Below are 81,526 nucleotides of genomic sequence, written 5' to 3' on the forward strand. Positions count from 1 at the left end.
AAATCCGGTGGTTACAAGCAGTCTTCGGTGGAGCGGTAGTTCAGTCGGTTAGAATACCTGCCTGTCACGCAGGGGGTCGCGGGTTCGAGTCCCGTCCGTTCCGCCACTTATTAAGACATTAAGCCTGCCTTTTTGGCAGGCTTAATGGCAAAAAACTTTAGGGGCGTAGCTCAGTTGGTAGAGCACCGGTCTCCAAAACCGGGTGTCGCGAGTTCGAGTCTCTCCGCCCCTGCCATATATAATCCTTTGCTTCGGCAAAGGATTTTTTTTTGCCTGAAATCCAGCAAAAGGCCTCTTCTTAATATTCAGCCAGCATTTCTGCTGGCTGATGTATCAATCCATTACATTGATTTTTAACAGATCTTTTATCTGTGCTTGCTTATCACTGTTTTGCAGCCAAATTGCATACAGCGGTCTGGTAAGCGTGGTGGAATCCATCACCGTATGCAGCCCCGCTTTAGCGTCTGCCCAGCGAACAGGTAACCAGGTACATCCTCTCAGCAAGGGCAGTTGCTGACAGGCGATCTCCGCAGAGCTGGTCGTTAACTGTGGAACATCATCAGGTGCAATCAATCCAGTCTCATGCTGCTGAAAATCTGGCCCCCATTCCAGGCGCAAATAGGTCAGATCTGCCTTCATCATCGAAGGTTCAGAGGCATAAAGCGCCAGACCAAACTGGCCTACAATCTGGCTGCTAAATTCGTCCATCTTGGGGGCTTCAGTTGTGATCAGAAGATCAAGCTGACGCTCATGAAGCTGCTTAACCAGCGACTGCCGTTGCGCAATTCTCGCTTCAAATTGCAGGTGGCCGTGTGAATGATACAGCCGGGTAAGCCACTGACTTAGCATACATTCCCACAGAGAAGCGCTGGCCCCAATCGAGAACTCATTATGCCTCGAAGTATGCGCCACCTCTTTACGTGCTGCCTGCCAGGTATTCATGAGCGTTTCTGCGTACGGCAGCAGTTTCTCACCGGCAGGCGTTAAGCGAATATTGTTGCGATGGCGAGTAAAAAGATTCACACCCAGTTGATTTTCCAGCTGTCGAATACGAAAACTGACTGCTGACTGCGTCAGGTAAAGGGCTTCAGCTGCTCGCCCAAAGTGGCGTGTTCTGCTCACTTCAAGGAAAGTTTTAAGCAATTCCGTATCCACATCTTTCTCCGCAAAATTATTTGTCGTTATGATTTAAATGTTTTGTTTTACACTCTGTCAAGCGTAACTAATACTCCGCGCCATAAATAGCTCGGCCAAAGAATTAGGAGCGTGTAGGATGGCGGAAAGCTTTACGACGACTAATCGTTTTTTCGACAATAAACATTATCCGCGCGGGTTCTCTCGTCACGGCGATTTCACCATCAAAGAAGCTCAACTGCTTGAGCGCCATGGTTATGCCTTTAACGAGCTGGATCTGGGTAAGCGTGAACCTGCGACCGAAGACGAAAAACAGTTTGTTTCCGTTTGCCGTGGTGAGCGTGAGCCTCAGTCTGAAGCGGAACGTGTGTGGATCAAGTATATGGCACGCATTAAGCGTCCAAAGCGCTTCCATACGCTGTCTGGCGGCAAGCCGCAGATGGAAGGTGCAGAAGACTACACCGAGTCTGATGATTAAAATGAAGAGAAGGGGCTACGGCCCCTTTTTTTATGCCAGCAACTTCTGCAGATGCAGCAGCAAACGATCGATAGCGCGGTAGCTCAGCGCCTCCTGCAAATGCTTTCTCTCAATGTCAGTGCACCCCTCCACGTCAGCAATGGTTCTGGCCACTTTTAGCAAACGCTGCCACGCACGTATAGACAGCCCAAAGCGGGTCAACGTTTCCTCCAGCCATCCCGCATCCTCACTGTTAAGGGAACAAAACTGCCGGATCCCGGCATTATCTAGCCGCGCATTTAGCCTGTTCTGACGAGCATACTGTCGCGTCTGGGCCGCAATCACCCGCTCGCGTACATCCGCTGAGCTTTCACCCGTGATACCCGTCTGCCTGAGCAGACCCGGCGGAGGAAGGGGGATTTCGAGGGATAAATCGAAACGGTCGAGGAACGGGCCGGATAACTTACCCAGATAGCGCAACGTCTGCTCCGGCGTACAGCGGTTATGGTTTCCCTGGTAGTGGCCCGTCGGGCTGGGATTCATCGCCGCGACCAGCTGAAACTGCGCGGGATAGCTTATTTTGGCCCGCGTGCGCGAGATATGTATTTCGCCAGATTCAATAGGTTCTCTCAGTGCATCCAGCACGCGGCGCTCAAACTCGGGCAGCTCATCGAGAAATAGAATTCCATTATGGGCCAGTGAGATCTCTCCCGGCCCGGGGATAGACCCGCCGCCGACCATTGCCGTCAGTGAAGCGCTATGATGCGGGGAACGAAAAGGGCGACGGCGCCACTGTTTTTGCAACGATGCAGAACTGATGAGGCTATATATGGCTGCGCTTTCCAGCGCTTCATGATTATTGAGCGGTGGAAGCAATCCACTCAACCTGCTCGCCAGCATCGTTTTCCCCGTACCTGGTGGACCAATCAACAGAAGATTGTGCCCACCTGCGGCCGTAATCTCCAGCGCCCGTTTCCCTTGCTCCTGCCCCATAATCTCGCTGAGATCCTCCGGGACGTCGGTTATAACATCGTCACACTCCTCCGGCTCGGACAGTTCATGTCGTCCTTCCAGCCAGGCACAAACTTCCTGTAAATGTCCCGCGATGAGGCATCCTTTCTCGGCGATAAGACTCACTTCTGATGCGTTTTCATTTGCGACAATGATTTGCCGCCCGGCACGTATGGCCTCCAGCGCTCCTGATATCGCACCGGGAACGCCTCTTAACGCGCCTGTGAGCGCGAGTTCACCCACGAACTCATACGAGCCTAGCCTTGTCGTATTAAGCTGCTCAGAAGCCGCGAGAAGGGCAATTGCGATAGGTAAATCGTATCGTCCCCCCTCTTTAGGCAGATCGGCGGGAGCAAGGTTGATGGTGATCTTCTTCGCAGGGAAGGTATAACCGCTATTTATTATTGCGCTGCGAACGCGATCCCTGGCCTCTTTAACCGTCGTTTCAGGTAAACCGACAAGCGTGAGTCCGGGTAGCCCATTACTCAAATGAACCTCAACGGAAACAAGCGGTGCCTTTACCCCGAGAGCCGCACGCGTATAAACAACTGACAGTGACATTTGCACTACCTCCTGGTGTGACTATGCCAGCGCCTTTTTTGTCTGTTTAGCGTCATTTTGCTGATTTACGCCGCCTGTTCAGAGATTTTAAGCGCACGCTGAAACAATTGCATAACCGTGGAAGCTTCCTCGCAGAATGTAAAAAGCCCCGTTTTGACGTTAAGAACTGCAGTAAAAAAATGAAAAATATTCATTTTCTAATTTCTTTATATAAAACAAAGATTTTAAGAAATATGATTCGCTGCCTAATCAAATCCGTCATAAATAAATCTTGTGTTTGATTTAAAAACTGTGATAACTCTTTAGGTATTCCTTCGAACAAGATGCAAAAAGAACTGAAAATGACAGCCCTTCTACGAGTGATTAGCCTGGTCGTGATTAGCGTGGTGGTGATTATTATCCCACCGTGCGGGGCTGCACTTGGACGAGGAAAGGCTTAGAAATCAAGCCTTAACGAACTAAGACCCCCGCACCGAAAGGTCCGGGGGTTTTTTTATGACTAAAAAACGTAAATGAGGAGCAGAGAATGACGACTAGCACAAAATTCTGTTTCTCCCGATTTATGACGGGGAACTAACTATGAATGGGGCACAGTGGGTAGTACATGCGTTGCGCGCGCAGGGAGTCGAGACAGTATTCGGTTATCCAGGTGGCGCAATTATGCCGATTTACGATGCACTGTATGACGGCGGCGTGGAACATCTCTTGTGCCGACACGAGCAGGGCGCAGTGATGGCGGCCATTGGCTACGCCCGCGCGACCGGCAAAACCGGCGTGTGTATGGCGACGTCAGGCCCAGGCGCAACTAACCTCATCACCGGCCTGGCTGACGCGCTGCTGGATTCCGTTCCCGTTGTCGCCATCACCGGGCAGGTGGCGTCTCCGTTCATCGGTACCGACGCTTTTCAGGAAGTCGATGTACTGGGTTTATCGCTGGCCTGCACCAAACACAGTTTCCTCGTTCAGTCTCTGGAAGAGCTGCCGCGCGTAATGGCAGAAGCTTTCGAAGTGGCCAGCTCAGGCCGTCCTGGTCCGGTTCTGGTCGATATCCCGAAAGATATCCAGGTGGCACCTGGCGATCTGGAACCCCACTTCTCCACCGTTGAAAGCGACGACGCGTTTCCGCATGCGGAAGTTGAAGAGGCCCGTCAGATGATGGCGCAGGCGAAACAGCCGATGCTGTACGTCGGCGGTGGCGTCGGGATGGCGCAGGCCGTTCCCGCCCTGCGTGAATTTATCGCGGTAACGCAAATACCTGCCACCTGCACGCTGAAAGGGTTGGGTGCGGTAGATGCAGACTACCCGTACTATCTGGGCATGCTGGGGATGCACGGCACCAAAGCGGCAAACCTGGCGGTGCAGGAGTGCGATCTGCTCATCGCCGTAGGTGCCCGTTTTGACGACCGCGTCACCGGCAAGCTGAATACCTTTGCGCCGAACGCTAAAGTCATCCATATGGATATCGACCCGGCGGAGATGAACAAGCTGCGTCAGGCGCACGTTGCGCTGCAGGGCGATCTCAACGCGCTGTTACCGGCATTGCAGAAGCCGCTGGATATCAACGCATGGCGTCAGCACACCGCCGATATGCGCGCCGAGCACGCATGGCGTTACGATCACCCCGGCGAGGCCATCTACGCGCCGCTGCTGTTGAAGCAGTTGTCGGATCGCAAACCTGCTGATAGCGTCGTCACCACCGACGTCGGCCAGCACCAGATGTGGTCCGCGCAGCATATGACCTACACCAGCCCGGAAAATTTCATCACCTCCAGTGGGTTAGGGACGATGGGCTTCGGTCTGCCAGCAGCCGTTGGCGCGCAGGTCGCCCGCCCGAACGATACCGTTATCTGTATCTCCGGTGACGGCTCCTTCATGATGAACGTCCAGGAGCTCGGCACCGTTAAACGCAAGCAGTTGCCGCTGAAAATCGTCTTGCTCGACAACCAGCGTTTAGGGATGGTTCGCCAGTGGCAACAGCTGTTCTTCCAGGAGCGCTACAGCGAAACGACTCTCACCGATAACCCCGATTTCCTCACCCTGGCCAGCGCCTTTGGCATCCCTGGCCAGCACATCACCCGTAAAGATCAGGTTGAAGCGGCGCTCGACACCATGCTGAACAGCGATGGGCCTTACCTGCTTCATGTCTCAATCGACGAACTCGAGAACGTCTGGCCGCTGGTACCGCCTGGTGCCAGTAACTCACAAATGATGGAGAAATTATCATGATGCAGCATCAGGTCGCCGTACAGGCTCGCTTCAACCCGGAAACTTTAGAACGCGTTTTGCGTGTGGTGCGTCATCGTGGTTTTCAGATTTGCTCTATGAATATGGAGACAGCCACTGACGCCCGGAATATCAGTATCGAATTAACCGTTGCCAGCCCGCGGCCGGTCGACTTACTGTTTAGTCAGTTATCAAAGCTGGTAGACGTTGCCCATGTTGCCATCTGCCAGAGCACAACCACATCACAACAAATCCGCGCTTAAGCGTGACAGGACGAAAAAATGACGACAAAAAAAGCTGATTACATTTGGTTCAACGGTGAGATGGTTCGCTGGGAGGACGCGAAGGTCCACGTGATGTCCCACGCGCTGCACTACGGTACCTCCGTGTTTGAAGGCATCCGCTGCTACGATTCTCACAAAGGGCCAGTGGTGTTCCGCCATCGCGAACACATGCAGCGTCTGCATGACTCAGCCAAAATTTATCGTTTCCCGGTATCTCAGAGCGTTGATGAGCTGATGGAAGCCTGCCGCGACGTGATCCGTAAGAACAACCTCACCAGCGCCTATATTCGTCCGCTGGTCTTCGTGGGTGACGTCGGTATGGGCGTGAACCCGCCGGCCGGCTATACCACTGATGTGATCATTGCCGCGTTCCCGTGGGGTGCTTACCTGGGTGCTGAAGCCCTGGAGCAGGGGATCGACGCAATGGTCTCTTCCTGGAACCGCGTTGCGCCAAACACCATCCCGACCGCCGCGAAAGCGGGCGGTAACTACCTCTCTTCATTGCTGGTCGGCAGCGAAGCGCGCCGTCACGGTTACCAGGAAGGCATCGCGCTCGATGTGAATGGCTACATCTCCGAAGGCGCAGGTGAAAACCTGTTTGAAGTGAAAGACGGCATTCTGTTTACGCCACCATTCACCTCCTCCGCGCTGCCGGGCATCACCCGTGACGCCATCATCAAGCTGGCGAAAGACCTGGGTATCGAAGTGCGCGAGCAGGTGCTGTCCCGCGAATCCCTGTACCTGGCCGATGAAGTGTTTATGTCCGGTACCGCGGCTGAAATCACCCCGGTGCGCAGCGTAGACGGTATTCAGGTGGGCGAAGGCCGCTGTGGCCCGGTCACCAAACGCATTCAGAAAGCGTTCTTTGGCCTCTTCACCGGCGAAACAGAAGATAAATACGGCTGGTTGGATCAGGTTAATCACTAAGCATAAATTTGGGACGGCACGCACCGTCCCATTACATAGTCAGACGGGAGTCAATAAAGCATGCCTAAGTATCGTTCAGCCACCACCACCCACGGCCGCAACATGGCGGGTGCCCGCGCGCTGTGGCGCGCCACTGGAATGACCGACGCCGATTTCGGTAAGCCGATTATCGCCGTGGTGAACTCCTTCACCCAGTTCGTACCGGGCCACGTGCACCTGCGCGATCTGGGTAAACTGGTAGCCGAGCAAATCGAAGCCTCCGGCGGCGTGGCGAAAGAGTTCAACACCATTGCGGTCGATGACGGTATCGCGATGGGTCACGGGGGCATGCTCTATTCACTGCCGTCGCGCGAGCTGATCGCCGACTCCGTAGAGTATATGGTTAACGCCCACTGCGCCGATGCCATGGTCTGTATCTCCAACTGCGACAAAATCACCCCGGGGATGCTGATGGCTTCCCTGCGTCTGAATATTCCGGTGATCTTCGTCTCCGGTGGCCCAATGGAAGCGGGGAAAACCAAGCTCTCCGACAAAATCATCAAGCTCGACCTGGTCGATGCGATGATCCAGGGCGCGGACCCGAAAGTTTCTGACGAGCAGAGCGATCAGGTGGAACGCTCCGCGTGTCCGACCTGCGGCTCCTGTTCCGGTATGTTCACGGCGAACTCCATGAACTGCCTGACCGAAGCGCTGGGCCTGTCTCAGCCGGGCAACGGCTCGCTGCTGGCGACCCACGCCGACCGTAAGCAGCTGTTCCTCAACGCCGGTAAACGTATCGTTGAGCTGACCAAGCGCTACTACGAGCAGGATGACGCCAGCGCGCTGCCGCGCAGCATTGCCAGTAAAGCCGCGTTCGAAAACGCCATGACGCTGGATATCGCCATGGGCGGTTCCACCAACACCGTTCTGCACCTGCTGGCCGCCGCGCAGGAAGCCGAAATCGACTTCACCATGAGCGATATCGACAAGCTGTCCCGCAAAGTGCCGCAGCTGTGTAAGGTCGCACCAAGTACCCAGAAGTACCACATGGAAGACGTGCACCGTGCCGGTGGCGTCATCGGTATCCTCGGCGAGCTGGATCGCGCCGGTCTGCTGAACCGTGACGTGAAAAACGTGCTCGGGCTGACGCTGCCGGAATCGCTGGACCAGTTCGACGTGATGCTGACCAAAGACGATGCGGTGAAAAAAATGTTCCGCGCCGGTCCTGCCGGTATTCGTACCACGCAGGCCTTCTCCCAGGATTGCCGCTGGGACACGCTGGACGATGACCGCGCCGAAGGCTGCATCCGCTCGCTGGAACACGCCTACAGCAAAGACGGCGGCCTGGCCGTGCTGTACGGAAACTTTGCGGAAAACGGCTGCATCGTGAAAACCGCAGGCGTGGACGACAGCATCCTGAAATTCACCGGTCCGGCGAAGGTGTACGAAAGCCAGGATGAAGCGGTAGACGCCATCCTTGGCGGTAAAGTGGTTGAAGGCGACGTGGTTGTCATTCGCTACGAAGGGCCGAAAGGCGGTCCGGGCATGCAGGAGATGCTCTACCCAACCACCTTCCTGAAATCGATGGGCCTCGGTAAAGCCTGCGCGCTGATCACCGACGGGCGTTTCTCCGGCGGTACTTCCGGCCTCTCTATCGGCCACGTTTCCCCGGAAGCGGCAAGCGGCGGCAACATTGCCATCATCGAAGACGGCGATCTGATCGAAATCGACATTCCGAATCGCGGCATTCAGCTCAAGCTGAGTGACCAGGAGATCGCAGCCCGTCGTGAAGCGCAGGAAGCGCGCGGCGACAAAGCCTGGACGCCGAAAGATCGCCAGCGCGAAGTCTCCTTTGCCCTGCGCGCCTACGCGAGCCTTGCCACCAGTGCAGATAAAGGCGCGGTGCGCGATAAATCGAAACTCGGGGGCTAACGATGGCCGAGTCACAACCCTTATCCGCCGCCCCTGAGGGGGCGGAATATCTCAGGGCGGTGCTGCGCGCACCGGTCTATGAAGCCGTGCAGGTCACGCCCCTGCAGAAAATGGAAAAACTCTCTTCGCGCCTCGACAACGTCATTCTGGTGAAGCGCGAAGACCGCCAGCCGGTGCACAGCTTCAAGCTGCGCGGTGCCTACGCGATGATGGCCGGACTTACCGATGAGCAAAAAGCGCGCGGCGTGATTACCGCGTCGGCGGGCAACCACGCGCAGGGCGTGGCGTTCTCGTCTGCTCGTCTGGGGCTGAAAGCGCTGATCGTGATGCCGGTTGCTACCGCAGACATCAAGGTCGACGCGGTGCGCGGTTTCGGCGGTGAAGTATTACTCCACGGGGCTAACTTTGACGAAGCAAAAGCCAAAGCGATTGAGCTGGCGCAGCAGCAGGGTTTCACTTGGGTGCCGCCGTTCGACCACCCGATGGTGATTGCCGGGCAGGGCACGCTGGCGCTGGAGCTGCTGCAGCAGGATGCCCATCTCGACCGCGTCTTTGTTCCGGTGGGCGGCGGTGGCTTAGCCGCAGGCGTGGCGGTGCTGATCAAACAGCTGATGCCGCAGATCAAAGTCATTGCCGTGGAAGCGGAAGATTCTGCCTGCCTGAAAGCGGCGCTGGATGCCGGGCATCCGGTAGACCTGCCGCGCGTCGGGCTGTTTGCCGAGGGCGTGGCGGTGAAGCGTATTGGCGACGAAACCTTCCGCCTGTGCCGGGAATATCTCGACGATATCGTCACGGTGGATAGCGATGCGATCTGCGCGGCGATGAAGGATCTCTTCGAAGACGTTCGTGCGGTGGCGGAACCGTCCGGCGCTCTGGCGCTGGCGGGCATGAAAAAATACATCGCGCAGCACAACATTCGCGGCGAGCGTCTGGCGCACGTGCTTTCTGGTGCCAACGTGAACTTCCACGGTCTGCGCTACGTGTCCGAGCGCTGCGAGCTGGGGGAACAGCGTGAAGCGCTGCTGGCGGTGACCATTCCGGAAGAGAAGGGCAGCTTCCTGAAATTTTGTCAGCTGCTGGGCGGCCGTTCGGTGACGGAGTTTAACTACCGTTTTGCCGATGCCAAAGACGCCTGCATTTTTGTCGGCGTGCGTCTGAGCCGTGGCGTGGAGGAGCGTAAAGAGATCCTTAATCTGCTGCATGAAGGCGGCTATAGCGTAGTCGATCTCTCCGACGATGAGATGGCGAAGCTGCACGTGCGCTACATGGTCGGCGGGCGTCCATCGAAGCCGCTCAGGGAACGCCTGTTCAGCTTTGAGTTCCCGGAATCGCCGGGCGCGCTGCTCAAGTTCCTGCACACACTGGGCACGCACTGGAACATCTCCCTTTTCCACTACCGCAGCCACGGTACCGACTACGGCCGCGTGCTGGCGGCGTTTGAACTGGGCGAGCACGAGCCGGATTTCGAAACGCGGCTGAACGAGCTGGGCTATGAGTGTCACGACGAAACCCATAACCCGGCGTTCAGGTTCTTCCTGGCAGGTTAGTGGTTCGGCAATATCGTCCAGAACGCATCAATAAGCGGCTCATGCAGCCGCTTTTTTTGTGCGCACACGCCAAGCTCAAACGGCGTTTTCTCATCGCTGCGCTCCAGAATCATCACGCGATTGCGCACCGGTTCCGGGCTATTTTCCAGCACCACCTCCGGCAGCAGCGCCACGCCGCAGCCGAGCGCCACCATCGACACCATCGCCTCATGGCCGCTGACCGTGGCGTAAATCGACGGGTTGCTGATTTTCTGGCGGCGGAACCACAGCTCAATACGACGGCGCACCGGCCCCTGATCGGCCATGATAAACGGTACCGTGGACCAGTCCGGTTTTTCCACCGACACCTGGTTACGCACCGGGCAGGGCAGCGCCGGGGCAATGAGTACCACCGCCAGATTCTCCAGCATGGAGAATGCCACCGCGCCCGGCAGGGTTTCAGGTTTCCCGGCAATGGCGAGATCCGCTTCGCCCGTCACCACTTTTTCCATTGCGTCGGAGGCATCGCCGGTGGTGAGCTTAATTTCAACCGACGGATGCGCCGCGCGGAAGCGGTCAAGGATGGGCGGCAGATGGCTGTAAGCGGCGGTCACGGAGCAAAAAATATGCAGCTCGCCGGAAAGTGACGGCCCCTGCTGGTCAATCGAGTGCCGCAGCTGCTGGTACTGCAGCAGCGTCTGCTGGGCAAAAATGCGTAGCTCTTCGCCCGCTTCCGTGAGGGTGACGGTGCGGTTGTCGCGCACGAACAGGGGCTGGCCGAGGTCTTCCTCAAGGCGCTGGATCTGGCGTGAAAGCGTGGAGGGGCTAACGTGCATCGCCCGGGCGCTGCGGCCAAAATGACGGCTTTCCGTCAGGTGCAGGAACATTTTCAGATCGCGTAAATCCACCGATTCCACTCCCTCTTTTTACATTGCAAAAATTGCAACATGACGTTGTGAATATATCAATTTCCGCAATAAATTTCCTGTTGTAATGTGGGTACATTCTCGCTGAAACGCGAACCGAACAATAAGACACACAACATCACGAGGTATCACCCATGGCTAACTACTTTAATACACTGAACTTGCGCCAGCAGCTGGCGCAGCTGGGCAAATGCCGCTTCATGGCGCGCGACGAATTTGCCGATGGCGCGAGCTACCTTCAGGGTAAAAAAGTGGTCATCGTCGGCTGTGGCGCACAGGGTCTGAACCAGGGCCTGAATATGCGTGACTCCGGTCTGGATATCTCCTACGCCCTGCGCAAAGAAGCGATTGCCGAGAAGCGTGCTTCCTGGCGTAAAGCGACAGAAAACGGCTTCAAAGTGGGTACCTACGAAGAGCTGATCCCGCAGGCGGATCTGGTAGTTAACCTGACCCCGGACAAGCAGCACTCAGACGTTGTGCGTTCCGTACAGCCGCTGATGAAAGACGGCGCGGCGCTGGGTTACTCCCACGGCTTCAACATCGTTGAAGTGGGCGAGCAGATCCGTAAAGACATCACCGTAGTGATGGTTGCACCGAAGTGCCCGGGTACCGAAGTTCGTGAAGAGTACAAGCGTGGCTTCGGCGTGCCGACCCTGATCGCGGTTCACCCGGAAAACGATCCGAAAGGCGAAGGCATGGCGATTGCCAAAGCATGGGCAGCGGCGACCGGCGGTCACCGTGCTGGCGTGCTGGAATCGTCCTTCGTTGCCGAAGTGAAATCTGACCTGATGGGCGAGCAGACCATTCTGTGCGGCATGCTGCAGGCCGGTTCTCTGCTGTGCTTCGATAAGCTGGTGGAAGAGGGTACCGACCCGGCATATGCGGAAAAACTGATTCAGTTCGGCTGGGAAACCATCACCGAAGCGCTGAAGCAGGGCGGTATTACGCTGATGATGGACCGTCTGTCCAACCCGGCAAAACTGCGTGCTTACGCGCTGTCTGAACAGCTGAAAACCATCATGGCACCGCTGTTCCAGAAACACATGGACGACATTATCTCCGGCGAATTCTCTTCCGGCATGATGGCGGACTGGGCGAACGACGATAAGAAACTGCTGACCTGGCGTGAAGAGACCGGTAAAACCGCGTTCGAAACCGCGCCACAGTACGAAGGTAAAATCGGCGAGCAGGAGTACTTCGATAAAGGGGTGCTGATGATCGCGATGGTGAAAGCAGGCGTTGAGCTGGCGTTCGAAACCATGGTGGATTCCGGCATCATCGAAGAGTCTGCGTACTACGAATCACTGCACGAGCTGCCGCTGATTGCGAACACCATCGCCCGTAAGCGTCTGTACGAAATGAACGTGGTTATCTCTGATACCGCGGAATACGGTAACTACCTGTTCTCTTACGCCTGCGTACCGCTGCTGAAAGAGTTTATGACTACTCTGCAGACTGGCGATCTGGGTAAAGCGATTGCAGAAGGTGCCGTGGACAACGCGCAGCTGCGCGATGTGAACGAAGCCATTCGCAGCCACCAGATCGAGAAAGTGGGTCACAAACTGCGTGGCTACATGACCGATATGAAGCGCATCGCGGTAGCGGGTTAACAACAGGGGCGGGCTGATGCCCTCACCCCGCCCCTCTCCCACAGGAAGAGGGTGCAAACATTAAAGGCCTTCTCTTAGAGAAGGCCTTGCTGTTTATTTCCGGTACAGCACTTTAATGATGTGATAACCAAACTGGGTATGCAGCGGGCCGGTTGGCTCCAGCACCGGGCAGGAGAACACCACTTTATCGAACGCCGGAACCATCTGACCCTGGCGGAACTCACCCAGATCGCCGCCGCGTTTGCCTGACGGGCAGATGGAGTGCTTCTTCGCCAGCTTCCCGAAGTCGGCACCGTTTTTAATCTGCTCCAGAAGATCCAAAGCCAGTTTCTCTTCTTTAACGAGGATGTGCACTGCTGCTGCTGTTTTTGCCATGATCGTGCCTTGAATAGGTTGAAATAAATCGGGGCGCAATATACCACGCGTCAGCGGCGATAAAGCACCTTAATGATATGGTAGCCAAATTTAGTTTTTACCGGGCCGTAGGGCTTCAGAAGCGGGCAGCTAAAGACCGCCTGATCGAACGGGCCGACCATCGCACCTTGTTGAAACTCGCCGAGATCCCCACCATTGCGCCCGGAAGGGCATTTAGAGTAGCGCTTCGCCAGATGATCAAAGCTGATGCCGCGCTCCAGCTTGGCCAGGATCTCCTGGGCCAGTTTCTCTTCTTTTACCAGAATATGCAGGGCTGCTGCGGTCTTTTTCATGGTTCTGCTCTACGGGTTAAACGCGATTTCTCCACTTTATCATTAGCCGGTAAATCTGCGCCCGGCTTTCTGCTACAATCCACACCCCGTTCGAAGATTGAGCAACACTCCCATGCGTTTAAACCCTGGACAACAACAAGCGGTCGAATTCGTTACTGGACCATGCCTGGTGCTGGCAGGGGCCGGTTCGGGTAAAACCCGTGTGATCACCAACAAGATCGCCCATCTGATCCGCAACTGCGGGTATCAGGCGCGACACATTGCGGCGGTCACCTTTACCAATAAAGCGGCGCGTGAGATGAAAGAGCGCGTCGGTCAGACGCTTGGCCGTAAAGAAGCGCGTGGCCTGATAATCTCCACCTTCCACACGCTGGGGCTGGATATCATCAAACGCGAGTATGCGGCGCTGGGAATGAAGTCCAACTTCTCCCTCTTCGATGACACCGACCAGGTGGCGTTGCTCAAAGAGCTCACCGAGGGGCTGATCGAAGATGACAAAGTGCTGTTGCAGCAGCTGATCTCGACGATCTCGAACTGGAAAAACGATCTGATGACCCCGGCGCAGGCCGCGGCGATCGCCAAAGGCGAACGGGATCGGATTTTCGCCCACTGCTACGGTCTGTACGATGCGCATATGAAAGCGTGCAACGTGCTGGACTTTGACGACCTGATCCTGCTGCCCACGCTGCTGCTGCAGCGCAATGAAGAGGTGCGCGAGCGCTGGCAGAATAAAATCCGCTACCTGCTGGTGGATGAATATCAGGACACCAACACCAGTCAGTACGAGCTGGTGAAGCTGCTGGTGGGGAATCGGGCGCGTTTCACCGTGGTAGGCGACGACGATCAGTCAATTTACTCCTGGCGCGGCGCGCGTCCACAAAACCTGGTGCTGCTGAGCAAAGATTTCCCGGCGCTGCAGGTGATTAAGCTCGAGCAAAACTACCGCTCCTCCGGTCGTATCCTGAAGGCGGCAAACATCCTGATTGCCAATAACCCGCACGTATTCGAGAAGCGTCTCTTCTCCGAACTGGGCTACGGAACGGAGCTGAAAGTGCTCAGCGCCAACAATGAGGATCATGAAGCGGAGCGAGTCACGGGAGAACTCATCGCTCACCACTTCGTCAACAAAACCGAATATAAGGATTACGCGATCCTCTATCGCGGTAACCACCAGTCGCGCGTCTTTGAAAAGATGCTGATGCAGAACCGCATTCCGTACAAAATTTCGGGCGGCACGTCGTTCTTCTCACGACCAGAAATCAAAGACCTGCTGGCTTATCTGCGCGTGCTCACTAACCCGGATGACGACAGCGCGTTTCTGCGTATCGTGAATACGCCAAAACGCGAGATAGGCCCGGCGACGCTGCAAAAGCTCGGCGAGTGGGCGATGACCCGCAACAAAAGTATGTTTACTGCCAGCTTTGACATGGGGCTGAGCCAGACGTTAACCGGGCGTGGCTATGACTCGTTAACCCGCTTCACCCACTGGCTCGGCGAAGTACAGCGTCTCGCGGAGCGCGAGCCGGTGGCTGCAGTGCGCGATCTCATTCACGGCATCGACTATGAGTCCTGGCTGTATGAAACCTCAGCCAGCCCGAAGGCGGCTGAGATGCGCATGAAGAACGTTAACCAGCTTTTCAGCTGGATGACCGAAATGCTGGAGGGCTCTGAAATCGACGAGCCTATGACCCTGACGCAGGTCGTCACCCGCTTTACCCTGCGCGACATGATGGAGCGCGGTGAGAGCGAAGAAGAGGCCGATCAGGTTCAGCTCATGACGCTGCATGCGTCAAAAGGGCTGGAGTTTCCGTATGTCTATCTGGTTGGTATGGAAGAGGGATTGTTGCCGCACCAGAGCAGCATTGATGAAGATAACGTCGATGAGGAGCGCCGCCTGGCCTACGTGGGGATCACCCGCGCGCAGAAAGAGCTGACGTTCACGCTGTGTAAAGAGCGCCGCCAGTATGGCGAACTCGTCCGCCCGGAGCCGAGTCGTTTCCTGCTGGAACTGCCGCAGGATGACCTGATCTGGGAGCAGGAGCGCAAAGTGATTACCGCGGAAGAGCGGATGCACAAGGGGCAGGCTAACGTGGCGAACATTCGCGCCATGCTGGCTAAAGCCAAAGAGAAAGGATAATGATGAGTAGCCGGGCAAGGCGAAGCCGCCACCCGGCAATGTTCAGCGTATTACTTTACTTCCAGCACCCAGTGCACATAGCTCTGCCACTGGCACTCCTGCTCGATCATCTCGGCCCCTAACGGGTGACGTTCAATCCAGTTTTCCGGCAGCGTCAGCGAAAGCTTCTCGTCATCGGCCACAAGATTAATGGCTGGCAGCAAATCATCGCGGCGGCGGCTGGCAAACAGGATCGCCAGACGCAGCAGGCGGCAGAGATGCTCGGCCACGCGCGGCGGTACGGCGTTTTGCTGATGCAGAGAGGAGAGATCGACGGCATTGGTTTGGTTCAGCAGCAGCGTTGCCAGCAATTTTTTCTGCGCGGGCGTGTAGCCCGGTAAATCAAGGTTGCGGACCAGATACGCTGCGTGAGCCGGTGCCTGCTTAAAATCAATGCTCAGCCCTACTTCATGTAGCGCGCACGCGCTCAGGAGTAAATCCCGGCTCAGGTGATCAAGATCCCAGACGTTAGCGACCTGATCGGCGAAGCGTGACGCCAGCTGCGATACGCGTCCTGCCTGATCGATATCAACCAGAAAACGACGCTGCACGTTGCGCAGGGTACGGCTACGGATATCCTGATCGACCGACAGATGCAGCATCCCGTAGACCAGGCCTTCACGCAGCGCACCGCCGGCCAGGGTCATACACTGGATGTTCAGCTCGGTGAAAATAGCGATAAGAATGGCCAGCCCGCTCGGGAAGACCAGCGCGCGTTCGAGCGTCAGGCCTTCAATTTCCAGCTCTTCCAGGCGTCCGCACTGAATGGCGCGCTGTTTCAACTGCTGAAGCTTAGCAAGCGTAATCCGCTCGTCCATTCCCTGCGCCATCATGATTTCCTGCAGGGCCTGCACGGTCCCGGACGCACCCACGCAGACTTTCCAGCCGTGATAGCGCAGTTCATCCATGACCGGGCGTAATACCTCGCGCGCGGCGTTTTCCGCCTCGTCGAAGTTCTCTTTACCCAGATTACGATCGGTAAAGTAGCGCTCAAGCCAGGTCACGCAGCCCATCGAGAGGCTGAACAGCGACGTTGCCTGCGCGCCGGTGCCGGTCACAAGCTCGGTACTGGCACCGCCGATATCCACCACCAGGCGGCGATCGTCACCCCCCGTGGTGTGTGCAACTCCCTGATAAATCAGACGAGCTTCTTCTTCACCGCTGATAACCTGAACCGGGCAACCGAGGATTTCCTGCGCTCTGGCAATAAAATCAACGGCGTTAACCGCCAGGCGAAGTGTCGCAGTGGCGACGACGGTGATTTGGGCATGCGGGATATCCTGCAGACGCTCGGCAAAGAGTCGCAGACACTGCCAGCCACGTTCCATGGCTTCAGGTGAGAGGTGGTTATCGCTGCTCAGGCCCGCCGCGAGGCGGACCTTGCGCTTGATGCGCGTCAGCGTTTGTATGCTTCCCGCCACCTCGCGCACAACCAGCATATGAAAACTATTCGAACCGAGATCAATTGCCGCATAAAGCGAGGTGGAGCTGAGCATATTTTCTTAACCTGAACGACGACGATTACGCGGTGCGCCGCCTGAACGACGCGGACCATTGCCGGAGCGTGGGCGGGTTAGACGCTTAGGCGGCGGCAGTTCGCTTAACAGCGCTTCCGGATTGTATTTGCTCTGCGGGATAGAGTGACCGATATAAGTCTCAATGGCTGGGAGATTCAGCGCATACTCTTCACATGCAAGGCTAATAGAGTGTCCGCTTGCGCCCGCGCGACCGGTACGACCGATACGGTGTACGTAGTCTTCGCAGTCGTCTGGCAGATCGTAGTTAAAGACATGCGTCACGGCTGGAATGTGTAAACCACGTGCCGCCACGTCGGTTGCGACCAGAATATCGAGATCGCCACGGGTGAACTCTTCCAAAATACGCAGGCGTTTTTTCTGTGCGACGTCGCCGGTCAACAGGCCAACACGGTGACCGTCTGCAGCCAGATGGCCCCAGATGTCTTCACAACGATGTTTGGTGTTCGCAAAGATGATGGCGCGATCTGGCCACTCTTCTTCAATCAGCGTTTGCAGCAGACGCATTTTCTCTTCATTGGAAGGATAGAAGAGCTCTTCTTTAATGCGGTGACCCGTTTTCTGCTCAGGTTCCACTTCTACATATTCGGCGTTGTTCATCTGTTCGAACGCCAGTTCGCGTACGCGGTATGAGAGGGTTGCAGAGAACAGCATATTCAGACGCTGATTGGCCGGAGGCATACGGCGGAACAGCCAGCGAATGTCTTTAATGAAGCCGAGATCGTACATGCGGTCAGCTTCATCGAGCACCACAACCTGGATTGCGCCGAGGTTAATATGGTTCTGTTTAGCGTAGTCGATAAGACGGCCGGTGGTACCGATCAGGATATCCACACCGCTTTCGAGCACTTTCAGCTGTTTATCGTAGCCGTCGCCGCCGTAGGCCAGGCCAATCTTCAGGCCCGTAGCCTGCGCCAGGGGTTCAGCGTCTGCGTGGATCTGTACCGCCAGTTCTCGCGTCGGGGCCATAATTAGCGCGCGCGGCTGGTTAACTTTGCGGTCTGCAATCGCTGGGTGAGAAAGTAAATAATGAAACGTTGACGTTAAAAACGCCATCGTTTTGCCGGTACCGGTTTGCGCCTGCCCGGCAACATCGCGACCGGCCAGCGTCAGCGGCAGCGCGAGGGCCTGAATGGGCGTGCAGTTATGAAACCCTTTATTTTCAAGGGCTTCAATCACCTTCGGGTGCAGCGCGAAGTCGGAAAACTTCTGTTCTGTTAAATGTGTTTTGCTCATAGTGTGGTAGAATATCAGCTTACTATTGCTTTACGAAAGCGTATCCGGTGAAATAAAGTCAACCTTTAGTTGGTTAATGCGACATCAACACGTCGTTGGTGGAGACAAAACCAACGTACCAGGCTTATTCCTGTGGAGTTATATATGAGCGATAAAATTATTCACCTGACTGACGACAGTTTTGACACGGACGTACTTAAGGCTGACGGGCTGATCCTCGTCGATTTCTGGGCTGAATGGTGTGGTCCTTGCAAAATGATCGCCCCGATTCTGGATGAGATCGCCGACGAATATCAGGGCAAACTGACCGTTGCCAAGCTGAACATCGACCAGAACCCGGGCACCGCACCAAAATACGGTATCCGTGGCATCCCAACCCTTCTGCTGTTCAAAAACGGCGAAGTGGCAGCGACCAAAGTGGGTGCGCTGTCCAAAGGTCAACTGAAAGAGTTCCTGGACGCTAACCTGGCGTAAGGTTTCTCCGCTGTGCGTTCAGAGCTCCCGGCTAAATGATGTGGAACTCTGGACGCCCGGCTGAAGTCGTGCTAAGTTAGCTATGACTTCGTTTTAAACATATCTTGTTGTTTGAATCTTGTTTTACCCGATACTTCCCGTTGTTGACATGAACAGTGCGTGAAGTGGCTAAATTCCGGGCTTGTCGCTCAATCCGTCTTGTCGTTTCAGTTCTGCGTTCTTTCCCTGTGACCAGACAGCGAACAGACATGAGTTGATGGCCGCTAAACAGGCATGGATGACCCTGCCATACCATTCACAACATTAAGTTCGAGAATCACCCCGAGTTTAAGAACCCACACCATTATGAATCTTACCGAATTAAAGAATACGCCGGTTTCTGAGCTGATCACTCTCGGCGAAAATATGGGGCTGGAAAACCAGGCTCGTATGCGCAAGCAGGACATCATTTTCGCCATCCTGAAGCAGCACGCTAAGAGTGGCGAAGATATCTTTGGCGACGGTGTGCTGGAGATATTGCAAGACGGATTTGGTTTCCTCCGCTCTGCAGACAGCTCCTACCTCGCCGGCCCTGACGACATCTACGTATCCCCCAGCCAAATCCGCCGTTTCAACCTCCGCACTGGTGACACCATTTCAGGTAAGATTCGTCCTCCTAAAGAGGGTGAACGCTACTTTGCGCTGTTGAAAGTCAATGAAGTTAACTTCGACAAACCGGAAAACTCGCGTAATAAGATCCTCTTTGAGAACTTAACGCCGCTGCACGCGAACTCTCGCCTGCGCATGGAGCGTGGTAACGGTTCTACTGAAGACTTAACCGCGCGTGTACTGGATCTGGCATCACCAATTGGTCGTGGCCAGCGTGGTCTGATTGTGGCACCGCCAAAAGCGGGTAAAACCATGCTGCTGCAGAACATCGCTCAGAGCATCGCCTATAACCACCCAGACTGCGTGCTGATGGTGCTGCTGATTGACGAACGTCCGGAAGAAGTGACCGAGATGCAGCGTCTGGTTAAAGGTGAAGTGGTTGCTTCTACCTTCGACGAACCGGCATCTCGCCATGTTCAGGTAGCCGAAATGGTTATCGAGAAGGCGAAACGCCTGGTTGAGCACAAGAAAGACGTGATCATCCTGCTCGACTCCATCACTCGTCTGGCGCGTGCCTACAACACCGTGGTGCCGGCGTCCGGTAAAGTCCTGACCGGTGGTGTGGATGCTAACGCCCTGCATCGCCCAAAACGTTTCTTCGGTGCAGCACGTAACGTGGAAGAGGGCGGCAGCCTGACCATCATTGCGACGGCGCTGATCGATACCGGTTCTAAAATGGACGAAGTGATTTACGAAGAATTTAAAGGTACAGGCAACATGGAACTGCATCTTTCTCGTAAAATCGCTGAAAAACGCGTCTTCCCGGCTATCGACTACAACCGTTCCGGTACTCGTAAAGAAGAGCTGCTCACCACCCAGGAAGAGCTGCAGAAAATGTGGATCCTGCGTAAAATCATCCATCCAATGGGTGAAATCGACGCAATGGAGTTCCTCATTAACAAACTGGCGATGACCAAAACCAACGACGATTTCTTTGACATGATGAAACGCTCGTAACGCAAATAAAGCCAGCAAACGCCACGTTTTTACGTGGCGTTTTTCTTTTATGGACTATACGCTAGTACCATCTACTCCCAATTTTGACCGGTCGGTGCGACAATAGGGCCGTTTCTGCAGCCAAAGAAATAATTGATTGAAAAATATACAAAGGGAGTTGTAAGAAGCCATCTTTATTACTTCTGAGGCTGTGGCTTCATGGTTATACTTCCGGGACTAACATTTGTTGAGAGCAATCCATTGTGAATCTATTCACCGCCGTTACTGAACTGATCAGTATTTTTTTATTCACAACCTGTTTTTTGTTCATTGCGCGCAAGGTGGCAAAACGAATAGGGTTGGTGGATAAGCCTAATTTTCGTAAACGCCATCAGGGACTTATTCCTTTAGTCGGCGGGATTTCTGTTTACGCAGGGATTTGCTTCACGTTTGGTATTGCTGACTATTATATCCCGCATGCCGCCCTCTATATTGCCTGCGCCGGTGTCCTGGTGTTAGTCGGGGCTCTTGATGACCGCTTCGATATCGCGGTGAAAATACGCGCCACCGTTCAGGCGGCCATTGGCGTGGTGATGATGGTTGTCGGCGGACTGTATCTGCGTAGCCTCGGCTATGTGTTTGGCCCGTGGGAGTTAGTTCTGGGTCCATTTGGCTTCTTCCTGACGCTCTTTGCCGTCTGGGCGGCAATCAATGCTTTCAACATGGTGGACGGCATTGACGGCCTGCTCGGTGGACTGTCATCCGTTTCTTTCGCCGCTATTGGCATTATCTTATGGTTTGATGGCCAGTACAGTCTGGCAATGTGGTGTTTTGCCATGATTGCCGCCATTCTGCCTTATATCCTCTTAAACCTCGGCGTGCTGGGCCGTCGCTATAAAGTCTTTATGGGGGACGCGGGCAGTACGCTGATTGGTTTTACGGTTATCTGGATCCTGCTTGAAACCACGCAGGGTCAAACCCACCCGATAAGTCCGGTAACCGCGCTTTGGATTATTGCCATTCCATTGATGGATATGGTGGCGATTATGTATCGCCGCCTGCGCAAAGGGATGAGTCCTTTCTCTCCAGACCGCCAACACATTCATCATCTCATCATGCGTGCGGGTTTTACTTCTCGTCAGGCGTTTGTGCTGATTACTCTGGCCGCTGCTCTTTTGGCCGCAATTGGCGTAGCTGCAGAATATTCTCATATCATTCCTGAGTGGGTTATGTTGGCATTATTCTTGCTAGCATTTTTCCTGTACGGCTACTGCATCAAGCGCGCATGGAAAGTAGCGCGGTTCATAAAACGTATTAAACGCCGGATGCGTCGTAACAGTGGCAAAAACACAACATTAACTAAGTAAAACCGGGACTATGATGACTCAACCGTTGGCGGGAGCGAAATCAGTGGTAACTGAGAATGAACTGGATATTCGGGGTTTGTTTCGCGTGTTATGGGCAGGCAAACTTTGGATTGCGGGGATCGCGCTGGGTTTTGCACTGTTAGCGCTGGCCTATACGTTCTTTGCAAAACAAGAATGGAGCTCCACGGCAATCACGGACAAACCAACGGTTAACATGCTTGGGGGATACTATTCCCAGCAGCAATTCCTGCGAAACCTGGATATCAAAGCCAACCTCGCCACGCCAGATCAGGTCTCCGTTATGGATGAGGCTTATAAAGAGTTTGTGATGCAACTGGCTTCGTGGGATACGCGCCGCGACTTCTGGTCTCAGACGGATTATTACAAGCAGCGTCGGGTTGATAACACTAAAGCCGATGCCGCTCTGCTGGACGATCTGATTAACAATATTCAGTTTATGCCGGGCGACGCGCTGCGTAACGTGAACGACAGCGTCAAACTGATTGCAGAAACTGCGCCGGATGCTAACAACCTGTTGCGTCAGTATGTCGCGTTTGCCAGCCAGCGTGCCGCAAGCCATCTTAACGAAGAGCTTAAAGGCGCCTGGGCGGCTCGTACAATCCAGATGAAAGCACAGGTGAAACGTCAGGAAGAGGTGGCTAAAGCCATTTTCGCTCGTCGTGTTCATAATATTGAGCAGGCGCTGAAAATTGCGGAACAGCACAATATTTCCCGCACTGAGACGGACGTGCCGGCTGATGAGCTGCCTGATTCAGAGATGTTCCTCCTTGGCCGCCCCATGCTGCAGGCGCGCCTGGAAAACCTCCAGGCCGTCGGTCCTGATTTTGACCTCGATTACGATCAAAATCGCGCGATGCTCAACACGCTTAATGTAGGTCCTTCTCTGGACCCGCGTTTTCAGACCTATCGTTATTTGCGAACGCCTGAAGAACCTGTAAAACGCGATAGTCCGCGTCGTGCATTCCTGATGATTATGTGGGGGATTGTAGGCGCACTGACGGGCGCTGGCGTGGCGTTAACGCGTCGTCGCAAAAACTAAGAACGCCGTCTACGATGAAGGCTGCGGCCTTCATCGCCTAATCGAAGAGAATCGATGTGAAAGTACTAACCGTATTTGGCACCAGGCCGGAGGCCATTAAGATGGCACCTCTGGTTCATGCGCTGGCCAGCGATCCGGATATTGAAGCAAAAGTCTGCGTCACGGCCCAGCACCGTGAGATGCTCGACCAGGTCTTAACGCTCTTTTCCATCGTCCCGGATTACGACCTCAATATTATGAAACCGGGGCAAGGTTTAACGGAGATAACCTGTCGCATTCTGCAAGAGCTTAAGCCGATCCTGGAGTCATTCAAGCCTGACGTGGTGCTGGTACACGGTGACACCACCACTACCGTGGCGACAAGCCTGGCCGCGTTTTACCAGCGAATTCCTGTGGGGCATGTTGAGGCGGGTTTGCGTACCGGCAATCTTTATTCGCCGTGGCCGGAGGAGGCCAACCGCACGTTAACGGGCCATCTGGCGATGTACCACTTTGCGCCAACGGAAAATTCTCGTCAGAACCTGCTGCGTGAAAATATCGCCGATAACAAAATTTTTGTGACCGGCAATACGGTCATTGATGCGTTAATTTGGGTGCGTGACCGCGTTCTGGCAAATAGCGATCTTCAGGAAGACCTCGCTGCCCGCTATCCATTCCTGCACAACGGCAAAAAAACCATCCTGGTCACCGGCCACCGTCGCGAAAGCTTTGGCCGGGGTTTTGAGCAAATCTGTCACGCGCTGGCTGAAATCGCTGCGCAAAATGACGATGTGCAAATTGTCTATCCGGTCCATCTCAATCCTAACGTCAGCGAGCCGGTTAATCGCATTCTGGGCCATGTCGACAATGTTCTACTGATTGAACCGCAGGACTACATGCCGTTTGTCTGGCTAATGAATCACGCCTGGCTGATCCTCACCGATTCCGGCGGCATTCAGGAAGAAGCGCCCTCTCTCGGCAAGCCGGTACTGGTGATGCGTGAAACGACCGAACGTCCGGAAGCCGTCAAAGCCGGTACGGTGCGTCTGGTCGGCACCAACGCGCAGCTCATCGTCGAAGAGGTCACGCGCCTGCTGCATGACGATGAAGCGTATCAGGCGATGAGCCGGGCCCATAATCCGTATGGAGACGGGCAGGCTTGTGGCCGTATTTTGCATGCACTTAAACACAATCGGGTATCGCTATGAGTTTTACTACCATCTCTGTCATTGGTCTTGGCTACATCGGCTTGCCTACTGCGGCCGCGTTTGCCTCTCGTCAAAAACAGGTTGTCGGTGTGGATATTAACGCCCGCGCGGTAGAAACCATTAACCGTGGCGAAATTCATATTGTGGAACCCGATCTGGATCGTGTGGTGAAAGAGGCGGTGGAAGGAGGCTTCCTGCATGCCAGCACGACGCCCGTTGAAGCGGATGCCTATCTAATTGCAGTCCCAACCCCCTTTAAAGGCGACCACGAGCCCGACATGGCGTTCGTCGAGGCGGCGGCAAAATCAATCGCGCCTGTGCTGAAAAAAGGGGCGTTGGTAATCCTCGAGTCCACGTCTCCGGTGGGGGCGACTGAACAGATGTCGCAGTGGCTGGCAGAGGCCCGTCCAGACCTGAGATTCCCACAGCAGGTTGGCGAGCAGGCGGATATCAACATCGCCTACTGCCCGGAGCGCGTACTCCCGGGCCAGGTCATGGTCGAACTGATTAAAAACGACCGCGTCATTGGCGGTATGACGCCAGTCTGTTCCGAACGTGCCAGCGCGCTGTATAAGATTTTCCTGGAAGGCGAGTGCGTGGTGACAAACTCCCGCACCGCCGAGATGTGCAAGCTGACGGAAAACAGCTTCCGTGACGTGAATATTGCCTTTGCGAACGAACTTTCACTCATCTGCGCCGATCAGGGAATTAACGTCTGGGAGCTGATTAGCCTGGCTAATCGCCATCCGCGTGTGAATATTCTCCAGCCAGGCCCGGGGGTGGGCGGACACTGTATTGCCGTCGACCCGTGGTTTATCGTGGCGCAGAATCCAGCGCAGGCGCGCCTGATTCGCACCGCGCGTGAAGTGAACGACAGCAAACCTCACTGGGTGCTCAATCAGGTCAAAACCACGGTAGCGGATTGTCTGGCAGAGAGCGGCAAGCGCGCCAGCGAGCTGAAAATTGCCTGTTTCGGTCTGGCATTCAAACCCAACATTGACGATCTGCGTGAAAGCCCGGCGATGGAAATTGCTGAGATGATTGCCGGATGGCACAAGGGGGAAACGCTGGTGGTTGAGCCGAATATCCATGAATTGCCGACAAAACTGGCGGGGCACTGCACGCTGACGGCGCTGGATGAAGCGCTCGCGACGGCGGACGTGCTGGTGCTGCTGGTGGATCACAAAGAATTTAAAGCGACATCCGCTAATGCGGTGCGTCAGCAGTATGTAGTTGATACCAAAGGTGTCTGGCGTTGAGCAGCCTGAACGGGGTACTCGAGCCCCTGCAGTGGGAGAGTACCTTTTTCAGTCTGCCGTCGGCCATCGTGCGTCTGAGCAATGACGCGCCGGTACTGACTGAACCGGATTTTACCGCCTGGCAACGGGTGCAGGCTAAGATCTCGGCGGAGCGAGCCGATCTGCTTGACGCGCTCCAGCAACACGGCTTTCAGCTGGTTGAAGGTGAGGTAGACTTTTCCATAACCCTCACCCGGCACGATGTGCCCGGTGCGGAAATGGCAACGGAACAGGACATCCCCGTCCTGCGTCAGATGGCGGCCCAGGCGTTTGCGCAGAGCCGCTTTCGTGCGCCCTGGTATGCACCTGACGATAGCGGGCGTTTCTATGCCCAGTGGGTAGAGAATGCGGTTAAAGGCACCTTTGACCACGTCTGCCTGGTTTTCCGTGCAGGGGACGGTCAAATCCAGGGGTTCGTCTCACTGCGTAAGCTCAACGAGCGCGAGGCGCGTATTGGCTTATTAGCCGGGCGCGGCATGGGTGAAAAACTCATGCAGGCGGCGCTGCACTGGGCGCAACAGCAACAGCTTGTGACGCTGCGGGTGGCGACCCAGGTGGGCAACACCGCGGCGCTTAAACGTTATATTGCGAGTGGTGCCAACATCGACGCCACCGCCTACTGGTTATACAGGTGACAAGATGATTCCATTTAACGCACCACCCGTTGTCGGAACTGAACTCGACTATATGCAGTCTGCTATGGGCAGCGGCAAACTCTGCGGTGACGGCGGTTTCACCCGGCGCTGTCAGCAGTGGATGGAACAGCGTTTTCGCAGCGCCAAAGTGCTGCTGACCCCGTCCTGTACGGCATCGCTGGAAATGGCGGCACTGTTGCTGGATATCCAGCCCGGTGATGAAGTGATTATGCCGAGCTATACCTTCGTTTCCACGGCGAATGCTTTTGTCCTGCGCGGGGCGAAAATTGTTTTTGTGGATATCCGCCCGGATACCATGAACATTGATGAGAGGCTGATTGAAGCGGCGATCACTGACAAAACGCGCGCGATCGTGCCGGTTCACTACGCGGGCGTGGCCTGTGAAATGGACACCATCATGGCGATCGCCAAAAAACATAACCTGTTTGTGGTGGAAGATGCCGCGCAGGGCGTGATGTCCACCTACAAGGGACGCGCGCTGGGCACGATCGGCCACATCGGCTGCTTTAGCTTCCACGAAACCAAAAACTACACGGCGGGTGGAGAAGGTGGTGCGACGCTGATTAACGACCGGGCTCTCGTGGAGCGTGCAGAAGTGATCCGCGAAAAAGGCACTAACCGCAGCCAGTTCTTCCGGGGTCAGGTAGACAAATACACCTGGCGCGATATCGGCTCCAGCTATTTGATGGCGGATCTGCAGGCTGCGTACCTGTGGGCGCAGCTGGAAGCGGCGGAGCGTATCAACCTTCAGCGTCTTTCCTTGTGGCAAACCTATTACGATGCGCTTGAGCCTCTGGCAAAAGCCGGGCGTATTGAACTGCCAACCATCCCGGCAGATTGCGTCCATAACGCGCATATGTTCTACATCAAGCTGCGCGATAACGACGACCGCAGCGAGCTCATCGCCTGGCTGAAAGAGGCCGAAATTATGGCGGTGTTCCACTATATCCCGCTGCACTCCAGTCCGGCCGGCGAAGCGTTTGGCACGTTTGCGGGTGAAGACCGCTACACCACTAAAGAAAGTGAGCGTTTGCTTCGCCTGCCACTGTTCTACAACCTCGCGCCCGTTAACCAGCGTACGGTGATTAATACCCTTCTGAGTTATTTCGGCTGATATGTCTCTGGCAAAAGCATCGGTGTGGACCGCCGCGTCCACGCTTGTAAAAATTGGCGCCGGGCTGTTGGTCGTCAAGCTGCTGGCCGTTTCATTTGGCCCCTCTGGTGTGGGGCTGGCGGGTAATTTCCGTCAGCTTATCACCGTCCTTGGTGTGCTGGCCGGGGCCGGTATCTTCAACGGCGTGACCAAATACGTTGCGCAGTATCACGATGATGCGGCTCAGCTGCGCAGAGTGGTGGGCACCTCTTCGGCTATGGTCACGGGTTTTTCAACCCTGATGGCGATTGTCTTTCTGCTGGCGGCGGCACCCATCAGCCAGGGATTGTTCGGGCACACCCATTATCAGGGGCTGGTGCGTCTGGTCGCATTGGTTCAGATGGGGATTGCCTGGGCTAACCTGCTGCTGGCGCTGATGAAAGGGTTTCGTGATGCTGCCGGAAACGCGCTTGCGTTAATCCTGGGCAGCGTCATCGGCGTGATTGCCTATTACTTTTGCTATCGCCTGGGCGGCTATGAAGGCGCACTGCTGGGGCTTGCGCTGGTCCCGGCGCTGGTGGTTGTGCCTGCGGCATTTATGCTGATGCGCCGGGGCGTCATCCCTCTTAGCTACCTGAAACCGCAATGGGACAAGGTCCTTGCCAGCCAGCTGGGTAAATTTACCCTGATGGCGCTCATTACCTCCGTCACGCTGCCGGTGGCCTACGTGATGATGCGAAACCTGCTGGCAGCGCATTATAGCTGGGATGAGGTCGGGATCTGGCAGGGCGTAAGCAGTATTTCCGACGCCTATCTCCAGTTTATTACGGCTTCCTTTAGCGTTTACCTGCTGCCAACCTTATCGCGACTGACGTCCAGACAGGAAATAACGCGCGAGATTTTCCGATCGCTGCGTTTTGTGTTACCGGCCGTCGCGGCTGCCAGCTTTACCGTCTGGCTACTGCGCGATGTCGCCATCTGGCTGCTGTTCTCGGCGAAATTCATCGCCATGCGCGATCTCTTTGCCTGGCAGCTGGTGGGGGATGTGCTGAAAGTGGGTGCATACGTTTTCGGCTACCTGGTGATTGCAAAAGCGTCCCTGCGGCTGTATATCCTGGCGGAAATTAGCCAGTTTGCGTTACTGACAGCATTTTCGCACTGGCTGATACCCATGCACGGCGCGCTGGGGGCGGCTCAGGCTTACATGGCAACCTATATCGTTTATTTCGCTGCCTGTTGCGGCGTATTTTTATTGTGGCGTAAACGCGCATGACTGCACTGATTCACATCCTGGGATCGGACATCCCACACCATAACCAGACCGTTTTGCGGTTTTTCAACGACGAGCTGGCATCGGGTAATCCAGATGCGCGTGAGTTTATGGTTGCAGGTCAGGATAAGGGCCTGAGCGAGGCGTTTCAGGCGCTGACGATTCGCTTTTGGCCGGATAAGGCCACGCTGGCGAAGGCGGTTGTCGCCAAAGCGAAAGCCGACCGCGAGCAACGATTCTTCTTCCACGGACAGTTTAATACCGGCCTGTGGCTGGCGCTTCTCAGCGGGGGAATTAAACCCTCCCAGTGCAGCTGGCATATCTGGGGAGCCGATCTCTACGAAGTCTCCCGAGGCTGGAAATTCCGTCTTTTCTATCCGTTGCGCCGCATGGCGCAGGGGCGCGTGGGCTGCGTTTTTGCTACCCGCGGCGATCTCAACTATTTTGCTAAACAGCACCCCAACGTGCGCGGCGAGTTGCTTTATTTCCCCACCCGCATGGATCCGGCGCTTAACGCCATGGCGAATGACACGGTGCGTGAAGGCAAACTAACGATCCTGGTGGGGAATTCCGGCGATCGTAGTAACGAACACGTCGCGGCGCTCAGGGCGGTGCATCAGCAGTTCGGCGACACGGTGAACGTGGTGGTGCCGATGGGTTATCCCGCCAATAACGACGCTTACATAGATGAGGTTCGCCGACAGGGGCTTGCGCTGTTTAGCGCAGAAAATCTGCACATTCTCAGCGATAAGCTGGAATTTGAGGAATATCTCGCGCTGCTGAGAAAATGCGATCTCGGCTATTTCATCTTTGCCCGACAGCAGGGGATTGGCACCCTATGTCTGCTGATTCAGGCGGGGGTACCGTGCGTGCTAAACCGCGAGAACCCGTTCTGGCAGGACATGGCAGAGCAGCATATTCCCGTGCTGTTTACCTCAGACACGCTGAACGTCGAGGTGGTACGGGAAGCCCAACGCCAGCTCACGCTGGTGGATAAAAATAGCATTGATTTTTTCAGCCCGAATTATCTCACGCCGTGGCACCGCGCGCTGCGTATCGCTTCAGGAGACAAAGTATGAGTCAGTTGCAATTCAGCGGCTTACTGATTGTCTGGCTTCTGAGCACCCTGTTTATCGCCACGCTTACCTGGTTTGAATTCCGCCGGGTGCGCTTCAACTTTAACGTGTTCTTCTCGTTACTGTTTCTGCTGACCTTCTTTTTCGGCTTCCCGCTAACCAGCATTCTGGTATTCCGTTTTGACGTGAGCGTCGCACCGCCGGAAATCTTGCTCCAGGCGCTTCTGGCGGCAACCTGCTTCTATGCCGTCTACTACGTCACCTATAAAACGCGTCTGCGTTCAGCGCAGGCTGCTGCCCCGCGTCGGGCGCTCTTTACCATGAATCGGGTGGAGACCCACCTGACGTGGGTGATGCTGATGACCATCGCCCTGGTCAGCGTCGGCATCTTCTTCATGCATAACGGCTTCCTGCTGTTTAAGCTCCACTCCTACAGCCAGATTTTTTCGGCCGAGGTTTCGGGCGTGGCGCTTAAGCGTTTCTTCTACTTCTTCATCCCGGCGATGCTGGTGATCTTCTTCCTGCGCCAGGACAGCAAAGCGTGGCTGTTCTTCCTGGTTAGCACCGTCGCGTTTGGCATCCTGACCTACATGATCGTGGGCGGCACGCGCGCGAACATCATCATCGCCTTCGCGATCTTCCTGTTTATCGGCATCATCCGCGGCTGGATCTCATTGTGGATGCTGGTTGCGGCAGGCGCGTTTGGCATTGTGGGTATGTTCTGGCTGGCGCTAAAGCGCTATGGAATGAACGTGGCGGGAGATGAGGCGTTTTACACGTTCCTTTACCTGACTCGCGATACCTTCTCGCCGTGGGAAAACCTGGCATTGCTGCTGCAAAACTACGACAAGATTGATTTCCAGGGGCTGGCGCCGATTGTTCGCGACTTCTACGTATTTATCCCTTCCTGGCTATGGCCGGACCGGCCTGGCGTGGTGCTTAACACGGCAAATTACTTTACCTGGGAAGTGCTGAACAACCATTCTGGTCTGGCAATCTCGCCAACGCTGATTGGTTCCCTGGTGGTGATGGGAGGAGCGTGGTTCATTCTCCCCGGGGCGGTTGCCGTGGGGCTGATTATCAAGTGGTTCGACTGGCTTTACGTGCGTGGCAACGAAGAGACCAACCGCTATAAGGCCGCCATTTTGCACAGTTTCTGCTTTGGTGCCATTTTCAATATGATCGTTCTGGCGCGCGAAGGGCTGGACTCGTTCGTTTCGCGCGTGGTGTTCTTCATGGTTGTTTTCGGCCTCTGCCTGTTACTGGCCAAACTGCTGTACTGGCTGTTTGACAGCGCAGGGCTTGTGCACAGGCGCGAGCGGCAGGGCAGCACAACGCTGTCGCAAGTCTGAGTAAGGATAGTAATGACTGATAAAATTTCTGCACCGCGCTATGCGCTACGTGGCCTGCAGCTTATTGGCTGGCGCGACATGCAGCACGCGCTGGACTTTCTTTTCGCCGACGGCCAGATGAAATCCGGTACGCTGGTGGCGATCAACGCGGAAAAAATGCTGGCGGTTGAGGATAACGCGGAAGTCAAAAGCCTGATTGAAGCGGCGGAATTTAAATACGCGGACGGGATCAGCGTGGTCCGCTCTATCCGTAAAAAGTATCCTGACGCTAATGTATCTCGCGTGGCGGGGGCCGATCTCTGGGAGCAGCTTATGGCCCGCGCAGGTGAACAGGGCACGCCCGTGTTCCTGATTGGCGGGAAGCCGGAGATACTGGCCCAGACGGAGGAGAAACTGCGTCGTCAATGGAATGTTAATATTGTCGGCAGCCAGGATGGTTACTTCAAACCGGAAGATCGGCAGGCTCTGTTTGAGCGCGTTCGTGATAGCGGGGCGAAGATTGTCACCGTGGCGATGGGCTCCCCGCGCCAGGAGATCCTGATGCGCGACTGCCGTCTGGTCTGTCCGGATGCCCTCTACATGGGCGTCGGCGGTACGTACGACGTCTTTACCGGCCACGTTAAGCGTGCGCCCAAGGTATGGCAAAATCTGGGGCTGGAGTGGCTGTACCGTCTGCTATCGCAACCGACGCGCATTAAACGACAGATCCGTCTGCTTCGCTACCTCGCCTGGCATTACACCGGGAAAATGTAATCAAAATGTAGCGCGATATGCTATTCGCGCTGCAACTCGCCTGCAAAACTGCTGATAATCTGTGCAATGCATTCATTTTTTTAATGCATCGTTTGCCATTTGGCAGATTTTAAGAAACCATTCGCTCCGTATTTTAGTACCCCTAAAAAACAATACCCGGTATTAAGCCGGGAAACAGCAAACACAATCGAGGATCTATGGCAGAGAAAAAACCGGAGCTACAGCGTGGGCTGGAAGCTCGTCATATTGAACTGATAGCGCTGGGCGGCACTATCGGCGTGGGCCTGTTTATGGGCTCCGCAAGCACGCTCAAATGGGCAGGCCCTTCCGTATTACTGGCGTACATTATTGCCGGGCTGTTTGTTTTCTTCATCATGCGTTCCATGGGCGAAATGCTTTTCCTGGAGCCGGTAACCGGCTCCTTCGCCGTTTACGCGCATCGTTATATGAGCCCGTTCTTCGGCTACCTGACGGCCTGGTCATACTGGTTTATGTGGATGGCGGTGGGGATCTCAGAGATCACCGCGATAGGGGTCTACGTCCAGTTCTGGTTCCCGGATATGGCTCAGTGGATACCCGCGCTCATTGCCGTGGGGCTGGTGGCGCTGGCAAATCTGGCCGCCGTGCGTCTTTACGGTGAGATCGAGTTCTGGTTTGCGATGATCAAAGTCACCACCATCATCGTGATGATTGTCGTCGGCCTGGGCGTGATTTTCTTCGGCTTTGGCAACGGTGGACATGCTATCGGCTTTGGCAATCTGACCGAAAACGGCGGCTTCTTTGCCGGCGGCTGGAAGGGCTTCCTGACGGCGCTGTGTATCGTTGTGGCCTCGTATCAGGGCGTGGAGCTGATCGGTATTACCGCCGGCGAAGCGAAAAACCCGCAGGTCACGCTGCGTAGCGCGGTGGGCAAAGTGCTGTGGCGTATCCTGATTTTCTATGTGGGCGCGATCTTCGTTATCGTGACCATCTTCCCGTGGAACGAAATTGGCACGACGGGTAGCCCGTTTGTTTTAACCTTTGCCAAAATTGGCATCACGGCAGCGGCGGGTATCATCAACTTTGTGGTCCTGACGGCAGCGTTGTCAGGCTGTAACAGTGGGATGTACAGCTGTGGGCGTATGCTCTATGCGCTTTCGAAGAATAACCAGCTGCCTGCGGTGATGAGTAAAGTTTCACGTGCCGGCGTGCCGGTGGCGGGTGTGGCGGTTTCCATTGCAATACTGCTGATTGGCTCTTGCCTGAATTACATTATTCCCAACCCGCAGCGCGTGTTCGTTTACGTCTACAGCGCCAGCGTGCTGCCGGGCATGGTGCCGTGGTTTGTTATCCTCATCAGCCAGCTGCGTTTCCGTCATGCGCATAAAAAAGCGATTGAAAGCCATCCGTTCCGCTCAATTCTGTTCCCGTATGCGAACTATTTGACGATGGCGTTCCTGATTTGCGTATTAATCGGGATGTACTTTAATGAAGATACCCGCATGTCGCTGTTTGTCGGGGTGATCTTCCTGGCGGCTGTGACGGCCGCATATAAGCTTTTTGGCCTGGGTCGCCGTGCCACCACGCAGAAAGTGGAGGAATAAGCGGCAAAATGTGCAAACCATAACCAAACGCGCATTTTTTTCAAAAAAGCACTAGACAGCGTGGACGGAGGTACGTAATATCCAGCCCCGCAACGGCGCTAAGCGCCCGTAGCTCAGCTGGATAGAGCGCTGCCCTCCGGAGGCAGAGGTCTCAGGTTCGAATCCTGTCGGGCGCGCCATTTTAGTCCCGGCGCTAGAGCTGCGGTGGTCTGAGAAGTAGTCAGTACCGCGTGAAAGAATACAGTGGTGGCTATAGCTCAGTTGGTAGAGCCCTGGATTGTGATTCCAGTTGTCGTGGGTTCGAATCCCATTAGCCACCCCATTATTTGAAAGAGTTGTGAATTGCGAAGGTGGCGGAATTGGTAGACGCGCTAGCTTCAGGTGTTAGTGTCCTTTGGATGTGGGGGTTCGAGTCCCCCCCCTCGCACCACGACTTTTTAAATGAATTGAACTAAAAATTCAAAAAGCAGTACATCGGCGAGTAGCGCAGCTTGGTAGCGCAACTGGTTTGGGACCAGTGGGTCGGAGGTTCGAATCCTCTCTCGCCGACCAATTTTGAACCCCGCTTCGGCGGGGTTTTTTGTTTTCTGAGATTCTTCATCCCTGTAGTCATTCCCCAACAATGTCCTTTTCGTTGTCGCAATCCAGCGACATGCAACTCATTGAAAGTTAGATAAAAAACCATTTATGGGTTTTGCTGTCTCCTCCTGGCGACATATGCCCGCCTTTTCCCGATACGTTTTAGAGCTTAAAACGGCGCTTAGCAGCATAATTTCCTTTTATCTTAAAATGTTGCGTTATGTAAAAGTTCTGGCTGTCATGTTGGCACGTTACGTGCAATAATATGCGTGTAGATGCTCATTCCATCTCTTATGTTCGCCTTAGTGCCTCATAAACTCAGGAATGACGCAGAGCCATTTACGGTGCTTATCGTCCACTGACAGATGTCGCTTCGGCCTCATCAGACACCATGGACACAACGTTGAGTGAAGCACCAAATATGTTGTCTTACAGACCTGTTTTAACGCCTGCTTTTATAGCAGGCGTTTTTTTATGCCTTATTCCCGATACCGGCGCACGATCAGGGCAACCATCACCAGAGCCGTTGCGGAGACAGCATAGAGTGCCGCTACTGAGCCAAACCCGGCAGCCACTGCCGCTGCAATGCCGGTGAAGAGAGAGGCGCTGAGCGTTTGCCAGCGCCAGGCTTTCCCACTGGCTGACGCGGTTTGCGTAATATGAAAACTACTGAGAACGCCAAACGTCCCGGCCGCGAACAGAATATTCGAAGCCAGATGCGCGATAAAGATCGCCCCCAGCGCACATGCCATCCACCCGGACAACAACGGTAGCGTTCCATAAGCGGCCAGAAAGATGCCCAGACAAACGATGATGCGCGGTGTGCGAGCGGCGAAGCGCGTCAGACTCTCTTTTTTTAGCAGCATGGGGCCGCAAAGCTGTCCCATGCTCCTTGCAAAAAGCAGAGGCAGGGCAAGACCCGCCGCATCCTGAGGATGGATTTGCTGTGCCAGGGCCGGAAGCAGCGCCATGGCCGGTGAGCCAACGGCCGCCAGCGACGGCAGGATGAGCAGACTGCGTTTCTGCCGAACGGTCAACGTCCTCCAGCATAATGCCGCAGGGGCTTCCTCTTCCTCGAGAGGCTGGAGTGAAGGCGCAGAAAACCGGCGTCCAGCCAGCCATAGCATGAGCAGTGATCCGAGAAAGCTGGCGGCATCAATGGCCAGCAGGGTAAACACGGACGTCTTCTGGAACAGCACCACGCCCAGGCCTGTCCCTAATAATACCTGCGAAGCAAAAATCACATTTTCCAGACAGGTTGCAGCAGGCAGCTCTGCTTCGCTGAGACCGCGCTTAAAGAGCAACGTCAGCGCGGGCCAGCTCATCCCGCTGAGCATCGCCTCGGTGGATTGCACAGCGAGCAATGCGGCAACGCTGTGGTAACCCACGCCAAGCAGGGGAAAGAGCAGGGCGAGCAGACCCAGCCCTTCGGTCAGTATCAGCAGGGATATCGGAGAACAGCGTGAGCACAGCTTTTCGCCGATCGTACTGCCGATAAATCCCGGTATCGTAGCGAAAAGAAAAGCGAGTGTGAGCAGACCGGGCGGAGCTGACCACGCTAACAGCAAGCCGAAGACCACGACCTGGGTTAAGCCATTCCCCAGCGAAGAAAAGATAAAAGCACAGGCAAGCAGGCGCAGCCAGCGGTGGCAGCGCAGCGCTTCAATAAGCGCATATAAAAGCGAGTTCATGACGATTTCCTTTCAAAAACGATTTAGTCCACGCTGCAGAAAGTGCGCGTGTGTGAAAAAAAGTTAATGAAAAGACATCGTTACATTGGCGGGTTCGTTTGCTGATGCGGGTGTAAAGAATGTAGCAGGAGAAATGCGATAAAAAAAGGAGGCCATCTGGCCTCCTGATGAATTACTGCTGCGTACCGTTATTTTGCAGCGTCAGCAACAGCCCATCACGGCGCATGGCGGCCGCTTCTTCCGGCTTATGCTGCTTGTCCAGCGTATCGGCAAGCCACGCGTAGTCGAAGGCATCCGGACGCTGCTTGAGCGCGGCGCGGAAGGCAAGGCTTGCCTCCTGCCATTCGCCGTGCTTCATCAACGACTGGCCAAGCGTGCTCCACAGCAGCGGGCGGTCACCAACGGTTTTAATCTGCTGGCGCAGCACTTTTTCGATTTGCTCAGGATTGTTGGTTTTCAGGCGCGGGATCACCATCACCAGGCGATCGTCGTACTGGCGCTTCAAACCGTCGAGGAGGATCTCCTGAGCCGTGTCGTGATCGTCACACTCGATGAGATGTTCCGCCATCGCCACCTGCAGAGGAACCTGCTGGCGCGTTTTACGGCTCTGATTCTTCCACCACGTTTTCAGACCGTCGCTGCCCAGGTCAGCGCGCGCCTGATCCATCAGGCCAATCCACGCCAGACGCTGAAGCTCGTCACGATGTTCATCGTCGCCTACCTCGGCCTTCGCCATTGACGGAATGATGTCCAGCAGTGAGCCCCAGGCGCCGGTACGAATATAGGCCTGCTCGGCAAGGCGCAGCACTTCCGGATGACGCGGCGCGACTTCCAGCAGACGGTCGATACCGTGGCGAGCCGCGTGATTCTCATTACGTGCCAGCTGCAGACGAACGCGCGTAATTTCTACCGGAATCGGGTCGCCGTGAGCCAGCTCAGCCGCTCGCTCCAGGTGCTGATTAGCGCGGGCTTCGTCACCTCGCTGCTGCGCCGCTTCGGCCGCCAGCAGATAGTTCACTACCGGCTGTTCGGCGTGGTCGGCGTTTTTCGACATCAGCTTTTCAACCTGCTGATAGTCACCCTCGGCGAGCTTAAGCAGCGCCTGCTCGGTCTGTTTACGGGCGCGGCGGCGCTTACGGCCAACGAACCAGCCGCGCGTATGGGCACCGGTACGGAAAATACGGCGCAGGATCCACTCGATCGCAAACAGCACCACCACGCCGAGGATCAGAATGATCGTCAGACCCGTTACGCTGGTTTCAATGTTGTAGTTATCGGTCTGGATCAGGACGTAACCCTGATGACCCGCAAGCATAGGCCCGAGGACGATCCCGGCGATCAGCAGGATGAAGAGTAAGAGAACTTTTAGCATCATTACTCTCCTTGCGGTGCGCTTTCAGGCGCAGCAGCCGGAGCAGGTGCCGCTCCGCTCGTCTGCTCTGCAGGTACGCCCGGCTGCGCCAGAAGATTGCGTACGCGCGTCTGCATCAGTTTCTCCAGAATCGGCTGGCTGGCCAGCTTGTCCGGCACGTTCATGGTGATGTTCTGCTGGCTTAACTTATCAATGTCTTCGAGGAAGGCGGTGGTCGTCGCATCATCGGTGTTGTAGTAGGCGCGTACCCACGTTGAGACGTTATCAAGCGCCTGTTTATAGGTCTCTTCCTGATGACGCGGCACGGCCTGGGCCGCCACCAGCAGGCGGGAACGAATGTTCTCGCGCAGATAGATGTCCTGGTTAGGCGCGAGCAGCGGTACGGCAGTTTCGTCGCGACGGCGGATCGTGATAAAGCTGTCCATAAAGTTCTGCCAGCTTTTTTGCAGGTTTATGCGCCATTCGCTCAGGGAGCTGGAAAGCTCGGTACCGTCGGAATCCATCGGGGAGTCGTCGTCGTTATTATCCGCCAGCTGCAGGTTATCAATCTGATTCGACAGCTGATTCACTTTAAGGATAATGCCGTCGTAATCCACCTGCGAGACGGCGGAGAGGCTGGCGATGTCTTCGGTAATCGCGCGACGAGCGGTGATAAGGCTTGGATCGTTCATGTCGGCCAGGCTTGCATCGGCGCTTTTAAGCAGCGCGGCAGCGGTGGTGACGTCCTGATCGCTCCAGAGCTTACGTCCGGCGAGCTTCACCAGGAAGTCGGCCTGCGAGAGCAGCCAGGTTTTGGCATCGGTGCCGGAAATGGTGGCGACTTTCTGCTGTACTTCACCCAGCTGTTTAGTCAGCTCTTCCTGTTTGCCGTTCGCTTCGGCAAGCGCGGCGGCCTGCTGCTTAATCACGGCTTCCAGCTCGGTTTTCTGCTTCTCCTGCTCTTTTTGCAGGGCAGTGAGCTGATTCACCAGCGCGTCGCTGGTGGACGTCTGGTTAGCGCTCTGTTGTTTCACCAGCCCGTACAGGCCAACCCCCGCTGCCAGCGCAATGGCGATGGCAATCGCGCTCAGCGCGAGGCTCGTTTTGTTGCTGCTGTTTTTCTTCTCAGCGGTTTTCTCAGTCGTCTCTGGCTGTGGCGTCGTCTCCACAGTCTCCCTGGTCTCTTCAACCACGGCGGAGGATTTTTCGTGTTCCGTCATTATGGCTTCCCATTTGAGAGTTATTGTAATGCGCGCAGCAGCGCATCGTTGTCGGCGTTATCAGCGATCCGAATATCCTGCCAGCCCAGTTCCCGGGCCTGGTTCGCCAGACGCTCACTGACGACCAGAAGCCGACAGCGGAGTAACCAGTTTTCGCGATACCAAAGCGGTATCAGCGACCAAAGCTGTTGTAACATTTCACCGCTGGTGACCACCAGCGTATTAATACCGCGCGCGTGCCAGCGCATCGCCTCTTCCGCGCCATCGTAGTGTTTTGCACAGCGCTGATAGCACTCAACGAACGTTACGTCGGCACCACGTTCACGCAGCGTTTCACCCAGCAGCTCGCGGCCACCGTTGCCGCGCAAAATGAGCGCACGCTTTCCGGCAATAGTTTGTAATTCAGGTAATTGTAGCAAGACTTCACTGATTTCCCGATCTAACGGGTAACGAACGTCCGCGCCGCTTACAGTATGCAGCGCCAGTGCCGTTGTTCGGCCAATCGCGAAATAGCGGGGGGCAACTGGCCAGGCCAAACTCTGCTGTTGCAGCTGCGCATGGGCAAATTCCACCGCATGTTGCGACAGCGCAAACAGCAGGTCGCCGTCCTGAAGGGTATTCATCTGGTCGGCGAGCGCAGAGAGCTCCCGACCGGGGGAGAATTCAATGAGAGGAAAACTCCAGGCCACCTGCCCCAGTGCGCGCAGACGGCTCACTAACTGCTCTCCTGCGGGAGAAGGGCGGGTGACGAGAATACTCATGCAGGGGGTTCTCCGTTGTAAACGTCAGCCAGAATCTCGCGGGCGCCGTTATCCAGTAATTCTTCCGCCAGCGACACGCCAAGCTGCTCGGCATCTTGCGCCTTGCCGCGACGTTCGCCGCGTACCATCTGCGAACCGTCAGGGGCGCCCACCAGCGCGCGCAGCCACAGTTCGCCATTCGTCAATTCAGCATAGCTGCCAATTGGAACCTGGCACCCGCCTTCGAGGCGGGTATTCATCGCCCGCTCCGCTTTTACGCGGGTAGCGGTCTCGTCATGGTTCAGCGGTGCGAGCAGTTCGCGGGTACGCGCATCGTTCAGGCGGCACTCGATGCCGACTGCACCCTGGCCCACGGCCGGCAGCGACAGCTCTGGCGGCAACGCCACGCGAATGCGCGACTCCAGCCCCAGACGCTTCAGACCGGCAACGGCGAGGATAATGGCATCGTAATCACCGTTATCCAGCTTGCCCAGACGCGTGCCGACGTTACCGCGCAGCGAGCGGATGATCAGGTCAGGACGACGCTCCGCCAGCTGACACTGACGGCGTAAACTGGACGTGCCAACCACGCTACCCTCCGGCAGCGCGTCGAGCGAGTCGTAGTGGTTGGAGACAAACGCATCGCGCGGATCTTCGCGCTCGCAGATGGTCACCAGCCCCAGCCCTTCCGGGAACTCGACGGGCACGTCTTTCATCGAATGTACGGCGATATCGGCGCGGTTCTCAAGCAATGCCAGTTCCAGTTCTTTGACAAACAGGCCTTTGCCGCCCACTTTCGCCAGAGGCGTATCGAGGATCACGTCACCGCGTGTGACCATCGGCACCAGTTCGACGCGCAATCCACTGTGGCAGGCTTCCAGGCGCTGCTTCACATAATGTGCCTGCCAGAGCGCGAGAGGGCTTTGGCGTGTGGCAATTCTCAAAACATTGTCTAACATGCTTGTTACCGTCATTATCAATCGCTAACCATCCTAACATTGTTGACTCTGGGATGGCAGTTTTACGGTTGATGAGCGTGAGAGGGACAAGGCGGCGTATTCGTCAGCCATAGCCGTATTCAGGAATTTACACGTACAGAACGGTGCTACACTTGTATGTAGCGCATCTTTCTTTACGGTCAACCGGCAAGGTGTTAAATTGATCACGTTTTAGACCATTTTTTCGTCGGTACCACCAAAAATGATAAGGGCGAAAAAGGGTAACGGTTATCTTTTTGAAATACTGCGGGTCCGCTGTTACTCGTGTTTTGAATAGCTTGCGACACCCGGAAACATCAGGCGATACGTCTTGTACCTCTATATTGAGACTCTGAAACAGAGACTGGATGCCATAAATCAACTGCGTGTGGATCGCGCGCTTGCTGCCATGGGCCCTGCTTTCCAGCAGGTATACAGTCTGCTGCCGACATTATTGCACTATCACCATCCGCTGATGCCTGGCTACCTTGACGGTAACGTTCCCCAGGGCATTTGCCTTTTCACGCCTGATGAAACCCAACAGCATTATCTGAACGAGCTGGAACTTTACCGCGGCATGCCGCCACAGGAATCTCCAAAAGGTGAATTGCCTATTACCGGCGTTTACTCAATGGGGAGCACCTCATCGGTAGGGCAAAGCTGTTCTTCGGACCTGGACATCTGGGTCTGTCATCAGTCCTGGCTCGATAACGACGAGCGTCAGCTACTGCAGCGTAAATGCAGCCTGCTGGAGAGCTGGGCGGCCTCGCTCGGCGTGGAAGTGAGCTTCTTCCTGATTGATGAAAACCGTTTCCGCCATAACGAAAGCGGCAGTCTGGGTGGTGAGGACTGCGGCTCGACTCAGCACATCTTATTGCTGGATGAATTCTACCGTACTGCTGTGCGTCTGGCCGGGAAGCGTATTCTGTGGAATATGGTCCCGTGCGAAGAAGAAGAGCATTACGATGACTACGTCATGTCGCTTTACGCGCAGGGCGTACTGACGCCAAACGAATGGCTGGATCTCGGCGGCCTCAGCTCTCTGTCAGCAGAAGAGTATTTTGGCGCAAGCCTCTGGCAGCTCTATAAGAGTATCGACTCACCGTATAAAGCGGTGCTGAAAACGCTGCTGCTGGAAGCCTATTCCTGGGAATACCCTACGCCGCGCCTGCTGGCGAAAGATATCAAGCAGCGTCTGCACGACGGGGAAATCGTCTCCTTCGGGCTGGACGCCTACTGCATGATGCTGGAGCGCGTAACCGAGTACCTGAAAGCCATCGATGACACCACGCGTCTTGACCTGGTGCGTCGATGTTTCTATCTCAAAGTCTGTGAGAAATTGAGCCGCGAACGCGCCTGTGTGGGCTGGCGTCGTGAAGTGGTCAGTCAGTTAGTGAAAGAGTGGGGATGGGACGAAGCGCGTCTGTCCATGCTCGATAACCGGGCCAACTGGAAAATCGATCAGGTGCGTGAAGCGCACAACGAACTGCTCGATGCGATGATGCAAAGCTACCGCAACCTGATCCGCTTTGCGCGCCGTAACAACCTCAGCGTTTCTGCCAGCCCGCAGGACATCGGGGTATTGACCCGTAAGCTTTACGCCGCGTTTGAAGCGCTGCCGGGTAAAGTTACCCTGGTTAACCCGCAGATTTCGCCAGACCTGTCTGAACCGAATCTGACCTTTATCTTTGTGCCGCCGGGCCGTGCAAACCGCACCGGGTGGTATCTTTACAACCGTGCGCCAAGCATGGATTCAATTATCAGCCATCAGCCGCTGGAGTATAACCGCTACCTGAACAAGCTGGTGGCCTGGGCCTGGTTTAACGGTCTGCTGACCTCGCGCACGCGCCTGTTTATCAAAGGCAACGAGGTGGTTGATCTTGCTAAGCTGCAGGAGATGGTCACGGATGTGTCGCACCACTTCCCGCTGCGTCTGCCTGCCCCTACGCCGAAAGCGCTCTACAGCCCGTGTGAGATTCGCCATCTGGCGATTATCGTCAACCTGGAATACGACCCGACGGCGGCCTTCCGCAATCAGGTGGTTCATTTTGACTTCCGCAAGCTGGACGTCTTCAGCTTTGGCGAGCAGCAAAACTGCCTGGTAGGCAGTGTCGATCTGTTGTACCGCAACTCGTGGAACGAAGTGCGTACCCTGCACTTCAACGGCGAGCAGGCAATGATCGAAGCGCTGAAAACGATTCTTGGCAAGATGCACCAGGATGCCGCACCGCCGGACAGCGTTGAGGTGTTCTGCTACAGCCAGCACCTGCGCGGTTTAATTCGTACCCGCGTGCAGCAGCTGGTTTCTGAGTGTATCGAACTGCGTCTCTCCAGTACCCGTCAGGAAACTGGCCGCTTTAAAGCGCTGCGCGTCTCCGGTCAGACCTGGGGACTGTTCTTCGAGCGCCTGAACGTGTCGGTACAGAAGCTGGAAAACGCCATCGAGTTTTACGGCGCGATTTCACACAACAAGCTGCACGGCCTGTCGGTGCAGGTGGAAACCAACCACGTTAAGCTCCCGCAGGTGGTGGACGGATTCGCCAGCGAAGGGATTATTCAGTTCTTCTTTGAAGAGTCGGGCGACGATGCCGGATTCAACATTTACATTCTGGATGAGACTAACCGCGCCGAGGTGTATCACCATTGTGAAGGCAGTAAAGAGGAGCTGGTGCGCGACGTCAGCCGCTTCTACTCCTCTTCGCATGACCGCTTTACCTACGGCTCAAGCTTTATCAACTTTAACCTGCCGCAGTTCTACCAGATTGTGAACGTCGACGGCCGTACGCAGGTGATTCCGTTCCGCACCCAATCCGTCACGCCTGCTGCGCCTGCCAATCAGGACACCGCCCCGCTGTTGCAGCAGTATTTCTCCTGAGCCTTTTCGCCGGGTGGCGCTTACGTTTACCCGGCCTACGGTTCTAGCCGTTGTAGGCCCGGTAAGGCGCAGCCGCCACCGGGCAAGAAAACTACCTGAAACTCACGTTCTCACCCGCCTGCGCGGTCGCCGCCTGCTCCAGCAGATCCCAGAACGGTACGCCGCTACGGTCGCAAACCCATTCCCCGTCTTTTAGATCGAAATGATAGCCGCCCTGTTTAGTGGCCAGCCACACCTGGTGAAGCGGCTCCTGGCGGTTAATAATAATTTTGCTGCCATTTTCGAAGCTCAGGGTCAGAATGCCGCCGTTGATTTCACAATCGATATCGCTGTCACCGTCCCAGTCGTCAAGACGCTCTTCGATGGTCATCCACAGGTTGTCGGCAAGGCGATGGAATTCACTGTCGTTCATGGTTTTGTTCCTGTTTTTCGTGATGCCGGCAGTATAACCCTAAATAATTCCCGTTGCAGGAAAGCGGCAAACTCTTGCTTTTGTGTCTTCTCCTGCGATGATAGAAACAGATTTGAACTTACGGGCAACTTTATAATGAAAAACGCTTTCCGAACGCTTGCCGTTCTCATCACGCTGTTTAGCCTGACTGGCTGCGGACTGAAGGGACCATTGTACTTTCCGCCTGCGGATAAAACCGCACCGCCGCCGACGAAACCGGTTAACAGCGGCATTGAGTCTACCACGCCAAATACTAACGACCGTGGCGACAACGGTGGCCCGACTCAGGTTAATCTCTGACGACAACGTTCTGTACCCGCGCAATGGAGCAAATGATGCAGTTCTCTAAAATGCATGGCCTTGGCAACGATTTTATGGTCGTCGACGCGGTAACGCAGAATGTGTTTTTCTCGCCTGAACTGATCCGTCGCCTGGCGGATCGGCATCTGGGCGTGGGGTTCGATCAGCTGCTGGTGGTCGAGCCACCGTACGATCCCGATCTTGATTTCCACTACCGTATTTTTAACGCGGACGGCAGCGAAGTTAACCAGTGCGGCAACGGCGCGCGCTGTTTCGCCCGCTTTGTCCGCCTGAAAGGGCTGACCAACAAGCGTGATATTCGCGTTAGCACGGCCAATGGTCGCATGGTGCTCAGCGTCACCGATGATGAGCTGGTGCGCGTGAACATGGGCGAGCCTAACTTCGAGCCCTCCGTCGTGCCGTTTCGCGCAAACAAAGCGGAAAAGACCTATATTATGCGTGCGGCCGAGCAGACAGTATTGTGCGGCGTCGTCTCAATGGGTAACCCACACTGCGTGATTCAGGTTGATGATGTGGAAACTGCCGCGGTCGAAACGCTCGGCCCGGTACTGGAAAGCCACGAACGTTTCCCGGAGCGCGCGAACATCGGTTTTATGCAGGTGGTGAAGCGCGAGCACATTCGCCTGCGGGTTTACGAGCGCGGCGCGGGTGAGACTCAGGCCTGCGGAAGCGGTGCCTGTGCTGCGGTGGCCGTGGGCATCTCCCAGGGGTTACTGGCTGAAGAGGTTCGCGTGGAATTACCGGGCGGTCGGCTTGATATCGCCTGGAAAGGACCGGGTCATCCACTGTATATGACTGGCCCGGCGGCACATGTCTATGACGGGTTTATCCATCTATGAAACAACCAGGGGAAGAACTGCAGGAAACAGTGACGGAACTGGACGACAGGGCTGTTGTTGATTATCTGCTGCGCAATCCTGAGTTTTTTATTCGCAATGCACGCGTCGTCGAAGAGATGCGCGTGCCGCATCCGGTTCGCGGAACCGTGTCGCTGGTCGAATGGCACATGGCGCGCTCGCGCAACTACATCAGCCAGCTTGAAGAGAACATGACGCTGCTGATGGAGCAGGCCAGCACCAACGAAAGCCTGTTCTATCGACTGCTGCATCTGCAGGCGCGTCTGGCGTCGGCGCACAGCCTCGACGAGTTCCTCAGCCGTTTCCACCGCTGGGCGCGCGAGCTGGGGCTGGCGGGCGCAACGATTCGTCTTTTCCCTGACCGCTGGCGCATCGGCGCGCCGTCGGGATTTACCCATCTGGCACTCAGCCGTCAGGCATTTGAACCGCTGCGCATTCAGCGTCTGGGCCATGATCACCACTATCTGGGGCCGCTTAACGGGCCTGAGCTGCTGGTGGTATTACCGGAAGCCAAAGCGATTGGCTCGGTGGCGATGTCGCTGATGGGGCGCGATGGCGATCTGGGCGTCATATTATTTACCAGCCGCGACGCGCATCACTACGAGCAGGGGCAAGCCACGCACCTGCTGCAGGAGATAGCCCTGATGCTGCCTGAGCTGCTGGAGCGCTGGATTGAGCGCGTATGACGGACGGACTGCTCGCCACTGACGTCTCGCGCTTTCTGCGCTATCTCGGCGTGGAACGTCAGCTTAGCCCCATTACGCTGCTTAACTATCAGCGTCAGCTTGATGCCATCATGCAGATCGCCGACGAAATCGGCCTGAAAAGCTGGCAACAATGTGACGCTGCGACGGTACGCGGGTTTGTCGTGCGTAGCCGTAAACAAAATCTCAGCCCGGCGAGCCTGGCGCTCAGGCTCTCAGCGCTGCGCAGCTTCTTCGACTGGCTGGTCAGCCAGGGGGGCTTAAAAGCCAACCCGGCAAAGGGGATAGCCACGCCGAAGGCGCCGCGCCATCTGCCTAAAAATATTGACGTTGACGACGTAAACCGCCTGCTGGATATCGACCTTAACGATCCGCTGGCCGTGCGCGACCGCGCGATGCTGGAGGTGATGTACGGTGCCGGGTTACGTCTGTCTGAGCTCGTTAACCTCGACCTCAAGCATCTCGATCTGGAATCTGGCGAAGTGTGGGTAATGGGTAAGGGCAGCAAAGAGCGCCGCCTGCCGATTGGGCGCAATGCGGTCTCCTGGATTGAGCACTGGCTTGACCTGCGCGGGCTGTTTGGCACCGACGAAGATGCGCTGTTCCTGTCGAAGCTCGGCAAGCGGATCTCGGCGCGTAACGTTCAGAAGCGCTTTGCGGAGTGGGGCATTAAGCAGGGGCTGAACAGCCACGTTCACCCGCACAAGCTGCGCCACTCCTTTGCGACACACATGCTTGAGTCGAGCGGCGATCTGCGCGGCGTGCAGGAACTGCTTGGCCACGCAAATCTGTCGACCACTCAAATCTATACCCACTTAGACTTCCAGCACCTTGCCTCGGTGTATGACGCGGCGCATCCACGCGCCAAACGGGGGAAATAATGCGTTTTTACCGCCCACTCGGTCAGATCTCAGCCCTGACGTTTGACCTTGATGACACTCTTTATGACAACCGCGAGGTGATCCTGCGCACCGAGCAGGAGTCCCTGGCGTTTGTGCAGAACTACCATCCCGCGCTGAAGGCGATACAGAACAAGGACTTCCAGAAGCTGCGCCAGTCCCTGCGTGAGACCGAGCCGGACATTTACCACGACGTGACCGAATGGCGTCGTCGCGCGGTTGAGCAGGCGATGCTCAACGTGGGTCTGAGCACGCAGGATGCCGCCATTGGGGCGGAAGCGGCCATGGAAAACTTTGCTAAATGGCGCAGCCGCATCGACGTGCCGCAGGAAACCCACGACACGCTGGCGAAGCTTGCCGAAAAGTGGCCGCTGGTGGCCATCACCAACGGCAATGCCCAGCCGGAGCTGTTTGGCCTCAGCGATTATTTTGAATTCGTGCTGCGTGCGGGTCCTCACGGGCGCGCGAAGCCGTTCAGTGACATGTACCATCTGGCGGCAGATAAGCTTAACCTGCCGCTGGGTGAGATCCTGCACGTGGGGGATGACCTGACCACAGACGTGGCCGGCGCCATCCGCTGCGGGATGCAGGCCTGCTGGATCAAGCCGGAAAATGCTGACCTGATGATCGCCTCCGATAGCCGTCTTCTGCCGCACGTGGAAATTTCACGGTTGGCATCCCTCACGACGCTGATATAATCATCAATTGTTCTGTATAAATTAACAGGGTTTTGACGAATGCTATTCGCCAGCCCGACATGACGTGACGGTGCCAATGGACGTTTCTTACCTGCTCGACAGCCTTAATGACAAACAGCGTGACGCGGTTGCCGCCTCGCGCACCAACCTGCTGGTGCTGGCTGGAGCGGGCAGTGGTAAGACGCGCGTGCTGGTTCACCGTATCGCCTGGCTGCAGAGCGTGGAAAACTGCTCGCCGTACTCCATCATGGCGGTCACGTTCACCAACAAGGCGGCGGCGGAGATGCGCCACCGCATCGCCCAACTGATGGGCACCAGCCAGGGCGGCATGTGGGTCGGCACCTTCCACGGCCTGGCGCACCGCCTGCTGCGCGCACACCACATGGACGCCAACCTGCCGCAGGATTTCCAGATCCTCGACAGCGAAGACCAGCTCCGTCTGCTGAAACGCCTGATCAAGGCGATGAACCTCGACGAGAAGCAGTGGCCGCCGCGTCAGGCGATGTGGTACATCAACGGCCAGAAAGACGAGGGGCTGCGCCCGCACCACATTCAGAGCTTCGGCAACCCGGTCGAGCAGACCTGGCAGAACGTCTACAAGGCCTATCAGGAAGCGTGCGATCGCGCCGGTCTGGTGGATTTTGCCGAGCTGCTGCTGCGCGCCCACGAGCTGTGGCTGAACAAACCGCACATCCTGCAGCACTACCGTGAACGCTTCACCAATATCCTGGTGGACGAATTCCAGGATACCAACAACATCCAGTACGCGTGGATCCGCCTGCTGGCCGGCGATACCGGCAAGGTGATGATCGTGGGCGATGATGACCAGTCGATCTACGGCTGGCGCGGGGCGCAGGTGGAGAACATCCAGCGCTTCCTCAACGATTTCCCCGGCGCGGAAACCATCCGTCTGGAGCAGAACTACCGCTCAACCAGCAACATCCTGAGCGCGGCCAACGCCCTGATTGAGAACAACAACGGGCGTCTGGGCAAAAAGCTGTGGACCGACGGCGTCGATGGCGAACCGATTTCGATTTACTGCGCCTTCAACGAGCTCGACGAAGCGCGCTTCGTGGTGAACCGCATTAAAACCTGGCAGGACAACGGCGGCGCGCTGGAGCAGTGCGCCATTCTCTACCGCAGCAACGCCCAGTCGCGCGTGCTGGAAGAGGCGCTGCTGCAGGTGAGCATGCCGTACCGCATTTATGGCGGCATGCGCTTCTTCGAACGTCAGGAAATCAAAGATGCGCTGTCGTATCTGCGTCTGATTGCCAACCGTAACGACGACGCGGCGTTTGAACGCGTGGTCAACACTCCGACCCGCGGGATTGGCGACCGCACGCTGGACGTGGTGCGTCAGGCCTCGCGCGACCGCCAGCTGACTCTGTGGCAGGCGTGCCGCGAGCTGCTGCAGGAAAAAGCGCTCGCCGGACGTGCCGCCAGCGCATTGCAGCGCTTCCTTGAGCTGATTGACGCCCTCGCGCAGGAAACGGCCGACATGCCGCTGCACGTGCAGACCGACCGGGTGATTAAAGATTCCGGCCTGCGCACCATGTATGAGCAGGAAAAAGGTGAGAAGGGCCAGACCCGTATTGAGAACTTAGAGGAACTGGTCACGGCAACGCGCCAGTTCAGCTACAACGAAGAAGACGAAGACCTGATGCCGCTGCAGGCGTTCCTCTCCCACGCCGCGCTGGAAGCGGGGGAAGGACAGGCCGATACCTGGCAGGATGCGGTTCAGCTCATGACCCTGCACTCCGCCAAAGGGCTGGAGTTCCCGCAGGTATTCATCGTCGGGATGGAAGAGGGGATGTTCCCGAGCCAGATGTCGTTGGATGAAGGCGGCCGTCTGGAAGAGGAGCGTCGTCTGGCCTACGTGGGCGTGACGCGCGCGATGCAAAAGCTGACGCTGACCTATGCGGAAACCCGCCGTCTGTACGGTAAAGAGGTCTATCACCGTCCGTCGCGCTTTATCGGTGAACTGCCGGAAGAGTGCGTGGAGGAGGTGCGTCTGCGGGCAAGCATCAGTCGTCCTGTCAGCCATCAGCGCATGGGATCGCCGATTGCGGAAACCGACACTGGCTACAAGCTGGGCCAGCGCGTGCGCCATTCGAAGTTTGGCGAGGGCACCATTGTGAATCTGGAAGGCAGCGGCGAGCACAGCCGCCTGCAGGTGGCGTTCCAGGGGCAGGGGATCAAATGGCTGGTGGCGGCCTACGCGAAGCTGGAAACAGTCTAACATTCAGAAAAATATCATTATTTTGTAATAATCTGCTAGCCTTATACGTTGAAGGTCAATTAATGCCCTTCAGCGTTTCGTTGCGTGTTGACGCCACAGTTATAGCTGGCGTAACATGCGCGCACGATTACGCTAAGAGGACATTCGCCTTGGACACACCCAGTAGATACTGGCTCAATTCCCTGTCATCCAGGAACAACTCCTAAGGCTATCTCCTCTTGCTGATGGCCTTAGTGGTTGTCAGCGACTGCATTATTCCCGTCGCGCTGAGTCAGGCTGTTTAATGGTCTGAAACCCAATTTGTTTCTGTGTGCCCACCGAACTGTCCGATATTTTTTGCATTGGGAGTCCCGGTCATGTTGAGCGCATTTCAACTCGAAAATAACCGACTGACTCGGCTTGAAGCCGAAGAGTCACAGCCCCTCATTGATGCCGTATGGGTGGATCTGGTCGAGCCGGACGACGATGAGCGCCTTCGCGTACAATCTGAGCTGGGGCAAAGCCTGGCAACCCGCCCGGAACTGGAAGACATCGAAGCATCCGCGCGTTTTTTTGAAGACGAAGACGGTCTGCATATTCACTCCTTCTTCTTCTTTGAAGATGCGGAAGACCACGCGGGTAACTCCACCGTGGCGTTTACCATCCGCGACGGCCGCCTGTTTACGCTGCGCGAGCGCGAGCTGCCAGCATTCCGTCTCTACCGCATGCGCGCCCGCAGCCAGGCAATGGTGGATGGTAACGCTTACGAGCTGCTGCTCGATCTGTTCGAGACCAAAATTGAACAGCTGGCGGACGAAATTGAAAACATCTATAGCGATCTGGAAAAGCTGAGCCGAGTGATCATGGAAGGCCATCAGGGCGATGAGTACGACGAGGCACTCTCCACGCTGGCTGAGCTGGAAGATATCGGCTGGAAGGTGCGTTTGTGTCTGATGGATACCCAGCGCGCGCTGAACTTCCTGGTGCGCAAGGCGCGTCTGCCGGGCGGTCAGCTGGAGCAGGCGCGTGAGATCCTGCGCGATATCGAATCCCTGCTACCGCACAACGAATCCCTGTTCCAGAAGGTCAACTTCCTGATGCAGGCGGCGATGGGCTTTATCAACATCGAGCAGAACCGCATCATCAAGATCTTCTCGGTGGTGTCCGTAGTGTTCCTGCCGCCAACGCTGGTGGCATCCAGCTACGGGATGAACTTCGAGTTTATGCCGGAGCTGAAGTGGAGCTTTGGTTACCCGGGGGCGATTATCTTTATGATCCTCGCGGGGCTGGCACCGTATCTGTACTTTAAGCGCCGGAACTGGCTGTAAAAATCTTGCGGGTGGCGCTGCGCTTACCCGCCCTACGATCGAATTCCCTCTCCCTGTGGGAGAGGGTTAGAGTTAGGGCAACTTCACAGCCCTTTGCGCCCCCTGCGCTGGGTATAAATCGCATCGGCGACGAAAATCGCCAGCGCCACCCAGATAAAGGCGAACGTCACCATCTTATCCGCCCCCGGCACCTCGCCGTAAAACACCACCGCCAGCAGGAACATTAGCGTCGGGCCAATGTACTGGAAGAAACCCAGCGTGGAGAGACGCAGGCGCGTCGCCGCACCGGTGAAGCACAGCAGTGGAATAGTGGTCACCACGCCCGCCGCCATCAGCATCAGGTTCAGCGACCACGGGTTGCTGCCCATGTGGCTGGTTGGGCTGTCGGCGATGCCGAAAAGATAAATCGCCGCCACGGGCAGCAGCCACAGGGTTTCAAACAGCATCCCCGTCTGCGCTTCCACCGCAATCTTCTTACGCACCAGGCCGTAGAACGCAAAGCTGAACGCCAGGCCGAGGGCAATAATCGGCAGCGAGCCGAAGGTCCAGAGCTGCACCAGTACGCCGCAGAAGGCCAGTATCACCGCCACCCACTGCATCCGGCGGAAGCGCTCACCGAGGAAAATCATCCCCAGCACGATATTCACCAGCGGGTTAATGAAGTACCCCAGGCTCGCTTCGAGCATGTGATGGTTATTCACCGCCCAGATAAACAGCAGCCAGTTGCCGCCAATCAGCACGGCAGAGAGTGCCAGCAGGAAGATCTTCTTCGGGGTTTGCAGCAGCGTTTTGACGCCCGACCACTGACGGCTGAGGCTCATCAGCGCAATCATAAAGAAGAACGACCAGATGACGCGGTGAGTCAGGATCTCATCGGCCGGAACGTAGGCGATAAGCTTGAAATACGCCGGGGCGATACCCCAAATAAAATAAGCGGCAAGGGCGAGTAAAACGCCCTGCCGCGTCTGTTTAGCATCCATCGGGAAAATCCGTTACAAAAAAGTGAATTAATTTTACCCGATTTTGCCGCCTCAACCCACCATATAAGTGGCGGTTGCGCTGGCTATATACACCTGTTCTTCGTTGTGTAATTCAACGCGCGCCACGGCGACTTTATTCCCCGCGCGCAGCAGGCTGCTCGTGCAGGTGAAGCGATTTCCACGTCCCGGCCGAAGATAGTCGACGCGCAGATCGATGGTGCCCATGCGCGCCAGACGCTGGCGGAGTTCGTCTTCGTTGATCGTGTCATGGCGGGTCAGCGTGCTGCCCACGCAGACCAGACCTGCCGCCACGTCCAGCGCGGAGGCAATCACGCCGCCGTGCAAAATACTTTGCGCCCAGTTACCTACCATCATCGGCTGGTTGTTGAAGCTCAGCTGGGCAAAGTCTTTCTCGTAACGCTCCAGCTCCAGTCCCAGCGCGCGGTTAAACGGCATATGGTAAACAAAAATCTCGCCCACGAGTTTTAACACTTCTTCGGCGGTAAGCATGGCTGACATGAGGCATCACATCCTTATTGTTAATAAAATGTTGATTTTATGCCTCGGCAACAAGGAATTCCACTTTCAGAAACGAGGATGCAGCAGTTGTCGCAGAAGTCTGTAGAATGTCCGCCACATAACTATTCAGGTAATTTTACTCTTTTGCAGGAGAACACCACCGATGCGGACGTATCTGGCCTGGTTACTGGCGGCGATTTCGCTGCCCCTCACAGCCTATGCGCAGGAAGCGACAATCAAAGAGGTGCATGATAAGCCTGCCGTTCACGGTAGCATTATCGCGAACCTTCTTCAGGAGCATGACAATCCGTTCACGCTCTATCCTTATGACACCAACTACGTGATTTACACCCAGACCAGCGATCTCAACAAAGAGGCGATAAGCTCCTATAACTGGTCTGATAATGCGCGTAAAGATGAGGTGAAGTTCCAGCTCAGCCTCGCGTTCCCGTTCTGGCGCGGCATTCTGGGGCCGAACTCGGTGTTTGGTGCCTCCTATACGCAGAAGTCCTGGTGGCAGCTCTCTAACAGCGGGGAATCCTCGCCGTTCCGCGAAACCAACTATGAGCCCCAGCTGTTCCTCGGCTTTGCAACGGATTATGAGTTTGCGGGCTGGACGTTGCGCGATGTGGAAGTGGGCTTTAACCATGACTCTAACGGACGTTCCGATCCGACATCCCGTAGCTGGAACCGTGCCTATACGCGCCTGATGGCGCAGAACGGTAACTGGATGGTCGAAGTGAAGCCGTGGTATGTGGTCGGCAGCACTGATGACAACCCGGACATCACCAAATATATGGGCTACTACCAGCTTAAAGTCGGCTACCAGTTAGGTGATGCCGTGCTGAGTGCGAAAGGTCAGTATAACTGGAACACCGGCTACGGCGGCGCGGAAGTGGGCTTAAGCTATCCGGTAAGCAAGCATGTCCGCCTTTATACGCAAGTCTACAGCGGTTACGGCGAGTCGCTTATCGATTACAACTTCAACCAGACCCGCGTCGGCGTGGGCGTGATGCTGAACGATATTCTCTAGGCTGTTCGAATGTTTTTGCGTTAAACGTTGAAGTTTCTCTCTCAGGCGCTGAAAATAGCGCCTGTTTCATTTCTGGCATATGGGGTTAACGTGGCGCAGGCGGAAGTATTGAATCAGGAGTCGCTGGCTAAACAGGTTTTGCATGAAACCTTTGGCTACCAGCAGTTCCGCCCCGGCCAGGAAACCATCATTGAAACGGTGCTGGAAGGTCGTGATTGCCTGGTGGTGATGCCGACCGGCGGCGGTAAGTCCCTCTGTTATCAGGTGCCCGCGCTGGTGCTTAACGGCCTGACGGTCGTGGTATCCCCCCTCATTTCTCTGATGAAAGACCAGGTTGACCAGCTACTCGCCAACGGCGTGGCGGCGGCCTGTCTCAACTCGACCCAAACCCGGGAGCAGCAGCAAGAGGTCATGGCCGGGTGCCGCACCGGGCAGATCCGCCTGCTGTATATCGCGCCGGAGCGCCTGATGCTGGATAACTTCCTCGATCACCTGGCGCACTGGAACCCGGTCCTGCTGGCGGTGGATGAAGCGCACTGTATTTCCCAGTGGGGACACGATTTTCGCCCGGAATACGCCGCCCTCGGCCAGCTGCGTCAGCGCTTCCCCGAGCTGCCGTTTATGGCGCTTACCGCTACGGCAGATGACACTACGCGCCTGGATATCGTTCGCCTGCTCGGGTTGAACGACCCCTATATTCAGGTCAGCAGCTTCGACCGCCCCAACATCCGCTATATGCTGATGGAAAAATTCAAGCCGCTGGATCAGCTTCTGCGCTACGTGCAGGAGCAGCGCGGCAAGTCCGGCATTATCTACTGCAACAGCCGCGCAAAGGTGGAAGACACCGCCGCGCGTCTGCAAAACCGCGGCTTTAGCGCCGCCGCCTATCACGCCGGATTAGAGAACCACATCCGTGCCGACGTGCAGGAAAAATTCCAGCGCGATGACCTGCAGATCGTGGTCGCGACGGTGGCGTTTGGGATGGGGATCAACAAGCCCAACGTGCGCTTCGTGGTGCATTTCGACATTCCGCGCAATATCGAATCCTACTATCAGGAAACCGGCCGCGCCGGACGCGACGGCCTGCCTGCGGAAGCGATGCTGTTTTACGATCCGGCCGATATGGCGTGGCTGCGCCGCTGTCTGGAAGAGAAGCCGCAGGGACAGCTGCAGGATATCGAGCGCCACAAGCTCAACGCGATGGGCGCGTTTGCCGAAGCGCAAACCTGCCGCCGTCTGGTGCTGCTCAACTACTTTGGTGAAGGGCGCCAGGAGCCGTGCGGCAACTGCGATATCTGCCTCGATCCGCCGAAGCAGTATGATGGCCTGATGGACGCGCGTAAGGCGCTCTCGACCATTTACCGCGTGAATCAACGCTTCGGGATGGGCTACGTGGTGGAGGTGCTGCGCGGCGCCAACAACCAGCGTATACGCGACATGGGCCACGACAAGCTGCCTGTCTACGGTATTGGCAAGGACCAGAGCCACGAGCACTGGGTGAGTATCATTCGCCAGCTAATCCACCTCGGCTTCGCCACGCAGAACATTGCCCAGCACTCCGCCCTGCAGCTGACCGAAGCGGCGCGCCCGGTTCTGCGCGGTGACGTTGAGCTCAAGCTCGCCGTGCCGCGCGTCATCGCCCTGAAGCCGCGCGTGATGCAGAAATCCTACGGCGGCAATTACGACCGCAAGCTGTTCGCCAAACTGCGCAAGCTGCGTAAGGCCATCGCCGACGAAGAAAACATCCCGCCTTACGTGGTGTTCAACGACGCGACGCTGATTGAGATGGCCGAGCAGATGCCGCTTAGCGCCAGCGAGATGCTCAGCGTCAACGGCGTGGGGACGCGCAAGCTGGAGCGCTTCGGTAAAGAGTTTATGGCGCTCATCCGCTCTCACGCCGACGGCGACGATGAAGAGTAGTCAGCCGGGCGAAAAAGTGCCAGGATGATGACTCACTAAATTATTTCCCCGCGAGCTAATTATGTTAATGCTATTTCTCACCGTGGCATTAGTGCACATCGTTGCGCTGATGAGCCCCGGCCCGGACTTTTTCTTCGTGTCACAAACGGCCGTCAGCCGCTCCCGAAAAGAGGCGATGATGGGCGTGCTCGGTATCACCATGGGCGTTATGGTCTGGGCGGCCGTTGCGCTGCTCGGTCTGAACCTGATCCTGGCGAAGATGGCCTGGCTGCATAACATCATTATGGTCGGCGGCGGGCTGTACCTGTGCTGGATGGGCTACCAGATGCTGCGCGGGGCGCTGAAGAAAGAAGAGAAAAAACCGGAAGAGCCAACGGTGGAGCTGGCAACGGGCGGTCGCAGCTTTGTAAAAGGGTTGCTGACTAATCTGGCGAACCCAAAAGCGATTATCTATTTCGGCTCCGTGTTCTCGCTGTTTGTCGGCGATAGCGTCGGTGCGGGCGCACGCTGGGGCATCTTCCTGCTGATCGTCGTTGAAACCTTTGCCTGGTTTACTATCGTGGCCAGCCTGTTCGCCTTACCGGCGATGCGCCGCGGCTACCAGCGTATCGCGAAGTGGATTGACGGCTGCGCCGGCGCGCTGTTCGCCGGCTTCGGCATTCATCTCATCATTTCTCGCTAAGCATGACGCGCTGACGCAAGCAGCGCGCCAACCAGCATAAACAGCGAGCCAAAGACTTTATTCAGGGCCTTCATCTGCTTAGGCCCTTTAATCCACGCCGCAATTCGCTGCGCCAGCGTCGCGTAACCAATCATCACGATGATATCGACGATAATGGTGGTCGCGCCCAGCACCACGTACTGCATCACCTGCGGCTGATGCGGAACGATAAACTGCGGGAACAGCGCGGCGAGGAAAACGATGCTCTTCGGGTTGGTCAGGTTGACGAACACCGCCCGCTTAAACAGATGGCCGCGGTTTTGCGTCTGCGCGAGAGTATTCAGGTTGATGGAACCTGCAGCGCGCCACTGCTGGATGCCGAGCCAAATCAGATAGGCTGCCCCGGCCCATTTCAGCACTTCAAACGCCAGCACCGAGCGGGAGAAAAGTGTCCCCAGACCAATCCCAACCAGCACAATATGAATGCCCAGCCCGGCCTGCAAACCGGCAATCGACGCCACCGCACCGCGGTAACCGTGGTTGATGGAGGTAGTCATGGTGTTAATAGCACCCGAACCCGGAGAAAGGCTGAGGATAATGGATGTCAGCAGGTAGGCGAACCACCACTCGAAGGTCATTTGAAACTCCCGAACCGTCTATTTTTATGCCACAATACGCTATTATTGAGTCATTTTGTGACCGGTGACGAAAAAAACGATATTCCCTGGATTACGTGAGTGGAAACCCAATGTTTCAGCAGAAAAAGGACTGGGAAACACGAGAAAACGCTTTTGCTGCTTTCTCTATGGGGCCGCTGACCGATTTCTGGCGGCAGCGTGAGGAAGATGAGTTTACGGGCGTCGGGGGCATCCCGGTGCGTTTCGTTCGTTTCCGAAATGAAAAAAATGACCGGGTGATTGTGGTCTGCCCTGGGCGTATTGAAAGCTACGTTAAATACGCTGAGCTGGCCTACGACCTGGTCCATATGGGGTTCGATGTCCTGATTATCGACCACCGTGGGCAGGGGCTGTCCGGACGTATGCTTCCGGACACGCACCGTGGGCACGTCGATCGCTTCAGCGATTACGTCGACGATTTTGCCGCGTTCTGGCAGCAGGACGTTCAGCCCGGTCCCTGGCGTAAGCGATACATCCTTGCGCACTCCATGGGGGGCGCGATATCGACGCTGTTTTTGCAGCGTTATGAACACCAGTGCGATGCCATTGCGCTGACCGCGCCGATGTACGGTATCGTCATCCGTTTTCCTGACTGGATGGTGCGCCATCTTCTTGACTGGGCTGAGGGCCATCAGCGCATTCGTGAAGGTTACGCCATTGGCACAGGACGCTGGCGCGCGCTGCCGTTCGCCATCAACGTCTTAACCCACAGCCGGCAGCGTTATCGCCGCAACCTGCGCTTTTATGCCGATGAACCGCGCTTGCGCGTCGGCGGCCCGACCTGGCACTGGGTGCGGGAGGGTATTCTGGCCGGTGAGCAGGTGCTGGCGGGCGTAGGCGATGATGACACGCCGACGCTTCTGATCCAGGCGGAAGAAGAGCGTGTGGTGGATAACCGCATGCATGACCGCTATTGTGAACTGCGCGCTGCAGCCGGTCACCCTTGTGAAGGGGGTAAACCGCTGGTCATTAACGGCGCGTTCCATGAGATCCTTTTTGAAAAGGACGCTATGCGCTCAGTCGCGCTCAACGCCATTGTTGAATTTTTCAACAGGCATAATTGATTTTTGTTTTCCACCAGAGGTTGAAATCCCTATGTACCAGGTTGTTGCATCTGATTTAGATGGCACGCTGCTTTCCCCCGACCACACCCTGTCGCCTTACGCGAAAGAGACCTTAAAACTCCTGACTGCACGTGGTGTGAACTTTGTGTTCGCTACCGGCCGCCACCACGTCGACGTGGGGCAGATCCGCGATAATCTCGAGATCAAATCGTACATGATCACCTCCAACGGTGCGCGCGTGCATGATACCGACGGCAACCTGATCTTTACCCACAACCTGGATCGCGATATTGCCGCCGATCTGTTTGGCGTGGTGCATAACAACCCGGCTATCGTCACTAACGTTTACCGCGACGACGACTGGTTTATGAACCGCCACCGCCCGGATGAAATGCGTTTCTTCAAGGAAGCGGTATTCAACTACTCCCTTTACGAACCGGGCCTGCTGGAGCCGGAAGGGATCAGCAAGGTGTTCTTCACCTGTGATAGCCACGAAGAGCTGCTCCCGCTGGAACAGGCGATCAACGCTCGCTGGGGCGATCGCGTCAACGTAAGCTTCTCAACCCTGACCTGTCTTGAAGTGATGGCGGGTGGCGTCTCCAAAGGTCACGCGCTGGAAGCGGTTGCGAAACGCCTGGGCTTCGGGCTGAAAGACTGTATCGCCTTCGGTGACGGCATGAACGACGCCGAGATGCTTTCAATGGCAGGCAAGGGCTGCATCATGCAGAACGCGCACCAGCGTCTGAAGGATCTCCACCCTGAACTGGAAGTCATTGGTTCTAACGCTGACAACGCGGTACCGAAGTATCTGCGCAAGCTGTTCCTTGAATAATCTTCACTTGATTGTTTATTGCTCAGTTGTCAACTAAAGAGTTCGCTACAATGCCTCTCCTTCTTTCTGAGAGACAAGCATTGTGGCGCTACTCATTATCACCACTATCCTGTGGGCCTTCTCCTTTAGCCTGATTGGCGAATACCTTGCCGGTTCGGTCGACAGCTACTTCTCGGTGCTGATGCGCGTGGGGCTGGCGGCACTGGTGTTCCTGCCGTTTCTGCGCACGCGCGGACAGTCGCTGAAAACGATTGTGCTGTATATGCTGGTGGGGGCGATGCAGCTCGGCATCATGTATTTGTTCAGCTTCCGGGCTTACGTCTATCTGTCCGTCTCGGAATTCCTGCTCTTTACCGTGCTGACGCCGCTCTACATCACGCTGATTTACGATCTGCTGAGTAAACGCCGTCTGCGCTGGGGATACCTGCTGAGCGCGGCGCTGGCGGTGATTGGCGCGGCGATTATTCGCTACGACAAAGTAAGCGATCACTTCTGGATCGGGCTGATGTTCGTCCAGCTCGCCAACATCAGCTTCGCCATCGGCATGGTGGGCTACAAACGCCTGATGGAAACCCGTCCGATGCCGCAGCATAACGCGTTCGCATGGTTTTATATGGGCGCCGCGATTGTCGCGGTAGCGGCGTGGTTTATGCTCGGTAACCCGCAAAAGTTGCCTACCACCATCGTACAGTGGGGTGTTCTGGTCTGGCTGGGCGTCGTGGCTTCCGGGTTGGGGTACTTCATGTGGAACTACGGCGCGACGCAGGTCGACGCCGGTACGCTGGGGATTATGAACAACGTGCATGTCCCGGCAGGGCTGCTGGTCAACCTCGCTATCTGGCAGCAACAGCCGCACTGGCCAAGCTTCCTTATTGGGGGAGCGGTGATCCTGGCTTCGCTGTGGGTCCATCGACGCTGGGTCGCTCCGCGCTCCGCACAAACGGAAGATGGTCGCACGCGTGGTTCCGCGCTGAGCGAATAAACGCCTCCGTAATCGGCTGACGCTGCTCGCCATCGCGCACGGCGGCGTACAGCCGGCTCCACAGTCCTTCACCCAGGGTTTTGGTGACCACCAGGCCCTGGCGTTCAAAACTCTCCACCACCCAGTGCGGCAGCGCCGCGATACCCATGCTGGCCGCCACCATCTGAATCAGCAGCAGGGTGTTATCCACGCTTTTCAGCTGCGGGCTAATGCCCGCGGGCTGCAGGAAGTGACGCCAGATATCCAGACGACTGCGCTGAACCGGGTAAATCAGCAGCGTTTCCGTCGCCAGGTCTTCCGGCGTGATGCGCGTTTTGGCCGCCAGCGGGTGGTCCGGCGCCAGCACCAGGCGCACCTCATAATCAAACATCGGCGAATAGTGCAGGCCGCTGCGCGGCAGAATGTCAGAGGTCATGACCAGATCCAGCTCGCCCTGCTGCAGCGATGGCTGCGGGTCGAACGTCACGCCGGATTTAAAGTCCATCTCCACCTGCGGCCACTTCTGGCGGAAGTTCTCAAGCGCGGGGGTCAGCCACTGAATACAGCTGTGGCACTCAATAGCGATACGCAGTTTGGTCTGCTGCGGTTCGTTACACGCCTGCAGCGCGCTCGCGATCTGTGGCAGAACCTGATTCGCCAGCTGAAGGAGAATTTCACCCTGCGGCGTAAAGCGTAGCGGCTGGCTTTTACGCACAAAAAGACGGAAGCCGAGGCGTTGTTCCAGATCGCTGAACTGGTGAGAAAGGGCGGACTGTGTCTGGTGCAGCGTGGCCGCAGCAGCCGCGAGCGAACCGCAGTTTCGCAACGCTTGTAGCGTTTTCAGGTGTTTAATCTCGATCATGAAAGTCCTTCACTTCGCCATGAACATTTTGCGCTTGAGGAATATACAGTACCTGCCAATTATAGAAGTGTAAACATCTGGACGTCTAAATAACGAATTTCACAAGGGGTACACCATGACAATCCGCAATCACACTCTCGGTTTCCCTCGCGTTGGCCTGCGTCGCGAGCTGAAAAAAGCGCAAGAAAGCTACTGGGCGGGTAACGCCACGCGTGAAGAGCTGCTGGCGGTGGGACGCGAGCTGCGCGCCCGCCACTGGGATCAGCAGAAGCAGGCGGGCATTGACCTGCTGCCGGTGGGCGATTTCGCCTGGTACGACCATGTTCTGACGACCAGCCTGCTGCTTGGCAACGTGCCGGCTCGTCATCAGAACAAAGATGGATCGGTAGATATCGATACCCTGTTCCGCATCGGCCGTGGCCGTGCGCCAACGGGTGAGCCAGCGGCAGCGGCGGAAATGACTAAGTGGTTTAACACTAACTATCACTATATGGTGCCGGAGTTCGTAAAAGGTCAGCAGTTTAAACTGACCTGGACGCAGCTTCTGGATGAAGTGGACGAAGCGCTGGCGCTGGGCCACCAGGTTAAACCCGTGCTGCTGGGGCCAGTGACCTATCTGTGGCTGGGGAAAGTCAAAGGCGAGCAGTTCGATCGTCTGAGCCTGCTGAAGGACATTCTGCCGGTCTACAAACAGGTGCTGATTGAGCTGGGCAAACGCGGCATTCAGTGGGTGCAAATCGACGAACCGGCGCTGGTGCTCGAGTTGCCTCAGGAATGGCTCGATGCCTTCAAACCGGCGTATGACGCGCTCACCGGGGAGGTGAAGCTGCTACTGACAACCTATTTCGAAGGCGTGACGCCGAACCTGAACACGATTACCGCGCTGCCGGTGCAGGGCCTGCACGTAGACCTTGTACACGGTAAAGATGATGTGACGGAGCTGCACAAGCTCCTGCCCGCAGACTGGCTGCTCTCCGCCGGTCTGGTGAATGGCCGTAACGTCTGGCGCGCCGATCTGACCGAGAAATACGCACAAATCAAAGACATCGTCGGTAAACGTGAGCTGTGGGTGGCCTCGTCCTGCTCGCTGCTGCACAGCCCGATCGACCTGAGCGTGGAAACCCGTCTCGACCCTGAAGTAAAGAGCTGGTTTGCCTTCGCGCTGCAAAAATGTGAAGAGCTGGCCCTGCTGCGCGACGCGCTGAACAGCGGCGACACGGCGGCAATTACCGAATGGAGCGCCCCGATCCGGGCGCGCCGCCACTCCGCGCGCGTGCATAACCCGGCGGTGGAAAAACGTCTGGCGGCCATCACCGCCCAGGACAGCCAGCGCCAGAGCCCGTATGAGGTGCGCGCCGAAGCCCAGCGCGCCCGCTTCAATCTACCTGCGTGGCCGACCACGACGATTGGTTCCTTCCCGCAGACCAGCGAGATCCGCGGCCTGCGTCTGGACTTTAAAAAGGGCAATCTGGATGCGAATCACTACCGCACCGGGATCGCGGAACACATCAAGCAGGCGATTATCGAGCAGGAACGCCTTGGGCTGGACGTGCTGGTGCACGGTGAAGCAGAGCGTAATGACATGGTGGAATACTTTGGCGAGCACCTGGACGGCTTCGTCTTTACCCAGAACGGCTGGGTGCAGAGCTATGGCTCCCGATGCGTGAAGCCGCCGGTGGTCATCGGTGACGTCAGCCGTCCGGAAGCGATCACGGTTGAGTGGGCGAAGTACGCCCAGTCCCTGACCGACAAGCCGGTGAAAGGCATGCTCACCGGTCCTGTGACCATTCTTTGCTGGTCCTTCCCGCGTGAAGACGTGACCCGTGAAACCATCGCCAAACAGATCGCCCTGGCGCTGCGTGATGAGGTGGCGGATCTGGAAGCCGCAGGCATTGGCATTATTCAGATTGACGAACCGGCCCTGCGCGAAGGTCTGCCGCTGCGTCGCAGCGACTGGGACGCCTACCTGCAGTGGGGCGTGGAGGCGTTCCGCATCAACGCCGCGGTGGCGAAGGACGACACTCAGATCCACACCCACATGTGTTATTGCGAATTTAACGACATCATGGATTCAATTGCCGCGCTGGACGCCGACGTGATCACTATTGAGACCTCGCGTTCAGATATGGAGCTGCTGGAGTCGTTTGAAGAATTCGACTACCCGAACGAAATCGGGCCGGGCGTGTACGACATCCACTCCCCGAACGTGCCGAGCGTGGAGTGGATTGAAGCCCTGCTGAAAAAAGCGGCCCAGCGTATTCCGGCAGAGCGTCTTTGGGTAAACCCGGACTGCGGACTGAAAACCCGCGGCTGGCCTGAAACCCGCGCAGCGCTGGCGAACATGGTGAAGGCAGCGCAGAATTTGCGTCAGGCGTAGGGGTATTGGATGGCCCGGTAAGGCGTAACCGCCTCCGGGCTTATTGTTATTAGGCTTTCTTACCGCCGTACTGGCTAAACCACGCCAGCATTCTCTGCCAGCCATCTTTGGCTGATTCCGCGTGATAGCTCGGACGATAATCGGCGTTAAACGCATGCCCGGCATCCGGGTACACCACAATCTCCGCCTTCGCATTGGCCGCACGCAGCGCATGGCGCATGGTTTCTACCGAATCCAGCGAAATACCGGTGTCCTGACCGCCATAAAGCCCTAACACGGGGGCATTTAACTCGGTGGCGATATCGACGGGATGTTTAGGCGAATTCAGCGTTTTTTCACCCACCAGTTTGCCGTACCAGGCGACAGCAGCTTTGAGCTGCGGGTTATGCGCGGCATACAGCCAGCTAATGCGACCGCCCCAGCAGAAACCGGTGACCAGCAGACGATGCGGATCGCCGCCGTTGCGCGCCGCCCAGCTGGCGACATGATCGAGATCGGCCAGCACCTGCGCGTCCGGGACTTTGCTGACCAGGTTGCTGAGCAATGTTGGAATATCACTGTAGTCGTTCGGATCGCCCTGACGGAAGTAGAGCTCTGGCGCAACGGCCAGATACCCTTCCAGCGCCAGCCGGCGGCAGAGGTCGCGAATGTGTTCGTGAACACCAAATATCTCCTGAATCACAATCACGATGGGTAGCGGACCCTCTGCCGATTTTGGTCGGGCGTGATAAGCAGGCATATTCTCCCCCTGCGAGGGAATAGAGGTCTCGCCCGCGGTAATTGCCGCTTCTGGAGTCGACACGATGGTTGAAGCATGTGGGGCCGCAGCAGGTGCAAAACCGGTTTTTTCAGTCATGGCATTCTCCGTACCAATGAGTTAGCGCAAAGGTAAATATAGACACCAGGTTAACAACTCACAGTGCCTTAAACGGTCTATCTTTTGTGCAGCACCTGGCGATATAACTTGTTAATGTGATGTAAATCACTTTTTTATGGAAATTCAATGTAACCATTTTTATTCATGGTGAGATTCGTCACGAAAATATGCTTACTGCTTCTGTAAAGTACCGTTTTACTTCTTCTGACTAACCGACCCACAGAGGAGTCACCTATGTCTAAGTCTGATGTTTTTCATCTCGGCCTCACTAAAAACGATTTACAAGGGGCTACGCTCGCCATCGTCCCTGGCGATCCGGAGCGTGTGGAAAAGATCGCCGCGCTGATGGATAAGCCGGTCAAGCTGGCTGCCCATCGTGAGTTCACCACCTGGCGCGCAGAGCTGGATGGCAAAGCGGTGATCGTGTGCTCTACCGGTATCGGTGGTCCGTCTACGTCTATTGCTGTTGAAGAGCTGGCGCAGCTGGGCATCCGCACTTTCCTGCGTATCGGTACGACCGGCGCTATTCAGCCGCATATCAACGTCGGCGACGTTCTGGTCACGACCGCGTCCGTCCGTCTGGACGGCGCAAGCCTGCATTTTGCACCAATGGAATTCCCGGCAGTGGCTGATTTCGAATGTACCACCGCGCTGGTTGAAGCTGCGAAATCCGTAGGCGCAACCACTCACGTGGGCGTAACCGCGTCTTCCGACACCTTCTACCCGGGCCAGGAGCGTTACGATACCTTCTCAGGCCGCGTGGTTAGCCGTTTCAAAGGCTCAATGGAAGAGTGGCAGTCCATGGGTGTGATGAACTACGAAATGGAATCCGCAACGCTGCTGACCATGTGTGCAAGCCAGGGTCTGCGTGCCGGTATGGTGGCGGGCGTTATCGTCAACCGTACCCAGCAGGAGATCCCGAACGCCGAAACCATGAAGCAGACCGAAAGTCATGCAGTGAAAATCGTGGTGGAAGCAGCGCGTCGCCTGATCTAGTCCTCTCTTCTTAAATCAAAGGCCGACACGTTCGGCCTTTATTTTTTGCGTAGCTCCTCGCAGGAAAACCCTTTCAAACTGGACGTTTATACAGCACAATTCTATTTTGTGCGGGTAATACGTTGATGCAGGGGGCATTGTGGATATCTCAATCCTGATTTACGCGGTGATTGCGTTGGTGAGCTTAGGGATTGGCTGGCTGATTTCCAGCTACCAGCATGCGCAGCAGAAGGCCGACCAGCTGGCTGAGCGAGAAGAGATGGTCGCAGATTTAAGCGCTATAAAACAGCAGCTTGCGCTGAGCGAACACTGGCGCGATGAGTGTGAGTTGCTCAACAACGAGCTGCGCAACCTGCGTGATATCAACACGTCACTGGAGGCCGATCTCCGCGAAGTGACCACCCGCCTTGAATCCACCCAACTGCATGCGGAAGACAAAATCCGCCAGATGATCAACAGCGAGCAGCGTCTCAGCGAACAGTTTGAGAACCTCGCGAACCGCATTTTTGAGCACAGCAACCGCCGCGTTGACGAACAAAACCGCCAGAGCCTGAACAGCCTGCTGACGCCTCTGCGCGAGCAGCTGGACGGTTTTCGTCGTCAGGTGCAGGACAGTTTTGGTCAGGAAGCTCGTGAGCGGCACACCCTGGCTCATGAGATTCGCAATCTTCAGCAGCTAAATGCACAGATGGCGCAGGAAGCGGTCAACCTCACCCGAGCGCTCAAAGGGGACAACAAAACCCAGGGCAACTGGGGTGAGGTGGTGCTGACCCGCGTACTGGAAGCTTCCGGCCTGCGGGAAGGATATGAATACGAAACGCAGGTGAGTATCGAAAACGATGCCCGCTCGCGCATGCAGCCAGATGTGATCGTGCGGCTGCCGCAGGGCAAAGATGTGGTGATTGACGCCAAGATGACGCTGGTAGCGTATGAGCGTTACTTCAACGCGGAGGACGACTACACCCGCGAATCGGCGCTGCAGGAGCACATTGCCTCGGTGCGTAATCACATTCGCCTGCTCGGCAGAAAAGACTACCAGCAGTTGCCGGGTTTGCGCTCACTGGACTATGTCCTGATGTTTATTCCGGTAGAGCCCGCATTTCTGCTGGCACTCGACAGACAGCCTGAGCTTATAACCGAAGCGCTCAAAAATAATATTATGTTGGTCAGCCCCACCACGCTGCTGGTGGCGTTACGCACCATTGCGAACCTGTGGCGCTATGAGCACCAGAGCCGCAACGCGCAGCAGATTGCCGATCGTGCCAGCAAGCTGTACGACAAAATGCGCCTCTTTGTGGACGACATGTCTTCAGTCGGGCAAAGCCTGGATCGTGCGCAGGATAACTATCGCCAGGCGATGAAAAAACTCGCCTCCGGACGTGGCAATCTGCTGGCGCAGGCTGAATCATTCCGCAGTCTGGGAGTAGAAGTTAAACGCGAGATTAATCCGGAATTGGTCGAGCAGGCCACCGCCCAGGACGACGAGTTTCGCCTGCGAGAAGGGGCGAACGAACAAAAGATAAACAGTGAAGACAACACGTTAGCGGCGGATTCATCACCAGACGAGATTCCAGCGCGTTTTTTTCGCGGTGGTTGAAACGTAGGGCAAACGCGCCCAATCTGATACACTTCACGAACATTTTACTGATAAGCAGGCTCTAAGATGGCTGACGATTCACAAGACACAACGCACTTTGGCTTTCAGACTGTCGCCAAAGCGCAGAAAGCTGACATGGTGGCCCATGTATTTCATTCCGTGGCGGCGAAGTACGATGTGATGAATGACCTGATGTCGTTCGGCATTCATCGCTTGTGGAAGCGCTTCACCATTGACTGTAGCGGCGTGCGTCGCGGACAAACGGTGCTGGATTTAGCTGGCGGTACGGGCGATTTAACCGCGAAATTCTCTCGTCTGGTGGGTGAAACCGGTCGCGTTGTTCTCGCCGATATTAATGACTCCATGCTAAAAATGGGACGCGAAAAGCTGCGTAACATCGGCGTGGTGGGGAATGTTGAATATGTGCAGGCAAACGCCGAAGCGCTGCCGTTCCCGGACAATACCTTTGACTGCATCACTATCTCCTTCGGTCTGCGTAACGTGACCGATAAAGAAAAAGCGCTGCGCTCCATGTACCGCGTGCTGAAGCCGGGTGGACGCCTGCTGGTGCTTGAATTCTCCAAACCGATTATTGAGCCGCTGAGCAAAGCCTACGACGCCTATTCCTTCCACGTGCTGCCGCGCATCGGTGAGCTGGTGGCTAACGACGCTGAAAGCTACCGCTATCTGGCAGAATCTATCCGTATGCACCCGGATCAGGACACATTAAAAGCCATGATGCAGGATGCAGAATTTGAGAACGTTGAATATTTCAACCTGACGGCGGGTGTCGTCGCGCTGCATCGCGGTTACAAGTTCTGAGTGGAGGTGTCCCGTGCCCTTTAAGCCCTTAGTCACCGCAGGTATCGAAAACGTACTGAATGCCTTTCTCTATCGTGCTCCGGCGCTGAAAGCAGCGCGTCAGCGGCTAAACGGGAAGATATTACGTATTGTTTTAAAAGAGTTCTCGACGCCGCTTGTGCTGGTATTCAGCGAACGCCAGCTTGACGTTCTGGGGGCGTGGGAAGGTGAAGCTGACTGCTCGGTCATCACGCACATGAGCGTGCTGCCAAAACTGCGCGATCGCCAGCAATTAACGGCGCTTATCCGCAGCGGTGAGCTGGAGGTGGAAGGCGACATTCAGGTCGTGCAGAACTTCGTTGCTCTCACCGATCTGGCGGAGTTCGATCCGGCAGAGCTGCTCGCGCCTTTTATCGGCGACATTGCTGCCGAAGGCATCGGGAAAGTCCTTCATGGTGGCGCCTCCTTTGCGCGTAAAAGCCTCCAGCGCCAACAACGCTATGTGGCGGAAGTGATGACTGAGGAGTGGCGAATGGCGCCCGGGCCACTGGAAGTTGCATGGTTTGCGGAAGAAACCGCTGCTGTTGAACGCGCGGTTGATGCGTTTACCAAACGGCTGGAAAAACTGGAGGGCAAATGACGCCTGGTGAAATTCGGCGCCTCTATTTTATTATTCGCACCTTTTTGAGCTACGGGCTCGATGAGCTTATTCCCAAAATGCGCATCACGCTGCCGCTTCGCATATGGCGGCGGATGCTGTTCTGGATGCCCAATCGCCACAAAGGTCAACCGCTGGGTGAGCGTCTGCGCCTGGCGCTGCAGGAACTCGGTCCGGTATGGATTAAATTCGGGCAGATGCTTTCGACCCGCCGCGACCTCTTCCCGCCTCTCATTGCCGATGAACTCGCAATGCTTCAGGACCGCGTCGCACCCTTTGACGGCGCGCGCGCGAAAAAGCAAATTGAAGAGGCGATGGGAAATGTACCCGTCGAGACCTGGTTTGACGATTTCGATATTCAGCCGCTGGCGTCGGCCTCTATCGCGCAGGTGCACACCGCGCGTTTGAAAGAAAACGGCAAAGAAGTCGTTATCAAAGTTATTCGTCCGGACATCCTGCCAGTCATCAAAGCGGACATGAAGCTGATTTATCGTCTGGCGCGCTGGGTGCCACGCTTGCTGCCGGACGGGCGCCGCCTTCGTCCACTGGAAGTGGTGCGGGAATATGAAAAAACGCTGATTGATGAGCTTAACCTGCTGCGCGAATCGGCAAACGCCATTCAGCTGCGCCGCAACTTTGAAAACAGCCCGATGCTCTATGTACCTGAAGTCTATTCTGACTACTGCAGCCAGAACATGATGGTGATGGAGCGTATCTACGGTATTCCGGTTTCGGATGTCGTAGCCCTGGAGAAGCAGGGAACAAACATGAAGCTCCTGGCCGAACGTGGCGTACAGGTCTTCTTTACCCAGGTATTCCGCGACAGCTTTTTTCATGCGGACATGCATCCGGGCAATATCTTTGTGAGCTACGAACACCCTGAGGACCCGAAATATATCGGTATCGACTGCGGGATTGTGGGGTCGCTGAACAAAGAAGATAAACGGTATCTGGCTGAGAACTTCATCGCGTTCTTCAACCGCGACTACCGTAAGGTGGCCGAGCTGCACGTCGATTCCGGCTGGGTTCCGCCGGACACCAACGTCGAAGAGTTCGAGTTTGCGATCCGGACCGTTTGCGAACCGATTTTTGAAAAACCGCTGGCGGAAATCTCCTTTGGGCACGTACTGTTGAACCTGTTCAACACGGCTCGCCGGTTTAATATGGAAGTTCAGCCACAGCTAGTTTTACTTCAGAAAACATTACTTTACGTTGAGGGTGTAGGCCGACAGCTCTATCCTCAGTTAGACTTGTGGAAGACTGCGAAACCTTTCCTTGAATCCTGGATTAAGGATCAGGTTGGCATTCCGGCGCTGGTGCGCTCGCTGAAAGAGAAGGGCCCGTTCTGGATAGAAAAAATGCCTGAAATTCCCGAACTGGTTTATGACAGTTTGCGTCAGAGCAAGAACCTTCAGCACAGCATGGATAAAATCGCCCGCGAGCTTCAGTCCAGCCGTGTTCGCCAGGGACAGTCCCGCTATCTCTTTGGGATTGGCGCAACGCTGCTGTTGAGCGGTACGCTGCTGCTGATCAATCGTCCGGACTGGCAGATGATGCCAGCCTGGCTGATGGCTGGCGGAGTGGTAGTCTGGCTTGCCGGATGGCGAAAAACGCGCTGAGTTTGCGTCGCCATCGATGGGTCGCATACGTATAATGCGACCTGACTCATTAATCATCTATCCCTGAGGAACATGTATGGGTGGTATCAGTATCTGGCAATTGTTGATCATTGCCGTCATCGTCGTGCTGCTGTTTGGCACCAAAAAGCTCGGTTCTATTGGTTCCGATCTGGGCGCGTCTATCAAAGGCTTTAAGAAAGCGATGAGCGATGATGAGAGCAAGCAGGATAAAACCAGCCAGGACGCTGACTTTACTGCTAAATCCATCTCCGACAAGCAAGAAGAAGCCAAAAAGGAAGACGCCAAACGCCACGATAAAGAGCAGGTATAAGTCGTGTTTGACATTGGTTTTGGTGAGCTGCTGCTGGTCTTTGTGATTGGCCTGATCGTGCTGGGGCCGCAGCGTCTGCCGGTGGCGGTGAAAACCGTTGCGGGCTGGGTGCGTGCTCTGAGATCGCTGGCATCGACCGTTCAGAATGAGCTGGCGCAGGAGCTTAAGCTGCAGGAATTTCAGGAAAGCCTCAAAAAGGTCGAGAAGGCGAGCATGGATAATCTGACGCCGGAACTGAAAGCCTCAATGGATGAACTGCGTGAAGCGGCGGAATCCATGAAGCGCTCTTACAGCGTCAACGATCCTGAAAAAGCGAGCGATGAAGCGAACACTATCCATAACCCGGTGGTGAAGGGCAGCGAGGAGCAGCGCGAGGGCGTAACGCCTGCCAGCGCTGAACATCAGGCTGCTGCGCCAGAACAGACGCCGCAGGAAACCGAAGTGAAAAAACAGGCGCAGCCGGAAGAACCGGTAACTAAAACGGCGGAAGTAAAGCCCGCTGCGTCCGTTTCCGAATCATCCCCCTCGTCGAGTGATAAAGCGTAAACATGGCAGTAGATGATACTCAACCGCTGATTACGCACCTCATAGAGCTGCGTAAGCGCCTGTTAAACTGCATTATTGCAGTTTTCGTTATTTTTCTATGCCTGGTTTATTTCGCCAACGATATCTACCAGGTTGTCTCTGCACCATTAATTAAGCAGATGCCGCTGGGCGCAACGATGATTGCGACGGATGTGGCTTCTCCGTTCTTTACCCCCATCAAGCTGACCTTCTGGGTGTCGTTGATAGCCTCTGCGCCCGTCATTCTTTACCAGGTATGGGCGTTTGTGGCGCCCGCGCTGTATAAACACGAACGCAAGCTGGTTATCCCGCTGCTGGTGTCCAGCTCGCTGCTGTTCTATATCGGCATGGCGTTTGCCTATTTCGTTGTCTTCCCGCTGGCCTTCGGCTTCCTGACGCATACCGCGCCGGAAGGGGTCCAGGTGTCGACGGATATTGCCAGCTACCTCAGCTTTGTGATGGCGCTGTTTATGGCGTTTGGCGTGGCATTCGAAGTGCCGGTGGCCATTGTGCTGCTTTGCTGGGTAGGGGTTACGACCCCGGATGACCTGCGTAAGAAGCGTCCGTATATTCTGGTGGGCGCCTTCGTGGTCGGCATGCTGCTAACGCCGCCGGATGTGTTCTCGCAGACGCTGCTGGCCATACCGATGTACTGTCTGTTTGAGGTCGGCGTTTTCTTCTCGCGTTTCTACGTGGGTAAAGGACGTCGAGCGGATGACGAAGACGATACGTCCGACAAGACCACTGAAGAGTAAAACCAGCCGCCCGTCAGGGCGGTTGTTATATGGGGATTTGCATGTTTGATATCGGACTCAACCTGACCAGCTCGCAGTTTGCGAAAGATCGTGATGAGGTGGTTGCGCGTGCGTTTGCCGCCGGGGTGAAAGGGCTGCTGCTGACGGGCACCAACCTGCATGAGAGCGAGCAGGCCCAGCAGCTGGCGCAACGATACGATCGCTGTTGGTCTACTGCTGGCGTGCATCCTCACGACAGCAGCCAGTGGACCGCGGAATGTAGCGACACCCTACGCAGGCTGGCAAAGACACCAGAAGTGGTGGCGATTGGCGAGTGCGGCCTCGATTTCAACCGTAACTTTTCCACGCCTGAAGAGCAGGAAAAGGCATTCACTGCCCAGCTTGCGCTAGCGGCAGAGCTTGAAATGCCCGTATTTATGCACTGCCGCGACGCGCATGAGCGTTTTCTGACTCTGCTTGATCCGTGGCTCGAGAAACTGCCCGGCGCGGTGCTGCACTGCTTCACCGGCTCACGGCAGGAGGCGCTGGAATGCCTGGAGCGTGGGCTTTATCTGGGGATTACCGGCTGGGTTTGCGATGAGCGCCGCGGGCTTGAGCTTCGGGAGCTGTTGCCAGCGATCCCGGCTGACCGGTTGCTCCTTGAAACGGACGCACCTTATCTCCTGCCGCGCGATATGAAACCCAAACCGGCATCGCGACGAAATGAGCCCGCTTATCTGGGGCACATTATTGAGAGCGTCGCGAAGTGGCGCGGAGACGATCCGCACTGGCTTTCGGCACAGACGGATGACAACGTGCGTAAGCTGTTCGGGATAAATGTTTAAAGTTTACGGAAGTCGGTGTTTTTAACGCTCTGCAGCACCTGCTTGTTCAGCAGATTAAGCAACAGCATAGAGCGCGCTTCCCCGTCCGGCTCGGCAAAAATCGCCTGCAGGCCTTCGAAAGCCCCTTCGGTAATCACGACGCTATCGCCCGTATAGGGTGTTTCCGGGTCGGTGAGACCTTCGGGCTGTTGATATATCGACAGCTGATGAATAACCGTCGACGGAACTGTTGCCGGGTGGGCACCAAAACGAACGAAGTGGCTGACGCCGCGCGTTGCGCTGATGGTGGTGGTGTGGATGACTTCCGGGTCGAATTCCACAAAGAGGTAGTTCGGGAACAACGGCTCGCTGACGGTTGTGCGCTTCCCGCGCTGCATTTTTTCAAGCGTGATCACGGGAGTCAGGCAATTTACAGACTGACGTTCAAGATGTTCCTGCGCGCGCTGAAGTTGCCCGCGTTTGCAATACAGTAAATACCAGGCCTGCATAATCACTCTTTCCCTTAGTTCGGGGCGCAAGCATATCAAAACCCTGGCGGGATCGCTAAGTTGATTATAATGGGGGAAAATGGAACAGAACGCATAAGTTCACGCTTATTTAACAAAATTACAGCATCAAGCAGGCTTACGCCGTATAATGAAGCGCTTACAGAGAGGCCATGATTAACTGCATGAAATACCACGATCTCCGCGACTTCCTGACGCTGCTGGAAAAGCAGGGTGAACTCAAGCGTATTACACTTCCTGTTGATCCTTATCTGGAGATGACAGAAATTGCTGACCGCACCCTGCGTGCCGGTGGCCCCGCATTACTGTTTGAAAATCCAAAAGGTTACTCAATGCCGGTTCTGTGCAACCTGTTTGGTACACCGCGTCGCGTCGCACTGGGGATGGGGCAGGAAGACGTCACGGCGCTGCGTGAAGTCGGTAAGCTGCTGGCCTTCCTGAAAGAGCCGGAGCCGCCGAAAGGCTTCCGCGATCTGTTCGACAAGCTGCCGCAGTTTAAGCAGGTGCTGAACATGCCCACCAAACGCCTGCGCGGCGCGCCGTGCCAGCAGAAGGTGCTGAAAGGCGATGCGGTTGATTTGACTAAAATCCCTATCATGCAGTGCTGGCCGGAAGATGCTGCGCCGCTGATCACCTGGGGACTGACCGTCACGCGTGGCCCGCACAAAGAACGCCAGAATCTTGGTATTTACCGCCAGCAGTTGATTGGCAAGAATAAGCTCATCATGCGCTGGCTGTCGCATCGCGGCGGCGCGCTGGATTTTCAGGAGTGGTGTGCTGCACACCCGGGTGAACGTTTCCCGGTATCTGTCGCCCTGGGCGCCGATCCGGCCACCATTCTGGGGGCCGTCACACCCGTACCGGATACGCTCTCGGAATATGCCTTTGCAGGCCTGCTCCGCGGGACGAAAACGGAAGTTGTGAAGTGTATCTCTAACGATCTCGAAGTCCCGGCCAGTGCAGAAATTGTGCTGGAAGGTTACATTGAACCGGGTGAAATGGCGCCAGAAGGCCCTTACGGCGACCACACCGGCTATTACAACGAAGTGGATAACTTCCCGGTGTTCACCGTAACGCACATTACGCAGCGTGAAGATGCGATTTATCACTCCACGTATACCGGGCGTCCACCGGATGAACCCGCGGTACTGGGCGTGGCGCTGAACGAAGTGTTTGTGCCGATTCTGCAAAAGCAGTTCCCGGAAATTGTTGATTTTTATCTGCCGCCTGAAGGATGCTCGTATCGCATGGCGGTGGTCACGATGAAGAAGCAGTATCCTGGTCACGCGAAACGCGTGATGATGGGCGTGTGGTCTTTCCTGCGCCAGTTTATGTATACCAAATTTGTTATTGTCTGCGATGATGACGTTAACGCCCGCGACTGGAATGACGTAATCTGGGCCATTACCACGCGAATGGACCCGGCGCGCGATACGGTGTTAGTCGAAAACACGCCGATTGATTATCTGGATTTTGCCTCGCCGGTTTCCGGTCTTGGCTCAAAGATGGGACTGGATGCCACAAATAAATGGCCTGGCGAAACCGACCGTGAATGGGGTCGCCCGATCAAAAAAGATCCTGCTGTGACCGCGCGCATTGACGCGATCTGGGACGAGCTGGCCATAATGAATAACGGTAAACCCTGAGCTGACCGTTAAGCCCTATAGACTTCCCGACAGAGAGAGCGAATGACAACCTTAAGCTGTAAAGTGACCTCGGTAGATGCCATCACCGACACCGTATATCGCGTCCGTTTAGTGCCAGAAGCGCCATTCTCTTTCCGCGCGGGTCAGTACCTGATGGTTGTGATGGATGAGCGTGATAAGCGTCCTTTCTCCATGGCCTCCACGCCAGCGGAGCAGGAATTTATTGAGCTTCATATTGGTGCGTCAGAGCTTAACCTGTATGCAATGGCGGTGATGGATCGGATCCTGAAGGAACGTGAAATCGTGGTGGATATTCCGCACGGCGATGCGTGGCTGCGCGATGACGAAGACCGTCCGCTGATCCTGATTGCCGGTGGTACAGGCTTCTCCTACGTGCGATCCATTCTGTTGACCGCCCTGGCGCGTAACCCGGACCGTGACATCACCATTTACTGGGGTGGCCGTGAAGAGAAACACCTGTATGACCTGTCTGAACTGGAAGCGCTGAGCGTAACCCATCCTAACCTACGCATTGAGCCGGTGGTTGAGCAGCCGGAAGAGGGCTGGCGCGGGCGTAGCGGGACGGTGCTGACGGCGGTGCTGCAGGATCACGGCACGCTGGCAGGACACGATATCTATATCGCTGGCCGTTTTGAGATGGCGAAAATTGCCCGTGATCTGTTCTGTAACGAACGTGACGCGCGTGAAGACCGCCTGTTTGGCGATGCGTTTGCCTTCATTTAAGTAAAAAGCCCGCCCCTGACAGGCGGGAAGAACGGCAACTAAACTTCTGCCGGGTCGCATTTGCGACCCGGTTTTTTATCACACTCTCTCAAACACCGTCGCGATACCCTGACCCAGCCCAATACACATCGTTGCCAGACCAAACTGGGCATCTTTGCGTTCCATAAGGTTGATCAGCGTCGTGCTGATACGCGCCCCGGAGCAGCCCAGCGGGTGACCGAGGGCGATCGCGCCGCCGTTGAGGTTAATCTTCTCGTCGATCTGCTCCATCAGCCCCAGATCCTTTATACACGGCAGGATCTGCGCTGCGAACGCTTCATTCATCTCAAACAGATCGATGTCGCTGGCGGTTAATCCCGCTTTTTTTAGCGCCAGCTTCGAGGCCGGAACCGGGCCGTAACCCATGATTGAAGGATCGCAGCCTACAACCGCCATCGAACGCACGCGGGCGCGAGGCGTTAATCCCAGCTCGCGGGCACGGCTTTCGCTCATCACCAGCATCGCCGCGGCACCGTCGGACAGCGCTGACGAGGTCCCTGCCGTAACCGTACCGGTAACCGGATCAAACGCCGGGCGCAGGGTTGAAAGCGCTTCTACGGTGGTTTCCGGGCGGATGACTTCGTCGTAGCTGAACTGCTTCAGAACGCCGTCTGCATCGTGACCGCCGGTCGGGATGATCTCATTCTTAAAGGCACCGGACTGCGTCGCCGCCCATGCGCGAGCGTGAGAGCGCGCGGCAAAGGCATCCTGCATTTCGCGGCTGATGCCGTGCAGACGAGAAAGCATCTCGGCGGTGAGACCCATCATCCCCGCAGCTTTCGCCACGTTGCGGCTCATCCCCGGGTGGAAATCGACCCCGTGGCTCATCGGCACGTGCCCCATGTGCTCGACGCCGCCCACCAGGCAGGCCTGCGCATCACCGGTCATGATCATGCGTGCCGCGTCGTGCAGCGCCTGCATTGATGAACCGCACAGGCGGTTGACGGTGACGGCCGGAACCGAATGCGGGATCTCCGCCAGCAGCGACGCGTTGCGGGCGATGTTGAAGCCCTGCTCCAGGGTCTGCTGCACGCAGCCCCAGTAGATATCGTCCAGCGCAGCCGGATCCAGCGCCGGGTTACGCGCCAGCAGGCTACGCATCAGGTGCGCAGAGAGGTCTTCCGCACGCACGTTACGGAACGCGCCGCCTTTTGAACGGCCCATCGGGGTGCGAATTGCATCAACAATGACAACCTTTTCCATTGTGACTCCTTAAGCCGTTTTCAGCTCGCCAACCGGACGGGCTGGCTCAACTGCGGGATAGTAGGGTTCGTTATGGCGCGCTTTGCTACGCAGACCTTCCGGCACTTCATACAGCGGGCCGAGGTGCTGATACTGCTGAGCCATATCGAGATAGCGGGCGCTGCCGAGCGTGTCCAGCCAGCGGAACGCGCCGCCGTGGAACGGAGGGAAGCCCAGGCCGTAAACCAGCGCCATGTCGGCTTCTGCCGGGCTGGCGATGATGCCTTCTTCGAGGCAGCGCACCACTTCGTTGATCATCGGGATCATCATGCGGGCGATGATCTCATCGTCGGTGAAGTCGCGTTTTGGCTGGCTAACGTCGGCCAGCAGACTATCCACCGCGGCATCTTCTTCTTTCTTCGGTTTGCCTTTGCTGTCTTCTTTATAGCGCCAGAAGCCCAGACCGTTTTTCTGGCCGAAGCGGTTAGCGTCGAACAGCGCGTCAATGGCGTCGCGATAGTCTTTCTGCATGCGCTGCGGGAAGCCTGCCGCCATCACCGCCTGGGCGTGGTGGGCGGTATCAATGCCTACAACGTCCAGCAGATACGCCGGGCCCATCGGCCAGCCGAACTGCTTTTCCATCACTTTGTCGATTTTGCGGAAGTCCGCTCCGTCGCGCAGCAGCTGGCTGAATCCGGCGAAGTAAGGGAACAGCACGCGGTTGACGAAGAAGCCCGGGCAGTCGTTAACAACGATCGGGGTTTTGCCCATCTTGCTGGCCCACGCCACTACTTTGGCGATGGTTTCGTCAGAGGTTTTTTCCCCGCGGATCACTTCTACCAGCGGCATACGATGTACCGGGTTGAAGAAGTGCATACCGCAGAAGTTTTCCGGACGCTTGAGCACACTCGCCAGTTCGCTAATCGGAATGGTGGAGGTGTTAGAGGCCAGCACGGTATTCGGGCGAACCTTGTCTTCCGTTTCCGCCAGCACCGCTTTTTTGACCTTCGGGTTCTCGACGACGGCTTCGACCACCACGTCGACACGATCAAAACCGCTGTATTCCAGCACGGGCTGGATGGTGGAGATCACGCCCGCGAGCTTCAGCCCGTCAATTTTTCCGCGCTCCAGCTGTTTATTCAGCAGCTTGGCCGCTTCGGTCATGCCCAGCGTCAGGGATTTTTCGCTGATGTCTTTCATCACTACCGGCACGCCTTTCCAGGCCGACTGGTAAGCGATGCCGCCACCCATAATCCCCGCGCCGAGTACCGCCGCATGTTTTGGCGTCTCAACGTTTTTAGTCAGCTGTTTGGCTTTCCCTTTCACGAACTGATCGTTAAGGAAGATACCGACCAGCGCGCGGGCTTCATTGGTGTGCGCCAGCGGGACAAAGCTCTGATTTTCGAGCTTCAGCGCTTCATCGCGACCAAGGCGGGCAGCCGCTTCAATGGTTTTCACCGCCGTGATCGGCGCCGGGTAGTGTTTACCCGCCGTCTGCATCACCATGCCTTTGGCGATGGTGAAGCTCATGGTGGCTTCAATCTTGCTGAGTTTTAACGGTTCCAGCTTCGGCTGACGTTTGACTCTCCAGTCGAGATCGCCGTTGATTGCCTGACGCAGAATGGTAAGTGCGCCTTCAACCAGCTTCTCAGGTTTTACAACGCCGTCGACCAGGCCAATTTTCTGCGCCTGTTCGGCGCCGACATCTTTACCTGCGGCAATGATCTCCAGGGCGCTGTCGGCACCCAGCATGCGCGGCATACGCACGGAGCCGCCAAAGCCCGGCATGATGCCCAGCTTGGTTTCCGGCAGGCCGATGCGCAGGTCCGGCGTCGCCAGGCGGTAGTCGGTCGCCAGCACGCATTCGCAGCCACCGCCCAGCGCATAACCGTTAACGGCGGAAATGGTCGGGACAGGCAGATCTTCCAGACGATTAAAGACGCTGTTGGCAAAGTGCAGCCACTGGCTCAACTGTTCTTCCGGAACCAGGAATAGCGAAAGGAACTCGGTGATATCGGCACCGACGATAAAGGCCGCTTTGTTCGAACGCAGCAGCAGCCCTTTTAATTCAGGTTGTTTTTCAAGAACATCCAGCGCCTGGCCAAGACTGGCCACCGTCGCGGTATCAAGCTTGTTCACTGAGCCGGGGGCATCGAACACCAGTTCGGCAATGCCATCTTCCAGCCAGTTGAGGTACAGGGTGTCGCCTTTGTAGAGCATGTCAGTCTCCTGAATCCAGCAATTGGATCTGGTCATACCAGATGAATCGGAGTGTGGGATTTATGTTAATAAAATGCAAATTACTCATTAAGAAAATGCTGCATTGATCACGGTCGGTGGAAATCACGCAGCCGGAGTGAGGTGTGCTAAGATGCGATGACTTGAGGTCAAAAAACGAAAGGAATAATGATGGACTCACTGGCTTCGCTTTATAAAAATCATATCGTTACCCTACAGGACCGTACCCGCGATGTACTGGCCCGTTTTAAGCTGGATGCGCTGCTGATCCACTCCGGCGAGCTAATGAATACCTTTCTGGATGACCACGCTTATCCGTTTAAGGTGAACCCACAGTTTAAGGCCTGGGTGCCGGTGACGCAGGTTCCCAACTGCTGGCTGCTGGTAGATGGTGTGAACAAGCCGAAACTGTGGTTCTACCTGCCGGTTGATTACTGGCACAACGTTGAGCCGCTGCCGACCTCTTTCTGGACGGAAGAAATTGAGGTGATTGCGCTGCCAAAAGCGGACGGCATTGGCAGCCAGCTGCCTGCCGCGCGTGGCAACATCGCTTATATTGGCCCTGTTCCGGAGCGTGCATTAGGCCTGGATATTGCGGCAGACAAACTCAACCCGAAAGGGGTGCTGAATTACCTCCACTATTACCGCGCGTATAAAACCGACTACGAACTTTACTGCATGCGTGAAGCGCAAAAGACCGCGGTGAACGGTCACCGTGCGGCGCATGAAGCCTTCCAGTCCGGCATGAGCGAGTTCGATATCAACCAGGCGTACCTGACCGCCACCGGTCATCGCGATACCGACGTGCCGTACAGCAACATCGTCGCGCTGAATGAGCACGCGTCTGTGCTTCACTACACCAAACTGGATCACCATGTTCCGTCGGAAATGCGCAGCTTCCTGCTGGACGCAGGGGCAGAATATAACGGCTACGCGGCTGACCTGACCCGTACCTGGGCGGCGAATGCGGATACCGATTTCGCGCAGCTTATTAAAGACGTGAACGATGAACAGCTGGCGCTTATTGGCACCATGAAGGCGGGCACCAGCTATGTGGATTACCACATCCAGTTCCATCAGCGCATCGCCAAACTGCTGCGTAAGCACCAGATTGTGAAAGACATGAGCGAAGAGGCGATGGTTGAGAACGATCTGACCGGGCCATTCATGCCGCACGGTATCGGCCACCCGCTGGGCCTGCAGGTTCACGACGTTGCGGGCTTTATGCAGGATGATACCGGCACGCACCTGGCGGCACCGTCTAAATATCCTTACCTGCGCTGCACCCGTATTCTGGAGCCGCGTATGGTGCTGACGATTGAGCCGGGGATCTACTTTATTGAATCCCTGCTGGCGCCGTGGCGTGAAGGCCAGTTCAGCAAGCACTTCAACTGGGAAAAAATTGACGCGCTGAAGCCGTTTGGCGGTATTCGCATCGAAGATAACGTTGTGGTTCATGAAAACGGTATCGAGAACATGACGCGAGACCTGAAGCTGGCCTGATGGAAAGCTGGCTGATACCGGCTGAACCGGTCACCTTTGTTGAGGAAATCAAGAAAAGCCGCTTTATTACGCTGCTGGCGCATACCGACGGCGTAGAGGCGGCAAAGGCGTTTGTCGAGTCCGTTCGGGCTGAGCATCCTGACGCCCGCCACCACTGCGTGGCGTGGGTAGCAGGGCCGCCGGACGATTCACAACAGCTGGGGTTTTCCGACGACGGTGAACCGGCGGGCACGGCCGGTAAGCCTATGCTTTCGCAGCTGATGGGCAGCGGCGTGGGCGAAATAACCGCCGTGGTGGTGCGCTACTACGGCGGCATTTTGTTAGGCACCGGTGGGCTGGTAAAAGCCTATGGCGGGGGCGTGCAGCAGGCGCTTAATATGCTGGTCACTACCCGCAAAACGCCGCTTACCGAATATACTTTATTATGCGATTACGCCCAGCTATCGGGTATTGAAGCGCTGCTGCGGCAGTTTAACGGTGTCATCGCACACAGCGAATATCAGGCAATGGTGCAATTACGCGTGGCGCTTCCTCAGGCAGAGCTGGCTGCTTTTTCAGCAAAACTGGCTGATTTTAGTCGTGGTTCGTTGCAATTGCTGCCGATTGAAGAATAATCCCCACCTCACTTTTGAATACCAAAGGAAGCGGCAGAGATGCATTTTCGTGCCATAACCCGAATCGTTGGACTGCTGGTCATACTCTTTTCCGGGACGATGATTCTCCCAGGACTGGTGGCGCTTATCTACCGGGACGGTGCGGGGCGGGCATTCACCCAGACCTTCTTTGTCGCGCTGGCGATTGGCTCGCTGCTGTGGTGGCCAAACCGTCGTCAGAAAGGTGAACTGAAATCTCGCGAAGGATTTTTGATTGTGGTCCTGTTCTGGACGGTGCTGGGGAGCGTCGGTTCGCTGCCCTTTATCTTCTCTGAACAGCCTAATCTGAGCATCACGGATGCCTTTTTTGAATCGTTCTCAGGTTTAACAACCACTGGGGCGACGACGCTGGTCGGGCTGGATTCGCTTCCGCACGCGATTCTCTTTTATCGCCAGATGCTGCAGTGGTTCGGCGGTATGGGGATCATCGTCCTGGCGGTGGCTATTCTCCCTATTCTGGGCGTTGGTGGCATGCAGCTCTATCGCGCCGAAATGCCCGGGCCGCTGAAAGATAACAAGATGCGCCCGCGTATTGCCGAGACGGCGAAAACCCTGTGGCTGATTTATGTCTTGCTGACGGTAGCCTGTGCGCTGGCGCTATGGTTTGCCGGGATGCCTGCTTTCGACGCCATCGGACATAGTTTCGCGACGATTGCCATTGGCGGGTTCTCTACCCACGATGCCAGCGTGGGCTACTTCGACAGCCCAACGATTAACACTATCATTGCCATTTTCCTGCTGATCTCTGGCTGTAACTACGGCCTGCACTTCTCTTTACTGAGCGGACGCAGCCTGAAGGTGTACTGGCGCGATCCTGAGTTCCGCATGTTCATTGGCGTCCAGCTTACGCTGGTGATCATCTGTACCCTGGTGCTGTGGTTCCATGATGTCTACAACTCCGCGCTGACCACGCTTAATCAGGCGTTCTTCCAGGTGGTATCGATGGCGACGACCGCCGGGTTTACCACCGACAGCATCGCGCGCTGGCCGCTGTTCCTGCCGGTGCTGCTTTTATGCTCTGCATTTATTGGGGGTTGTGCGGGGTCCACGGGCGGTGGCCTGAAGGTAATTCGTATTCTGCTGCTGTTTAAGCAGGGCAACCGTGAGCTGAAGCGCCTGGTCCACCCGAACGCGGTCTACAGCATTAAGCTGGGGAACCGCGCGCTGCCGGAACGTATCCTCGAAGCGGTGTGGGGATTCTTCTCGGCGTATGCGCTGGTCTTTATCGTCAGTATGCTGGCGATTATCGCGACGGGTGTGGATGATTTCTCCGCCTTTGCGTCCGTGGTGGCAACATTGAATAACCTCGGGCCTGGCCTGGGGGTTGTGGCGGATAACTTTGCGAGTATGAACCCCGTCGCGAAATGGATCCTCATCGCCAATATGCTGTTTGGTCGCCTTGAGGTCTTTACGCTGCTGGTGCTCTTCACCCCTACATTCTGGCGCGAGTAAGGAGCCGTTGATGAAAACACTCATTCTTTTCTCTACGCGAGACGGGCAAACGCGTGAGATTGCCGCGTATCTGGCATCTGAACTCAAAGAACTGGGGATATATTCGGATGTGGTAAACCTGAACCGTGCGGATCAGATAGCCTGGCAGGATTACGATCGCGTGGTAATTGGCGCGTCAATTCGTTACGGGCATTTCCATCCGGCGCTGGATCGCTTTGTGAAAAAGCACACCGCGGTGCTCAATAAATTGCCCGGAGCGTTTTACTCGGTAAATCTGGTCGCACGTAAAGCAGAGAAGCGTACGCCGCAGACTAACAGCTACACGCGCAAGTTTTTACTCAGCTCGCCGTGGCAGCCAGACCTTTGCGCTGTCTTTGCCGGCGCGCTGCGCTACCCTCGTTATCGTTGGTATGACCGCTTTATGATCCGTCTTATTATGAAGATGACCGGAGGTGAAACCGATACGCGTAAAGAAGTGGTTTATACCGACTGGTCGCAGGTGGCTAGTTTTGCCCGGGAAATCGCACATTTAACGGGCGATTCGCGACTTAAATAAGCGTTAAGCTTGAAAAATGAGCGAACGATAAGTTTTTTGTATTTTGTGCTTGTCACGTCGGAATAACTCCCTATAATGCGCCTCCACTGACACGGAACAACGGCACACACGCCGCCGGGTCAGCAGAGAATAGCGTAAATAAACGCTTGACTCTGAAGCGGGAAAGCGTAATATACGCCACCTCGCAACGGTGAGCGAAAGCCGCGTTGCACT

The 81,526-nt window shown here is 56.1% G+C and carries 75 protein-coding genes and 6 tRNA genes; 60 read left to right on the top strand and 21 right to left on the bottom strand.

Annotation, left to right across the window (positions count from 1 at the left end):
• The first annotated feature begins 29 nt into the window (after positions 1-29).
• Together LRM19_RS20000 and LRM19_RS20005 are read left to right on the top strand one after the other, a co-directional pair.
• Positions 30-106: transfer RNA gene (locus tag LRM19_RS20000), tRNA-Asp, on the top strand.
• A 53-nt stretch (positions 107-159) separates the two neighbouring features.
• A tRNA-Trp gene (locus LRM19_RS20005) sits at positions 160-235 on the top strand.
• Positions 236-333: 98 nt separating this feature from the next.
• Here the strand turns inward: LRM19_RS20005 and hdfR are convergent.
• Positions 334-1,155, bottom strand: a complete 822-nt coding sequence (gene hdfR, locus LRM19_RS20010) for an HTH-type transcriptional regulator HdfR (protein WP_133295337.1) — start codon at positions 1,153-1,155, stop codon at positions 334-336.
• A 118-nt stretch (positions 1,156-1,273) separates the two neighbouring features.
• Here hdfR and LRM19_RS20015 point away from each other — a divergent pair, with 118 nt between their 5' ends.
• Positions 1,274-1,612, top strand: coding sequence for a DUF413 domain-containing protein (locus LRM19_RS20015; RefSeq protein ID WP_008501577.1), 339 nt, complete (start codon positions 1,274-1,276; stop codon positions 1,610-1,612).
• Positions 1,613-1,642: 30 nt separating this feature from the next.
• Here the strand turns inward: LRM19_RS20015 and LRM19_RS20020 are convergent, their stop codons facing one another.
• Positions 1,643-3,163: a YifB family Mg chelatase-like AAA ATPase gene (locus LRM19_RS20020; protein WP_115876998.1), complete on the bottom strand. Its 1,521-nt coding sequence runs from the start codon at positions 3,161-3,163 to the stop codon at positions 1,643-1,645.
• 341 nt (positions 3,164-3,504) lie between these two features.
• Here LRM19_RS20020 and ilvL point away from each other — a divergent pair, with 341 nt between their 5' ends.
• The 7 genes from ilvL (at position 3,505) to ilvA (ending at position 10,055) form a co-directional block, all read left to right on the top strand.
• Positions 3,505-3,603: an ilv operon leader peptide gene (gene ilvL / locus LRM19_RS20025; RefSeq protein WP_001311244.1), complete on the top strand. Its 99-nt coding sequence runs from the start codon at positions 3,505-3,507 to the stop codon at positions 3,601-3,603.
• Between the two features lie 86 nt (positions 3,604-3,689).
• A complete protein-coding gene (gene ilvX / locus LRM19_RS20030) occupies positions 3,690-3,740 on the top strand; it encodes a peptide IlvX (protein WP_166792073.1) in 51 nt (16 codons plus the stop codon).
• Positions 3,741-3,742: 2 nt separating this feature from the next.
• Positions 3,743-5,389 (top strand): acetolactate synthase 2 catalytic subunit, encoded by a 1,647-nt coding sequence (gene ilvG / locus LRM19_RS20035; protein WP_115876999.1) that lies wholly within the window; start codon positions 3,743-3,745, stop codon positions 5,387-5,389.
• Positions 5,386-5,649 carry an acetolactate synthase 2 small subunit gene (gene ilvM / locus LRM19_RS20040; RefSeq protein ID WP_059354681.1) on the top strand — a complete coding sequence of 88 codons (264 nt, stop codon included), beginning with the start codon at positions 5,386-5,388 and terminating at the stop codon, positions 5,647-5,649. Before ilvG ends, ilvM begins: the two co-directional genes overlap by 4 nt.
• An 18-nt stretch (positions 5,650-5,667) precedes the next feature.
• Positions 5,668-6,597: a branched-chain-amino-acid transaminase gene (ilvE, locus tag LRM19_RS20045; RefSeq protein ID WP_127732610.1), complete on the top strand. Its 930-nt coding sequence runs from the start codon at positions 5,668-5,670 to the stop codon at positions 6,595-6,597.
• Between the two features lie 60 nt (positions 6,598-6,657).
• Entirely contained in the window at positions 6,658-8,508 is a 1,851-nt protein-coding gene (gene ilvD / locus LRM19_RS20050) for a dihydroxy-acid dehydratase (protein WP_115877001.1), read from the top strand.
• A gap of 2 nt (positions 8,509-8,510) precedes the next feature.
• A complete protein-coding gene (gene ilvA / locus LRM19_RS20055) occupies positions 8,511-10,055 on the top strand; it encodes a threonine ammonia-lyase, biosynthetic (protein WP_039267211.1) in 1,545 nt (514 codons plus the stop codon).
• Here ilvA and ilvY read toward each other — a convergent pair.
• Positions 10,052-10,942, bottom strand: coding sequence for an HTH-type transcriptional activator IlvY (gene ilvY / locus LRM19_RS20060; protein ID WP_111963506.1), 891 nt, complete (start codon positions 10,940-10,942; stop codon positions 10,052-10,054). The two genes, ilvA and ilvY, sit on opposite strands and share 4 nt — an antisense overlap.
• 152 nt (positions 10,943-11,094) lie before the next feature.
• Between ilvY and ilvC the strand changes: the two genes are divergently transcribed.
• Positions 11,095-12,570 (top strand): ketol-acid reductoisomerase, encoded by a 1,476-nt coding sequence (ilvC, locus tag LRM19_RS20065; protein WP_021242831.1) that lies wholly within the window; start codon positions 11,095-11,097, stop codon positions 12,568-12,570.
• Positions 12,571-12,663: 93 nt separating this feature from the next.
• Here the strand turns inward: ilvC and ppiC (LRM19_RS20070) are convergent, their stop codons facing one another.
• A complete protein-coding gene (ppiC, locus tag LRM19_RS20070; protein ID WP_023309650.1) occupies positions 12,664-12,945 on the bottom strand; it encodes a peptidylprolyl isomerase PpiC in 282 nt (93 codons plus the stop codon).
• A gap of 50 nt (positions 12,946-12,995) precedes the next feature.
• The gene (ppiC, locus tag LRM19_RS20075) at positions 12,996-13,277 is read right to left on the bottom strand and encodes a peptidylprolyl isomerase PpiC (protein WP_004886860.1); all 282 of its coding nucleotides are present in this window, start codon (positions 13,275-13,277) and stop codon (positions 12,996-12,998) included.
• 112 nt (positions 13,278-13,389) lie between these two features.
• Here ppiC (LRM19_RS20075) and rep point away from each other — a divergent pair, with 112 nt between their 5' ends.
• On the top strand, positions 13,390-15,414 hold the full coding sequence (gene rep / locus LRM19_RS20080) for a DNA helicase Rep (RefSeq protein ID WP_271369687.1): 2,025 nt from the start codon (positions 13,390-13,392) through the stop codon (positions 15,412-15,414).
• Between the two features lie 50 nt (positions 15,415-15,464).
• On the opposite strand, the gene gppA is transcribed toward rep, so the two are convergent.
• Positions 15,465-16,949 (bottom strand): guanosine-5'-triphosphate,3'-diphosphate diphosphatase, encoded by a 1,485-nt coding sequence (gene gppA / locus LRM19_RS20085; protein ID WP_021242833.1) that lies wholly within the window; start codon positions 16,947-16,949, stop codon positions 15,465-15,467.
• A gap of 6 nt (positions 16,950-16,955) precedes the next feature.
• A complete protein-coding gene (gene rhlB, locus LRM19_RS20090; RefSeq protein ID WP_111963512.1) occupies positions 16,956-18,224 on the bottom strand; it encodes an ATP-dependent RNA helicase RhlB in 1,269 nt (422 codons plus the stop codon).
• Positions 18,225-18,368: 144 nt separating this feature from the next.
• Here rhlB and trxA point away from each other — a divergent pair, with 144 nt between their 5' ends.
• The 17 genes from trxA to LRM19_RS20175 all read left to right on the top strand — a co-directional run bounded on the left by trxA (position 18,369) and on the right by LRM19_RS20175 (position 33,529).
• On the top strand, positions 18,369-18,698 hold the full coding sequence (trxA, locus tag LRM19_RS20095; protein WP_006179218.1) for a thioredoxin TrxA: 330 nt from the start codon (positions 18,369-18,371) through the stop codon (positions 18,696-18,698).
• A gap of 345 nt (positions 18,699-19,043) precedes the next feature.
• On the top strand, positions 19,044-20,303 hold the full coding sequence (rho, locus tag LRM19_RS20100) for a transcription termination factor Rho (protein WP_008501566.1): 1,260 nt from the start codon (positions 19,044-19,046) through the stop codon (positions 20,301-20,303).
• Between the two features lie 242 nt (positions 20,304-20,545).
• Entirely contained in the window at positions 20,546-21,649 is a 1,104-nt protein-coding gene (gene wecA, locus LRM19_RS20105) for a UDP-N-acetylglucosamine--undecaprenyl-phosphate N-acetylglucosaminephosphotransferase (protein ID WP_115877004.1), read from the top strand.
• A gap of 13 nt (positions 21,650-21,662) precedes the next feature.
• A complete protein-coding gene (gene wzzE / locus LRM19_RS20110) occupies positions 21,663-22,709 on the top strand; it encodes an ECA polysaccharide chain length modulation protein (protein WP_111963515.1) in 1,047 nt (348 codons plus the stop codon).
• 56 nt (positions 22,710-22,765) lie between these two features.
• Positions 22,766-23,896 carry a non-hydrolyzing UDP-N-acetylglucosamine 2-epimerase gene (gene wecB / locus LRM19_RS20115; RefSeq protein ID WP_136196072.1) on the top strand — a complete coding sequence of 377 codons (1,131 nt, stop codon included), beginning with the start codon at positions 22,766-22,768 and terminating at the stop codon, positions 23,894-23,896.
• The gene (gene wecC, locus LRM19_RS20120) at positions 23,893-25,155 is read left to right on the top strand and encodes a UDP-N-acetyl-D-mannosamine dehydrogenase (RefSeq protein ID WP_271369688.1); all 1,263 of its coding nucleotides are present in this window, start codon (positions 23,893-23,895) and stop codon (positions 25,153-25,155) included. The genes wecB and wecC overlap by 4 nt, the downstream gene beginning before the upstream one ends.
• Positions 25,152-25,829 carry a dTDP-4-amino-4,6-dideoxy-D-galactose acyltransferase gene (gene rffC, locus LRM19_RS20125; RefSeq protein ID WP_271369689.1) on the top strand — a complete coding sequence of 226 codons (678 nt, stop codon included), beginning with the start codon at positions 25,152-25,154 and terminating at the stop codon, positions 25,827-25,829. The genes wecC and rffC overlap by 4 nt, the downstream gene beginning before the upstream one ends.
• A gap of 4 nt (positions 25,830-25,833) precedes the next feature.
• Positions 25,834-26,964, top strand: coding sequence for a dTDP-4-amino-4,6-dideoxygalactose transaminase (gene rffA, locus LRM19_RS20130; RefSeq protein ID WP_271369690.1), 1,131 nt, complete (start codon positions 25,834-25,836; stop codon positions 26,962-26,964).
• A 1-nt stretch (position 26,965) separates the two neighbouring features.
• On the top strand, positions 26,966-28,216 hold the full coding sequence (gene wzxE / locus LRM19_RS20135) for a lipid III flippase WzxE (protein ID WP_111963520.1): 1,251 nt from the start codon (positions 26,966-26,968) through the stop codon (positions 28,214-28,216).
• A complete protein-coding gene (locus tag LRM19_RS20140) occupies positions 28,213-29,292 on the top strand; it encodes a TDP-N-acetylfucosamine:lipid II N-acetylfucosaminyltransferase (RefSeq protein ID WP_271369691.1) in 1,080 nt (359 codons plus the stop codon). The genes wzxE and LRM19_RS20140 overlap by 4 nt, the downstream gene beginning before the upstream one ends.
• Complete coding sequence (gene wzyE / locus LRM19_RS20145) at positions 29,289-30,641, top strand: ECA oligosaccharide polymerase (RefSeq protein WP_115877010.1); 1,353 nt, start codon at positions 29,289-29,291, stop codon at positions 30,639-30,641. Before LRM19_RS20140 ends, wzyE begins: the two co-directional genes overlap by 4 nt.
• Positions 30,642-30,653: 12 nt before the next feature.
• Complete coding sequence (wecG, locus tag LRM19_RS20150) at positions 30,654-31,394, top strand: lipopolysaccharide N-acetylmannosaminouronosyltransferase (RefSeq protein ID WP_115877011.1); 741 nt, start codon at positions 30,654-30,656, stop codon at positions 31,392-31,394.
• A gap of 197 nt (positions 31,395-31,591) precedes the next feature.
• Positions 31,592-32,977, top strand: a complete 1,386-nt coding sequence (gene thrP / locus LRM19_RS20155) for a bifunctional threonine/serine APC transporter ThrP (RefSeq protein ID WP_127732596.1) — start codon at positions 31,592-31,594, stop codon at positions 32,975-32,977.
• A 102-nt stretch (positions 32,978-33,079) separates the two neighbouring features.
• Positions 33,080-33,156 (top strand) — tRNA-Arg (locus tag LRM19_RS20160).
• 67 nt (positions 33,157-33,223) lie between these two features.
• Positions 33,224-33,299: transfer RNA gene (locus LRM19_RS20165), tRNA-His, on the top strand.
• Positions 33,300-33,321: 22 nt separating this feature from the next.
• A tRNA-Leu gene (locus LRM19_RS20170) sits at positions 33,322-33,407 on the top strand.
• Between the two features lie 45 nt (positions 33,408-33,452).
• Positions 33,453-33,529, top strand: a tRNA-Pro gene (locus LRM19_RS20175).
• A 506-nt stretch (positions 33,530-34,035) separates the two neighbouring features.
• Here the strand turns inward: LRM19_RS20175 and LRM19_RS20180 are convergent.
• The 5 genes from LRM19_RS20180 to hemC all read right to left on the bottom strand — a co-directional run bounded on the left by LRM19_RS20180 (position 34,036) and on the right by hemC (position 39,517).
• Complete coding sequence (locus LRM19_RS20180; protein WP_271369692.1) at positions 34,036-35,247, bottom strand: MFS transporter; 1,212 nt, start codon at positions 35,245-35,247, stop codon at positions 34,036-34,038.
• Between the two features lie 172 nt (positions 35,248-35,419).
• Entirely contained in the window at positions 35,420-36,619 is a 1,200-nt protein-coding gene (gene hemY, locus LRM19_RS20185; protein ID WP_008501551.1) for a protoheme IX biogenesis protein HemY, read from the bottom strand.
• A 2-nt stretch (positions 36,620-36,621) separates the two neighbouring features.
• Positions 36,622-37,818, bottom strand: coding sequence for a uroporphyrinogen-III C-methyltransferase (gene hemX / locus LRM19_RS20190; RefSeq protein ID WP_271369693.1), 1,197 nt, complete (start codon positions 37,816-37,818; stop codon positions 36,622-36,624).
• Between the two features lie 20 nt (positions 37,819-37,838).
• On the bottom strand, positions 37,839-38,579 hold the full coding sequence (hemD, locus tag LRM19_RS20195) for a uroporphyrinogen-III synthase (RefSeq protein ID WP_115877015.1): 741 nt from the start codon (positions 38,577-38,579) through the stop codon (positions 37,839-37,841).
• Positions 38,576-39,517, bottom strand: coding sequence for a hydroxymethylbilane synthase (gene hemC, locus LRM19_RS20200; protein WP_143345649.1), 942 nt, complete (start codon positions 39,515-39,517; stop codon positions 38,576-38,578). Before hemC ends, hemD begins: the two co-directional genes overlap by 4 nt.
• A 349-nt stretch (positions 39,518-39,866) precedes the next feature.
• Here hemC and cyaA point away from each other — a divergent pair, with 349 nt between their 5' ends.
• A complete protein-coding gene (gene cyaA, locus LRM19_RS20205; RefSeq protein ID WP_115877016.1) occupies positions 39,867-42,410 on the top strand; it encodes a class I adenylate cyclase in 2,544 nt (847 codons plus the stop codon).
• A 91-nt stretch (positions 42,411-42,501) separates the two neighbouring features.
• Here the strand turns inward: cyaA and cyaY are convergent, their stop codons facing one another.
• Positions 42,502-42,822, bottom strand: coding sequence for an iron donor protein CyaY (gene cyaY / locus LRM19_RS20210; RefSeq protein ID WP_271369694.1), 321 nt, complete (start codon positions 42,820-42,822; stop codon positions 42,502-42,504).
• Positions 42,823-42,957: 135 nt separating this feature from the next.
• Here cyaY and lptM point away from each other — a divergent pair, with 135 nt between their 5' ends.
• From lptM to corA, 8 genes are all read left to right on the top strand, one after another.
• Positions 42,958-43,161 (top strand): LPS translocon maturation chaperone LptM, encoded by a 204-nt coding sequence (gene lptM, locus LRM19_RS20215; protein ID WP_024907980.1) that lies wholly within the window; start codon positions 42,958-42,960, stop codon positions 43,159-43,161.
• Positions 43,162-43,196: 35 nt separating this feature from the next.
• Positions 43,197-44,021: a diaminopimelate epimerase gene (dapF, locus tag LRM19_RS20220; protein WP_008501545.1), complete on the top strand. Its 825-nt coding sequence runs from the start codon at positions 43,197-43,199 to the stop codon at positions 44,019-44,021.
• Positions 44,018-44,725 (top strand): DUF484 domain-containing protein, encoded by a 708-nt coding sequence (locus LRM19_RS20225; RefSeq protein ID WP_127732592.1) that lies wholly within the window; start codon positions 44,018-44,020, stop codon positions 44,723-44,725. Before dapF ends, LRM19_RS20225 begins: the two co-directional genes overlap by 4 nt.
• A complete protein-coding gene (gene xerC / locus LRM19_RS20230) occupies positions 44,722-45,624 on the top strand; it encodes a tyrosine recombinase XerC (RefSeq protein ID WP_127732590.1) in 903 nt (300 codons plus the stop codon). Before LRM19_RS20225 ends, xerC begins: the two co-directional genes overlap by 4 nt.
• A complete protein-coding gene (gene yigB / locus LRM19_RS20235; RefSeq protein ID WP_111963534.1) occupies positions 45,624-46,340 on the top strand; it encodes a 5-amino-6-(5-phospho-D-ribitylamino)uracil phosphatase YigB in 717 nt (238 codons plus the stop codon). The genes xerC and yigB overlap by 1 nt, the downstream gene beginning before the upstream one ends.
• 76 nt (positions 46,341-46,416) lie before the next feature.
• Positions 46,417-48,579 carry a DNA helicase II gene (gene uvrD, locus LRM19_RS20240; RefSeq protein ID WP_032646073.1) on the top strand — a complete coding sequence of 721 codons (2,163 nt, stop codon included), beginning with the start codon at positions 46,417-46,419 and terminating at the stop codon, positions 48,577-48,579.
• Positions 48,580-48,728: 149 nt separating this feature from the next.
• Positions 48,729-48,785 (top strand): YsgD/CorL family protein, encoded by a 57-nt coding sequence (gene ysgD, locus LRM19_RS20245; RefSeq protein WP_212743980.1) that lies wholly within the window; start codon positions 48,729-48,731, stop codon positions 48,783-48,785.
• A gap of 150 nt (positions 48,786-48,935) precedes the next feature.
• Positions 48,936-49,886, top strand: a complete 951-nt coding sequence (gene corA / locus LRM19_RS20250) for a magnesium/cobalt transporter CorA (RefSeq protein WP_008501540.1) — start codon at positions 48,936-48,938, stop codon at positions 49,884-49,886.
• 83 nt (positions 49,887-49,969) lie between these two features.
• Here corA and rarD read toward each other — a convergent pair whose 3' ends face one another.
• Both rarD and yigI read right to left on the bottom strand, forming a co-directional pair.
• Positions 49,970-50,866: an EamA family transporter RarD gene (rarD, locus tag LRM19_RS20255; protein WP_008501539.1), complete on the bottom strand. Its 897-nt coding sequence runs from the start codon at positions 50,864-50,866 to the stop codon at positions 49,970-49,972.
• Positions 50,867-50,917: 51 nt separating this feature from the next.
• Positions 50,918-51,385 carry an acyl-CoA thioesterase YigI gene (gene yigI, locus LRM19_RS20260; protein ID WP_008501538.1) on the bottom strand — a complete coding sequence of 156 codons (468 nt, stop codon included), beginning with the start codon at positions 51,383-51,385 and terminating at the stop codon, positions 50,918-50,920.
• 163 nt (positions 51,386-51,548) lie between these two features.
• Between yigI and pldA the strand changes: the two genes are divergently transcribed.
• The 3 genes from pldA (at position 51,549) to rhtC (ending at position 55,020) form a co-directional block, all read left to right on the top strand.
• Entirely contained in the window at positions 51,549-52,418 is an 870-nt protein-coding gene (gene pldA / locus LRM19_RS20265; RefSeq protein ID WP_045417650.1) for a phospholipase A, read from the top strand.
• 90 nt (positions 52,419-52,508) lie between these two features.
• Positions 52,509-54,338, top strand: a complete 1,830-nt coding sequence (gene recQ, locus LRM19_RS20270) for an ATP-dependent DNA helicase RecQ (protein ID WP_047345452.1) — start codon at positions 52,509-52,511, stop codon at positions 54,336-54,338.
• Between the two features lie 61 nt (positions 54,339-54,399).
• Entirely contained in the window at positions 54,400-55,020 is a 621-nt protein-coding gene (gene rhtC, locus LRM19_RS20275) for a threonine export protein RhtC (RefSeq protein ID WP_271369695.1), read from the top strand.
• Here rhtC and rhtB read toward each other — a convergent pair.
• Entirely contained in the window at positions 55,017-55,637 is a 621-nt protein-coding gene (gene rhtB / locus LRM19_RS20280; protein ID WP_111963537.1) for a homoserine/homoserine lactone efflux protein, read from the bottom strand. The two genes, rhtC and rhtB, sit on opposite strands and share 4 nt — an antisense overlap.
• Positions 55,638-55,747: 110 nt before the next feature.
• Between rhtB and pldB the strand changes: the two genes are divergently transcribed.
• The 3 genes from pldB (at position 55,748) to LRM19_RS20295 (ending at position 58,554) form a co-directional block, all read left to right on the top strand.
• The gene (gene pldB, locus LRM19_RS20285; protein WP_271369696.1) at positions 55,748-56,740 is read left to right on the top strand and encodes a lysophospholipase L2; all 993 of its coding nucleotides are present in this window, start codon (positions 55,748-55,750) and stop codon (positions 56,738-56,740) included.
• Positions 56,741-56,771: 31 nt separating this feature from the next.
• A complete protein-coding gene (yigL, locus tag LRM19_RS20290; RefSeq protein ID WP_029741831.1) occupies positions 56,772-57,572 on the top strand; it encodes a sugar/pyridoxal phosphate phosphatase YigL in 801 nt (266 codons plus the stop codon).
• Between the two features lie 82 nt (positions 57,573-57,654).
• Positions 57,655-58,554, top strand: coding sequence for a carboxylate/amino acid/amine transporter (locus tag LRM19_RS20295; RefSeq protein WP_271369697.1), 900 nt, complete (start codon positions 57,655-57,657; stop codon positions 58,552-58,554).
• Here the strand turns inward: LRM19_RS20295 and metR are convergent.
• Positions 58,442-59,395: an HTH-type transcriptional regulator MetR gene (gene metR / locus LRM19_RS20300; protein ID WP_127732586.1), complete on the bottom strand. Its 954-nt coding sequence runs from the start codon at positions 59,393-59,395 to the stop codon at positions 58,442-58,444. The genes LRM19_RS20295 and metR overlap by 113 nt on opposite strands.
• 115 nt (positions 59,396-59,510) lie before the next feature.
• On the opposite strand from metR, the gene metE reads away from it, so the two are divergent.
• Complete coding sequence (gene metE / locus LRM19_RS20305; protein ID WP_271369698.1) at positions 59,511-61,772, top strand: 5-methyltetrahydropteroyltriglutamate--homocysteine S-methyltransferase; 2,262 nt, start codon at positions 59,511-59,513, stop codon at positions 61,770-61,772.
• Between the two features lie 49 nt (positions 61,773-61,821).
• On the opposite strand, the gene LRM19_RS20310 is transcribed toward metE, so the two are convergent.
• A complete protein-coding gene (locus LRM19_RS20310; RefSeq protein ID WP_115877022.1) occupies positions 61,822-62,628 on the bottom strand; it encodes a dienelactone hydrolase family protein in 807 nt (268 codons plus the stop codon).
• 255 nt (positions 62,629-62,883) lie between these two features.
• Between LRM19_RS20310 and udp the strand changes: the two genes are divergently transcribed.
• From udp to tatD, 9 genes are all read left to right on the top strand, one after another.
• Entirely contained in the window at positions 62,884-63,645 is a 762-nt protein-coding gene (gene udp, locus LRM19_RS20315; protein WP_003860792.1) for a uridine phosphorylase, read from the top strand.
• A gap of 139 nt (positions 63,646-63,784) precedes the next feature.
• Positions 63,785-65,242 carry a DNA recombination protein RmuC gene (gene rmuC, locus LRM19_RS20320; protein WP_271369700.1) on the top strand — a complete coding sequence of 486 codons (1,458 nt, stop codon included), beginning with the start codon at positions 63,785-63,787 and terminating at the stop codon, positions 65,240-65,242.
• 66 nt (positions 65,243-65,308) lie between these two features.
• Complete coding sequence (ubiE, locus tag LRM19_RS20325; RefSeq protein WP_023309612.1) at positions 65,309-66,064, top strand: bifunctional demethylmenaquinone methyltransferase/2-methoxy-6-polyprenyl-1,4-benzoquinol methylase UbiE; 756 nt, start codon at positions 65,309-65,311, stop codon at positions 66,062-66,064.
• Between the two features lie 13 nt (positions 66,065-66,077).
• A complete protein-coding gene (gene ubiJ / locus LRM19_RS20330; protein ID WP_111963543.1) occupies positions 66,078-66,683 on the top strand; it encodes a ubiquinone biosynthesis protein UbiJ in 606 nt (201 codons plus the stop codon).
• Complete coding sequence (ubiB, locus tag LRM19_RS20335) at positions 66,680-68,320, top strand: ubiquinone biosynthesis regulatory protein kinase UbiB (protein ID WP_111963544.1); 1,641 nt, start codon at positions 66,680-66,682, stop codon at positions 68,318-68,320. The genes ubiJ and ubiB overlap by 4 nt, the downstream gene beginning before the upstream one ends.
• Before the next feature lie 76 nt (positions 68,321-68,396).
• A complete protein-coding gene (gene tatA, locus LRM19_RS20340) occupies positions 68,397-68,651 on the top strand; it encodes a Sec-independent protein translocase subunit TatA (RefSeq protein WP_020882874.1) in 255 nt (84 codons plus the stop codon).
• 3 nt (positions 68,652-68,654) lie between these two features.
• Entirely contained in the window at positions 68,655-69,197 is a 543-nt protein-coding gene (gene tatB, locus LRM19_RS20345) for a Sec-independent protein translocase protein TatB (RefSeq protein ID WP_143345646.1), read from the top strand.
• Between the two features lie 2 nt (positions 69,198-69,199).
• Entirely contained in the window at positions 69,200-69,970 is a 771-nt protein-coding gene (gene tatC / locus LRM19_RS20350) for a Sec-independent protein translocase subunit TatC (RefSeq protein WP_115877026.1), read from the top strand.
• Between the two features lie 41 nt (positions 69,971-70,011).
• Positions 70,012-70,794, top strand: coding sequence for a 3'-5' ssDNA/RNA exonuclease TatD (gene tatD, locus LRM19_RS20355; protein ID WP_271369701.1), 783 nt, complete (start codon positions 70,012-70,014; stop codon positions 70,792-70,794).
• On the opposite strand, the gene rfaH is transcribed toward tatD, so the two are convergent.
• Complete coding sequence (gene rfaH / locus LRM19_RS20360; RefSeq protein WP_111963548.1) at positions 70,791-71,282, bottom strand: transcription/translation regulatory transformer protein RfaH; 492 nt, start codon at positions 71,280-71,282, stop codon at positions 70,791-70,793. The genes tatD and rfaH overlap by 4 nt on opposite strands.
• A gap of 170 nt (positions 71,283-71,452) precedes the next feature.
• Between rfaH and ubiD the strand changes: the two genes are divergently transcribed.
• Both ubiD and fre read left to right on the top strand, forming a co-directional pair.
• Positions 71,453-72,946: a 4-hydroxy-3-polyprenylbenzoate decarboxylase gene (ubiD, locus tag LRM19_RS20365; RefSeq protein ID WP_271369702.1), complete on the top strand. Its 1,494-nt coding sequence runs from the start codon at positions 71,453-71,455 to the stop codon at positions 72,944-72,946.
• A gap of 42 nt (positions 72,947-72,988) precedes the next feature.
• Positions 72,989-73,690 carry an NAD(P)H-flavin reductase gene (gene fre / locus LRM19_RS20370; RefSeq protein ID WP_008501516.1) on the top strand — a complete coding sequence of 234 codons (702 nt, stop codon included), beginning with the start codon at positions 72,989-72,991 and terminating at the stop codon, positions 73,688-73,690.
• 78 nt (positions 73,691-73,768) lie between these two features.
• On the opposite strand, the gene fadA is transcribed toward fre, so the two are convergent.
• Positions 73,769-74,932 carry an acetyl-CoA C-acyltransferase FadA gene (gene fadA / locus LRM19_RS20375; protein ID WP_008501515.1) on the bottom strand — a complete coding sequence of 388 codons (1,164 nt, stop codon included), beginning with the start codon at positions 74,930-74,932 and terminating at the stop codon, positions 73,769-73,771.
• Between the two features lie 9 nt (positions 74,933-74,941).
• Positions 74,942-77,131 carry a fatty acid oxidation complex subunit alpha FadB gene (gene fadB, locus LRM19_RS20380; RefSeq protein ID WP_271369703.1) on the bottom strand — a complete coding sequence of 730 codons (2,190 nt, stop codon included), beginning with the start codon at positions 77,129-77,131 and terminating at the stop codon, positions 74,942-74,944.
• A 189-nt stretch (positions 77,132-77,320) separates the two neighbouring features.
• Between fadB and pepQ the strand changes: the two genes are divergently transcribed.
• From pepQ to hemG, 4 genes are read left to right on the top strand one after another with little or no spacing between them, the layout of a single operon-like run.
• Entirely contained in the window at positions 77,321-78,652 is a 1,332-nt protein-coding gene (pepQ, locus tag LRM19_RS20385) for a Xaa-Pro dipeptidase (RefSeq protein ID WP_271369704.1), read from the top strand.
• A complete protein-coding gene (locus LRM19_RS20390) occupies positions 78,652-79,266 on the top strand; it encodes an IMPACT family protein (RefSeq protein WP_024908007.1) in 615 nt (204 codons plus the stop codon). The genes pepQ and LRM19_RS20390 overlap by 1 nt, the downstream gene beginning before the upstream one ends.
• A 39-nt stretch (positions 79,267-79,305) precedes the next feature.
• Positions 79,306-80,757 carry a Trk system potassium transporter TrkH gene (gene trkH / locus LRM19_RS20395; protein ID WP_023309600.1) on the top strand — a complete coding sequence of 484 codons (1,452 nt, stop codon included), beginning with the start codon at positions 79,306-79,308 and terminating at the stop codon, positions 80,755-80,757.
• Between the two features lie 10 nt (positions 80,758-80,767).
• On the top strand, positions 80,768-81,313 hold the full coding sequence (gene hemG, locus LRM19_RS20400) for a menaquinone-dependent protoporphyrinogen IX dehydrogenase (RefSeq protein WP_115877030.1): 546 nt from the start codon (positions 80,768-80,770) through the stop codon (positions 81,311-81,313).
• Positions 81,314-81,526 lie beyond the last annotated feature (213 nt).

The sequence above is a fragment of the Enterobacter sp. PI-10 genome (assembly GCF_027947695.1).
Lineage (GTDB): Bacteria > Pseudomonadota > Gammaproteobacteria > Enterobacterales > Enterobacteriaceae > Enterobacter > Enterobacter vonholyi.

Excerpts from the sequence above, each read along its gene's own strand:
- tatC (WP_115877026.1), top strand. The coding sequence starts at position 69,200 with ATGGCAGTAGATGATACTCAACCGCTGATTACGCACCTCATAGAGCTG.
- fadA (WP_008501515.1), bottom strand. The coding sequence starts at position 74,932 with ATGGAAAAGGTTGTCATTGTTGATGCAATTCGCACCCCGATGGGCCGT.
- ubiE (WP_023309612.1), top strand. The coding sequence starts at position 65,309 with ATGGCTGACGATTCACAAGACACAACGCACTTTGGCTTTCAGACTGTC.
- pepQ (WP_271369704.1), top strand. The coding sequence starts at position 77,321 with ATGGACTCACTGGCTTCGCTTTATAAAAATCATATCGTTACCCTACAG.
- ubiD (WP_271369702.1), top strand. The coding sequence starts at position 71,453 with ATGATTAACTGCATGAAATACCACGATCTCCGCGACTTCCTGACGCTG.
- ilvG (WP_115876999.1), top strand. The coding sequence starts at position 3,743 with ATGAATGGGGCACAGTGGGTAGTACATGCGTTGCGCGCGCAGGGAGTC.
- gppA (WP_021242833.1), bottom strand. The coding sequence starts at position 16,949 with ATGCTCAGCTCCACCTCGCTTTATGCGGCAATTGATCTCGGTTCGAAT.
- ppiC (WP_004886860.1), bottom strand. The coding sequence starts at position 13,277 with ATGAAAAAGACCGCAGCAGCCCTGCATATTCTGGTAAAAGAAGAGAAA.
- rho (WP_008501566.1), top strand. The coding sequence starts at position 19,044 with ATGAATCTTACCGAATTAAAGAATACGCCGGTTTCTGAGCTGATCACT.
- ubiB (WP_111963544.1), top strand. The coding sequence starts at position 66,680 with ATGACGCCTGGTGAAATTCGGCGCCTCTATTTTATTATTCGCACCTTT.
- fre (WP_008501516.1), top strand. The coding sequence starts at position 72,989 with ATGACAACCTTAAGCTGTAAAGTGACCTCGGTAGATGCCATCACCGAC.
- LRM19_RS20225 (WP_127732592.1), top strand. The coding sequence starts at position 44,018 with ATGAAACAACCAGGGGAAGAACTGCAGGAAACAGTGACGGAACTGGAC.
- ilvE (WP_127732610.1), top strand. The coding sequence starts at position 5,668 with ATGACGACAAAAAAAGCTGATTACATTTGGTTCAACGGTGAGATGGTT.
- pldB (WP_271369696.1), top strand. The coding sequence starts at position 55,748 with ATGTTTCAGCAGAAAAAGGACTGGGAAACACGAGAAAACGCTTTTGCT.
- wzxE (WP_111963520.1), top strand. The coding sequence starts at position 26,966 with ATGTCTCTGGCAAAAGCATCGGTGTGGACCGCCGCGTCCACGCTTGTA.
- ilvC (WP_021242831.1), top strand. The coding sequence starts at position 11,095 with ATGGCTAACTACTTTAATACACTGAACTTGCGCCAGCAGCTGGCGCAG.
- LRM19_RS20020 (WP_115876998.1), bottom strand. The coding sequence starts at position 3,163 with ATGTCACTGTCAGTTGTTTATACGCGTGCGGCTCTCGGGGTAAAGGCA.
- udp (WP_003860792.1), top strand. The coding sequence starts at position 62,884 with ATGTCTAAGTCTGATGTTTTTCATCTCGGCCTCACTAAAAACGATTTA.
- hemY (WP_008501551.1), bottom strand. The coding sequence starts at position 36,619 with ATGCTAAAAGTTCTCTTACTCTTCATCCTGCTGATCGCCGGGATCGTC.
- rhtC (WP_271369695.1), top strand. The coding sequence starts at position 54,400 with ATGTTAATGCTATTTCTCACCGTGGCATTAGTGCACATCGTTGCGCTG.
- rep (WP_271369687.1), top strand. The coding sequence starts at position 13,390 with ATGCGTTTAAACCCTGGACAACAACAAGCGGTCGAATTCGTTACTGGA.
- yigL (WP_029741831.1), top strand. The coding sequence starts at position 56,772 with ATGTACCAGGTTGTTGCATCTGATTTAGATGGCACGCTGCTTTCCCCC.
- LRM19_RS20015 (WP_008501577.1), top strand. The coding sequence starts at position 1,274 with ATGGCGGAAAGCTTTACGACGACTAATCGTTTTTTCGACAATAAACAT.
- metR (WP_127732586.1), bottom strand. The coding sequence starts at position 59,395 with ATGATCGAGATTAAACACCTGAAAACGCTACAAGCGTTGCGAAACTGC.
- rhtB (WP_111963537.1), bottom strand. The coding sequence starts at position 55,637 with ATGACCTTCGAGTGGTGGTTCGCCTACCTGCTGACATCCATTATCCTC.
- pldA (WP_045417650.1), top strand. The coding sequence starts at position 51,549 with ATGCGGACGTATCTGGCCTGGTTACTGGCGGCGATTTCGCTGCCCCTC.
- thrP (WP_127732596.1), top strand. The coding sequence starts at position 31,592 with ATGGCAGAGAAAAAACCGGAGCTACAGCGTGGGCTGGAAGCTCGTCAT.
- cyaY (WP_271369694.1), bottom strand. The coding sequence starts at position 42,822 with ATGAACGACAGTGAATTCCATCGCCTTGCCGACAACCTGTGGATGACC.
- trkH (WP_023309600.1), top strand. The coding sequence starts at position 79,306 with ATGCATTTTCGTGCCATAACCCGAATCGTTGGACTGCTGGTCATACTC.
- yigI (WP_008501538.1), bottom strand. The coding sequence starts at position 51,385 with ATGTCAGCCATGCTTACCGCCGAAGAAGTGTTAAAACTCGTGGGCGAG.
- tatD (WP_271369701.1), top strand. The coding sequence starts at position 70,012 with ATGTTTGATATCGGACTCAACCTGACCAGCTCGCAGTTTGCGAAAGAT.
- fadB (WP_271369703.1), bottom strand. The coding sequence starts at position 77,131 with ATGCTCTACAAAGGCGACACCCTGTACCTCAACTGGCTGGAAGATGGC.
- corA (WP_008501540.1), top strand. The coding sequence starts at position 48,936 with ATGTTGAGCGCATTTCAACTCGAAAATAACCGACTGACTCGGCTTGAA.
- lptM (WP_024907980.1), top strand. The coding sequence starts at position 42,958 with ATGAAAAACGCTTTCCGAACGCTTGCCGTTCTCATCACGCTGTTTAGC.
- rhlB (WP_111963512.1), bottom strand. The coding sequence starts at position 18,224 with ATGAGCAAAACACATTTAACAGAACAGAAGTTTTCCGACTTCGCGCTG.
- rfaH (WP_111963548.1), bottom strand. The coding sequence starts at position 71,282 with ATGCAGGCCTGGTATTTACTGTATTGCAAACGCGGGCAACTTCAGCGC.
- metE (WP_271369698.1), top strand. The coding sequence starts at position 59,511 with ATGACAATCCGCAATCACACTCTCGGTTTCCCTCGCGTTGGCCTGCGT.
- LRM19_RS20390 (WP_024908007.1), top strand. The coding sequence starts at position 78,652 with ATGGAAAGCTGGCTGATACCGGCTGAACCGGTCACCTTTGTTGAGGAA.
- wzyE (WP_115877010.1), top strand. The coding sequence starts at position 29,289 with ATGAGTCAGTTGCAATTCAGCGGCTTACTGATTGTCTGGCTTCTGAGC.
- LRM19_RS20310 (WP_115877022.1), bottom strand. The coding sequence starts at position 62,628 with ATGACTGAAAAAACCGGTTTTGCACCTGCTGCGGCCCCACATGCTTCA.
- wecG (WP_115877011.1), top strand. The coding sequence starts at position 30,654 with ATGACTGATAAAATTTCTGCACCGCGCTATGCGCTACGTGGCCTGCAG.
- tatA (WP_020882874.1), top strand. The coding sequence starts at position 68,397 with ATGGGTGGTATCAGTATCTGGCAATTGTTGATCATTGCCGTCATCGTC.
- hemX (WP_271369693.1), bottom strand. The coding sequence starts at position 37,818 with ATGACGGAACACGAAAAATCCTCCGCCGTGGTTGAAGAGACCAGGGAG.
- LRM19_RS20180 (WP_271369692.1), bottom strand. The coding sequence starts at position 35,247 with ATGAACTCGCTTTTATATGCGCTTATTGAAGCGCTGCGCTGCCACCGC.
- rarD (WP_008501539.1), bottom strand. The coding sequence starts at position 50,866 with ATGGATGCTAAACAGACGCGGCAGGGCGTTTTACTCGCCCTTGCCGCT.
- ilvD (WP_115877001.1), top strand. The coding sequence starts at position 6,658 with ATGCCTAAGTATCGTTCAGCCACCACCACCCACGGCCGCAACATGGCG.
- dapF (WP_008501545.1), top strand. The coding sequence starts at position 43,197 with ATGCAGTTCTCTAAAATGCATGGCCTTGGCAACGATTTTATGGTCGTC.
- ilvL (WP_001311244.1), top strand. The coding sequence starts at position 3,505 with ATGACAGCCCTTCTACGAGTGATTAGCCTGGTCGTGATTAGCGTGGTG.
- hemC (WP_143345649.1), bottom strand. The coding sequence starts at position 39,517 with ATGTTAGACAATGTTTTGAGAATTGCCACACGCCAAAGCCCTCTCGCG.
- trxA (WP_006179218.1), top strand. The coding sequence starts at position 18,369 with ATGAGCGATAAAATTATTCACCTGACTGACGACAGTTTTGACACGGAC.
- hemG (WP_115877030.1), top strand. The coding sequence starts at position 80,768 with ATGAAAACACTCATTCTTTTCTCTACGCGAGACGGGCAAACGCGTGAG.
- wzzE (WP_111963515.1), top strand. The coding sequence starts at position 21,663 with ATGACTCAACCGTTGGCGGGAGCGAAATCAGTGGTAACTGAGAATGAA.
- LRM19_RS20140 (WP_271369691.1), top strand. The coding sequence starts at position 28,213 with ATGACTGCACTGATTCACATCCTGGGATCGGACATCCCACACCATAAC.
- xerC (WP_127732590.1), top strand. The coding sequence starts at position 44,722 with ATGACGGACGGACTGCTCGCCACTGACGTCTCGCGCTTTCTGCGCTAT.
- uvrD (WP_032646073.1), top strand. The coding sequence starts at position 46,417 with ATGGACGTTTCTTACCTGCTCGACAGCCTTAATGACAAACAGCGTGAC.
- rffA (WP_271369690.1), top strand. The coding sequence starts at position 25,834 with ATGATTCCATTTAACGCACCACCCGTTGTCGGAACTGAACTCGACTAT.
- ppiC (WP_023309650.1), bottom strand. The coding sequence starts at position 12,945 with ATGGCAAAAACAGCAGCAGCAGTGCACATCCTCGTTAAAGAAGAGAAA.
- ilvM (WP_059354681.1), top strand. The coding sequence starts at position 5,386 with ATGATGCAGCATCAGGTCGCCGTACAGGCTCGCTTCAACCCGGAAACT.
- yigB (WP_111963534.1), top strand. The coding sequence starts at position 45,624 with ATGCGTTTTTACCGCCCACTCGGTCAGATCTCAGCCCTGACGTTTGAC.
- ilvA (WP_039267211.1), top strand. The coding sequence starts at position 8,511 with ATGGCCGAGTCACAACCCTTATCCGCCGCCCCTGAGGGGGCGGAATAT.
- hemD (WP_115877015.1), bottom strand. The coding sequence starts at position 38,579 with ATGAGTATTCTCGTCACCCGCCCTTCTCCCGCAGGAGAGCAGTTAGTG.
- wecC (WP_271369688.1), top strand. The coding sequence starts at position 23,893 with ATGAGTTTTACTACCATCTCTGTCATTGGTCTTGGCTACATCGGCTTG.